Genomic DNA, 113257 nt, shown 5'->3' on the forward strand with positions numbered 1-113257 from the left:
CCTGGCCGACGACCGGCTCGCTCTCCTCGACGCCTTCGAGGCCGACCTGCGCCGTGTCTTCGACCTGTCCGGCGACGCCCCGCGCCACCCGCTGCTGCGGGCACTGCGGCCCACCGTCGCGCGGCGCTCGCTCACCCCCGAGCCGTTCCTCGGCCTGATCGCCGCCAACCGGCAGGACCAGCTGGTACGCCGCTACGAGACGTACGACGACCTCCTCGCCTACTGCGAGCTGTCGGCGAACCCGGTCGGCCGGCTCGTCCTCGGCATCACCGGCACGACGAGCCCCGAGCGGCTGCGCCGCTCCGACGCCGTGTGCACCGGGCTCCAGATCGTCGAGCACCTCCAGGACGTCGCGGAGGACCTCGCCCGCGACCGGATCTACCTGCCGGCAGAGGACATGAAACGTTTCCACATCACGGAGGCCGACCTTGCCGCACCGACCGCGGGCGCCGCGGTGCGCGCCCTGATCGCCTTCGAGGCGCAGCGGGCGCGGGCGCTGCTCGACGAGGGCATCGGGCTGGTCGGCTCCGTCGAAGGGCGGCTGCGGCTGCTGCTGGCGGGTTTCGTCGGCGGTGGGCGTGCCGCGCTCGCCGCGCTCGCCGCCGCCGGACATGATGTGCTGCCCGCACCGCCCAGAGCGACCAGGCCGAGGCTGCTGCGTGAAGTGGGGACCGTCTTGCGAAGAGCGCGTAGAGAGGGATGAACCGGACGATGGAGGGACCGACCCAGGTGCCGACCGCGCCGGTGCAGGCCGCGTACAGCTACTGCGAGGCCGTCACCGGACAGCAGGCCCGTAACTTCGCCTACGGCATCAGGCTCCTGCCGCCGCACAAGCGCCAGGCCATGTCGGCGTTGTACGCGTTCTCCCGGCGCGTCGACGACATCGGCGACGGCACGCTGAAGCCGCAGGCCAAGCAGGACCGGCTGGAAGCCACGCGCGAGCTGCTCGAACGCATCAGGCAGGGCGCCGTCGACGAGGACGACACCGACCCCGTCGCCGTCGCGCTCTGCGACTCCGCACGCCGCTTCCCGCTGCCGCTCGGTGGCCTCGACGAGCTCATCGACGGCGTGCTGATGGACGTCCGCGGCGAGACGTACGAGACCTGGGACGACCTCAAGGCCTACTGCCGGTGCGTGGCCGGCGCGATCGGGCGGCTCTCGCTCGGCGTGTTCGGTACCCAGCCCGGCGCGCGCGGAGCCGACCGCGCAGCCGAGTACGCCGATACGCTGGGCCTCGCCCTGCAACTCACCAACATCCTCAGGGACATCGCCGAGGACGCGGCCAACGGCCGCACCTACCTGCCGGCCGACGACCTCGCCAAGTTCGGCTGCTCCGACGGCTTTCACGGAACGACACCGCCGCCCGGCTCCGACTTCGCCGGCCTGGTCCACTTCGAAGTACGGCGCGCCCGTGCCCTGTTCGCCGAAGGCTACCGTCTGCTGCCCATGCTGGACCGGCGCAGCGGCGCGTGCGTCGCGGCCATGGCCGGCATCTATCGCCGGCTCCTCGACCGCATCGAACGCGACCCGGACGCGGTGCTGCGCGGGCGTGTCTCCCTGCCGGGACGTGAGAAGGCGTACGTCGCCGTCCGCGGATTGTCCGGCCTGGACGCCCGCCACATCGGCCGCCAGACCCACGGAGGGCGCCGGTGACACCCCGGACGGACATCACGGACCCGGCCGCGGCGCAGTCACCCGAACCCGCGCGGCGGGCAACCGGCCGGCCCGCCGCCGCGTCACTGACGGTGGCGGCCGCGGCACGTCACGTGCCCGGCGGCAATCGGTTCACGAGGGAGGCACGCGGATGACGGCCGGCGGCATGGACTCCCGGCACGCGGTGGTGGTCGGCGGCGGCATCGCCGGTGTCACCGCGGCGCTCCAGCTCGCCGACGCGGGGGTGCGGGTCACCCTGCTCGAGAGCCGGCCACGGCTCGGCGGGCTCGCCTTCTCGTTCCGCCGCGGCGAGCTCACCGTGGACAACGGCCAGCACGTGTACCTGCGTTGCTGCACCGCCTACCGCTGGTTCCTCGACCGGATCGACGGCGCGCACCTCGCCCCGGTCCAGGACCGCCTGGACGTGCCCGTCCTCGACGTCGCCGCCAGGAAGGGGCCGAGGTTCGGCCGCCTGCGGCGCTCCGCGCTGCCCGTACCGCTGCACCTCGCCGGGAGCCTCGCCGGCTACCCGCACCTCTCGCTCGCCGAGCGGGCGGGCGTCGGCCGTGCAGCGCTCGCACTGAAAGGGCTGGACCCCACCGACCCGGCACTGGACGGCGTCGACTTCGCGACCTGGCTCGGCCGCCACGGCCAGTCGCCGCGCGCCGTCGCCGCCCTGTGGGACCTCGTCGGCGTAGCGACCCTCAACGCCAGGGCACCGCAGGCGTCCCTGGGTCTCGCCGCGATGGTCTTCAAGACAGGGCTGCTGTCCGAGCCCGGCGCCGCCGACATCGGCTGGGCCCGGGTGCCGCTCGGCGACCTGCACGACACACTCGCCCGCAAGGCTCTCGACTCGGCCGGGGTGCGCACCGAACTGGGCACCCGGGTAAGGCGGATCAGCCGGCCCGCGGACGGCCGCTGGCAGGTCGACGTGGACGGCGAGCAACTGGACGCCGACACCGTCGTGCTGGCCGTCGCGCAGCGCGAGGCCCACGCCCTGCTCCCGGCCGGCGCGCTGGAGGACCCCGACCGGCTGCTCGACATCGGCACCGCCCCCATCCTCAACGTCCATGTGCTGTACGACCGCAGGGTGCTGCGCCGGCCCTTCTTCGCCGCGCTCGGCACGCCGGTCCAGTGGGTCTTCGACCGCACGGAGGCGTCGGGCGCCAAGGAAGGCCAGTACCTCGCGGTCTCACAGTCCGCGGCGCACCACGAGATCGACGAACCCGTCTCCGTGCTGCGGAAGAGGTATCTGCCGGAGCTGGAAAGGCTGTTGCCGGCCGCGCGCGGCGCGAAGGTACGGGATTTCTTCGTCACACGTGAGCGTGCGGCGACCTTCGCTCCGTCCCCCGGCGTCGGCAGGCTGCGGCCGGCCGCGCACACACGCGCCACCGGGCTGTACCTTGCTGGCGCGTGGACTGCCACCGGCTGGCCCGCGACCATGGAGGGCGCCGTGCGCAGCGGGTTCAGTGCCGCGGGTGCTGCGCTCTCCGCGCTCGGCCGCTGCCATGAACATCCCCTCAAGGAGGCGGCGTGAGCACCAGTACTGGAACCAGAGGAGAAAGCGTGCCGACAGTGCACTCGGCGTACCCGGCTGACGACACCGCGCAGAGCGCGGAGAATGTCGACATCTCCGCGCTGCTGGAGCGGGGACGGACTTTGTCCACGCCGGTGCTGCGCGCCGCCGTGGAGCGGCTCGCGCCGCCCATGGACACCGTCGCCGCCTACCACTTCGGCTGGATCGACGCGCAGGGACGACCGTCGGACGGCGACGGCGGCAAGGCCGTACGCCCGGCGCTGGCGCTGCTGTCCGCGGAGGCGGCGGGCGCAGCGCCCGAGGTCGGCATCCCCGGGGCCGTCGCCGTGGAGCTGGTGCACAACTTCTCGCTCCTGCACGACGATCTGATGGACGGCGACGAACAGCGCCGCCACCGCGACACGGTCTGGAAGGTGCACGGGCCCGCCCTGGCGATCCTGGTAGGCGACGCGCTCTTCGCGCTGGCGAACGAAGTGCTGCTGGAGAGCGGCACCGTGGAGGCCGGGCGGGCCACCCGCCGGCTCACGACCGCGTCCCGCAAGCTCATCGACGGCCAGGCCCAGGACATCTCCTACGAGCACCGCGAGCGGGTCACCGTCGAGGAGTGCCTGGAGATGGAGGGAAACAAGACCGGTGCGCTGCTGGCCTGCGCCGTCTCCATCGGCGCGGTTCTCGGCGGGGCCGACGAGCGGACCGCCGACACGCTGGAGGCGTACGGCCACCACCTCGGTCTGGCCTTCCAGGCCGTCGACGACCTGCTCGGCATCTGGGGCGATCCGGTCGCCACCGGCAAGCAGACCTGGAGCGACCTGCGCCAGCGCAAGAAGTCCCTCCCGGTCGTCGCGGCGCTCGCGGCCGGCGGTCCGGCCTCCGAGCGGCTCGGCGAGCTGCTCGCCGCCGACGCCAAGAGCAGCGACTTCGCCAGCTTCTCCGAGGAGGAGTTCGCCACCCGGGCGGCCCTGATCGAGGAGGCCGGCGGCCGGGAGTGGACCTCCCAGGAGGCCCGCCGTCAGCACGCCGTCGCGATCGAGGCCCTCGACGGTGTCGACATGCCGGAACGGGTCCGCGCCCAGCTCGTCGCGCTCGCGGACTTCGTCGTCGTACGAAAGAGATGATCGCCATCACCATCGCAAGGACCGACCGGAACAACAGCCGCACCATATGAAGCGCGTCGCCGGCCGGTGACGTCATCGTCACCGGCCGACGTCAGACCCCGGCTCAGCAGAGACCACTGCAACGAAGGGGAACCTATGACAGCGACGACCGACGGAAGCAGCGGGCCCGTACGGGCCGGTGCTGCCACTGCCGGCGACACGACCACGACGACCGCCGCCCGGACCACCGCACCGGGCACCGACGTACGGGAAGCGGCCGGACGTGCCGCGGAACGGGCCGTCGAGCATCTGCTCGCGCGGCAGGACGCCCAGGGATGGTGGAAGGGCGACCTCGAGACCAACGTGACCATGGACGCGGAGGACCTGCTGCTGCGGCAGTTCCTCGGCATCCAGGACGCGGCGACCGTGGAGGCATCCGCCCGCTTCATCCGCGGGCAGCAGCGGGACGACGGCACCTGGGCGACCTTCTACGGCGGCCCCGGCGAACTGTCCACCACCATCGAGGCGTACGTCGCCCTGCGGCTGGCGGGCGACCGTCCCGACGACCCGCACATGCAGCGGGCCGCCTCCTGGGTCCGGAGCAGGGGCGGCATCGCGGCGGCCCGGGTCTTCACCCGGATCTGGCTCGCACTGTTCGGCTGGTGGAAGTGGGACGACCTGCCCGAGCTGCCGCCGGAGCTGGTCCTCCTGCCCAAGTGGGTCCCGCTGAACATCTACGACTTCGGCTGCTGGGCGCGGCAGACCATCGTGCCCCTGACCATCGTCTCCGCGAAGCGGCCGGTGCGGCCGGCCCCGTTCGCCCTCGACGAGCTGCACACCGACCCGGCGATGCCCTACCCGCGGAAGCGGTTCGCCCCCGCGGCCAGTTGGGACGGCTTCTTCCAGCGCGCCGACAAGGCGCTGCACCTCTACCACAAGGTGGCGCCCCGCCGGCTGCGCCGGGCGGCCATGAACGTCGCGGCCCGCTGGATCATCGAGCGGCAGGAGAACGACGGCTGCTGGGGCGGCATCCAGCCGCCGGCCGTGTACTCGGTGATCGCCCTGCATCTGCTCGGCTACGACCTCGAGCACCCCGTCATGCGGGTGGGGCTGGAGTCGCTCGACCGCTTCGCCGTCCACCGTGAGGAGGACGGTCTCCCCGTCCGGATGATCGAGGCCTGCCAGTCCCCGGTCTGGGACACCTGCCTCGCCACCATCGCCCTCGCCGACGCCGGTCTGCCCGCCGACCACCCGGCGCTGGTGAAGGCGGCGGACTGGATGCTGAGCGAGCAGGTCGTGCGGCCCGGTGACTGGTCGGTGCGCAGGCCCGGACTCGGGCCCGGAGGTTGGGCGTTCGAGTTCCACAACGACAACTACCCCGACATCGACGACACGGCCGAAGTGGTGCTCGCCCTGCGGCGGGTGAAGCACCCGGACCCGGAGCGGGTCGAGGCGGCGGTGGCCCGCGGCACCCGCTGGAACCTCGGCATGCAGTCACGGAACGGCGCCTGGGGAGCGTTCGACGCCGACAACACCAGCCCTTTCCCGAACCGCTTGCCGTTCTGCGACTTCGGCGAGGTGATCGACCCGCCGTCGGCGGACGTCACCGCGCACGTCGTCGAGATGCTCGCCCACGAGGGCATGGCAGAGGACCCGCGCACCCGGCGCGGCGTGCGGTGGCTGCTGCAGGAACAGGAGCCGAGCGGCGCCTGGTTCGGCCGCTGGGGAGTCAACTACGTGTACGGCACGGGGGCGGTGGTGCCCGCCCTGATCGCAGCCGGGCTGCCCGCTTCCCACCCGGCGGTCCGCCGGGCGGTCACCTGGCTCGAGTCCATCCAGAACGAGGACGGCGGCTGGGGCGAGGATCTGCGCTCCTATCGGGAGGAGCAGTCGATCGGCCGCGGCGCCTCCACGGCCTCCCAGACCGGCTGGGCGCTGCTCGCCCTGCTGGCGGCCGGTGAGCGGGAGAGCAAGGCCGTCGAGCGGGGTGTCGCCTGGCTGGCACGGACCCAGCGGCCGGACGGCTCATGGGACGAGCCGTACTTCACGGGCACCGGCTTCCCCTGGGACTTCTCGATCAACTACCACCTGTACCGGCAGGTCTTCCCTCTCACCGCGCTCGGCCGCTTCCTGCACGGGGAACCGCCGGTGGGCCGTGCGGCCGCCCGTGAGGAGGGTTGATGGGGGAGGCGCAGGAGCCGGTCGTCCCGGCCGTTCCGCTGCTGATCGCCTGTGCGCTCGGCATCGAGAAGTTCGCGCTGCGCGCCGGTGACCGGCGCCGCGGCGGGAGCGGCGCGACCGTCCTGCGTACCGGCATGGGGCCGGCCAACGCCGGCCGTGCCGTGCGCGCCGCGTGCGGCACCGAGCCGTTCCGGGAGGCGGCGGTCGTGGCGTCCGGCTTCTGCGCGGGGCTCGCCCCGGGTATGCACCCGGGAGACCTCGTGGTCGTCGAGGAGGCCCGGCTCGGCGGTGTCTCCACCTCGTGCACAGACACGGACCTGCTGATGAAGGCCGTGGCAAGGGCGGTCCCCGGGCGCACGGTGCACCGGGGCCCGCTGACCGGCGTGGACCATGTCGTGCGCGGCCACGAGCGTGCGGAGCTGCTCGCGGCGGGAGCGATCGCGGCGGACATGGAGTCGGCGGCGACCCTGAACAGCGCCATGGAGACCGGGCCGCGTCCCGTTGCGGCCGTCCGGGTGGTCGTGGACGCCCCGGAACATGAACTGGTGCGGATCGGCACACTCCGCGGTGGAATATCAGCCTTCCGTGTCCTTCGTGCCGTAATGCCCGCATTTCTTGAATGGCACCGTTCTTTGCTGCTCCCCAGGAGGTGAGCCAGATGGCCATGCCGCTCCGCCAGACCGTCAGGGTCGGGACCTATCTCTTCGAACAGAAGCTCCGCAAGCGCGACAAGTTCCCTCTGATCGTCGAACTCGAGCCGCTCTACGCGTGCAACCTCGCGTGCGAGGGCTGCGGCAAGATCCAGCACCCCGCCGGGGTGCTCAAGCAGCGGATGCCGGTGGCGCAGGCGGTCGGCGCGGTGCTGGAGTCCGGTGCTCCGATGGTCTCCATCGCCGGGGGTGAGCCGCTGATGCACCCCCAGATCGACGAGATCGTGCGTCAGCTGGTGGCCCGCCGGAAGTACGTGTTCCTCTGCACCAACGCCGTTCTGCTGCGCAAGAAGATCGAGAAGTTCACGCCCTCCCGTTACTTCGCCTTTGCCGTGCACATCGACGGACTGCGGGAGCGGCACGACGAATCGGTCGCCAAGGAGGGCGTGTTCGACGAGGCGGTCGCGGCGATCAAGGAAGCCAAGCGCCGCGGCTTCAGGGTCACCACCAACTCGACCTTCTTCAACACCGACACCCCGCAAACGGTCATCGAGGTGCTGAACTACCTCAACGACGACCTCAAGGTCGACGAGATGATGATCTCGCCCGCCTATGCCTACGAGAAGGCGCCAGACCAGGAGCACTTCCTCGGCGTCGAGCAGACCAGGGAGCTGTTCCGGAAGGCCTTCGCCGGCGGCAACCGGCGGCGCTGGAGGCTCAACCACTCCCCGCTCTTCCTGGACTTCCTCGAGGGCAGGGCCGACTTCCCCTGCACCGCGTGGGCGATCCCCAACTACTCCCTCTTCGGCTGGCAGCGCCCCTGCTACCTCATGAGCGACGGCTACGTCCCCACCTACCGCGAACTCGTCGAGGACACGGACTGGGACAAGTACGGCCGCGGCAAGGACCCCCGCTGCGCCAACTGCATGGCCCACTGCGGCTACGAGCCCACCGCGGTCCTGGCCACCATGGGATCGCTCAAGGAATCGCTGCGGGCAGCCCGCGAGACGGTCTCCGGGAGCCGGTGACCGGCATGTGACCGACCGACACTCTGGACCAGGAGAGCCGAGGAATGACCGAGCGGCCCAAGAGCTTCGATCTGGCGGAACTGCTGGCGCGGCGCGGTGACGAGCGCTACGAGCTGCACGCCCGGTACCTCAACCACCAACTGCCGCGCATGCTGCGCACCATCGGGTTCGACAAGGTCTACGACCGGGCGGAGGGGGCCTACTTCTACGACACCGAGGGCAACGACTACCTCGACATGCTCGCCGGTTTCGGGGTGATGGGCCTCGGCCGGCACCACCCCGTCGTGAACAAGGCGCTGCACGACGTCATCGACGCCTCGCTCGCCGACCTCGTCCGGTTCGACTGCCAGCCGCTGCCCGGACTGCTGGCGGAGAAGCTGCTCGAGCACACGCCGCACCTGGACCGGGTGTTCTTCGGCAACAGCGGGGCGGAGGCCGTCGAAGCGGCGCTGAAGTTCGCCAGGTACGTCACCGGCCGGCCCAGGGTCCTGTACTGCACGCACGCCTTCCACGGGCTGACGACCGGCGCGCTGTCGGTCAACGGCGAGAACGGGTTCCGCGACGGCTTCTCCCCGCTGCTGCCGGACACCGCCATCGCGATGGGCGATCTCGGCGCACTGGAGCGCGAGCTGGTGCGCGGCGACGTGGCCGCCTTCATCGTCGAACCGGTCCAGGGGAAGGGCGTCCATCCGACACCCCCCGGATTCCTGCGGGGTGCCCAGGAACTGCTGCACAAGTACAAGGCGCTGCTGATCGCGGACGAGGTGCAGACGGGCCTCGGGCGTACCGGCGACTTCTACGCCTTCCAGTACGAGGCGGGTGTCGAGCCGGATCTCGTCTGCGTGGCGAAGGCGCTGTCCGGCGGTTATGTGCCCGTCGGCGCCACCCTCGGCAGGGACTGGATCTTCAAGAAGGTCTACTCGTCGATGGACCGGGTCCTGGTGCACTCGGCGAGCTTCGGTTCCAACGCCCAGGCGATGGCGGCGGGGCTGGCCGTGCTGTCGGTGCTGGAGAACGAGCACATCGTGAAGAACGCACGGGTGACGGGCGAGCTGCTGCGGGCCCGCCTGGCGTCGCTCGTCGACCGGTACGAGCTGCTGCACGCCGTGCGCGGCCGGGGGCTGATGATCGGCATCGAGTTCGGGCGGCCGGAGTCGATCAAGCTGCGCAGTCGCTGGACGGTGCTCCAGGCGGCCCGGAAGGGACTGTTCGCGCAGATGGTGGTGGTGCCGCTGCTCCAGCGGCACAGGATCCTCACCCAGGTCTCCGGGGACCACACGGAAGTGATCAAGCTGATCCCGCCGCTGATCATCGGGGAGAAGGAGGTAGACCGTTTCGTCGGCGCGTTCGAGGCCGTGATGGAGGACGCGCACGGCGGTGGCGGTCTGATGTGGGACTTCGGCAAGACCTTGATGAAGCAGGCGGTCGCCAACCGCTGAGCCGGACTTTTGCCTGCGAGGCAAAGCGATTTGCCTCGCAGGCAATACTCTGGCCCAATGAGAGGCATGACCGCCTCCACAGAGCCGACGGACGAGGTGCTGCCCGAGATGGCGCCCCGGCTGCGCGACCTGCGCCACCGCCGTGGACTCACCCTCGAGGTCGCCGCACAGCGGGCGGGCCTCTCGCCCGCCCATCTCTCCCGGCTCGAGACGGGGCAGCGGCAGCCCTCGCTGCCGATGCTCCTCGCCCTCGCCCGCATCTACGGTACGACGGTCGCCGAACTGCTCGGTGAGCAGCCCGCCGAACGCGATCCGGTCATCCGTGGCCGCGACCGCGACCGCGACCGCGAGCCGGCCGCGGCCGGCTGGGACTACCACCGGGCCGGCAACCCGGGGCGGGCCATGCAGGCCCTGCGCGTGTTCGTGCCGTACGGCGTGCAGGGCGACCTCGTACGGGTCCACCCCGGCGAGGAATGGCTCCACGTCGTCCGCGGGCGGCTGCGGCTCGGCCTCGGGGACGCCGTACACGAGCTGGCCGCCGGTGACAGTGCGCACTTCGACTCGCTCACCCCGCACCGCATCGCGGCGGCCGGCCCCGAGGGGGCGGAAATGCTGTTCGTGCACACGCTGCTGCAGGCCCCGGAACCGCACCCCCTCCCTGACCACCGAGGAATGTGATCCCGCATGTCGTACGACCCGTTGGACAGGCGCACCTCCGGTGGCGAGAGCCCGCGCGAGGAGCGGTTCCCGCGCGGACTGGTGATCAGGCTCTTCGCCTACCTCATCGCCGGCCACATCATCGCCGGGTTCCTCTACCTGCTGTTCCTGGTGGGCGGCCAGAACCAGTGACGGGCGAGGGCTCAGCCCTCGTCGAGCAGCCGTTCCCGCAGACGTTCACGCGTCTGCGGGGACAGCCGCAGACCCTCGGTGAGGTACCGCTCCGTCGTGCCCCAGTTCTCCTCGATCGCCTCGAAGGCCGCGGCCAGGTACTCGGCGCGGGCGTCGAAGAGCGGGCCGAGCAGCTCCATCACCTCGGGTGACATGGCGTCAGGTCCGTTGCCGCTGCGCCGGACCTTGTAACGGCGGTGCGGGTCGTTGGACTTGAGGTAGTCCGCCTCGATGGCGTCGCGCTCCACGCCGACGGCGAGCAGTGACACCGCTATCGACAGGCCGGCGCGGTCCTTGCCCGCGGCGCAATGCATCAGGGCGGGGACGCTGTCATCGGCCAGGGCGTGCAGCACGCGGCTGTGCTCCGCCGTTCGCTCCTTGATGATCATCCGGTAGGAGGCGATCATTCGGCCGGCGCCCTTGCCGTCCGCGAGGATCGACTTCAGCTGGTCCAGGTTCCCGTCCCGGACCATTTTCCAGAACTCCGCGCCGTCCGCGGGGTCGCTCAGCGGCAGGTTCACGTTGCGCACCCCGGGCAGGTCGATGTCCGGCCCCTCGAGCTTCTGGTCCGCCGCGTTGCGGAAGTCGAAGATCGTGTGGAGGCCGAGGGTCGACAGGAACGCGGCGTCGGTCGCCGTCGCGTGTGCCAGGTGCCCGCTGCGGAAGAGCCTGCCGGACCGCACCCGCCGCCCGTCCGTCGTCGGCAGGCCGCCCACGTCCCGGAAGTTACGGACCCCGGTCAGCTCGGGCTCTGTAGAGGGGACCTGCGGCAGCTGCTGCGTCACGGGGACTCCTTCGGAGGACAGTCGCCGGCGCTGTTCGCCGGGCGATGGCGCGGCCTCGACCATACGACACGCGCCCATCGGCCGATCGTCCTGGCCGTCCCGCACGGGTGTCGGCGTGCCCTGTGCGCCGTTGCCGCCGCGGGCCGCCCGGCGGACGATGTGCGGGCCCGTGCGGACCTGTGAGTATCCGAGGGGCCAGATGATCGAGAACGTCGGCAAGGGGCACACCTGGGTCCTCTTCGGCTCCACGAGCAGCTACACCCTCCGCCCTCACCCGCACCGACCAGGTGTGGACATCGGACAACACCGACCCGCTGGACCGGCTCGCCGTCCAGGACGGCTTCAGTCGGCTGCGCCCGGCCCGGGTCGTGGCGGCACGGGTCACCGACAGCCCGGGCGTCCAGCTCAACGGTCGCCGCAGCAGTCTGCGCTTTTGGTTCGTGAGCGCCATGGCGGGCTTGCTGGACGTCGGGGGGACCTCTCGGCCTGGAGCGAGGCGGAGCCGGCGGAGGCGCGTGACCGGGTCCGGCTCTACAAGGAGATCAGGCCGCTGGTCCAGCACGGCGAGCTGTACCGGCTGCGGGCCCGCAGGGCGGTCTCGGCGCCGTGCAGTGCGTACGGGGCGAGGAGGCGGTGGTGCTCGCGCTGCTCCAGCCCCAGCGCTACGGCGAGCGCCCGCCGGCGCTCCGGCTGCGCGGTGTGGAGGCGACGGCGGCCTACGTGTGTGCGCCGGAGCGGTCCGCCCTCGCGGGGTGCTGCTTGACCACGGAATTCACACCGGGCTGAGGGCGATTTCGACGCCACCGTGATCCGGCTCCGGGGCGGATGTGATCCACCGGTTCCAATTCGCCTTACGCGTAAGCGGGCAGGGGAATTGCAAAAGGGGGTCGGTCGGCCAGTTGCGCGGAAACCGGCGGAGCGCGGGAGGCGCGGGGGAGGCGATGGGAGGGAGCCCCCGGTCCGGGGAGCCGGAAGTGACAGGTGCCACGGCTTCAGCCGCCGGACGGCGAAGTGGGGCAAGAGTGGCGGGATTTGATGGGCAAGTGCGGGACTAGGTGGCTAAATGATCCTTCTGTCCGAATTGGATGGTTGCGTATAACGTGCCCCGTAAGAAGGGGAGATGGGCCCCGGCCCGTGAGCAGCGTCATATCCGTGACGTTCTGTGGCCGCGGCGCTGATGTGAATTCCTTGGTCGGCAAGGCGATTGGCCGCCCTTTGTCGACGGAGGGTGACCGGGAATCGGTGCGGGCGAGGCGCCGGTCATTGATCGTGGAAAATCGTGGCTTGTCCCACGCTGCCCGACTCGCCTACGGTCACGCTCAATCCGGACGGACCGCCTAATCCTGCCGCCGACCGGAATTCGAACCTATCCACGCGTGGCAGGAGCGGGGGACCCAGGTAGTACGCCGTATCCGGACAATCCGGACGGCTTGGGGTGAAGTCGCATGAAGTGTGCGACCGGGCATCTCCAGCCCGAACCCGACAGCTCACCTCGCAGGCGCCGGAGAGGAATGCGCCATGCCCGCGAAGGGTAAGCACCGCCGTCCCAAGACCAACCCGATCACCCGCGGCTTCGTCGTCGCCGGTACGGGTGGCGCCGCCATCGCGCTCCCGCTGTTCGGCGCCACCACGGCCAATGCCGCCCCGGCCGCGACCCCGGCCGCAGCGGAGAAGACCGCCGCCGCGGCCCCTGCCTCCGCGACCGCGGCGGCGCCGACCGCCAAGAAGGCCCCCAAGACCTACACGGTCGTCGCCGGGGACTACCTGTCGAAGATCGCCGACGAGCAGGACGTCCGCGGCGGCTGGAAGCAGCTCTTCAACGACAACCGCCGTGTCATCGGTGCCGACCCGTCGCTGATCCACCCTGGTCTGGAGCTGACGATCGGCGCGAAGAACAAGGCTACGAACGACCCGGAGCCCCGCTCCGAGTCCCCGACCCGCCCGTCGCGCGACGACTCGCGGTCCGCCGCGCCGGAGGCCGAGGCCCCCAAGGCCGAGGCGCCGAAGGCCGCGGCCCCCGCCAAGAAGGCCGCGAGCACTGCGTCCGGCTCCGGCTTCAGTGCCCCCGTCGACGCGGGCGTCACCACCCCGTACCGGGCCTCCGGTGCCATGTGGTCCAGCGGCTACCACACCGGTGTCGACTTCGCCGCCCCCACCGGCAGTTCCGTCAAGGCCATCGGCGCGGGTACCGTCGTCTCCGCCGGCTGGGGCGGGGCATACGGCAACGAGGTCGTCATCCAGCACACGGACGGCACCTACTCCCAGTACGCCCACCTCTCCTCGCTCGCCGTCTCCAGCGGGCAGTCGGTGACCGGTGGTCAGCAGATCGGACTGTCGGGTTCGACCGGCAACTCCTCAGGTCCCCACCTGCACTTCGAGGTCCGCACCGGACCCTCGTACGGTTCGGACATCGACCCGCTGGCCTACCTGCGCGAGCACGGCGTCTCCCTCTGAGTCGTCCGGTCGCGCCGGTCCACCGGTGAGTCCCCGTTCCGCATCATGCGGAGCGGGGGCTTCCGCGTATTCCGCCCGGCCGGAATTTGACGGGTGGTAAAGATCACGGCGCGTCAACCCCGCCTTACGGTCGCGTAGGTCACATCAGTAAAGGAAAGATGTGCTCCCGTGGCAGACGATTCGAGAACAGAGAACAGTGGCGTATTCGGGTCGTACGCGGCGATCGGTGACAGCTTCACCGAGGGCGTGGGGGACCCGGGGCCCGACGGGAGATTCGTCGGATGGGCGGACCGGTTCGCCGTCCTGCTCGCCGACCGGATGCCGGAGCACTCCTTCCGGTACGCCAACCTCGCCGTACGCGGCCGCCTCCTCGATCAGATCGTCGAGGAGCAGGTGCCCAGGGCGCGCGAGCTCGCGCCGGACCTGGTGACCTTCTGCGCCGGCGGCAACGACATCATCCGGCCCGGCTCCGACCCCGACGACGTCGCGGAACGTTTCGAACGCGCGGTGGCCGACCTCGCCGGCTCGGTCGGCACCGTCATGGTGACCACCGGCTTCGACACCCGGGACGTGCCGGTCCTGCGGCATCTGCGCGGCAAGATCGCCACGTACACCGCCCACGTACGGGCCATCGCCGACCGCTACGGGTGCCCCGTACTGGACCTGTGGTCGCTCAAGTCCGTCCAGGACCGGCGCGCTTGGGACGCCGACCGGCTCCACCTGTCACCCGAGGGGCACACCAGGGTCGCGCTGCGCGCCGCTCAGGTCCTCGGGATCGAGGTGCCCGCCGACCCCGACCAGCAGTGGCCGCCGCTGCCCCCGCGAGGGACGCTCGAGGTGCGCCGGGACGACATCCAGTGGGCGCGCGAGTATCTGGTGCCCTGGATCGGGCGGCGACTCCGCGGCGAGAGCTCCGGCGATCATGTGGAGGCCAAGCGCCCCGACCTGCTGCCGCTCTGAGACGCAAGGCGGTCCGGTGCCCGGACCGCCGAGGCGGCGCCGGTGTGGCGGACCGCCCGGCAACAGCCGGACTTCCGCACCGCCCAGGACAACGTCGGCGGCCCACGCCCCTGGCCCGGCCCTGCTGGCCCCTGGTCGCCGTCGCCACCCTCGCTTTCACCGACATCGGCCGTCCCGGGCGTGCCGCGCGCCCACTGGGGGGAGGGCCCGTGCGGCCGGTCGCCAGGTGCGGCAGCGCGAGCACCGCCGTGGCACCGGCCGTCGTGAACCCGGCCGCCCAGGCGCGTAGCAACGTCTCGTGCGGGTCCCGACGGCGTGACGTCCGGGACCGCACGGGACGGGAGCATCAACGCTTCATGAGGGCGAAGACTCCCCAGCCCTGCGCATGCCGGTGCGATGCGGGCGCCCCCACCTCGCCGGCAGCGACGGACCCGACGAAACCCGTCTGCCCACGGGTCGGCGCGCTTCCTAGGCGAGGGCGGACGGGACCGCTGGGGGAATGCGCGACGGGATCCGTTCGAGGACTCCGCCGGCGAAGGCGTCGTACAGCGGCAGCGTCTCCAGGTGGACGTACCCGATGTGGCAGTCGCACACGGCGAGGGGGCAGGCGCGGGGGCGCAGCGCGCGGCGGTACGAGCCGTCGTAGAGATTGCCGAGCTCGGCGCGGACGAAGTGGCAGCGGCGCACGGTCCCCTCGCCGTCCACCGAGACGACACTCTCGCCCGTGCGGCACGGCAGCCCCGCGGAGCGGTGCGGGTGACGGCTGTAGGGGAAGAGCGGGTCCAGTTCCGTCCAGGCCTGTGCCTCCGCCTCGGAGAGCTCGCGTCCCTCGGGCGCGTTCACCCACAGATAGATGTGGCCGGGCAGGTCGGCGCGGAGTCTGCGCGCCTCCTCCAGATGGCCCGGGAAGCCGACGATGCCCACGCTGAAACGGATCTCCCGCCGTATCAGGTCCCTGCATTTGTCGATGAACCGGTCGTAAGGCGTCTGACCGGGGTGAAAGGTGCACCACAGGGCGAGGGTCTCCGGGCACGCCTTCGCCAGCCAGTCCGTCCGGCAGCTCAGGTTCGTCTGGATCGCGACCCGGCGGATGTGCGGCAGGTGCGACAACTCCGTCAGGGTCCGGCGGTACCAGGAACGGACCAGCCCCTCGCCCCACGGCGTGAACAGGACCGACAGCCGGTCCCCGGTCTGCCCTGCGGCCCACCTGGAGAAGCGCTCCAGCGCGGCACGGTCCGCGCGCAGCTGCTCCGGGCTGTCGCGGCGCTTCGCGAACGGACAATAGGGGCAGTCGTAGTCGCACGACGACAGCGGGCCCCGGTACAGCACGGTCAGATCCATGGAGCCGCTCACTTCAGCTCGTACGAGGCCATGGCCGCCCGGACCGCGGGCGAGAACAGCTCGGGGCCCAGGGCGTCGGAATGGGCGAGCCCTTCGGGCGACAGCCTCAACCGGCCGGGCGCGGCGGCCGCGTCGAGCCAGCCGCGGGAGGCGAACCGCTCCAGCTCCGCCGGGAAATGGCCGGCGGGAGCCGCGCCGAACCGCTCGCGGTAGCCGGCCACGTCCATCCCCTCGGCCTGGAGCAGCGACTGCAGAAGGTGCCGGCGGCGCGCCTCGTCCTCGTCGACCCGCCGGCCCACCTCCGCCCGGGAGAAGTCCTCCGTCGCCGCGAAGTCGTCGATGATGCGGCGGATCTGACCCATGTCGACGGCGTAGTCGAAGGAGTAGTGGAGGGACGACGTGTAGGAGCGGGCGCCACAGCCCAGCCCGATCATGCCGTCCGTCTGGCAGGCATGGTCGTCGGAGGCCGACGGCGGCGCGCCCGCGCGGCGGAACATACGCATGGACACCTGCTCGTACCCGCGGGCGAGAAGATGGTCGCGGCCCGCGCGGTACAGACGCAGACGCTGCTCGTCCCAGGCAGCGTCACCCGCCGCCCCCAGCCGGCCCAGACCGGTCAGCGGGCGCACATACAGCGGGTAGAGATACAGCTCCTCCGGCTCCCAGCCGAGGGCGGCGTCGAGCGACGAGAGCCACGTTCGTTCGGTCTGACCGTCGATGCCGTAGATCAGGTCGATGTTGAGGACGGGGATCCGTGCGTCCCGTATCCGGCCGAGCGCGGCCTCCACGTCGGCACGGCGCTGAGGCCGCACCGCGGCCCTCACCTCCGCGTCGACGAAACTCTGCACGCCGATGCTGACCCTGGTCGTGCCGCGTTCGGCGAGCACGGCCAGCCGGTCCGCGGTCGCCGTGGCCGGCGACGTCTCCACCGACAGCGGCACCGCGCTCAGGTCGGCGCCCATCCGCTTCTCGGCGATGTCGCAGAGCCGCTCCAGTTCCCCGGCCGTCAGGAACGTCGGCGTACCGCCGCCGAACGCGGCTGCCGTGAAACGCACCGGGGCGCCGTCCCCGAGGGCCTCGCGCACGGCGACCGCTTGCCGGTCGAGGGCGTCCAGGTAACGCCCGGTCAGCTCGTCAGGGGCGCCGATCCTGGTGAACAGGTTGCAGAAACCGCACCGGACCTCACAGAACGGGATGTGCAGATAGAGGGACAGAGAGTCCTTGGATTCCGGTGCCCACAGTTCACGCAGCGCCGGCCGGTCCTCAAGGGGCCGGTAGGCCGTCTTGTGCGGATAGGCGTAGACGTAGCTCTGGTAGGGGCGCGGAGAGCCGGGGCCGGCGGGGGCCGCGGGGGCTGTCACGGGGGTCGACGCGCGGGTGCTCATGCTGAGGCCTCGAGGAAGAAGTGGGCGTAGGGGACGGTCCAGACGGCCTCGTGGCCGAGGCGGTGACCGATGAAACCGCCGTCGCCGTACGCGGTGCCGTGGTCGGAGCAGACGATCGCGAAGCACTGCCGACGGCTGCTCGCGGCGGCGAACAGCCGCCCGATGTGACGGTCGACGTACTCGAGCGCGGCGGCGTGCGTCTCCCGGGAGTCACCGTCGGCCCGGGTCGCTCCCGGCAGATGGAACCAGTTGGGCTGGTGCAGGGAGGGCACGTTGACGAACAGGAACAGCCTGCGCTCGCGCGGCAGCGAGGCCACGACCTGCTCGGCCCGCTCCACCTGCGCCTCGAAGGACGTGGGAGAGGCGACCGAGAACGAGGGCTCCCAGTGGCTCTCCTGGAACATCCCCGGCAGCACGGATCCGAGCGGCCCCTGCTTGTTGAAGAAACCGACACCGCCGATGCACACGGTCCGGTAGCCGGCCCCGGCCAGGGCGGAGACGAGGTCGGGGGTGTCGAAGACGAACGTGCGTCCGGCGGTGGTCTCACTGCCGGCGAAACGGGCGGCGAACAGCCTCGGATGGGGCCCCTGCTCGGCCGGCGTGGGCAGGAACCCCGCGAACATCGCCTGATGGGAGGCGTACGTGAAACTGCCCGGGGCGTGCCGCTTCTCCCAGACGCCGTCCGGGAGATGACGGGCCAGGTTCGGGAGCCGCCCGGCGGCAGCCAGTTCGGCGGCGACGTCGAAACGCAGGGTGTCGAGCGTGACGAGGAGCAGGTCGTCCCGCCCCACGACCTCGTTCATGTCGGGGGTGCCGGTCGGGGCCGGCACCTCCTGGCCGCGTCCGGTGGTGATGTCAGGGTGTCGCACGTCGGTGGTTCCTCGTCCCGCGTAGTACGGCGGCGACCTGCGCCGCATAAGTGTCCTGGCCCTCCGCGCCGCTGCCGGGCATCCCGGTGAGCCCCGGCAGCAGATCCCCGAAGGCGTTGACCTCTCCGACGGCGAACCGCCGCCATCCGGTCGCCGGCAGCAGGTCGACCCCGACGCGGGAGACACCGGGAAAGCAGGCAGCGGCCCGCTCACAGACCGCCAGGGTCGCGGCCCAACTGCCGCCCGCCGCCTCCGTCGAGGCACGGGCCTCGGCGAGGTCGCCGCGCACGCCGCCCAGGTGAAGATTGGTCATGGGCGATCGGCTGGTCCGCACCACCGCGTGGGTGGCGCGGCCTGCGACCACCACCACCCGCAGATCGGCGACCCGGCCGTGCTGCGAGGCCTTCGGCAGCCAGCGCTCGATGTGCAGGCCGTCCGGAGCGAGCGCGTCGACCAGCGCGGACACCTCGCGCTCGGAGCCGTAGCGCCGCACTCGCAGGGAGTTGAACAGACGGCCCTCCGCGTCCCGCTCGACCGACGTGGTGGCCTGCACCCGTCCACCGCCCGCCGTCTCCAGGGCCATCACACCGGACGCGGACGAGCCGTGCGCCGGCTTGACGAATACCCGCCGCATGCCGGTCGCCGCCAGCAGCGAACGCACATCTTCCCAGCCGCGCACCGGCGGCGCGGCCGCTCCCGAGGTCGGCGACCCGGGCACCGCCACGCCCGCCGTGAGCAGCGCCGCATGACACAGCCGCTTGTCGAACAGCACGGCGAGCTCCGACGGATCGTCGAGCAGCCGTGCCCCGCCCGCCTCCGCCCGGACCGCGATGTCGCGTACGGCAGCGGTGAACCGCTCGTACCACAGAGCCGAACCCTCCACGCGGGTCGGATCGTCCACGCCGCGCAGCGCCCGCTCCACCTCGCGGTCCTCGCCCGGGGAGTCGATCCGCACCAGCTCGCCCGGACGGAACTCCGCCCGGCCGCGCAGTACGTCGAGCCAGGGCACCACCCGCGCGGCGGGCGCTCCCGCCGCACACAGCGCGTCCTGGAAGAGCGCGACACGCCGGTTGGCCGGATTGCCGACGACCGCGAGAGGAGGACCGGACGGACGGCGGGAGGAGCCGGTCACTCGGCGACGGCCGTGTATCGGTCTTCCCTGTCGCCGGACCCGTTGCCCTCCGACTCGGAGACGTCGAGCTCCACCCCGGCAGGCACCAGGGCGTCGGACAGGCGCTGCACCATCGCCTCGCTCATGAAGTGGTGATGCAGATCGAGCTTCTTGAGGTGAGTCAGCGGCTGGCCGTTCAACAGTGCCTCCGCACCGTCGTCGCCCAGGGTGCCCATCGACAGGTCCAGCATCTCCAGTCGCGCCACGACCGGAGCGCCGGCGAGCGCCACCGCGATCTCGTCCTGTATCTCGCTGTTGCGCAGTGCCAGAGACCGCAGCCTCGGCAGCCTCGTCCCCGACAGGAACGGCTCCAGGTCCGACACGTCCGCGTTCGCGCCGTACCACGACGTGCCGAGCCACAGGTCGAGATTCTCCAGCGCCGGCAGGTCGCTCGCCGCGATCCCGCGGACCACGGCCACGTCCAGACCGCCGCTCTCCACGACCAGGGTCTCCAGCCGCTCGTGCTTGACCGCAGGGAACACCAGATCCTGGCCGCCGCGCACACCGAAGTGCTCGAGCTGCGGGAAGCCGTCGAGTAGCCGGGTCACCTCACCCTGGTTGATCCAGGAGATCTCGCACTCCTCGAACGTGATGTCGCCGATGAACAGCCCGCGCAGCCGCGGCAGTTTCTCCGTCGCGCCGAGCAGCGCCGAGATGACCTCGCCGGGACCGGAGTCGTACGCGTCGCTCCACGAGCCGACGATCAGCGCGCGCACCCGGGTCGTGTCCACCGTCGCGGCGAAGCGGGCGAACGCCTCCTCCCACTCCTCCTCGCTCTCGTAGGAGTCGACGGAGATCCGCCAGGCCACATCTTCAGGCGCCGGCAGCACGGTCCCGGACGTGGCCTGTGCCCCGGAGTCGGGGAAGTCGAACGCGGGCAGGCCGTACCACTCCTGCAGATGGTCCGAGATGGTCATGACAGGCTCCAGACACCGGTGAGGCTTGATCGGCTGACGTGTGAGCAGTTCTACCAAGGGCCACTGACACCCCCGCCCGCGGGGCGGCCGGAGTCGGCGGCGGCGCCGGACGCCGTTGTCAGACCCGCCCCTTAACGTCGGGAACAGGTCGGACGCAGCGGGCGGCCGGCGGGAAGGGGAGAGCCATGTACCGGCAGGGGGACGTCCTGATCGTGTCCGTCGCGGAGCACGCCGTGCCACCGCACGTCACCGACGCTCCGGGCGAGCCACGGGACGCACGCGGCCGGATGGTGCTCGCCCTCGGCGAGGTCACGGGCCACGCCCACGCGGTCACGGGCCCCGGCCGACTGGTGCGCGAGCCCGGGCCGTTCGGACCGATGCTCCTTCACCTCCCGGAAGGCGGCCGGGTGGTGCACGAGGAGCACGCGGCTATACCGCTGCCGAAGGGGTGGTACCGGGTCGTGCGCCAGCGGGAGTACCTGCCGGGCGCGGTGCGGATCGTCGCCGACTGAGCCGCTGCGGGCGGCGGGCGGCGGAGCACGACGGACAGAACGACGACAGGGGACGGGACTTCACATGCAGTATGCGGACAAGTGGCGGGCGATCGCGGCGGCGACAGGACCGGCGGACCGGGCCGCCGCGGAGGAGGGCGTGCGGCTCGCCTACGGTGCGGCGGGGCTCGTCGCACCCGACCGGATCGTCTGGGCGGACTCGCCCCTCTCGGGTGTGACCGCCCTCCAAGGACTTCAGGACCCGGGGCGCTCCGTGCGCGACGAGGTGCGCACCCGCCCCTGGGCCGACGAACGGCGGCGTGTCCACGACGAGTTGGGCCCCGGCGGCTGGACCGCGCTGTGGAGCGGCACCGGAGCGCTCCTGTGGGACAGCACCCGAGCCCTGGCCGACCGCATACGCGCCGGCATAGTGGACGCGCTGTTCGAGAAGGCGCCGGAGCACGCCGTCGACCGTGCCGCGGAGGAGACGAGGATCAGGGGCGTCCTGCTCGACGCCGTCCTCGGTCAGCACGACGCGGCATGGCTCGCCGCCTTCGACGGCCGAAGCGACCGGCTGACGGGCCTGGCCCGGGTCGCGGAGCACGCCGGCTGGTGGTGGCCCTTCGAGAACGCCGTCGTCATCTGCGAACGGCCCTCCCGGCTGCACCGCGACGAGGCCGGCCGGCTCGACAACGGCGAAGGCCCCGCGCTCGTCTTCCCGGACGGATTCGCGCTCCACGCATGGCGCGGCATGCCCGTGCCCGCCGAGTTCCTCCGCGAACTCACGGCCCTGACCCCGGAACGGATACGAGACGAGGAGAACGCGGAACTGCGCCGCGTGATGCTCGAGTACTACGGCTACGACCGGTACCTGGCGGAGTCCGGCGCCGAGCCCGTGCACCGCGACGAGGCCGGCATCCTGTGGCGGATCGCGCTCGCGAACGACGAGGACGTGGTGATGGTCGAGGTGGTCAACTCCACTCCGGAGCCCGACGGCTCGCACCGGACGTACTGGCTGCGCGTGCCGCCCGCGACGCGCACGGCGAAGGAGGGCGTCGCTTGGACGTTCGGGCTGGACGCCGCCGTCTACGAACCGGTGCGGCAGACCTGAGCCGTGCCGCCGCCGTGACCGTCCCGGCCCGTCGTCACCGCTTGGCTCCGTCGTCACGGTCGTGGGCGGGAGCAGGGGACTCAGCGCGCCGTGGCCGTCAGCTCGGCGTGGTCGATGCCCAGCTCACGGGCGAGGGCCTCGTCGGTCCACTGGAGCATCGCCGCCCGGGACAGCGAGCCGGCGTACGACGTCATCTGGACGGCCAGCCCGTCGAGGAACGCCGTCAGCCGCCAGGCCGCCGCCGCCGGGTCCTCGCAGGGGAACTCGCCGGCGGCCGCGCCCTCGGCTATGACCTCCGTCAGGGCGGACTTCCACTGCTGGTCCAGGGCGCGGGACACGTCCCGCAGGGCCGGTTCCCGCAGCGAGACCGCCCAGGCGTCGATCCACAGGCGCCAGCCCTTCGCCTGCCCGGTGGGGGCGTACCAGCGCACCGCCGTACGCAGCCGGCGCAGCGCGGTGGTGCGCCGGCCGAGAAGCCTGCGGAGATGGGCCAGATCCGCGTCGGCGGCGTAGGTGAAGGCGGCGGCCACCAGCTTCTCCTTGGTGGAGAAGTGGTAGAGCACCAGGGCGCTGCTCACCCCGAGCGCGTCGGCGACGTCGGCGATCCGTACGGCTGCCACGCCACGAGCCTCGATCTGCTCGACGGCGGCGCCGAGGATCTCCTCGCGCCTCTCCGGGACGCTCAACCGAACTCTGGCCACGGCGTCACAGTACACAGCTGATCTTGGATGAAGTCCAGCCCTGTACAGGACCGTCCTCAGGTGGCCACGGTGCCGCGGCGACCCCGGGCGTCAGCCGGCCGGGACCTCCCCGGCGGCGACCCTGGCCTCGGCCTGTTCCCGCGCCGGGATCTCGCAGTGGTCCTTGAAGCCCTGGCTGGTCAGGCCGAGCGCGGTGTTCATCCGCGACCGCAGGTTCTCCACCGCCACAATCGCCGTGAGCTCCACGAACGCCGCCTCACCCAGCACGGCGACCAGCCGCCCGGCGAGATCGTCGTCGATCTCCGGCGGATTGGCCGTCATGGCCTCCGCGAACTCCATGACGTCCCGTTCCAGCGGGGTGTACGCGTCGCTCTCCCGCCACATGGGCACATCACGCACCTTGCGGGCGTCCATCCCGCGCTGCCTGTTCTCCCAGTGTCCGAAGTCCATGCACCAGCTGCAGCCGATCGAGGCGGCGGAGGCCATCACCGCCAGCGCCTTGAGATCCGCGTCCAGCTTGTTCCACCTGCCCACCGCCATCTCGAAGCGCAGATCGGCCCGGAGAACCCTGGGGTTGTGCCCCAGCGCGCGGACCGGGTCGAGGATCTTGCCGTAGACGCGCTTCGAGTACCACTGGGCCGCACGCAGGAAGAGTGAGCGGTGCGGGTCGAGGGAAATACGGGCCATGACGTGCTCCTCGTGGGGAAAGCCGTTTGCTGTCACCGCTACGACGGAACACACGCACGGAAACGTGACACGGACCGGCACCAGCCGCAGGAGCGCCGTTCAGGAACACCGGCACCCCGGCAGGCGTTGGCCGGTCATGACGGATTGGCTGGTCGCCGACCGGGTCAGGGCGGCCTCACAGTCCACTGCTTCCCGCCTTTAAGCCCACATAATGGAATGACCCCGAGCATCAGGAGGTGCCGTGTCCGGCGCTGGTTCCCCCCACTCGCTGAGGTCCCGGCTGCGCTCACTGAGGCCTGCCGCCTTCGGGGCCGACCCGGCCGGCGAGCGCCTGGCGCGCATCCGGAGCTCGCCGAACTTCGCCGACGGCGTCTTCCAGAATCCCGCAGGGACGCGCACAAGGCCGTCCAGCGGCTCCATGGTGGAGTTCGCCAGGACGTACTTCGCCAAGGAGGCGAGGACACACCGCGTACCGGCCCGCCCCGTGCCGCTGCACACGACCACCGCCACAGATCTCACCAGGCCCGCCGCCTCGGGACTCCGGCTCACCTGGATGGGGCATTCCAGCGTCCTCACCGAGATCGACGGCCGCCGGATTCTCTTCGACCCGGTCTGGGGAGAGAGGTGCTCCCCCTTCACCTTCGCCGGGCCCAAGCGCCTGCACCCGGTGCCCGCGCCGCTCGCCGCCCTCGGCAGCGTCGACGTCGTCGTGATCTCCCACGACCACTACGACCACCTCGACCTGCCCACGGTCCGCGCCCTGGCTTCCACCGACACCCTTTTCGCCGTTCCGCTCGGCGTCGGCGCCCACCTCGAACGCTGGGGCGTGTCCCCCGACCGTCTGCGCGAGCTCGACTGGAACGAGACCACGGAGATCGGCGGCATCCGGCTGACCGCGACCCCGGCACGCCACTTCTGCGGCCGCGGCCTGCGCAACCAGCAGCACACCCTCTGGGCGTCCTGGGCCGTCGCCGGCCCCGAACACCGGATCTACCACAGCGGCGACACCGGGTACTTCACCGGCTTCCGGGACATCGGCGCCGAGCACGGGCCGTTCGACGCGACGATGATCCAGATCGGCGCGTACTCCGAGTACTGGCCCGACATCCACATGACCCCGGCGGAGGGCATGCGGGCCCACCTCGACCTGCAGGGCGGGACACCGGCCGGTGTGATGCTGCCGATCCACTGGGGCACGTTCAACCTGGCGCCGCACCCGTGGGCGGAGCCCGGCGAGGGCACCGTCGCTGCCGCGGCGAAGGCGGGAGCGCGCATCGCGCTGCCGCGCCCGGGGGAGCCGTTCGAACCCACGGCCGAGACCGTGCCGTCCGTGCCGTGGTGGCGCGGTGTGGCCACCGTGCCGGCGGAAGGCTGGTCGGCGGTCACGGCGACCGCGGAGGCGACGGCAGCGAAGCCGGCGCGAGACGCGGCGCCGGAGTCGGGCTCACCGGAGACGGCGCCGACGGCTTGACGGGCGTGGGGCGGCACAGCGTCTGCCGGCGGGTTTGTTCCCCACCCCGCCCCTTCCCGTAACCGGGGCAGGCCCCGGACCCGTACCGCGCTCCGCGCGGTGCCCGCGAGCGCCGGACGGGCTGGATTTCGCTCTGCGAATCCAGCCCGTCGGCTTTTCAGGCGCAGCGGCCCTCGCGCTCACCTTCGGTCTTTCGTGCGAGCCCTCATACCAGAGCGCGACCCATAGCGGGCAACTTTCACAACAGCTCGGTCCACCCTCACCACCGGCGACTACCGTGTGTTGCCAGTGATCAACGGTGGGCTCTCATCCGCGTGCCCGGGTTCCGCCGTGGAGTCATGTCGATCAATCGCAGTACGCCGATCCCTGGGGCCCCACGTACCGAGGACGCTGATGTCTCAACTACGCGCACCAGCCGCGCGGTCCGACCGTCGAGAGGGCGGGCGGCACGGCAGGCCAGGCGCCCGCTCACTGTCATCCGCGGGCCGGACGTCCTCCGGCAGAACGCCTTCCGGCAGGACCGCGTCCGCGCCGGAAGCCCGCATACGACCCCAACTACTGCGCACCGCCGTCCTGCCGGCCCTGGTCGCCGCCCTCAGTGGTGCGACCGCCGTGGTCATGACGCTGCGCGCCGCCGCTCCTGGACCGTCCGCCGGTCTGTGGGTCGCGCTGAGCGCCATGGCCGCGCTCGCCGTGGCCGCCGTGGCGGTCGCCGCGCGTGGCGCCGACCGGGTCGCCTCGTCCGTGCTCGCCCGGTGTTCCGAGCTGCGCCGCAACACCGCCCGGGCCCAGGAGGAACTGCGCACCGTCGTCGACGGACTCAGGCGCGGCGAGGGACCGCCGCCCCGCCGTACCCCCGAGCAAGGACCTACGGGAGGGGACGAGTTCGACCTGCTCGCCCACGATCTGCTCCGCTCGCACGACGCCGCGCTGGCGGCCGTGGTGCAGGCGTCCCGGCTCTCCAGCAGCGTGGGCAACGAACAGAAGGTCGAGGTCTTCGTCAACCTGGCCCGTAGGCTGCAGTCCCTGGTGCACCGTGAGATCCAGCTGCTCGACGAGCTGGAGAACGAGGTCGAGGACCCGGAGCTGCTCAAGGGCCTCTTCCACGTCGACCACCTGGCCACCCGCATCCGCCGGCACGCGGAGAACCTCGCCGTCCTCGGCGGCGCCATCGCCCGGCGGCAGTGGTCCCACCCGGTCACCTTGACGGAAGTGCTGAGGTCCGCCATCGCCGAGGTGGAGCAGTACCCGAGGGTCAAACTGGTGCCGCCCATCGCCGGCACGCTGCGCGGCCATGCCGTCGCCGACGTGATCCATCTCCTGGCCGAACTGGTCGAGAACGCCACGCTGTTCTCCGCCCCGCACACCCAGGTCCTGCTGCGCGCCCAGCACGTCACGGCCGGGCTCGCCGTGGAGGTCGAGGACCGCGGGCTCGGCATGCCGCCCCAGGAGCAGGACAAGATGAACGCCCTGCTCGCCGACCCCGACCAGGTCAACGTCGCCAATCTGCTCCAGGACGGCAGGATCGGCCTGTTCGTCGTGTCCGCGCTGGCCCGCAGGCATGGCATCGCCGTGCGGCTCCAGACGAACATCTACGGCGGCGTCCAGGCCGTGCTCGTACTGCCGCAGAACCTCCTCGGGACCGACCACGACGGCGCGGCCGACCACGGGACGGCGACAACGCCCCCGCCCGCCCCGCACCTGAACGGGCCCCGCGTCGCGGCCACGTCGCCGTCGCTGCCGCAGTCGGTGCTCTCCGGACAGGCCAGGCCGGTGCCGGCGCAACGGGAGCCGGCCACGGCCGTCGGGGCGGACGCGCCCCTGCCCGTGCGCGGGGAGCGCGGCGAACGGCGCATGCCGGGCGCCGGTCACTTCGGCGACGGCCACCACCAGGTCCCGCCCGGGCCCCCCGCCGGACCGGGCCCCGACGTGGCGGAGCCGCCGGACCGACCGGTGGTCCGCGGCACGATGGGCCGCCCCCAGCTGCCCAGGCGCCGCATTCAGGAGCACCTCGTCCCGCAGCTGAGGGACGCCCCCGCGCCACGCAGGGACGACGAAGAGGCCCTGCACGACCCGGGTCTGATGGCAGCCTTCCAGCGGGGCATCGGCCTCGCGGAGAACGAGCCGGAACGGGCGGCACGGCTGTCCGGACAGCCGGACCCCCAGCGCGACGAACCCACCATCAAGGAGTAGATGCACCATGGCGAGCGATGTGCCGACCGGCCATGTCCCGGACCTCGACTGGTTGTTGAGCGGTCTGGTCCAGCGTGTGCCGTACACCCGCAACGCGGTGCTGCTCTCCTCCGACGGCCTCGTGAAATCGGTGCACGGTCTGGACCACGACAGCGCCGACCACATGGCGGCCCTCGCCTCAGGCCTGTACTCGCTGGGCCGCAGCGCCGGAGCGCGTTTCGGCGACGGTGGCGAAGTACGCCAGGTCGTGGTCGAGCTCGATTCCACGCTGCTGTTCGTCTCCACCGCCGGCTCCGGGACCGCTCTCGCCGTCCTCGCGGGCCGGGAGGCCGACGCCGCCGTGCTCGGCTACGAGATGGCGATGCTGGTCAAGAGCGTGCGGCCCTATCTGGTGACGCCCGTCAGACAGCCCGCCGGAGCACCGGGCGCCGTGAGGCAGTGATCATGCCCTCGCCCATGGACGGGCCGCTCCTCGACGACGCGGCGGGCCGGCTGATCCGCCCGTACACGGTGAGCGGCGGACGTACCCGTCCGACGGCCGCGCTGGACCTGCTCTCCATGGTGATGGCCACGGGCACCGCGCCGCAGGCGCATCTCGGTCCCGAGCACACCACGGCGCTCGGCCTGTGCCACGGTCCGACGTCGGTCGCCGAGATCTCCGCGCACTTACGGTTGCCGGCCGTCGTGACCAAGGTGCTGCTGTCCGACCTGGTGGACTGCGGCGCCGTCACGGCCCGGGCGCCGCGCAGCCATGACATACCCACGGACCGTTCACTGCTGGAGGCGGTGCTCGATGGCCTACGACGACGGCTCTGACACCCGCGTCGCCGGGAGCGGTGACCAGTTCCCCACCGCGCTCAAGATCCTCGTCGCGGGCGGGTTCGGGGTGGGCAAGACGACCTTCGTCGGAGCGGTCAGCGAGATCGAACCGCTCAGCACGGAGGAACTGCTCACCCAGGTGGGCGCGGCGACCGACAGTCTGGAGGGCGTCGAGTCGAAGACGACCACGACGGTCGCCATGGACTTCGGCCGGATGACGCTGGACGAGCACCATGTGCTCTACCTCTTCGGAACGCCGGGACAAGAGCGCTTCTGGTTCATGTGGGACGAACTGTCGGAGGGCGCCCTCGGCGCCGTCGTGCTCGCCGACACCCGCAGGCTCGAGGATTCGTTCTCCGCCGTCGACTTCTTCGAGCGGCGCGGTATCGGATTCGTCGTGGCCGTCAACGAGTTCGACGGTGCCTACCGCTACGACCCGCAGGAGGTGCGGACCGCGATCGACCTGAAGCCGGAGGTACCGGTCGTGCTGTGCGATGCGCGCATCGCCAGTTCGGGCATCGGGACGCTGGTGACCCTCGTCCAGCACCTGCTCACCACAACCGTCGTCGTGCCGGGCCCGGCACCGAGCCATGGAGCACCGACATGACGTACAGCCCCACCGGCCGTCTGCTGCTCACCCCGGTGGACCCCGAGGCACCCGCACGGGTCCGGCGGCTGCGCCGGCTCGGGCTCGGGGAACACCCGGACGCGGCGTTCGACGACTTCGCCCGCAAGCTCGCCGGGGTGACCGGAGCTCCGTACTCCATGGTCAACTTCATCGACGAGAACCGGCAGTTCTTCGCGGGGCTGCACGCCCCGTCCGGCACTCACGGCGGCGGCGAGCAGGGCCGCGCGGAGGTGGGCCGGTTCATGGCGCGCGACCACGGGTACTGCCCGCATGTGGTCGTGCGCCGCAAGGCGCTCGTGCTGGAGGACGTCTGCGACTACCCGCGCTTCGCGGGGAATCCGGTCGTCGACGAGATCGGCATCCGCTCGTACCTGGGCGCGCCGCTGATCGACCGTACGGGCATCGCGCTGGGCACCGTCTGCGTGGTGGACACCGAGCCGAGGCGATGGGGCCGGGAAGGTCTGGAGACCATCAAGTCACTCGCGACGGACCTGGTCCAGCAGATCCACCGTCGGGAGGACGGCGGAATCTGAGGCGACGCCCACGGGCCTCGGTACGGCGTGATCCATGGCGTCGCGGGATGTGCGGACCCGCCGCATGACGACGGCAACGGTTTCGCCGGCAGGTGGGTCCGGTGGTGGTCAGCGGTCCGGCGCGCCGAGGTGCCGAATCGGTGCATCCGGTGTTCGACGGATCCGCGGGGGAGCCGCTGTACGTCCCCGCCCGGAGCGGTGTCCGAGTATGCCGGACGGCGTGGGTTCAGCCGTCGCGAGGGGTCAATGGGGCGGAAGTGTGCGGTGCGGCGCGGCAGTTGGGCCACTGTCGGTGGCGGCGCTTACGGTGGTTGCCGTGGCCACAGCCGACGACGTACGCAGGATCGCGCTCGCGCTCCCGGGAGCGATCGAGAAGCTCGCCTGGGGCATGCCCACCTTCCGGCTGGAGCCCCGCGGCCGGATCTTCGCCTCACTGGCCGACGACGACCGGGTCATGGGCGTGAAGTGCCCGAAGGAGGAACGCGCCGAGCTGATCGCCGCAGAGCCCGCCAAGTTCTTCCTGCGCGAGGGCCACGACGACCACTACGCCTGGCTGCGGGTGCGGCTCGAAGCGCTGGACGAAGAGGAGGAGCTGTACGCGATCCTGGTCGACTCATGGCGCCAGGCGGCACCGCGCAAACTGCTCGACGCACATCCGGAGCTGGCGCCGCCGGGGCCCTGACGGGGAGCCCGGCGGTCGGGCCGGATGGCGGCGCGTCCGGTGCCCCGGTCGGGTGAGCGGCCGCCCAGGGCAACCGCGTCCCGACGGTGACGGGGTACGGATGGCCCGCCGTTCCACGACGCCGGGAGGATCCCGCCCATGCCCGCCATCAAGAGCGCCGGGAGCGCGCTGGCCGCCACGGTCTGCGCAGCGCTGCTCCTCACCGGCTGCGCCGACACAGCGCCCGCACCCGCCGCCGGCGCGAAGGGCCGCGCGACTCGAGTCGCCCCCGAACCGAAGGCACTGCCGGTCCGTCAGATCCCCGGCCTCGGCCCCGACTTCCGCTCGAGGATCCCCGGCGGTACCCGTCAGGCGCTGGTCGTGTCCGGCCCGACGGCCGACACGAGTACTTCCCAGGGCGTGCTCTACGAGCGCGACGCCCGGGGTTCCTGGCGGCCCGTCGCCGGGCCGTGGCCCGCGCACAACGCCCTGCGCGGCTGGACGAACGACCACCACGCGGGCGACCTGCGCACTCCGATCGGGGTCTTCGGCCTCGGCGACGCCGGCGGCCGTTCCCCGGACCCCGGCACCCTGCTGCCGTACGACCAGGACGAGCAGTTCGTCGCCCCCGGGACCGGCTTCCTCGGCGAGCCCCTCGAGGGCTCCTTCGACTACGTGATCGCCATCGACTACAACCGCGTCCCGGGGACCAGTCCGCTGAACAAGGAGCGGCCGCTCGGTCCGGAGAAGGGCAGCGGCGTCTGGATCCACGTGGACCACGAGGGCCCGACCCAGGCCTGCATCTCGTTCCAGGAGGAGCACATGCGCGGGCTGCTGCGCGCCCTGGACCCGGCGAAGCAGCCGGTGATCGTCATGGGGCCCGCTCCTCAGCTCCGGCGCTGAGCGACCGGTGCCCCCTGCCCGGCGAATGCCGAGATCCGTGCCCGCAGGGACGCCGGGTCCAGGCCGTGCGCGGTGAGGTGCTCGTCGATCGTGCCGTAACGGCGCAGTTCGCGCCGCGCCACGCCGAGGCCCAGAAGCCGGTGCGGAACGTCCGCCAGGGCGTCGTTCGCGGCCGTCGTCGAGGTGCCCTCGAGATACGGCTCGACGATCACTACGTCGCCCCGGCCGCCCGCCACCGCCCGGACCGCCTCCTGGTCGAAGGGGCGAACGGTCGTCGCGTACAGGACGCTCACGTCGAGCCCTTCGGTGGCCGCGAGGACGTTGTCCAGCATCGGGCCGACCGCGACCACCGTGAGGCCGCTGCCCTCGCGGAGGGTGAGGAACCGGTCACCGGTGACCGGCCGGGCCTCGGCGTTGCTCTGCTGCGACAGCCGCACGTACACCCGGCCGTCGCCGGTGACCGCGTGCCGGAGCAGCGCCTCTGCCTCGTCCGGGTGACCCGGCACATGAACCGTCCATCCGTCGAGGGTGTCCAGCAGGGCGACGTCTCCCGGCGACATATGCGTGAAGCCCCCGGCCGGCCAGTCGTACGAGGCGCCGGCGCTCACGAGCACCCCGCCGGTGTTCTGATGACCGAAGTCGAGTTTGACCTGTTCGAACGGCCGCTCGACGAGAAAGCTCGCGAACGTGTGCATGATCGGCCGCATCCCGGTGAGGGCGAGGCCGCCGCCGGCACCGATCAGCAACTGCTCGCGGATGCCCACGTTGATCACCCGGTCCGGGTGGCGCTGCTGTACCTGCTCGAAGCCGGCGGCGCTGATCTCCGCGAGCACGAGAGCCGTCCGCGGCTCCTCGTCCAGCAGGCGGGAGGTGGTCGCGATGAAACGGTCACGCATCGTGTCCATGGTGGAGAAGTCCCCTCTCGGTGGTGGCGGTGTGCTCAGGCGTTCTTGGGCTCGACGCGGGCGACGACCGCCCGTGGCCGTCCCGGGTGCGGGGCCGTGAAGGCGGCGTACAGCGCCTCGTGGTCCCTGCCGTCGACTGTCTGCGCCGACCAGCCGGCCGCCTCGAACCGGGAGGCGATGCCGCCGGGCCAGCCGTGGGTTGCGGACGCGTTGTCCACCACGAGCGTGTGCAGTTGCCCGAGACCGGCGGGACCGGCGTAGGCGATGGCCTCGTGGTTGCTGCCCTCGTCCAGCTCGGCATCACCGATCAGGACCCAGACCCGGGGGTCGGTCAGCCCCTGTGCCCGCAGTCCGAGGGCGGTGCCCACGGCCAGAGGCAGACCGTGACCGAGGGATCCGCTGCCGATCTCGACGCCGGGTACGAGCACGCGGTCGGGGTGGTGGCCGAGCGGGGAGTCGTACGAGCCGAAGCCCGGCAGCCACTGGGTCGGGAAGAACCCCTTGGCGGCGAGGACGGCGTAGTACGCCATCGGCCCGTGCCCCTTGGACAGCAGGAAGCGGTCACGCTCCGGAGCGTCGGCGGTCGACGGGGTCACGCGCAGTACACGGTCGTACAGCACCCACAGCGCGTCGAGCGTGGACGTCGCGGCGGGACCGTGCTTCTCGTCGCCGGTCATCAGCGCCATCAGTCGGCCGAGGTCACCGAAGCCGGGCGAGGAGCCGGGCCGGGAGGCGCCGGGCAGCCTGCCGGACGCGTCAAAGTCCGCAGCGGCGGATACGGAGGAGAGAGCCGTGTTCGTCATGACACCCACCGTGCAACCTCAAGTTCACTTGAGGTCAAGCGCGCCGAACGTGGAATACGGGTTCGTGACCAGCGCCCTGAGTGCGGTATTGTTCTCATGCGCGTTCGGCCAGGGGAAACCCCAGGTCAGGCGGGCATCGGGACGTGGCGCAGCTTGGTAGCGCACTTGACTGGGGGTCAAGGGGTCGCAGGTTCAAATCCTGTCGTCCCGACTCGAAAGAGTCGCAGATCAGGGGCCGCTTCAGAGAAATCTGAACCGGCCCCTTGATCGTTATTGGGTCCAGACGGCAGCCAGTGGAAGAACTACCCACTAGGAGAGGGCACCGCCGGCGGCGGGCAGGACCTGTTCTGCCCAGATGACCTTGCCTTCCCGTGTGTACCTGGTGCCCCAGACCTCACTGAGCTGCGCGACCAGGAACAGTCCGCGGCCTCCCTCGTCCATGGTGGCGGCGTACCGCAGGTGCGGGGCGGTACTGCTGGCGTCCCACACCTCGCAGGTCAGAGTGCGATCGCGCACCAGGCGGACGCGAACCGGCGCGGCGCCGTACCGTATGGCATTGGTGATGAGCTCACTGAGGATCAGTTCCGTGGTGAAGGCGAGTTCCTCCAGGCCCCACTCCTCGAGCTGCTTGGCCGTGAGACTGCGTATGGCACCGACCTCGCTGGGGTCGAACGGAACGTCCCACTGCGCGACCCGGCCGGATCCCAGGGTCCGTGTCCGGGCGATGAGGAGTGCGATGTCGTCCGACGGGCAGCTCGGGAGCAGGGCATCGAGTACGGCGCGGCGGCTGGCGTGCGGGTCCCGGTCGGGGTGGCTCAGCGCGGCGCGCAGCTTTTCCAGGCCCTCTGCGATGTCCCGGCTCCGCTCCTCCACCAGCCCATCGGTGTACAGGACGAGCTGACTGCCTTCCGCCAGGCGCAGTTCCAGGGTCTCGAACGGCATGCCTCCGAGCCCCAGCGGGGGACCGGCCGGCAGTTCCGAGATCGTCGTCGAGCCGTCCGGGGCGACCACGAGCGGCGGCATGTGTCCTGCTCGTGCCATGGTGCAGTTCTGCGAGATCGGGTCGTAGACGGCGTACAGGCAGGTTGCGCCCAGGACGCCGCCGTTCGGCGCGGCGCGGTCGCCTTCCTGGTCCATACGCTGGACGAGGGTGTCGAGGCGGGCGAGGAGTTCGTCGGGCGGCAGGTCCAAGGAGGAGAAGTTGTGTACGGCCGTACGCAGCCGCCCCATGGTGGCCGCGGCGTGCAGGCCGTGCCCGACGACGTCCCCCACGACGAGCCCGACGCGGCTGCCCGGCAGTGGGATCACGTCGAACCAGTCCCCACCCACTCCGGATTGCGCGGGCTGGTAGTAGTGCGCGACGTCCACGGCACTCTGCTCGGGCAGATCCTGCGGCAGCAGACTGCGCTGGAGCGTCACGGCGAGATTGTGTTCGCGGGTGTAGCGGCGGGCGTTGTCCATGGTGACCGCGGCGCGGCCGACGAGTTCCTCGGCCAGGGACACATCCTCCTCGTCGAACGGTTCCGGCTTCTGCGACCGCCAGAAGTTGACCACTCCGAGCACGACGCCCCTGGCCTTCAGTGGAGCCGCGATGAGCGAGTGGATCCCGTAGTCGACGATCGCCGACGTCCGCGCTGGGTCCTGGGCGTGCCAGCCCGGCGCGTCATTGAGATCGGGCACGAGTTCGGCTGCGCCCGTGCCGTATCCGCGGGCCTGCGGCGTGGAGGGCAGGAAGTCGATCAGACTGCCGAGCGGGTACAGCGGGTGATCGGAGCGGATGCCGCTGACCGCTGTGCGCCGCATGTCGGCGCCCGGGCCGGGCTCGTCGCCCTTCAGCACCGGATCGGCCAGGTCGACGGTGACGAAGTCCGCCAACTGGGGAACGGCGACATCGGCCAGTTCCTCCGCGGTGCGTACCACGTCGAGCGTGGTGCCGACCTCACCCCCGGCGTCGTACAGGAGCTTGAGCCGCCTGCGGGCCGTCTCCGCACGGCTGCTCAGGAGCCGCATCTCGGTGGAGTCGCGGATGGTGACCGCCGAGCCCTGCGGGCGGCCCCGGGGGCGGGTGGGCCGCTGATTGACCACGAGCAGCCGGTCCCCGGCCTCCACCACCTCGTCGGTGGCCACCCGGCCGGACAGCAGCAGTTCCGCCATCCGGTGATCCATGCCGACCTTGTCGACGGGGCGTCCTTCGGCGTCCTCCGGCAGGTCGAGCAGCCGTCCGGCCTCGTCGTTCGCCAGGAGCAGCCGTCCTTCGTCGTCGGTGATCAGCACCCCTTCGCGGACGGCGTGGAGCACCGCGTCGTGGTGCTCGTACATGCGGGTCATCTCATGCGTGCCGAGGCCGTGGGTCTGGCGACGCAGCCTTCGGCTTATCAGCGCCGTGCCAACGGTGGCCAGAGCCAGACCGCCGGTGATGGCCAGGAGGATGACCGGAAGTTGGCGGTCGGCGATGCCGGTCACGCTCTCCACCGTCAGACCTGCCGAGACGAGGGCGATGACATCACCTTCGGGCGAGGTGACCGGCACGATCGCCTGGATCTCCTTGCCGAGCGGCCCCTCCACACTCTCGGTGTGGACCTGGCCGGCGAGCGAGGGCTCGATCGTGCCGACGAACCGCTCGCCGATGCGGTCCGGCTGAGGATGGCTGTAGCGGATGCCGCGGGTGTCCATCACCACGATGAAGTCCACCCCCGCGGCCCTGCGCGTCTCCTCGGCGAGGGGCTGCAGGATCGCCGACGGGTCCGGCGATCTCAGCGCTTCCTGCAGGCCCAGGGATTTCGCGAAGGTCTGCGCCACGGAAACCGACCGGCTGCGCGCTTCACGGTCGATGTCGTACCGCGACTGCAGCACCAGGGACAGCAGGGCAGCGGCCGAGAGCAGCACCACGATCGCCACCTGAAGGACGAAGACCTGTCCGGCGACGCTTCCGAATCTTCTGCCTAGGTTCGCACGCACCCGAACGCCGGGCACGAGAGAGAAGACGGGCTCACAACCCCATTTGTAACACCTCCCGGCGGACACGCTCCCGGCCTTCACACCGTGCATCAGTGCAACCACGCAGGATTACCGACGCCGCACGAGGGGGGCGGGGCATCCCCGCCTGCCCCGAACAGGGCGGGAGGCTGTGTCAGAACCCTCCGAGCTTCGTTTCCGCACACGGGACGAGCACGTGCCGCGACGAGCCGCCGCGACGGGCTTCCCGTCGGTGGTCGCGCGGCTCTCCCGCCGTCAGGGACGGCTCGTGAGGTAGCCGCCCATCGAGGTGAAGTAGTCGGTGGCGGCCATCTCGTCGCCGTCCTCAGTCCGTACCCGGGTGATCCCAGACCGTGGTTGCGGCCGGTGGGGGCGTCGGCCGCGGCGACGATCACCACGCCGCCCGACTCCGGGCCGAGGACCTCACCCTCTCCTACGACCGGCGGACCGTGGCCACCTCACTCCGGGCCTCGTACCCGACCGCTCGTTCACCGTGATCACCGGGCCGAACGCCTGCGGCAAGCCCACCCTGCTCGAGGCACTGCCCAGGATGCTGCGGCCGACAGCCGGACAGTTGTACCTCGACGGGGCCGCCATCTCGTCGTACCGCTCGCGCGAAGTCGCCCGCAGACTCGGCCTGTTGCCGCAGTCCTCGACAGCGCCGGCCGGTATCACGGTGGGGGACCTCGTGGCCCGGGGCCGCTACCCGCACCAGCGGTTGCTGAAGCAGTGGACGGCCGATGACGAGGACGCCGTGATCGCCGCGGTGCGGCAGACCGGCGTGCTGGAACTCGCCGGCCGTCCCGTCGACGACCTCTCCGGCGGACAGCGGCAACGCGTCCGGCTCGCCATGGTGCTGGCCCAGCAGACGTCCGTCCTCCTGCTCGACGAACCGACCACCTATCTCGGCATCGCCCACCAGGTGGAGGTCCTCGACCTCTGCGCCGATCTGCACGAACGCAAGGGCCACACGGTCGTCGCGGTGCTGCGCGGCCTCAACAAGGCCTGCCGCTACGCAAGTCACCTCGTGGTCATGCGGGCCGGTGGGATCACCGCCGCGGAGGGCGACCCATGTCCACCTCGCCTGGGCGGGATTGAAGGCCGGCAGGACCTCGCGGTCACCTATGTGGGAGCCGGCCCCGCCCCGGCGGCGATGCCCGGCCGGTCGCTCACCGACGTCCCGGTCCCACCGGGCCACACGGCCGCCTGCGCCGTACGCCTGCCGGGGTGAGCCCCGTCGCCGCGCACCCGCCGTCGCTCACCGGAGCCGGCCGTCACGGGTTCGACGCTTGACGACGGCCCCGGCACGGGGCTGCACTGGATTCATCGACGCTGCATCGACTCCACCCGAGGGAGAGCAGCGATGACCACCATGCAAACGTTCAACCTTCTGCAGCCGTACAAGATCGCCGAGGAGACGTTCGTCATCCCGTGGGCCCTCGACGCCCCGCCGGTCGGCCACTTCCCGATGAACTCGATGGTGATCCGCGGAGCCGAACCGGTCCTTGTGGACACCGGGGCGCCCGCGGTGCGCTCCCAGTGGCTGGAGGCAGCCTGGTCGGTGGTGGATCCCCTGGACGTACGGTGGATCTTCCTGACCCACGACGACCGCGACCACGCCGGCAACCTTCTGGCCGTCCTCGCCCAATGCCCGAACGCGACCCTGCTGACGACATGGTTCTCCCTCGGCCGCATGGCCGAGGAGTGGGAGACCCCGCTCAGCCGGTGCCGCTTCATGACCGACGGCGACACCATCGACGCGGGAGACCGCACCCTGGTCGCCAAACGACCGCCCCTGTACGACAACCCCACGACCCGCGCCCTCTTCGACCCGAGGACCGACGTCCTGTGGGCCGTCGACACCTTCGCCACGAACGTGCCGGCCCCCGTGCCCGAATCAGCGGCGCTGTCCCCGGACGAATTCCGCGACGGCCAGCTCTTCGGCGGACGGCTGGTCTCCCCGTGGGTAGCCCTGGCGGACACCCGGAAGTTCGGGTCGGTCGTCACCGACTTCCAGAACCTGAACGCCGAGGTCATCGCCGGCTGCCACACCCCGGTCCTCCGAGGCCCGCAGATCCCCGAGGCATACGACCTCCTCCGCCGGCTTCCCGAGATGCCACCGTGGACGGAGTTCACCCAGGCCGACCTGGACCAGTGGATGGAAGAGGCCGAGAGCTCGGTCCCGCCGGAGCAGCCGCGGCCGTCGGGGACATGAGGGGCGACGCCCGCGCCGGGATCCGCCGAACTCCGGCGCCGGCAGTGCCGCGGGGCGGCTCCGTCCGCGGACCCCTTCTCCCTGCGCCGGCGGCGGGCAGGCCGGCCCGAACGGCCCGTACCGGCAGGTGAGGTGAAGCCCCCGTCGTTTCCCGGCGCCCGACGTCACTTCCCGGTGGCCGACACCTCGATCTCCGCCCACACCTGCTTGCCGCCGCTCAGCGGCAGCGAACCCCAGGACGCCGTCGTCGCCTCGACGATGAGCAGACCGCGGCCGCCCGTCGCCTCCCAGTCGAGGTCCGCCGGGATCACAGGGGAGCGGGGCGAGGTGTCGTTCACGGCGATCCGCAGCCGGTCCGACGACAGCGTCAGGTCCAGTCCCACTTCGCCCTGGGTGTGGGCGATGGCGTTGGTGACGAGCTCGGACACCACCAGCAGCGCGATGTCCACCTCGTCCGCCACTCCCCAGGAGCGCAGCGTGCGCGCGGCGAAACGCCGGGCATGGAGCACGGCGTTCGTGAGACGCCACACCGTCCAGTGGGTCCGCAGCGGACGCACCCGGGACCCGTCGTAGCGCATCAGCAGCACCGCGACGTCGTCGTCGCGCCCGTCGGCGGTACCGAGGAGTTCGTCGGCGACCCGCCCGATGTCCGACGGGTCCGCGGCGCCGAGGGCCTCGCCCACGCGGCGCATGCCGTCCTCCAGGGGAAGGTGCGAGGACTCCACCAGGCCGTCGGTGAGCAGCGTCAGCAAAGTGCCGGGGACCAGCCCCGCCTCCGTCATGGTGAACTCGGCGTCCGCGAGCACGCCCAGCGGCGGCCCGCCCTCCACCACCAGCTCCTCGGTCCTGCCGTCCGGATGGCGCAGCAAGGGAGGCAGGTGCCCGGCCCGGACGAAGATGGCGATGCCCTCCTCCATGTCCAGATCGACGTACAGGCAGGTGGCGAAGAGGTCCGTCTCCATGCCGACGAGCAGCCGGTTGGCGCGCGAGACGACCACGTCCGGGGGATGGCCCTCCACCGCGTAGGCGCGGACCGCCGTACGCATCTGGCCCATGATGGTGGCGGCTGCGGCGCTGTGCCCCTGCACGTCGCCGATGACGAGTGCCACGTGCCCGTCGGACAGCGGGATCACGTCGTACCAGTCGCCGCCGACCTCCAGCCCCACGGTCGCGGGCAGATAGCGGGCGACCGCGACGCCGCCGGGCAGCACCGGAAGCTTGCGGGGCAGCAGGCTGCGCTGGAGCATCCTCGCCAGCTCGTGCCCCGCGTCCAGGGCGTGGGCACGCCTGAGGGCGTTGCCGACCAGTCCGGCGACCGCCGTCAGCAACGACCGCTCCTCAGGGGCGAACTCGTGCTCGGTGTCCCAGCCCACCAGACACACGCCGATGAGGCGTCCGTCGGCCGGGAGCGGGACGACCGCCAGACCGCCGGGGCCGATGCCGATGAGACCAGGTTCCAGGTCGGCGCCGGGCGGCCACAGGCTCATATGGCCGTCCCGCAGCGCGTTCTGCAGCGTGGGCAGCGAGTGGCACGACGCGTCAGGCCACTCGGACCGCCACTCCGTCTGCCACACGCCCGGCCACGCCTTGGGCTCCGGCGGGTCGAGGATGGTGACCAGCAGCCGGTCGGCGTCCAGCTCCGCTACGGCGATCCGGCTCGCGTCCAAGGGCTGACGCAGAGCGTCGACGACCATACGGCTGACGTCCCGCACGGTGCTCGCCCCCGCCAGCCGGGCGGACAACCCCTGCACGATGGCGACCTCGTCGTCGGTGGGGCGCAGATACACGGCGTCCGCGACCACGCCGAGTACCCGTTCGGGCATGCCGTCGGCGCCGAAGCGCAGCCGGCAGCGCAGACCCAGCCAGCGCAGCTCACCGCCCGGTCTGCGGATACGGAACGCCAGCTGCTCGCCGGAGGACGACAGCCGGCCGGGCTCGACCACCGCCATCAGCGCCGGAATGTCGTCCGGGACGGCGCAGGACAACAGCGTCTCCACCCGCGAGTCGAAGTCCTGCGGGGCGATCCCGAGGAGCTCCAGCACACGCTCGTCCGCCTCCATGTGCCCGGTCTCCAGCGTCAGGGTGAACGCGCCGCTGTGGAGCGGTACCAGCGCGGGCCCCGGAGGCGTCCTGGGCCCCGAGCGCCCGACGACACGGGCCGGCACGGATTCGAGCCCGGCGGCCACCTGATCGGCGTAGAGCTCCAGCAGGCTGCGGCGGTCCGCGTCGAACCCGTCCCCCGTCTCGCCCGCGACCACCAGGGAGCCCAGCTTGGCGGCCCCATGGCCCAGCGGCAGGGCGCCCAGCGAGAACTTGGGCGGCAGCGTCCCGGGGCCGACGGGGGTCACTCCACGGGGGTCGCCGGAGGCGTACGCGGCCAGCTCCGCGGGGCTCAGCCATAGCGGCCGGGCGGCGCGGTAGGCGTCCGTGGCGGGGGAGCGGCTGCCGAGGCCGATGACGGCCGGCATCCCGTACGTCCCGCCGCGGTCACCGACGGCCTCGGCCAGCCGCAGCTCGTCGCCACCCTCGGTGAGGACGTAGACAGCGGCCAGCTCGGCCCCGCAGAACGCAAAACTCGCCCGTGACAACGCGCACCGCCTCCGTACGCGGTCATGTACCGCGCTGTTCCCCATGCTGCCGTTGTTCGCGGGGTCGGAGCTAGTCAGAGGACGAAGATGATGCGCCGGGTGGGCCTCCTTCGGCCCCGTGGCGCCCGGGCGGCGCGGGGGAAGGAGGCCGGGGAACGCCGAGGGTTCAGCGGTCCTGAAACGGCCCCGGAGGTGGCCATGCCGCCCGAGGCGCCGACCAGGTCGCGCAGCCAGCTCGTCACGGCCCCGGAGGTCGCCATGCCGCCGGCCGGGTTCCGGGTGCCGGGAAGCGTTTCCACGGGGCCCGACAGGGATGGGCCGGTCAGCGGCTTCGGCGCAGTGTGGATCAGGAACATCGTCGTCGTGCGTCGGCATCAGATCGCCGGTCCGTCGGGCGTCGACACTCAGCGCCTCCGCCCAGGCGTCGATGGTGCCCGTGGTGACGGGGATGCCGGCGGGCAGGTTCGCCGCCCGTGCCGCCTCGGCGGTGAGCACGCCGGGTGACTCCCCGGACCAGGCGAGGGCGGGCAGCTCGATGCGGGGGGCCACGGCCTGTACCCAGGGCGCGTACCACCGCTGGGCCGTCGTGTCGAACAGCGGCGTGCGCCGGCCGCAGCGTGGCGAGCGAGGCGATCCAGACGTCCGGCATGGAGTAGCCCCACCTGCCCCGCCGCGCGCCCCGGCCCCCGGCGGGGGCGCGCGGCGGCATACGAAATGCGTTTCGCGTCCCGGGGAGGCGCCCCTACTGTGGCGCGGTGACCACTCGAATGATCATTCTGAATGGCGGTTCAAGCTCGGGGAAGTCCGGGATCGTGCGGTGCCTCCAGGCCGTACTGCCGGATCCCTGGCCGGCGTTCGGGGTCGACTCGTTCGTCGACGCGCTGCCCGCGGAGATGCAGGCGTCGGACGCGGGGCTCGAGGTGGCGGCGGACGGCCGAGTGAGCGTCGGCGGGGACTTCAGGGCGCTGGAGGCGGCCTGGACCGAGGGCATCGTGGCGATGGCCCGCGCAGGCGCGCGAATCATCGTCGACGACGTCTTCCTCGGCGGAGCGGCGTCACAGCAGCGGTGGCAGAAGGCACTGGGCGATCTGCCCGTGCTGTGGGTGGGTGTCAGATGCGAGAGCACGGTCGCCGCCGGCCGAGAGATCGCCCGGGGAGACCGGGTCCAGGGGATGGCCGCCTCACAGGCGGACGCGGTTCACCGGGGGGTGACCTACGACGTGGAGGTCGACACGACGCGCACCGAATCCCTGGCGTGCGCGCGGGCCATCGCGGCCCACGTCAACTGATCTCCGCTGCGGGCGACACGCACCGGACCGGGCCACGGCCACGCCCCGCCAGGGGTGCAACGGCACCGGACCGGGCCGGCCGCACCTACGACCGACCCCCGCCCGGCCCCGCCCCACACGGGGCGCAACGCACCGGGTCGGGCGCACCCCCGGACCGCCACGCTGACCAGGACCCCGGCCCGGACCCGTCCGGCTCGGGCCCGGCCGCCAGGCCGGCCCCGCCGTGCTCTCGCCCGGCTCGAGCGTCGTACGCAGCCCCACCGACTGAAGCGGCGCCGCCCTGTCGTCGCCCCATGTCCGCACCACCCGGCAATGCCGCACGGAGCAGGAGCTTCGTAGGTCTTTGTGTGTTGCCCGAGTCTTCTGCAATCGATTTCACGCCACTCCTTGGTCTCGCGACCTCTGATACGGCCTGCGGCAGCAGTGGAGGCCCGGACGCGGGCCCGGCCCGGTGGGTCGTCGGTCGCCAGGGCGGCCCGGTCCTGTGACCCTGGGGACATGCGACGAGGAAGTGGCACGACGAAGGTTCGCAGGGTCTACGAGGAGCCCGGCCCGGACGACGGCCTCCGGGTCCTGGTCGACCGGCTCTGGCCCCGCGGCCTGAGCAAGGACGCGGCGCACGTCGACGAGTGGCCCAAGGCGCTGACGCCGTCGTCGGAGCTGCGGCGCTGGTATCACGGGCCGGACGGGGAGTACGAGGAGTTCCGGCGACGCTACGAGGCCGAGCTCGCCGAACCCGACGCCGCCGACGCGCTGCAGAAACTGCGCACCCTCGCCGCGGAAGGGCCGGTGACGCTGCTGACGGCGTCCAAGGAGCCGGACCGCAGCCACGCCGCCGTGCTGCGGAGTCTGCTCTGACGCCCCATCAATTACCCGATAAGCGGCGGCACTTGAGTGCGTGCCCCGTATCGTGGACCCGGCGACGCCCCATCGACGGTCCGGCGGTCGCCCCGGAACGAGAGGCCCACCGAGTGCACCTGTCCACCGACGACCCGGCGGCCCCCTGGATGACTCCTGTGCCCGGTGGTGCCGTGGAACTCCGCGACGACCGGCGCGGCACCCGCTGGCGCACCGAGCTCGCTCCGTTCCTGCTCGGCACGTATCCCGTCACCAGGGGCCTCCACCGCGCCGTGACCGGAGCTGATGCCGCCCCCTGGCCCGATCCCGATGCCGGCTCCACTGCCGGGCCCGTGGTCCTCCCCGCCGCGAGCGAAGCCGCGCCCGTGACGAACATCAGCTGGTTCGACGCGATCGAGCTGTGCAACCGGGTCTCGGTCCGGGCCGGGCTCGGCAACGCCTATTCCCACGACGCGCGCACTGGCGACGTGACTTGGGACCGGGCGTCGGACGGCTACCGGCTGCCGACCGAGGCGGAGTGGCAGTACGCCTGCAAGGCGGGCACCAGCGGTTACCGGTACGGCGAGATCGACGACATCGCCTGGTACGCGGACAACTCCGGCGGCCTGGCCCACGACGTCGGCGGCAAGAAGCCCAACCCGTGGGGCCTGTACGACATGCTGGGCAACGTGTGGGAGTGGTGCTGGGACCTCTACGATGAGGAGGTCTACGGCTCCTACCGCATCTTCCGCGGCGGCGGCTGGGCCGAGTCGGCGCGCGGTTGCGGAGCCTCCGTGCGACGCCGCAGCCACCCCTCGTTCGCGATCGACGACCTCGGCATCCGGCTCGCCCGGACCGTGCGGAGCGCCTGAGCCGGACCGTCCGCTCTCGCTCTCCCGGCCCGCCGACGACAACGCGAACCCCGGCCTGCCGACTTCGGCGTCCGCCAGGGAGCTGTCCCGCGGGTGGCGGCACCTCCTCGGGTCACGCGCGCCGCACTCTTCTTCACCCGCATCGGATCTTCACCTGCATCGGGCCGCGTGCTGCTCTCCGTCCAGGCGAGCGCGCGGCTCTTGGAGCGACTCGGCGGCGACATGGGCTGTCCTGGCCGCCCAGGCGCCTGCGGTGCGCCCGGCGGCCCCGCTTCGGCTGCGGCCCCCCAGGCGCGATGCGATCCAGCTAGAGGCGCAGCCGCGGGGCCTCCGAAGCCGGGTCCACGGGGCCGGTCAGCCGGCCCGCCAGCTCACGGGCCCAGCCGGTCAGCCCCTGTACGTCGATGCCGTGATGTGGGGGGAAGCCGGCGATCCGGTCCGCCCCGCGCAGCAGCAGACGGGCGCCGCCCGCGGTGTTGCCCCGCGCCGCGTGGGTGAGCCCCACCGCGAGCTGGGCCATGCCGCGCCACAGCTCGCGCTCCTCCTCGGGGCCGGACTTCCAGGCGTCCTCGAACACTTCGTGCGCATGGAACGGCATCCCGGCGTCGAGCAGCTGCTGCGCCTCGGAGAGCGTCTCGGCGGGAGTGCGCAGCACTCCCTCCGGCTGGCGTTCCACGCCGGGCGCGCCATGGGGGAGGGGGCGCCCCAGCCCGTCCCGGGGACGGGCGTTGCGCGCACGGCCCTCGGCGTCGCGGTCTCTGCGTGCCTTGTCCATGCCGCAATTGTCCCTCGCCCGCCTCCGCCGGCGACGGGCGGTGTGCCCCGCGTGCCACCGCGCCGCAGGCCGGGCGTCCGACGACCCCGCAGAGTGAGGTAATGTTCTCTTGCGCGCTCAGCCAGGGAAACCGGCGGAACCGCGCACCGGGACGTGGCGCAGCTTGGTAGCGCACTTGACTGGGGGTCAAGGGGTCGCAGGTTCAAATCCTGTCGTCCCGACTCGTGAGAGTCGTGAAGCAAGGGGCCGTATCGGAGTAGTCCGGTACGGCCTAGCTCTTTTGGGGGACCGGTTGGGGACCGGTGTCCTGCGATGCGTCGCAGGACGTGGACCTGGATGCCTGCGTCGTGTTCGTCGGCGATCCAGTTCTCCACGGTGCGGTCGATGACGCGTTGCTGATCATCCGTACCGCCAGATGGCCGAGTGCGGGGACCACACGCATCCGCCACCCCGCGAGGTAGGGGGCCGACGCCTTCAACTCCAGGCCCCGCGGGGCGAGATCCGGAAGTGGCCGGGCGAGAGTCACCGGGCCGGGGACCGAGCGGCCCTACTGCTCGGCGGACGCGAGCGTCAGCTGCGTTTGGCAACGGTGAGCAGCACTGCGGCGTCCTCGATCGCCTGAAGGCCGTGGCGGGCCGGGGGGATGGCGATCAGGTCGCCGGTCCGGCCGTCCCAGGCGGTGTCACCGCTGGTGAGCCGGATGCGTCCGCGCAGCACCAGTAGGGTTGCCTCGCCGGGGTTCTCGTGCTCGGCGAGGGCGGTGCCTGCGGTCAGCGCGAGCACGGTCTGGCGCAGAGCGTGTTCGTGGCCGCCGTACACGGTGGTGGCACTGCGTCCGGTGGATGCGGCTGTGGCGCGTTCCAGGTGCTGGTGGGCCACGGCGTCGAGTGAGAGCTTCTGCATGGTTCGAGTCTCCCCGTTCGATGCGGCGACCGCCCACCCGTCCGTAGCGGTGCGCCGGCGCACTGTCGAAGGTTCCGTCCAGCAGGTGCTGCCGGATGCCGACGGAAACGATGACCGTGTGGGGCGGCAGGGACATGGTGCGGGTGAGGACCTCGTCGATGATCTCCTGGCAGATTTCGTCGTCGGTCCGCAGGAAGACCCGCAGCAGGTCACGGCGGGTGACGATGCCGATGAGGCGGTCCTCCTCGTCGGCCACGGGCAGTCGTTCGACGTGATGACGCTCCATCACCCGGGCCGCGTCCGTGACATGTTGTTCCGGGTGCACTGTGATCGCGGGCGTCGACATCAGCTGCCCCGCGGTGGTGGCAAGTGCCTTGGCGGTCGCGCGCCGCGTCTTGCGACGTAGTGCCGGGAGCCGGAAGCCGCGTCCCCGGTCCCGTTCGGCTTGCGCCGCCTGCCGGAGGATCAGGTCGGTCTCGGAGATCACGCCCGCGACCTTGTCGTCGGCGCCCATCGGCCATGGTCGGCAGCGCGGGAGAACCTCCCCGAATCACGGCATGGAAGCGTGGGGCCGTGAAGCCCGAGGAAAGGGACCTCTGGTCCCTGCTCACGTCCAGGTGTTCGTAGCAGGCTTCAGAGTGGACACACGGACACAGAGGAGGCACAGGTCATGGATCGACACGTTGCCGTAGGGATCGACGGTTCTCCCGAGAGCCTCGCCGCCGCGCACTGGGCGGCCCGGGAGGCCCTGCGCCGCGGCACGGAGCTGCGGCTGGTGCACGCCTGGCAGGTGCACACGCGCCTTCCGGCCCACGTGCCCATGGACATGACCGAGCGCGGCCGGGCCGAGCAGATACTGGCAGCGGCATCGAACAGTGTCCGTGCCGCGCACCCCGCGCTGGGCATCGCCGACCAGCAGGTGAAGGAATCGCCGGTGGCCGCCCTGCTCGAAGCGGCGGAACGCGCCGACCTCCTGGTGCTCGGCTCCCGCGGTCTCAGCGGTGCCACGGGCTTCCTGCTGGGCTCGGTCTCCCAGCGGGTCCTCGCCAGGTCCCCGCGCCCCGTCATACTGGTCCGGGCAGGTGAGAGTTCCGCCGCCGAACACCTACCGGCCCCCGACGGTGTGTCCCCGGAGGAGATCCCCGCGCTCCCGTACCGCGACATCGTCCTCGGCCTCGACACCGGCCGACCCTGCGACGACCTCATCGAGTTCGCCTTCGAGGCGGCCCTGCGCTGTCGCGCCGCGCTGCGCGTGGTCCACACCTTCACCGTCCCGCCGGGGTACCACACCGCCGACCGGGTCGTCCCGCCGGCCGGCCCGGAAATCCTCGCGGAGCACGAGCATGCCGTGGTCGCGGCGTTGCGCCCATGGTGCGAGAAGTTCCCGGAGGTCGCCGTCACCGAGACGGTCGCCGAGGGCCGGGCGGCCACCGAACTGGTCCGTGCCGCTGCCGGGGCGGCTCTGGTGGTGGTGGGGCGCCGGATACGGGACAGCCGTCTCGGTATCCATACCGGTCCGGTCACTCACGCGGTGCTGCACCACGGTGGCTGCCCCGTCGCCGTTGTGCCCCACGTCTGAAGCAGCATCCGCGCCTGGACGTCATCGGCTTCTCCCGCTTTTCGACTTCGGTAGTCGGCGCCGATTCGGACGGTCACGAGCCTTTGCCTTCCCTCTGGGCGCGCCGCCGGTGCAGGTGCTCCTCCTCGGCATCCGCGACGGCCTGCCACCTGCCACTCGTCCTGACTGGCCTCCTCCTGCTCGGCCGCCGACGACTCCCGGGCCTCCCGAAAGGGCGGTTCGGGTCCGGCAAAGCCGCCTCCCTTCCTTCCAGCGCCTGGTACGCCGGCCCTTCATGGCGCGGGCCGGGCCGCGCTGCACGGAGTGCCGCTGCGGGTGGTGTACGCCTGCCTGTGGGAGCGGTACGAGGGTGCCGCCCTCGCCCGGGACATCGGCAAACCGGCCGCGCTGTCCATGGCCCAGGACCGCGTCGGCGCCGCCGCTCAGCGGGCACGCGACCGGCGCCCCGGCCTGCGGGTGAGCGCCCACCACTCCGCCTGCCCGGTCGCCGTCGCACCGCGTCAGGCGCACGACGCCCGGCCGGCGCCTCACAGGCTCGCCGCGTGATCGGGGACTGCCGATCACGGCCTCTGCCGCTTGATGCCACCACGCCGAGCGGGTGCGGTGTGCGGCGGGCTGCCTTGCATCATGCCTCCTGGGGGCGCTGTCGCTTCGACTCGTGAGGTGCTCAGAGCCGGCTGCCGCTGCCGTAGGGGGCGTACAGGTCGAGCAGCCGGGTGCGGGACGAGCGCAGGCGGTGGGCGAGGACGCCGCCCACCCACTGGGCGACGCTCGCGCCGAGCGCGGGGTCCTCCCGGCACATCGAGCGGATCGCGGAGGCGTCGAACTCGTAGGCGCGCACCGGGCTGGTCGCCTCGGCGCCCAGGTGCCAGGTGTGCGGGGCGAACATCCAGGACCAGCCGATGAGTTCGTTGTGGCGGAGGGTCTCGATGACGGCGGCCCGGCGCCCGGGGACGTGCATGTCGAGGGCGACGGTGCCCGTGCGGATGATCCAGAACCGGTCGGCGTGGCCGCCCTCCTCGAAGAGGCGGGTGCCCTGGGGGAACGACACCTCCCGGGCAAAGTGCATCAGACGCTGCCGGTGCTCGATGGGCAGCGCCTGCACCATGCCGGCCGTGGCGGGAGCGTTCATGACCTGCCTCCATTCAGGGCGTACGAACCTGCACCCCCAGCGTGCGCCAGTGCCGTGTGCCGGGGGGATGGGCCGCCCGGCCCGATGGCCGGGCCTGCCGGCCCCCCGGCCGGGCCCATCGGCACCCTGTGGCGGAGCTGTTCTCGATGCGTCCTGACTTGATCGTCGGCCGAGATCCGCCAACGAGCCTGGGCATGGGCCGAGCAGGCAGCACGGCGGGGGCGTGCTCGACCCGTGGTCCGCCACCTCCGACCGGTGGCGGCTGCGCGTCTCCAGGGGCCGGCTCGCAGCCGATGTGGGCCGCTCCGCCGTGCCGGGACGGGGACCGGAGGTGGAAATCGCGGGGGTGTTCCCGCATGCCGCCCACTCGGTGAGGTGTGGCCCGTCCGGGCCTGGCGGTGGGACCATCGGCCCCCTCCCCAGGGCCGTGGCCGGGCACCCACGCTCGTAGGACAGCACCCCTGTCCTACGCCGACGCGTGAGGAAGGCATCATGCACACCACAACCCCTGGCGCCATGATTCCGGAGAACTGCGTGACGGCCGCGGCCGCCGCGCCCTCGATCCACAACACCCAGCCATGGCGCTTCCACCTGGACGCAGAGTCGGCCACGTTCCAGGTGCGTGCCGTACCTGAACGCGGTTTGCGGCACACGGACCCGGCAGGTCGAGCCCTGCACCTTTCGGTGGGGGCGTGCCTGGTGAATCTCCGGGTCGCGATCGCGCACGCCGGATGGTCGCCGGTCAGCCGCCTGTTGCCCTCTCCGGAGGACCCCGGCCTCCTCGCCATCGTGCGCTTGGCCGGGTCCGCTGCCCGGCGCCCGACGGGGCACCGTGTCGACCTGTACGAGGCCATCTGGCGCAGGCACAGCAGCCGTCTGCCGTTCTCGGGCCGGCCGCCGGCTCCGTACCTGCGCAGTGAACTCGGTGAAGCCGCCCGTGTGGAGGGCGCGCGGCTGTGGTTTCCCGATCCCGTCGAGACGGCGCGCCTGCTGCGACTGACCGCGGAGGCCGAGCGCCGCAACCGCGTCGACACGGACCGCGTTGCTGAGAGCAACCGCTGGGTGCACCGAGACCTGCATCCGACTCCCGATGTGGGCCTGCCGCAGTCGGTGCTCGGCCCCCAGGACGCCCGCGAATACCTTCCCCTGCGTGACTTCACCGCGCAGCGGCACACCGAGCGGCTGGTCGCCCGGCCCTTTGAGGCGGCACCCATCGTTGCTGCGCTGATCACCGAGCACGACCGCCGCGCCGACTGGCTGCGGGCCGGACAGGCGCTCCAGCACGTGTGGCTCCTCGCCACGGCTCATGGTCTGCGGGCCTCCCTGCTGCACCAGGCGCTGGAGTGGCCGGACCTGCGCCGTTCCCTGAGCCCGACGCCCGGGCGGACCGGTCATGTTCAGATGATCATCCGCCTCGGATACGGCCCCGAAGGCGCTGCGACTCCGCGGCGCGCCCCGGGCGCGTTGCTCGATGAGGCGCTGCCGAGCAGGTGACCCCCCGGCCCGACCGTCAGCGCGTGGCGACGGACATGGTCTTGGACAACAGGGCAAAGCGAGGTGACGGGTGGGCCGGGCGGCCCTGCTGCTCGGTTCGGGTGGAGCTGCCGCGCCCGACGCGCGGGCGTGAAGCAGCCCACTGGCCCAGGCCGTACGAGCACCTTCCCGGAAGGCCAGGGCCCCATAGGCACCCGTCGGCCGCATCGTCTGCACGCGGTGGGCCTTGCCCGCCGTACTGCCGGTCAACTTCAGCCTCGACAACAACGGCGCGGTCCTGCCGCGCACCTTCGCAGCCTCGGATCCGGTCCGCGCGATCGACGGCGCGGTGGTCGCCTTCGAGGCAGGCGACGTCGACGCGTCCCGGCACTGCGGCTGGAGGGTTGTCGTCACAGGCTCGGCCACGGTGGTGACCGACCCTGCTGAACACGAACGACTGTCCCGCACCGGCCGGTCTCCTGGGTGCCCGCGCCGCAGGACGTCTTCGTCCGCATCGAGCCCGAAGTCACCGGGCGTGAACTCATCGGCGGACGCACCCTGTACGGGGTGGACCTCACCGCTTGAACGTGTTCTTGTTCCTTCCCGGCTTCCCTCTGACCCGGCCGGGCGGGGCCTGCCCGGGGCCATACGTCCCGAGGGGGCGGGCCATAAGGCGTGCCGAGGGGTTCCCTCGGCCTCTGCACGCAGCATCCGCGGACGATGAGCATTCTTCGTGGACCCGCCGTGGGATCGACGCCGCGTCGACCGGTGGCGAGTTCGTCATCGCCCTCGGGGACGCCAGGTGGTGACAACCCCGCGTACACAACAGAAGGGAACAGGGCAATGACTGATCGTCATGTGGTCGTCGGAGTGGACGGGGCGCTGGTTGCCGTACGTGCTTTGGACCGGGCCGCCGAGGAAGCGGTGCGCCGCGGCACCGCGTTGCGCATCGTCTACGCCGTGGCCGACCGCGACGAGGCGGGGCCGGTTCTGGCGTCGGCCGCCACACGGGTGCACGAGCGCCACCCGGGTCTGCCGGTGGAGACCAAGGCCGTTGAGGACGGCGCCGTGCGGGCGCTGGCGCGGGAGAGTGAGGACGCGGCCCTCACCGTCGTGGGCACCCGGGGGTTCGGCAGTGTCTCGGGCCTGCTGGCCGGGTCGGTGAGCCGGCGCCTGGCCGCCCAGGTGCACAGTCCGCTGCTGGTCGCCCGCGGGGACCGTCCCTGCGGCGAGGGGAGTCAGGTGCTGCTCGGTCTGGAGAGCGACGCCGATGAGGCCGCGGCCGTCTATGCCTTCCAGGAAGCGGCGCGGCGCGGGGCCCGGCTGCGTGTCCTGCACGCAGCGACGCACCGGCACATCACACCCGAACTGCCGTCGCTGGTAGCCGCGACGAGCCCCGGCCACCCGCGCCAGGCCCGCAACGACCGGGCGGAAGAAGCCGTCGCGCGGTTCGGCATCGCCCGGCTGAGCCAGGCGTATCCCCAGGTCGAGGTCGACAGCCGCACGGTCCGCACCGGCGCGGCCCCCGCCCTGCTGGCGGGCACGCGTGAGGCCGGCGTCGTGGTCATCGGCACGCGTCGGCGTGCGGGCCGGGTCGGTCCACCGGTCGGCCCTGTCGCACACGTCCTGTTGCAGCACTCCCACTGCCCTGTCGTGCTCGTGCCGTGACCGGATGACGGACACTGACGCGCCGCGGACCATCTGTCCGTCGGACGGATCCAAGTCACGGCGAACCCTCTGCTGACCGAGCCGGTCACCACCGCGGGGCCCGCCGTGGACGGGCCCCGTTCTTGTTCCCCGGGCGGCGTGCCCAGCCACGTCGTGCCCGAGCTGTTCGACGAGCACGGCCGCCCCGTCGCCGACATCCTGGCCTGCATCCCGGGTGGCGCACGCAGGCTCGGTGCGACCCCGCACGCCAACGGTGGGCCGATGCCGAGCGAGGAGCACCCGCACGGCATGACCGACTTCGAGCACGACGGCCTGTTCACCGCCGACAAACCGGTGATCCTCGCCACCACGGCCACCCGTGGCTGATCCACCGTCTCGCCCACCGCCTTACCGGCCACAAGAACAGGCACGTGCGCGGCTAGAAGGAGATTGGCACGACGACCACGCCAAGGAACCGACCTGCCGGAGGTCGCCGACTGGGCCCGGGACGGCTGACCGATGCCAACGGGGCCCAGGCAGAGGGCCGTTCGGCCCGCCTGCCGGGCCCTGCAGCCCCTCGGCCGGGCGTTGACGACGCGGGACATTGAAGGCGCAACGAGAGTCGTCCACATTCCGCGCGTCGCACCCCTCGAAAGGGATGAGCATCATGGCAGTGCACGACCACCCACACCGGCAATCGGGATTCCGCTTCCCGTCCCTGCGCAGGGCGGGGGCGGCTCCCGCCTCCGCCGCCGAGACGAGCGCCGCGGCGACCGCGACCCGTGCGTACGTGTTCGCCGGCCTCCGCCTGCTGACCGGCTTCGTCTTCCTGTGGGCGTTCCTCGACAAGACCTTCGGCTTCGGCTACGCCACGCCGTCCGGCAAGGGCTGGATCGACGGCGGATCGCCGACAAGGGGCTTCCTCAGCGGCGTGGCGGTCGGCCCGATGGAGTCCACCTTCCACGACTGGGCCGGGGCCACTTGGGCCAACTGGCTGTTCATGCTCGGGCTGCTCGGCGTCGGCCTCGCGCTGACCGCGGGCATCGGCCTGCGGCTCGCCGCGGTCGCCGGCACCGCCATGATGGCGCTGATGTGGATCGCGGAGTGGCCGCCGGCCCAGCACCTGTCCGACGGCTCGCCGAGCATGTCCACCAACCCGTTCGCCGACTACCACCTCGTCTACGCCCTCGTCCTCATCGCCCTCGCGGCCGCGGGCGCCGGCGCCACTTGGGGGCTGGGAAGGGCCTGGGCGCGGCTCCCCGTCGTCAACCGCAACCGCTGGCTGCTCTGAATCACCGCAGGCTCGTCGGACCGGGGCACACCGCTCATCGGGCGGGGGCGCCCCGGTCGCTCGTCACCGTCGGCTCGCCGGGGCGAGGTGCGGCCCCTGACCGGGCCCAACGGCCCGACGTGCGAGGGACTGATGGCGCGCCCCGGGTACGCCGACAGGCCCCTCCGAGCAGGCGTCGCGGACGGCGAGCATCGACAGGGCAGACATTCACGGGCACAACGAGGGAGAGACCGGCGATGACGGTAACGGTGACAGCTGGACCCCGGGCGACAAACGAGGCATGGCGAGGCTTCGCTGGTACGCACTGGCGGGACCAGGTCGACGTGCGCGACTTCATCCAGGCCAACTACACGCCGTACGAAGGCGACGCCGCCTTCCTGACCGGGCCGACCGAGCGCACCCGTACGGTCTGGGGCAAGGTCCGCGCCCTGTTCCCCGAGGAGCGACGGCGCGGAATCCTCGACGTGGACGCCGCCACCCCGTCGACGATCACCTCGCACGCCCCCGGCTACATCGATCCGGACCGCGAGCTGATCGTCGGCCTGCAGACCGACGCCCCGCTCAAGCGCGCGATCATGCCGAACGGCGGTCTGCGGATGGTGGAGAACGGCCTGAAGGCATACGGCTACGAGCCCGACCCCTTCGTGACCAAGGTCTTCGGCAGCTACCGCAAGACCCACAACGACGGCGTCTTCGACGCCTACACCCCCGAGACGCGCGCCGCCCGCAAGGCCGGGATCATCACCGGCCTGCCGGACGCCTACGGCCGCGGCCGGATCATCGGCGACTACCGTCGCGTCCCCCTTTACGGCACCGACCGGCTCATCACCGCCAAGCGCGCCGAGCGGGCCCGGCTGGACGCACAGCCGTCGAGCCCCGACGTCATCCGCGACCGCGAGGAACTGGCCGAGCAGATCAGGGCACTGGGCGAGCTGGCGCGGATGGCGGCCACGTACGGCTGCGACGTCACGCAGCCGGCCACGACCGCGCACGAGGCCGTGCAGTGGCTCTACCTCGGCTTCCTGGCCGCGGTGAAGGAGCAGAACGGCGCCGCGATGTCGCTGGGCCGCACCTCCACCTTCCTCGACGTCTACCTCCAGCGCGACCTGGACGAGGGCACCATCGACGAGACCCGCGCCCAGGAGCTGACGGACGACTTCGTGATCAAGCTGCGGATCGTAAGGTTCCTGCGCACCCCCGAGTACGACGCCCTGTTCTCCGGCGACCCCACCTGGGTGACGGAGTCCATCGGCGGCATCGGCACCGACGGCCGCCCCCTCGTCACCCGCACGTCCTTCCGCTTCCTGCAGACTCTCTACAACCTCGGCCCCGCCCCCGAACCCAACCTCACCGTGCTGTGGTCGCCCCGACTGCCCGCGGGCTTCAAGGAGTTCTGCGCCCAGGTGTCCATCGACACCAGCGCGATCCAGTACGAGTCCGACGAGCTGATGCGTCCGCGCACCGGCGATGACACCGCGATCGCCTGCTGCGTCTCGGCAATGGCAGTCGGTAAGCAGATGCAGTTCTTCGGCGCCCGCGTCAACCTCGCCAAGGCGCTGCTGTACGCGATCAACGGCGGCCGGGACGAGATGACCGGTGAGCAGATCGCGCCCGAGGCGCCCGCGCTCACCCGCGAGTACCTGGATCACGAGCAGCTGTGGGCGGCGTACGACCACATGCTCGACTGGCTGGCGGCGACCTACGTCAACACCCTCAACGTCATCCACTACATGCACGACAAGTACGCCTACGAGCGCATCGAGATGGCACTGCACGACCACCCCGTGCACCGCTTCATGGCCTGCGGCATCGCCGGCCTCTCGGTCGCCGCCGACAGCCTGTCCGCGGTCAAGTACGGCCGTGTGAGGGTCATCAGGGACGCGACCGGGCTGGCCGTCGACTACGAGACCGAAGGCGACTACCCGGCCTACGGCAACAACGACGACCGGGCCGATGCCATCGCGGCCGACCTGGTGGAGTCGTTCATGGCGAAGGTGCGCAAGCACCCCACTTACCGGGACGCCGAGCACACCCAGTCCGTGCTGACCATCACTTCCAACGTCGTCTACGGCAAGCACACCGGCAACACTCCCGACGGCCGACGGGCCGGGGCGCCCTTCGCACCCGGAGCCAACCCCATGAACGGCCGTGACCGGCACGGTGTGGCTGCCTCGGCCCTCTCGGTGGCCAAGCTCCCGTACGAGCACGCCCGGGACGGCATCTCACTGACCACGACCATCACGCCCGAAGGACTGGGGCACGACCCGGCCGAGCGCGCCGGTCATCTGGTCGGCATCCTCGACGCCTACACGGCCTCCGGCGGATTCCACATGAACGTCAACGTCCTGGACCGGGCCACGCTCGAGGACGCCATGGAACACCCGGAGCACTACCCGGAACTGACGGTCCGTGTCTCCGGCTACGCCGTCAACTTCGTCCGCCTGACCCGCGAGCAGCAGCTCGACGTGATCAGCCGCACCTTCCACGGAGCACTGTGAACACCACCGGTGAGCCGGTGACGGGCCGAATCCACTCCTGGGACCTGTCCACAGGGGTGGACGGTCCCGGGACCCGGTTCGTGCTGTTCCTCAGCGGCTGCCCGCTGCGCTGCCTGTACTGCGCCAACCCGGACACGTGGCACATGCGCGACGGGAAGCCGACCACCGTCGACGAGGTGATGGCCGAGATCGCCAAGTACCGGACTTTCATCACCATCGCCGGCGGGGGAGTAACCCTCACCGGCGGGGAGGCACTGCTCCAGCCCGCGTTCACGGCCGCGATCTTCCGACGCTGCAAGGAACTCGGTCTGCACACCGCTCTGGACACCTCCGGCTTCCTCGGCGCCCGAACCACCGACGAACTCCTCGCCGACACCGACCTGGTCCTGCTGGACATCAAGTCATTCGACGCCCGGACCTACCGGAAGCTGACCGGCAGAGACCTCGCCCCGACCCTCGACTTCGCCACCCGCCTGGACCGTCTCGGCGTCCCGGTGTGGGTCCGCTACGTCCTCGTGCCCGGATGGACCGACGACCGGGAGGCCCTCGACGGGCTCGGCGCGTTCCTCGCCGAACTCGGCAACGTCGACCGGGTGGACGTCCTGCCGTTCCACAAGCTCGGCGCTCACAAGTACGACGCGCTGGGCCTCCCCTTCCCTCTACGCGAGACACCCGCGCCGGATCCGGAGCTGACCGAGCGGGTCCGCGAGCAGTTCCGGGAGCACGGCCTGCGGGCGCTGTGAACCGGTGGCACATCATGAGCGAGATACACGTCCCCGACGCGCCCCGGCCGGAACGCATAGGATCCGGACCGGACGACGGGCCCCGCCAGCCCGCCGGCCCGCGATCTCGACCCCTGTTCGATCCGGGACCGACGGGTTGTGCCGTCGGGCACAATGCCGTTCATGACAGACGAAGCGGCTGATGGCAAGGATGCTCCTCAACTGGGCTCAGCCGTCGCGCTGTTGGCGGGATTCCTGGCCGTCGAGCCGTTGACCGCGGCCATCGCCTCACTGGAGCGGGACCTGGCGGGCAGGCGCGCGAGTCAGGTCGGTGACTTGGCCGCCGCCCAGGGCATCAGTCCCGAACTGATGGTGGCCGCCCTGACCGTTCGTGAGAGCCTCGGCCGGCTGAACGACCTCATCCACGCAGCCGGGATCGTGCTGGCGCTGCCCCATCTCCTGGAGGACGGAGAGGAGATCGCCGTACGTCCGTCGCTGGCCGCCGGCAATGACCCGCAGCGGCCGTTCGACCTGGAGACGGACCGGCGCGTGGCGGAGTTCAAACTCGCGCGGTGGCGCGGCGCGGACGCCACGCGCAAACGGCAGACGTTCAAGGACCTGGTCATGCTTGCCGCCGACCGTACGGGCCGTCGCGCCGAGCTGTTCGTCGTCGGGCCCGAGCCCGGCCGTTTCCTGCGCACCTCAAGGGCGACGGCGGCCTGGGCGCTGGACCGCACCCCGCACGCGCGCCGCGTGTTCGAGGAGTCCTTCGGCTCCCTCGACGTCTCCGTCGGGCAGTTCACCGAGCGCCACGCCGGCCATGTCCAGGTCACCGACTTGTGCGACGTGCTGCCGCCCATGGTGGTCGCGGCGCTGGCGCGATGATCAGGGCAGGAAACGTGACCGGGAGTCTGTCACGCTGCGGAAGGCGCCCCGGAACCGGACGGCTCACCGGCGCCGTGGTCGCGCAGCGCCACCATGGGGGTGCGGCCTACCAAGTCCTCACCGGCTCCGGCCCGCTCGCCGAGGCACCGCACCGCTCCCCGCCCTGCTGACCGACGGCACCTTCGCGCAGATCACCCTGGAAGGCGAAGCCGTCGTCACCCGTCTCGGTTCCGGCCCGTCTCGGCAGTGCCACGGCTGCCCCGCCTCCTGGTTCACGCTGCACCAGCGCCTGGAGCGTCAGCTGCGGCTGCGCCGTCCCGGGCTGCGGGAAGTCCGCAGCACCGCCTCACCGGTGGGCCTGTTCGGTCGGCCGCACGACTCCCGTTGGGACGTCCGCGTGACCGCGTCGGCGTCGCCGCATGCTCCTGTGCCCCTGACCTCGCGAATCGTGTGCAAGGTCAGGGGCACAGGAAACGGGGGCGATACCGGGGGCTGTGCGGCTCCGGGGCCGTTGCCGGCCTTACAGCAGGCTGCTCCAACAAAGCCAGAAGCGGTTGAGGACGAGCAGGGTGATCACCCCGTACCAGGCGCCGAGAAGCATCCGGTGCGTGTCTCGGACGACCTCCAGCACACCCCGGGGCACCGGCATGATCCCCTGTTCCAGGCAGCACACTCTCGGGTGCGCGCCTGCATCGCCGGCTGTGGCTGGTGCTGGACGCCGGAGTGCTGACGGCGGTGGCTTTCGTTCACTGGCTCAGGTCGCCCTGCGGGCTCGACATGACGCTGCCGCAACTCACAACGGGGCTGATATTGCACGGCGGCTGATAGGCGGGATCGCGCAGGAGCCGCCAGTCGTCCACGGTGAGCTGGAAGGAGGCCGGCCAGCCGACGGTGCCGGTGAGGACCATCACCAGTCAACATGCTGCTCGGACTGGGTGCCTTCGCCGCCGTGGTCGCCTTGGGCGTCGCCGTGCCGTGACGTACCAGAACAGGGCGATGGTGACGACCCGGACGACGGCGCAATAGGGGCAGAGCTTGTTGAGTTCGTGGAGCGACTGCACGATCACCCGTGCGGCGGCACGGGTTCGTGGCTCATGCGGCTCGCCGGGAGCCGGAACTCGACCGGGTCCGGCCCGCGGCCGTCGGGGCCGCGGCCGTGGCGGAGCGGCGCCGGTAGACCAGGTACGGGCGGGCCAGATATCCGATCGGCGCGCTCCACACATGCACCAGCCGGGTGAACGGCCAGGCGGCGAAGAGCAGGAAGGCGGTGACTGCGTGCAGCTGGAACAGCAGGGGTGCCCCGGCGATGGCCTCGGGCTGCGGCTGGAGGACGAACAGGCCGCGGAACCACACGGAGACGGTCGAGCGGTAGTCGTATCCGGCACCGAACACGTTGTGGGCGGCGGTGGCGGTGATACCGAGCAGGACGGTGGCGGACAGTAGCGGGAAGAGCAGTTTGTCGCTGCGGTCGGTGCCCAGCCGGATCGATCGTGTCAGCAACCGGCGGGCACACAGCATGCCGAGTCCGGCGACCATGGCGACGCCCGCCACGGAGCCTGCCCACACGGCCGTGGTGTGGTAAGCGTGCTCGGTGATGCCGATGGCCTCGGTCCATGAGTCGGGGACGGCGAGGCCCACCACGTGTCCGGCGATCACCATGAAGGCGCCCAGGTGGAACAGCGGGCTGCCCCAGCGCAGCCACCGGTGTTCGAGGAGCTGGCTGGTGCGGGACGTCCAGCCGAACTGGTCCTGCCGGTAGCGCCAGACGTGCCCGACCACGAACACGGCGAGACAGATGTAGGGAACGCCGACCCACAACAGGAGGTCGGCGCCGCTCGTGGAGGCGGCGGCCGGAGGGGTGGGGACGGCGTTCATCGGGGGCCTCTCGTGCGGTCGGTCGGAGCGGGTGGCACACAGGTCGGTGGGGCGGGCACGGGCGGCAGGAAGGTGCCCGGAGGCGCGAACTCGCCGTCGCCGTAAGTTCCGTAGGGGTCGAGGCCGACCTCCTCGTCGGGCGGTCCCTCGGCGACGAGCCGGGCCACCGCCGCGCGGTCCGCCTCGGTGGGTGGCGGCAGCAGGGTGAGCAGCGCGGCCAGGACGTGCCGGTAGGGGGATTCGGCGTCGGTCAGGGCGCGGTGGATCAGCTCCAGTCCCCGCCGGTGCTGGCGCAGCGGTGCCTCGCCACCACCTGGGCCCACAAGGGCGGCGAACTCGAGCACGACCGGCAGGTGGTCGGGCAGTTCTCCCCCGTCGGTGTCCCAGCCCGCGGCCTTGTACCGCTGGTTCAGGGTGAGCAGGGCCATGCCGCGTCGGCGTGTGTCGCCGTGCAGGTAGTAGGTGAGGTAGAGGCTGCTCTTGCGGCGCAGGTCGAACATTTCGACGTAGTGGCGCTCCAGCTCCTCTGGACCTTCTGCGGCGAACCAGTCGCTGAACCGGGACAGGTGTTCCGCCGCAGGCGTGGCCGGAAGAGCCTCCACTGCGTTTGCCAACTCCCCGCGCGCCTCGTTCAGTTCGGAGTCGGGGTACTGCAGGAGCAGCGACACGAGCCGCAGTATCAGGGCACGGCCGGCCGTCTCCTCCGGAGTGAGCCGGGCCGGGCGGCGTACGGCCGCGCGGACGCGGGTGCGGACGAGGGCGGGAATCGACGGGCGTCCCCCCAGGCGTTCAGCACGGGGGGAGGGCAGCGGGCTCATGGCCGTCCTCCGGCGGGGGTCTCGGTCGTACGGCGACGCAGGGTGGGGATGCCGAGCATCACGCGGCGGCCTTCTGCGGGCCGCGCATCGCCGGAGGACTCGACGGGGCAGCGGTTCTCCATCGCAGTCAGCGCGGCGGCGTCCTCCTTGTGCGCGGCCGGGACGACATACCGGTCGGCGTACTTCGCGACGGCGAGCAGCCGGTGCAGGTCCTCCGCCTCCCGTGTGGTCAGGCCGACGGCCTCGAGCGCGGCCTCGTCGCCTTCCTCACCGAGGGTGCGCTCGCGCATGTACGAGCGCAGCGCGGTGAGCTTCATCAACACCCCGGCGACCACGTCGGTGTCCTTGGCGGTGAACAGCTCCGCCAGGTACTCCAGCGGGATGCGCAGGCGGGTGACGGCGGCGAAGACGTGGTCCGGGTCGTCCTGGTTGCCGCCCGCCGCGTCGACGGCGTCCAGGACGGGGGAGAGCGGAGGCACGTACCAGACCATCGGCATCGTCCGGTACTCCGGGTGCAGCGGCAGCGCCACCTTGTACCGCATGACCAGGTCGTACACCGGGGAGCGGCGGGCGGCCTCCAGCCAGTCCTCCGCGATACCCGACTCGCGGGCTGCCGCGCGCACCTTTGGGTCGTGCGGGTCGAGGAACACCTCGCGCTGGGCGTCGAGAAGGTCCCTCTCGTCGGGGGTGGCGGCGGCCTCGCCGACGCGGTCGGCGTCGTAGAGGAGCAGGCCGAGGTAGCGCAGGCGTCCGACGCAGGTCTCGGAGCAGACGGTGGGCTGGCCGGCCTCGATGCGCGGGAAGCAGAAGGTGCACTTCTCGGCTTTGCCGGTGGCGTGGTTGACGTACACCTTCTTGTACGGGCATGCCGTGACGCACATCCGCCAGCCGCGGCAGCGGTCCTGGTCGACCAGCACGATGCCGTCCTCCACGCGCTTGTAGAGCGCGCCCGAGGGACAGGCGGAGACGCAGGCCGGGTTGAGGCAGTGCTCGCACAGCCGGGGCAGGTGGAAGAGGAAGGTCTGCTCGAACTCGAACTTGACCTTCTGAGCCCACTCACCGCCGAGGTTCGGGTCGCCGCCGGCGTGCTCGGGTGCGCCGCCCAGCCCGTCCTCCCAGTTGGCGCCCCAGGTGATGGCGGTGGGCTTGCCGGTGAGGACCGAGCGGGGGCGCGCGACAGGGATGTCCTTCTGGGCGGGGGCGCTGACCAGGTTGTCGTAGTCGTAGGTGACCGGCTCGTAGTAGTCGTCGATGGACGGCAGGTCAGGGTTGGAGAACAGCGACAGCAGTCGCTTGATCCGGCCGCCGGAGCGCAGGACGAGCCGTCCGCGCTTGTCGAGCATCCAGCCGCCCTTCCACCGCTCCTGGTCCTCGTAGCGGCGGGGGTAGCCGACGCCGGGTTTGGTCTCGACGTTGTTGAACCAGGCGTACTCGACGCCGGTGCGGTTGGTCCACGTCTGCTTGCAGGTGACCGAGCAGGTGTGGCAGCCGATGCACTTGTCGAGGTTCATCACCATTGCCACTTGGGCCATCACACGCATGTCAGTACTCCACATCCTGCGAGCGACGGCGGATGACGGTGACCTCGTCGCGCTGGTTGCCGGTCGGTCCGTAGTAGTTGAAGGCGTAGGTGAACTGTGCGTAGCCGCCCGCGAGGTGGGTGGGTTTGAGCAGCAGCCGCGTGAGCGAGTTGTGGATGCCGCCGCGCTTGCCGCTGACCTCGGTCTTGGGCACGTTCACGTTGCGGTCCTGGGCGTGGTACATGTACACGGTTCCCTGGGGCATGCGGTGGGTGACCACGGCCCGGGCGGCGACGACGCCGTTGCGGTTGTACGCCTCGATCCACTCGTTGTCCCTGACGCCGATCTTGTCGGCGTCGGTGGTGGACATCCAGATCGTGGGTCCGCCGCGGGACAGGTCGAGCATGTACTTGTTGTCCTGGTAGTTCGAGTGGATGGACCACTTGGAGTGCGGGGTCAGATACCGGACCGTGACCTCGGCGCGGCCGTTCTCGTTCAGGTGCTCGTCGCCGTAGTGCCGGGGCGAATTCAACGGCGGCCGGTAAACGGGGAGCTGCTCGCCGAGTTCGGCGATCCAGTCGTGCTGGACGAAGAAGTGCTGGCGTCCGGTGAGGGTGTGCCAGGGCTTCTTGTGCTCGGTGTTGATGACGAACGGCGAGTAGCGGCGCCCGCCCGTCTCGGAGCCCGACCACTCGTACGAAGTGATCACCGAGCGGGGCTGGGTGCGGGTGTCGGCGAAGGTGATCCGCTCCGACTCACGCTCGGAGGCCAGTTCCACCAGGCCCTCGCTGCCGGTCTGCCGCTCCAGCTCGCGGAAGCCCTCGGTGGCCAGGCGGCCGTTGGTGGTGCCGGACAGGGCGAGGATGGCCTCGCACATGTGGGACGCGGTGGCGAGCGAAGGCCGTCCGGCGGCGACTCCTTCCCTGACGGTGCCGTTGCGGCGCCGGAGGTCATCGATCTCCTGGTTCGGGTGAACGGTGACGCCCTTTGTGGTGGTGCCCAGGGTGTCCAGCAGCGGACCGACGGCGCGCATCTTCTGCGCGATCGCGGAGTAGTCCCGCTCGATGACGACCAGCTTCGGCATGGTCTTCCCGGGGACCGGCTCGCACTCGCCGGCCTTCCAGTCCCGTACCGTCCCGCCGGGCTGGGCGAGTTCGTCCGGTGTGTCGTGCAGCAGCGGCACGGCCAGGACGTCGGTACGGGTGCCGAGGTGGTCGGCGGCCAGCTCGCTGAACCGGTCGGCGATGGTCAGGAAGGTGTCGTAGTCGGTGCGGGCCTGCCAGGGCGGGGCGATGGCCGGGGTGAAGGCGTGCACGAACGGGTGCATGTCCGTACTGGACAGGTCGTCCTTCTCGTACCAGGTCGCCGCCGGCAGGACCACGTCGGCGAGCAGGCCGGTGGAGGTCATCCGGAAGTCCATGCACACCAGCAGGTCGAGCTTGCCCTCCGGCGCCTCCTCCCGCCACACCACGTCCTTCGGCCGGTGCTCCGGCCCAGTCTCCTCGGAGCGGACCGCCGCGTCCGTGCCCAGCAGGTGCCGCAGGAAGTACTCGTTGCCCTTCCCGGAGGAACCGAGCAGGTTGGCCCGCCACACGGTCAGCACGCGCGGGAAGTTGGCCGGGTCGTCCGGGTCCTCGACGGCGAACCGCAGCCGTCCGGACTTCAGCTCGTCGACGATATGCTCGGCGACCGGACGGCCCGCGGCGGCCGCCTCGTCCGTCAGGTCGAGGGGGTTGCGGTTGAAGCCAGGGTGGCCGGGCGTCCAGCCCAGTCGCACGGCCTGCGCCAGGCAGTCGGCGAACCCCTTCCCCGCGAAGCGCCCCTCCCCGAGCGGGGAGGCCAGCTCGTCGGGCCCGAACGCCTCATAGCGCCACTGGTCGGAGTTCACGTACCAGTAGGAAGTGCCAGCCATGTGCCGCGTGGGCCGCTGCCAGTCGAAGGCGAACGACAGGTGCTGCTGCCCGGTGACCGGGCGGACCTTCTCCTGGCCGACGTAGTGCGCCCAGCCGCCCCCGTTGACGCCCTGGCAGCCGGTCATGGTGGTCAGCGCCAGGAAGGCGCGGTAGATGGTGTCGGAGTGGAACCAGTGGTTGGTGCCCGCGCCGAGGGCGATCATGGAGCGGCCGTTCGTGCGCTCCGCGTTGCGGGCGAACTCCCGGGCGATCCGGGCCGCCTGCTCGGCGGGCACCGAAGTGATCGTCTCCTGCCAGGCCGGGGTGTAGGGCTCGGAGGCGTCGTCGTAGGACGACGGCCAGCTGCCCGGAAGACCGGGGCGCTGCACCCCGTACTGCGCCAGCATGAGGTCGAAGACGGTGGTGACGAGGCGGCCGCCGATCCGGCGCACCGGCACTCCGCGCACCATGACCGAGCCGCCTTCCGTGGCGCCCTCGTCGAAGCGGGGCAGGGCGATCTCGAGGGTGTCCTCGGCGTGTTCGATGAGGCTCAACTCGGGTACGACGCCGTCCAGATCGAGGTTCCAGCTGCCTCGCCCGGTCTCCCCCCAGCGGAAGCCGAGCGAGCCGCCGGGAACCACCGGCTCGCCCGTGACCCGGTCCACGAGGACGGTCTTGAAGTCGGCGTGCTCTTCGTCGTGGCCGAGGTCGGCGGCGGTCAGGAACCCGTCGGGGACGAGTCCGTGGTCGTGTTCGCGCAGGGTGACCAGGAACGGCGCGTCGGTGAACTTGCGCATGTAGTCCTGGAAGTACGGAACCTCGCGGTCGATGAGGAACTCGCGCAGGATCACGTGGCCCATGGCCATCGCCAGTGCGCCGTCCGTGCCGGGGTGCGGGGCGAGCCACTCGTCGGCGTGCTTCACGTTGTCGGCGTAGTCGGGGCTGACCGCGACGACCTTGGTGCCGTTGTAACGGGTCTCGGTGAGGAAGTGCGCGTCCGGGGTGCGGGTAACGGGAATGTTGGAGCCCCACATGATCAGGTAGCCGGCGTTCCACCAGTCGGCGGCCTCCGGCACGTCCGTCTGGTCACCGAAGACCTGCGGGGAGGCGATCGGCAGGTCCGCGTACCAGTCGTAGAACGACAGCAGGGTGCCGCCGATCAACGAGTGGAACCGGGCACCGGCCGCGAAGGACGCCATCGACATCGCCGGGATGGGTGAGAAGCCCGCGACGCGGTCGGGGCCGTACGCCTTGACTGTGTGCACCTGGGCTGCGGCGATCAGCTCGCTGACCTCGTCCCAGTCGGCGCGCACCAGGCCGCCCTTGCCGCGCGCCCGTTTGTAGGCGCGGGCCTTCGCAGGGTCGGAGGTGATCTCGGCCCAGGCCGCTACGGGATCGTCGAGGCGCTTGCGGGCCTCTCGCCACAGCTTCAGCAGCGCGCCCCGCACGTACGGGTAGCGGACCCGGCCGGGGGAGTAGGTGTACCAGGAGAACGAGGCTCCACGGGGGCAGCCGCGCGGCTCGTACTCGGGGCAGTCGGCGCCGATCGAGGGGTAGTCGGTGGCCTGGTGCTCCCAGGTGATGATGCCGTCCTTGACGTACACCATCCAGGAACACGAACCCGTGCAGTTCACGCCGTGCGTGGAGCGCACCACCTTGTCGTGGGCCCACCGGTTTCGGTAGAAGCCCTCCCACTGCGGATCGCCCGTGCCGAACACGGCGCGGCCGTCGGCCGACACCTCGCTGCGCGTGAGCAGCCTGCGGGCCGCCAGCGGCCAGCTCTCATCGGCGCGCGACTTCCGCTGCCGTGCGTTCTGATCGTTCTCCATGGCCAGGACGCTAAGCGGGGCACGGCATCCGACACCCGGGTCCGGCGGTCCCTGGCGGATGGCCTACCGGCCCCATGAAGCCGGCGGCAACAGGGACCAATGGTCCCGGTGCCGGGCCCGGTCGGCCGGGGAGGCGGGCGCCGGGCGTTGCATGCCGGAGAGTTGCACGCGGCCGGCGCCCGCCGGTGCGGGCGACGACCACGTGGCGGCGCTGGGGCTCGGCCCGCTGTACCGGGAACTGGGCGAGCGCACCGCTCAGTTGGGGCTCGACGCCGGAGACTCCCGGGTGCGGCGACCGCCGCTGGACGTCAACGCGGGCCGTGGCTTCGTCTTCATTTCGCACACCGGCAACGCCTCCGGCAGTTCTACGATCACCAACGTGCCCCGGCTTCCGGGGCGGACCGCGTGTGCGGTTCCCGCTGCCACCATGAACAGCTCGCCCGCCCGCACCGACACCGGCGTGCCGTCCACCTCCAGCTCCAGCCGACCGTCGAGGACCAGCAGAGCCTCGGCGGCCCCATGGCTCTCTTCTTCGACCGGCAGCTCGTCCATCCGCAGGACCTTTACGCAGGCCGCCCCCACCATGCCCAGCCTGCGAGAGCTCCATGCCTCCGGCAGACCGGCCGCCGTTTCCGCCAGGTTGACCGCACTCATGGCACACCCCTCCTCACGAACCCGGTCGGTCATGCCGAACGGGCCCGCACATAAAGATCAATGGATGCCTTGAAAGCTACCTGACCAGGGAAAACAAGTGGTCGACCGTTTGGCAAAGCCTGTCTCCGGTCCAGACCGAAGCCAACCCCCGGCCCACGCCGGAGGCTCATCCATTACCCGGCCCACGATCCGCGACGAGCCACTGGGAGCTGGGCCGCAGCGCAGGATGAACGCCCCAGGCACTGTGACCTCCGCCGCCGGCCCGGACCGCTGCCCGCCCTGCCGGACGCCTGCCCAAGCTGGAGGTGTCAAGGCCCGCTGCGTCTACTCGCTGTGCCTCACTGCGGGCCGGGCGTTGCCCTGAGTTCGCGTCCGGTGACCATCTCCGACTCGATCCGTACGAACACCGACTCCGGCAAGGGCATCCAGGAGCTCGGGCCGGACTGCGACAGGCGCTCGTGCTCGGCGGAATCGGTCACCACGGTGGCCCGTCCGGTGACGACCACGCTCCAGCCGGACCGGGTCGCCGCCTCGAACTCGTCCGCTTCGAAGGCGACCACGACGCCGTCGATGGCGTGAACGAGATCCGAGGCCGGCGAGGTGCACAGGAGGACGGAGGCGTCCGTGTCCAGGGAGAAGTTGATGGGGAGGACCGCGGGCAGTGCCTGTCGGGTGTAGACCACGCGGCCGACCGGGACCTTGGCCAGCAGGCGCAGGCACTCCAGCCGGTCGAGTGCGCGAAAGCCGTCTGTGTGGAGCATCAGCCCATCGTCCCCCCGTCGGCGATGGCCGGGGTAGGGCCGACCGGCCCTACCCCACCGTGGAAAACGGCTGATGAGGCGACCCGCGGGCACCTGGGGCCGGGGGAGGGACGGTCGGATCCGAACCCGGGGCCTGTCCGGCCCCCTGCCGGGACTGATGGCCCATGCCGCCGGCGAGTCCGGCTGCGGACAGTGGCTACGGGACGCCGTTGGACAGGCAAAGGGCCTGCCGTGCGTACGCGATCCCCGTGGCGCCCTACCGCCATGCATCCGAAAGGGACGGACAACATGGTCCAGCCGTTGAAGTCGAAGGGTGACAGCTCACCGTCAGGTGCTCCGGTATCCCGCCAGGCGTGGCTGATGCTGGCCCTGGCCACGATCGGTTTCGCCGTGAACTTCTGGGCGTGGGCGCTGCTGAGCCCGCTGGGCCCGCGGTTCAAGGACAGCCTGGAGCTGTCGTCGTTCGAGCAGTCGCTCCTTGTGGCGGTGCCGGTCGTGGTCGGCTCCCTGGGCCGGATCCCGGTGGGAGCCCTGACCGACCGGTTCGGTGGGCGGGTGATGTTTCCGATCGTGTCGGCGGTCACCATCGTGCCGGTGCTCTACCTCGGCCTTGCCGGGCACTCCTCTCTCGCCGCGCTGCTGGTCGGCGGGTTCTTCCTGGGCGTAGGCGGCACCGCCTTCGCCGTCGGCGTGCCCCTTGTCAACGCCTGGTTCCCGCCCGAGCGGCGCGGCTTTGCCATCGGCGTCTTCGGTGCCGGCATGGGCGGCACCGCGATCAGTGCCCTGATTACGGTGAAGCTGGTCGACGCGAGCAGCATGGCCAGTCCGTTCCTGATCACCGCCGCGGTCCTGGCCGTGTACGCCGTGGTCGCCGCGCTGCTGCTGCGCGACGCGCCCGGACGCACCGTGCCGACCGAGCCTCTGGGACGCCGGCTGGCCGCCACCGCGCGCCTGGGCATCACCTGGCAGGCGTCCGCGCTGTACGCGGTGGCCTTCGGTGGCTACGTGGCCTTCTCCGTCTACCTGCCGACCTACCTCAAGACGGGCTACGGCCTGACCCAGGCGGATGCTGCCGACCGTATGGCCGGCTTCGTCCTGCTCGCGGTGGCGATGCGTCCGATCGGCGGCTGGCTGTCCGACCGGCTGGGCACGGTGAGGGTGCTCGCCGGCTCGCTTGCCGTGGTCGTCGCCGGAGCGGTCGTGCAGTCGTTCACCCCGGCCCTGGCGCCGGTGGGCACGATCGCCTTCCTGGCCATGGCTGCCGCGCTCGGCGCGGGCAGCGGGGCGACCTTCGCCCTGGTGGCCCTGCTGACTCCGGCGAACAAGGTCGGTTCGGTCACCGGTGTCGTCGGCGCCGCGGGTGGCCTGGGCGGTTTCCTCCCGCCGCTGGTGATGGGCTCCCTGTACGGGGAGTACGGAACCTACGCGGCCGGTCTCGCCCTGCTCGCGCTCGCGGCCGCAGCGGCGCTGGCCTACACCCTCACCGGTGTCCGCACCGCAGTCCACGGCGGCGACCGGGCTCCGCTGACCGGGCGTGGGCGCCCGCACCGCACCGCGCACACCACCGCGTGAGAACACGCGGCTGATAAATACTGGGACCGAAGAAGTGAGGAGCATCAGCGGTGTGCGAGTACTGCGGTTGCCAGGCACTGGAGACCATCGACGAGCTGACCCAGGAGCACGAGAGGGTCGTGAACCTCATCAGCCACGTACGTGACGCCCGGCGAGACGGCGCGATCACGCGGATGGCCGAGCTCGCGCGCGAGATCACCTCCGTGCTGGGCCCGCACACCCACGTGGAGGAGCACGGCTTGTTCCCCGCGATGGCCGAGGAGTTCCCGGAGCAGATCGCCGCGCTGGAGGCCGAGCACCGCCGCATCGAGTCCGTTCTGGCCGTGGCGGAAGGACCGTTCCTGACCGACCCGGGCTGGCCGGACCGGCTGATCGACACCCTCGACCTGCTGCGCGAGCACATCCTCAAGGAGCAGGACGGCGTGTTCCCGGCCGCGCTCGCCACCCTCGGCACCGAGGACTGGGAAGCGGTGGAGAAGGCGCGCGCAGAGGCGGGCGGCGCCCTGTCCCGGCCGGCTGCCTGACCGCTCGCCCGTGGCCCACCGCCGGACAGACCCGGCGGTGGGCGTCCTTGCATTGCATGCCGGCCCTTATGGGCTTCCCGTTGGTGGAATGATCCACTTCATCGACGCCCGGACGGCGTGGCGCCCCGGCCGTGACGACCCATGCTGCGGCCGCTCACTTCCACCACCGTGCGACGTTCCGTCGGCGCGGGCTTCCACCGCGTTGGAGAATCTCGTCTCCCACTCCCCGCACAGGGCTCGGCTGCGCTCCGGCGCGCAGTGGTGCAGGCGGGGGCGAGCGTTCCCTCCCCGCATGATCGGGACGGGAGCGCTGCAAGGGATCGGGCGTTCGGCCTCAACTGCTGGTTAACCACCCTTCAGCCCCGAGGCTGAGCCACTCAGCCACACCCCCGTTTGAGAGGAGTCGCTGTGCTCGTTGCAGGTACTCGCGGGGGCAGGAGGACTCGGACGCCCAGGGGGAAAGCGGCTCCTCACTGCGGCGATCCACGGGACTCAGGCCTTCGGAACAGGTGCCGTCCCGTCATGCCCGAATGGCCCTGTCGCCGCCCGAACGCACGTGTTGGAAGAGGCCGTTGCGGCAGCCAAGATCCTACGGTCCTCCGAGCGCCGGTGCTGGAGCGGAAACCGGTCCAGGCCCTCGTGCCCTGGCGCGCGGCGCGCACGACCTGCGGAGCCTGGACGCAGACCGGCCATGCGGGCTTCCGGTGGCGTATGGCACGGCCAGCTCACGGAGACCACCTCAGCCTCCGGGTGTCGGCGTCGGGACGCGTGAGCGACCGGACGCGCCGTGATCAGGCCGGCCCCGTGAGCGTCGAGGCTCGTCGATATGCCTAGGAAGAGGCGGGGGACGGCCGCGCGGAGTCCGTTCGAGGCGACGATTTGGAGCGGCCTCCGTCGCACACCACCGTGATCACGATCACCGACGTGGGGGACGCGTCCGCGCCCGCGGCACTGGGAAGGACCGTCGTAGCCGTCCAGTTGCCCTTGCGCAGGCTGAGCCATCCCTCACCCATGTCATGTCCGTCCTGCCAGCCGTGGTCCGACCGCGCCCGCGAGAACCCGGCCTTCAAAGCGGTGTCCGCCGTCACCGACTCGTGCTCGCCCGTCAAACGTTCGTGGCACTCGGTCGGGATCAGCTCCTGCGGGGTCCGCTCCAGCGTGATGCCCTCGGCCTTGAGAGCCGAGGTCAGGTCGGAGACCACAGTGTCCGCGGGCAGCGGCGGACCCGAATAGCGCGGCGGGAGCGGGCCCTTGTCCTCCAGGAACAGAGCGGCGCAGCCGGTCGTCGCCATCATCGTCAGCACCGTCATCAGGGCCAGGCCCGTCAGGCCTGTGCGCCCCCGTCCCAGTCGCACGGTCTCGTCCGCCCCTTCCGTACCGTTCACGGCTGCTCAGTCTCCCACCCCGCCGGACCACGAAGGACAGCGGCCCGGCAAGGTGTCGTGGTCGGCGATCCGTTGTCGGACCCCTCTGCGAAGGTGTGGGTACGGGACGGTGCGGAGCCTTCCGCACCGGCGAGGCAGGGGGCATGGTGACAGGTCGTAACGACGGCTGGGCAGGCATGGACTGGAGGGGCTGGCAGGACCACGACGACATCCGACGGCGGCTCGACCAGGGGGCGGACCCGGAACGATGGGGCGAAGGACGGGCCTTGCACCGGGCAGCTGTGTTCGGCTCGCCGAAGGTCGTCACGGAACTGGCCGGACGCGTCGAGGACGTCGACGCGCTCGACGGCGGGACGACCGCGTTGTGGGAGGCGGTCCTGTCCGGTCGGCCGGCCAACGCGCGGGCCCTTGCCGCTGCGGGAGCCGATCCCTGGCGGCCCCTGATCGGTGGCTGGTCGCCGGGGCGGCTCAGCCTGGCCGGACCTGCGCCCGACCTGTTCGCGGTGCCCGCGGGGGAGCGAGGGCTGACCGGGACGGAGCGTTCGGCCGCGCAGGAGGGGAGGCGACTCGTCGCCGCACTGGGCGACATCCACTACGACGGCACGGGCCTGGCATGCGTGGCCGGCATCGACGCGGAAGAGGCGATACGTCGTCTGGAGGCGACGCCCGCCGGAGCCCGGTCGGCCGAACTGCTGGACGACGCGGAAGAGCACGACATGGAAGAGAGCCTGCAGATAATCGGCGTGACGACCGTGCCGGGCGGCTGCGTCGTCACCCAGCCGTGGGGGTACGCACCGCAGATGCCCGGCGTTGTGCCCCGACTGTCCGCCGGCACCGTCTGCTACGGGCTGTACGCCAACCCCAAGAGCGGCAACCAGGGCACCATCGCCCGCAACGGCGTCATCGAGGGCTCGGACCTCCACCCGGGCGGCGGGCCGGACGCGGGCGACACATCGGAGGAGGTCCTGGCCTCCTACCTCTACCAGTACAACGCGGTGGCCTACTCCTGCGCCTACGTGGGACTCCGCCTGACCGACGCACGCGCCGTGGTCGGCCCGCCCGACATATGGGCCCGACTCCCGCAGCGTGACCGCTGGTCCTGCTGATCCGCGGGCGCGGGGGTGCAGGGCACACGCGGACGGGTCGGCACCTGGAGCGCGTCGTCACGCGGTCCAGGTTGCCGCCCTGGATCCACGAAGATCTTCGCGGGCCACCAACACCCAAGTCAATCCTAGGGTTTCCTTGCAGCGGCCCAAGGAATACCTTGGCTCCGATGACTCTTGATGACCTGCGCGTCTTCGTCGCCGTGTGTCGCGCCGGCAGCCTCAGTGCCGTCGCCCGCGAACTGTCCTGCACCCAGTCCGCCGTCAGCCAGCACGTGAAGCGGCTCGAGCGGGAGATAGGGACCGACCTGGTGGAACGGCATCCCCGCGGCGTCGTGCCCACTCGGGCGGGCCGACTCCTTCAGGCGGCCGCCGCCGACGGCATCGCCGGCCTCGACGTCGCACTGCGGCGCCTCGCGGACCTCGTACGCGGTGACGGGGGCTCCGTACGCATCACCACCGGCGCCACCACCGTGCGTCACTTCATGTCGGCGGCGGTCGTCGAATTCCGGCGTCGACACCCCCGGGTCAGCCTGGAGTTCCAGACGGAGAATTCCAGCCGAAGCTGCTTCGACGCGCTCGCGGCCCACGACCTGGACCTGGCATGGATCACCATCGGCGCGCCCGTGCGCGGCGTCGAGCAGCGCCGGGTGATCGACCTGCCCTGGGTGCTGGCCGTCCACGCGGACGACCCGCTCGCCGCCCGCAGCCGGATCGAGCCGCAGGATCTCGCCGGCATCCGCCACATCCGGCTGCCCGAGAATTCCACGTCGCGCGCCCGGCTCGACGCCGCCTTCGCCGATTGGGGCATCCACGCCACCTCGGACACCGGCGTCGCCGACTGGGACACCGCCATCCTCCTCGCCGAACTCGGCCTCGGCCACGCCGTCGTCCCCGCCCTGCCCGGCTGGAGCGGCTCCGCCCACCCTTCGCTGCGCTTCGTCCCGATCCCGGATCTTCCCGCCCTCTCGGCGGGCTGGGCGGTACGGAAGTGGGACGCCCTGTCGCCGCTGGCCCGTGCCTTCGCGGACATGGTCGCCGCCGGCCAGGACGCGCTCCCCGGCCGGCGCCACGGGCCCGCCCGGGTCGGGACAGCGCACCGGGGCGGCGGGGCGGACACCACCTGACGTACGAGCGGGAAGCGCAGGCGGGCCCGCCCCCGCGATGCCGGGGACGCGCCGTCGTCGCCGTTCATGCGGTCAGGTGCCGAGACCAGGCCCTGGCCACCGCTGGCGTGTGGGGTGCGGCGTGCGGCCCCGTATGCCGGCCGCGTGTCGTTGCCCCCGGTGACGTGTCGGCCGACGAGCCGCCCCGGTCCGCCGGCCGGCAGGTCGGTCGGTCAGCCGAGGTGGCCGGCCGGTTGGAGGATCACGTGCGGCAGGAAACGGGCGTAACCGTCCGTGACCGGCCCTGCGGATTCTCGGATGCCGAGACCGGCGGCCTCGTTCTCCACGACCCAGGCCCCCAGCACCACGCGGTTGCCGTCGAAGTCGGGCAGGGGTGCCAACTCCTGGTAGCAGCAGAGCTCTTCCCGCACCACGGGCGTGTCGCCCGGTGCGTGCAGGGTGATCCCGGCTCCCTCCCGGCCCAGGAGCGGCTTGGCCGCCCAGCCCGGACCGTCGGCCAGTTCGCGGGGACCGTCGAGGTGGGCGGCGAGCAGGTTCGGGTGCCCCGGGTAGAGCTCCCACAGCACCGCGAGCAGCGCCTTGTTCGACAGCAGCATCTTCCATGCGGGCTCGATCCAGCAGGTGGTCCCGGTGCCGCCGCCGTTGTCCAGGGTGTCGAGGACCTGCGGACCGAAGTGGTCGGTGACCAGCCACTCCCAGGGGTAGAGCTTGAAGCAGCTGCGGATGAAGCCCAGTCGCTCGTCGACGAAGCGGCCGGAGATCCGGTCCCAGCCGATGCGTTCCACGGACAGCGCCTCGGTCGGTATGCCCGCCTGTTCCGCGGTCTCTCGCAGATACGCGACGGTCATCAGGTCCTCGCCGCACTCGTCGCCGTCGGTGTGCGCGAAGTGGACGGGGCCGGGCGGCAGGAGCGGTGCCTGGCGCCGCCATGCGGCGACGAGGCGTTCGTGGAGCGAGTTCCACTGGTCGGCCCCGGGAAAACGCTCCTCCATCCAGAACCACTGCGGGCTCGCGGCCTCGACCAGGGAGGTCGGGGTGTCCGCGTTGTACTCCAGCATCTTCGCCGGACCGGTGCCGTCGTAGTGCAGGTCGAAGCGTCCGTACAGGGAGGGCAGTTCGTCGCGCCGGTGCCAGGACTCGGTGACGTGGGCGACAAGACGCGGGTCGGTGATGCCCAGCTCGGCGAAACGACTCTCTTCGACGATGTGCGCCGCCGCGGCGAGCGACATCGCATGCAGTTCCTCGACGACATCTTCCAGTGCCTCCACCTCGGGCAGCGAGAACTCGTAGTACGCGCTCTCGTCCCAGTAGGGGCGCAGCGACCCGTCGGGGTGACGGGTCAGCGGATAGATGCAGCCCTGCGCCTCGACGATGCGCTGCCAGTCGGGACGGGGCTCGATGGTGCGGCGTCGCACAGTGGATCACCCTCCTCCCGAGCCGGACTTGCCGAACCCGCCTCTGCTTACGGCGGACTTGTCGAAGCTGCCGCCGGTGACCTTGCCGTCGCTGACCGTGCCGCCGTAGTAGTACCTGCCGCCTCCGCCGCCGCCCGAGCCGCCTTTTCCGTTCTCCTGCCGGCACTTGTAGTCGGGCAGCACCTCGTACGACACAGGGTCGACGCAGCGCTTGTCCGGGTCCGAGCCGCATGCCGCGAGCGTCGCCGCGAGCAGCCCCATGCCGCCGATCACCACCGTGCCCGACCTCAATTTCCGCCGTGCCATGGCCCGGTCACCCCCGTTCCAGTTCTTCCTCGCCACCGCGTCCGCAGCCCGCGAACCGCTGCCAAGGCTGTTCTGTCCTGCCCCGGCCCGTGCGGCGCGCTGCCCCGCGTGAGACTGCCGTTCCGCCGGCGGCGGGATGCCTCGCCCCGGCACCATGATTCTGTCGGACGGGCATCCGGGCAGCCCTGCCCTGATCCGGCAGTCTCCAGGGCGCCCATGCTGCGTACGTCCGGCAGTACCGGCGCCGAAACGTTCCCGCGGCCGGGCTCGGTGTGCGACCTGCGCGGCGCGTCCATCGGGTCCGCCAACCCCGAGTACGGCAACGGCGCCGCCCGGTCCCGATCGCCCCCGGGTCGTCGAGGTCGGAGAGGCCGCCCACCGCGGACCGGCGGGCAGGGGCTCCCCGTTCGCGCCGGTAACTCCTCGTGGGGCGCCCGGACAGTGACCAAGGCCCCACACCGGATGGTGGAGAACCCCCGCCGCACTCAAGAGGTGTCGGACAGCCGTCCCAGCCACTCGCTCAGGAGACCGCTCTCCGCGCCGGTCAGTGCCGGGGACGGTGCGTGGGCGAGCAGGGCCTCGAGTTTCGCCGCGGTCGAGGGGATGTCCGCCGCGCTCCGCCCGTCCGCCGGTCCGACGGCCGGTGTGGCCTCGGCGTAGGCGTCCGGGGTGAGGATCGCGGCGTGGACGGCGTCGCGGACCCGGGTGGACAGGACCGCGTCCTCGAAGGTGGTGGGGCGGGACACCAGCATCAGTGCCACCCCCACGTTCGCGGCCATGACCATCTGCGCGGCCACGCGCGGCGCGAGCCGGAGCTTGCCGAGTGCCGCCGCGCGTTCCAGGTCCCGGGTCAGGACCCGATGGGACTCCAGGGCGGCGGCGGGCGGGGTGCGCATGGCGGGGGAGTTCATCAGGCGGTACAGGTTGGGGTTGGCCAGGGCGAAGGCCACATGGGTGTCCCATCCGTCCCGCAGGTCCTGTACGGGGTCCGCCCCGGGGCTGCGCTCACGCTTGGTGGCCAGATATTTGTCGAAACCGTGGTCGACGACCGCCGAGAGCAGACCCTCCTTGTCCCCGAAGTGCCGGTAGAGCGCCGGCGCTCCCACCTGGGCCCCGTCGCACACGGCGCGGGTGGAGACGTCGCCGTCGGGGGAGGCCGCGATTAGGTCGGCGGCGACTTCGAGGATGCGGTCACGGGTGCTCATGGCGGCGACGCTACCAAGCCGCGTAGCGGCGCTACGCGTCCTCGGCACGGGAGGTCACCTCCCTCGGCGACGGCTGAAGAGGACGGTCTTGCCCATGGCGTGACGCCCCGGCATGAGCGCGGCTGGGCCGACCGGCGTCGCCACGGGGCTCAGATCGCGCCGCCGTTGGCGCGCAAGACCTGGCCGTTGATCCAGCGGGCGGGGCCGGCGAGGAAGGAGACGACCTCTGCGATGTCGGCGGGGGTGCCGAGGCGCTCCAGCGGGTTCATCCTCGACATCCGCTCGATGGTCTCGGCGTCCTTGCCGCCCAGGAACAGCGCGGTGGCGGTCGGCCCCGGGGCTACAGCATTGACCGTGATGTCCCGGCCCCTCAGCTCGCGGGCGAGAATCAGCGTGACGGCCTCGACGGCGCCCTTGGTGGCGGCGTACGCGCTGTAGCCGGGGAGGGCGAGGCCCAGTACGGACGTCGAGAAGTTGATGACGGCGCCGCCGGAGCGCAGTCGGCGGGCGGCCTGCTGGTTGACGACGAACGTGCCGCGGACGTTGGTGCGGTGCATCCGGTCCAGCGCGTCCAGGTCGAGATCGACCAGCGGCGCGAGCGTCATGACGCCTGCCGCGTGGACGACCACGTCCACGCCGCCGAAAGTGTCCTCGGCGAGATGGAAGAGGGCGGCGACCGCCTGCTCGTCGGCCACATCGCCGCGGAAGGCGACGGCCTGCCCGCCCGCAGCGGTGACAGCGGTGACCGCAGCCTCGGCCTCGGCCCGGTTGCCCGCGTAGTTGATCACGACGGCGAAGCCGTCCGCGGCCAGCCGCTCCGCGCTCTCACGGCCGATGCCTCGGGAGCCGCCGGTGACGATCGCGACGCGGTGAGGGCTGGGAGTGGGGGTCCGGCTCTGCTCGGTCATCGTGTCGCTCCTGTCGGGAGGTGGGAAGCGTTTTGTACCTTGAAACGTTATCAACGCTAACATGCACTCGGTAGCGATGCTAGCTCGGTGGTGTGGTGCCGGTGCTCGCGTAACTCCGCTGCACCCCGAACCCCCGTACCGGAGCGCCTTTTTGTCCCCGTACGCCCCCGCCGCCGGGCAGGGACCCCGTCCCGCACTCAAGATCACCATGTGCAGAATGGCCCGTATGGCGATAACGAACATGCCGAAAGCGGCAACGATCGACGACGCTCCGCGGATCAGTCCGATCCTTGCCCGCGCCTTCGACGACGACCCGATGATGCGTTGGTTCTTCCCCGACGACGATGCGCGCGAGGCGGTGCTGGGCCGCTACTTCGCCACGATCTTCACCCGGCAGTACGGGCGTCACGGCATGTGCGAGCACACCGAGGCGGCGGCCGCGTTCTGGGTGCCGCCGGTGGCGCAGGCCAAGGCCGTTCCTGACGCCGGGACCATCGAGGAACTCCTGGCCATTCTCGGTGACCGGGCTCCGCTGTTCAGGGACGCTGTCGAGACGGCCGCGAAGCACACACCCCAGGAACCGCACTGGTACCTGGCGATGATCGGCGCCGACCCTGCCGCCCAGGGCCGGGGTCACGGGGCGGCCCTGCTGCGCTCGGGGCTGGCCAAGGCCGACGCGGCACGTCTGCCCACCTATCTGGAGTCCTCCAAGCCGGCCAACCTCCCCTTCTACGAGCACTTCGGCTTCACCGTGCGCGAGGAGGTGCAGCTGCCCGGGGGCGGGCCGGTGCTGTGGGGGATGTGGCGCAGGCCGGCCGACTCCCGCTGACCGCCCTGGGACCTGGGGGCGGCGCGCGAGGCGCCAGCATGGCGGTGACGCGGCGGCGTCGACCCGGGTACGGCCCCCGCCCGGGGGCGTACCCTCCGGCCGGCGACGGTCAGGGCAGGAGCCCGGTGAGACGTGCGCCGCCGCGTCGTGCGTGACGGTCAGGCGCGAAGCGCCTCGCCTTCACCGGGACCCGCGCGATCGGCGGTCGGCCTCCTCGGCCGTGCGCTCCAGTCGGCTTCGGTGGTTCTCCCACCACGCCGAGTCCCCGGGCGCCATGCTGCGGTTGTTCTCGTTCATGCCGACGGCACCGTCCGTCAGTTCCCGGAGGATGTCGGCGTGCCCGGCGTGCCGGTGCGTATCGGCGATCACACGCACGACGGCATGATGCAACGTCACCTCGTTCCTTCTGGGCCACCAGGGCACCTTGCCGACCGTGTCCAGCGGCAGCGCGTCCATCGTCGCGTCGGCGTGCGCCCATGCCCGGTGGTAGAGCTCCACGATGTACTCGCGTGACTCGTCGGCGGTGACCCACATGTCCGCGTTGGCCTCTGCGCCGTCCTCGAGCCAGGGCAACGGCTCGCCGGTCGGCCGCCCGAAGGTGTCGCCGAGGTAGCCCAGCTCCACGCCGGCCGCGTGCTTGACGAGGCCGAGGAGATTGGTGCCGGTCGGCGTCAGCGGGCGGCGGACGTCGTACTCGGAGAGCCCTTCGAGCTTCCACAGCAGGGCATCACGGGCGGACTGGAGGTAGAAGTGAAGGTCAGCCTTGGGATCCGATGCGTTCATCGGACCAGTCTGCCGCTCGCGCGATCTTTGCTCAGCATGTTTGTCGACCGCTCCAGGTGAGCGGAACGGGTGGGCCCGGTCCGCCGACATGGCAGGGGAATTGGGGACCGTCCGGGCCGGCGGGCGAGTCGTTTCGGTCGGCCGCCCCTGCTATGCGCCGCTCGTGGGCGCGTCGGCGCGCACACGACGACCCGGCGCTGACCGGAGCGGCTGCGGGCCGGGACCACGGGGCGGCCCGGCGGCCGCCCCCGCTCACGGGCTGGTCTCGTCCCGGCAGGACCGGGCCTCGATCGCCGCGGTGCTCGGCCTGTCGCTGCTGATCCAGCCGCGGTTCTCCTCGGTGGGAGCCGGCAGGGACGTCTCCACGTCCCGGATCCAGATGCTGGTGCCGGGCAGGCCGGGCAGGTCGTTGTGCATCGCGTCATGGCGTCTTTGCCCGGCGGCCCGCAACGTCCGCTGGCGAAGTCACGGGCTGGGAGTCGGCAGCCTCATGGCCGGGCTCATGTGTCGAATGTGTAGAACTTTGTGTGGTCCAACATGTCGCGTGGTGTGACGTCGTTCCAGGGGCGCATGGTGGAGTTCAGATCCACCACGTTCTCGGTCGCGGTATCGGGCAGATAGCGTGATGCCGGATGCCGTTTCTGCCAGTCCGCCCACAGTTTGTCTATGAAGGCGTGATGCAGCCAGAACACCGGATCGTTCGGGGACGCGCCCGTTGCCATGTGGCCGCCCACCCAGACGTGCACCCTGTTGTGCAGATTGACGCCGCGCCAGCCCTCGAGGAGGTTGCGAAAGCCCCGCGAGGTGCTGTTCCACGGCGGTGTGTCGTAGGTTTCGACGGACAGCACCGCCTCGATGTCGTCGCGCCCGGGCAATGCCCTTCCTCCGCCGCCCAACGCGCGCCGCAGGAAAGGTCGGGTGTCCACTCGGGTGTCGATGGTCCAGTTTCCGGCCAGGCTCGCGAACGGGCCGGTCGTCACCTGGCCGTCGCGGGTGCGTCCGTCACCGCCCAGGAAGTCCGTGGCCCACAGGGAAGAGCCGGGCGTATCGTCCGTGCTCCAGTCCCAGTAGGGCAGTGACACGGAGGGGGTGATCCGTTGAAGTTCCTGCTCGAATTCGAGCAGGAACTTCCGGTGCCATGGCAGAAAGGACGGGGAACGGTGCCCCACGCGTTCGCCCTGGTCCGTGTCGCTCATGATGAATTCGTTGTGCGTGCGCACGAAGTCGTCATAGCGTCCGCTGCGTTTGAGCTCGAGGATCGCGTCGATGAACTCGCCCTTCTCGGTCGAGGTGAGTGTGGACTGGTTCTTTCGCACGGCCATGTCAGGCGTTCCTTTCCCGGATGGTCACAGGTGTGCCGTGCCGGGGACGAGGTCGGCGCCGGCCAGATTGTCGACCGCTGACCGTGCCAGGGCCTGCGGAGTCGCGAAAACCTCGTAGTGGTCGATCAGACTGACCCACGTCCCGTCTCCGTTCCGCATGACGTGGAGATCGGTTCCGTCTATCAGGACTCGGTAGCCGCTCCCGGTCCCGTGATGCCCGTGATCGGTCGGCCGGCCTTGGATGCGCCTGCCCTTGTACGTTTCGTCGAACGGTTTGCCGACCGTGGGAGCCCGGGAGGGACTGTTCTGCCCTGCTCCGTCCGCCCGATGGGATTCGTCGTGAACAGAAGCGGTTGTTCCGGCGACGGCCAACGCCGCGAGCGCCGCAGTACCACCTCGAAGAAATCGACGACGAGTACGCATGCGTTCCCTCTCTCTCAGTACGAGCGGTGTTCCGCAGTAGTTGACGGGTCAGATCCGACTGCCCCGGATCCCACCAACGTTGCCGAAAGATTTGTCACGGGCCCCGGATCGGCGCATATCCGGCCAACACTTGCATGAAGAATCAACTGCGGGCGAAGCAGATCGTCCGGTCCGGTCGGACGGCAGGACGTCACGACAGAAGATTTGCAGGACGTTCGCCGGTTGCTGTGGGAGATTTTTCACCGGCCCGAGGCTGCCCGACTCTGCCAGTGGCGAGACGGCTTGACGGAAAGACACGACCAGACGGATTTCTGTGCCGCTTCAACCAACCCTTCTCCGGCATCGGCCGGAAAGGTGGCGTCTCGGTCGAGAAGCCACGGCTCATTAACTGCCGTGAGGCCGCCGGCTCGGTGACGTCTCACGCAGACGAACTGCCGCTAAACGCAAAGCGTCACAAACTCCGTAGCGCCCGACTTACCCCTTCAAGCCAGCTTCTTCGATCTCCGATGTCCGAAGTGAGGGGCGTCGATGCGACGTTCCCGCGCTCCTGAGCAACGCTGAAAGTTCCGTAGTCGAGAAGAAGGAGATTCTGATGCGTCGCTCCACAACCAAGATCACCTGCGTCGCCGGCGTGGTCGCCGGCGCCCTGTCTCTTACAGCCGGCTCTGCCGCAGCCGACACGCCCGACAGGCTGTACCCGCCCTCCGCATTGGTGCTCACCGCCGGTCAGGGCGAGAGCGCGGCGACAGCGACCGTCGAACGGGCGGTCACCCTCACCTGCAACCCGACCGCCGGCGGCTCCCACCCCGACGCCGAGGCCGCGTGCGCGGACCTGGAGCGTGCTCATGGACAGCCCGCGCTCACCCTGAACGACGACTCGGATCGCGCTTGCCCGCAGATCTACGCTCCCGTCACCCTCACCGCTGACGGCGTGTGGGAGGGCCGCCGGGTCTCGTACGAGCGGACCTTCCCCAACAGCTGCGTGGCGGACTCCCGCGTCACGAATCTGTTCGGTTTCTGACCTCTGGCATCGTCAACGCCCAGGACGCCGGCAGTGGTCCGATCCGCTCTGGGCCGGACCACACTCCCCACACCACGGAGCCGGGCGGCATCACGCTGGATGCCGCCCGGCTCCGCCTGTTGATGAATGGGCGGTTCAGTGTCTCCCCGGTGGCGACCCGCTCACCGGTGACCGCTCGACGGGCGGGCGCTCACCGGTCGTGCGTCACTCGAGCAGCTCCGCGTACGCGCCCATGGCGAGGGCGATGTCCGCCTGCGCCCAGAAGCGGTGGTAGGTGAACTCCGGTGCGGCGCCGCCCGCGAGGTAACTCTCGATCTTCGACCAGGCAGGGTCGTCCTGGTAGAAGGAACGCAGCGACGCGAACGTCGACGACGAGTTGATCGCGTCGCCGTTCGGCATCGTTCCCGTCCAGCCGCTGGGCACGTACACCGGGTCGTCGAACCGGCTGTAGTCGGTACGCGTCTCGGGTACCGCTATGCCGAGCGCGTCCTGGTGGTGGTCCCACATGCCGTCGAGCAGGGCCTTGGCCACGGACTTGGCCTCCGCGTCACCCGAACGTGCGGCGTAGTACGTCAGCACCTTGGCGTAAGCGCCGGCCACACCCACGTCCTGGGTGTAGTCGGCCACCGTCACGTGCAGACCGGCGTTCGCGCCCGGGTTCGCCGCGTCCCACGTGTCGGGCTTGCCGGACCACTGGAGCGTGGACGGGATCCGGAACGTGCCGTCGGGGTTGACGGTCGTCTCGGAGAGCGCCCAGTCGACCCACTTGTCGAGCACCTCCTTCGCCTGCGCGTCCCCCGTCTGCTGGTAGTACTCGGCGACCCGCTCCATGGACCACGCCTGGAAGCCGAACCACTGGTTCGACGGCGGGTCGTGGTAAACCGGCTTCTCGTCGTACGCCATCCCGTAGAAGGTGGGAGTACCGGCCGCCGGCGCCTCGTAGCGGCCGCCGACACTGTTCGTCGCACCGCCCGCGATGGCTCCCTCTTCGGCCTGCAGCCAGCGGTAGAACTCGATCTGCCGGTCCAGGCTCTTCGCCCAGTCAGCCTGCGCCGTCGGTGACTTGGGCTTCAGCGGGGCGTAGGCGCTGAGCGCGTGGGCCGCGAGCGGGTTCTGGTAACCGCCGTGCGCGTGGCTGGAGCCGATGCGCCAGGCCCAGCCCGCCGAGGAGTCGGCCGCGCCGCCCCAGGCGTAGTACCAGGACAGCAGGTAGTGCGAACTGTCCTTGCCGGTGCCGGCCGGGCAGGTGGTCGGCCCCACGCAGTTGCCGACCTTCTTGAAGTACTTGTCGAACATGGCGTAGCGCAGGTAGTCGCCCATCTTGGCGGCCTTGGCGACCGTGCCGGAGACCTGGGAGCCCTTGCCCTGCTCCTTGGCCCACAGGTCGGCCCAGTAGGCGGCCTGCACGGCGCGGGCGTCCGCGTCCGGGGCGTTGGTGTACTTCCACTGCTTGGCGTAGGACGCGTCCTTGGTGAACAGGTCCAGGTAACCGTTGGGGCCGCCGTAGGCGAAGCGGTCACAGGTCGGCTGCGGGACCGTCTCCCACACCGATTCCTGCGGACCGCGCTGGAAGGTGTTGATGTACGAGGGGCCCGTCGCGCTCGGCCCGGCCTCGCACTTGCCGGGCTCGTTGCCGTACCCGTAGACGTTGTCGACGTCCTGGAGCCAGTGCATGCCGTAGACGTCGTCCGTGCCGTACGCGCTCTTCAGCTCCGCGGCGATCGGGTCCTTGCCGGATGTCACGGAGGGCTGGAGCTCGGCCGGGTACTGGGAGGGCTGGTCGTGCTCCGGCGCGTAGGTCGCCGGCTTGTTCGGGTCGTAGTAGGAGCCGGTGGCCTGGTCGGCGTGCGCGGGGATCATGTATTTCTCCATGATCTCCCAGGCGCCGTTGAACTTCGTCCAGTCACCGCTGATCCGGCCGTACATGGCCTGGAGCCAGATCAGGTAGCTGTACGCCTCCGACGTCGTCTCGTGCCCGTGGTCGGGGGCCTCGACGATCAGCGTCTCGACGGAGTGGTACGGGATGCCCTCGGGCGAGAAGTAGCCGCTGGCCGGGTCGGTGATCTTCCCGTACAGCTCGAGGAAGCGCCCGTCGTACTCCTTCGAACCGCCCAGTTGCGTCACCGTCACCCCGGCCGCCGCGTGGCCGGGGGCGGTCACCCTGAAGGTGGCCGCGCCGGTGCCCTGGCTGTCGGCGGCGATGGTCACCCTCTGCGCCGTGTTCCAGTTCGACGGGGTGAAGGTGAGACTTCCGCCGCTGCTCACGCTCAGGCCGGTGTTGCCCGCCGTGCGGGCCACGGACACCGTGACGTCGGAGGACGGCTGGGTGGACAGCTTGACGTCGAACGTTCCGGAACCGCCCTGCTGGACGCCGAGTTGCGTGGGTGAGGCCACGAGCGCGGGGCCGGTGGCCACGGTGATGCCGACCGGGGTCGACTCGGCCGAGGCGCCCTGGCTGTCGTAGGCCTTGGCGTAGAGTCGACGCTGCACCGCACGGCGGCGGCGTGGGCAGGCGCCGTGCCGGTCGCGGTGAGGGTCAGGGGGAGCGAGAGGACGGCGGCGAGCGCCGTCAGTACGCGCCTCAGTGGGCGCCGTCTTCCTGGTGGAGACATGGGGGTGACTCTCCTAGCGGCTCGGGGAGTTGAGCACGGGCATGCTGAGCACAAGCCTTGAACCAGTGGGAGCGCTCCCACGGTGAGGTGGTGCGGCGGAGCTGTCAAGAGTTGTCACAGAAACCGGGGTGGCGAAGTGCGCTCCGTCAAGAAATTTGCCAAGTCCCCTTCTCTGCACCGCCGTTCGGCGCTAGCCTCCGGTGCAACCAGTGGGAGCGGTTCCATCACGGGATACGCCGTTTTCGGTGCGTCCGAGCTGCACGGAGTCGCTCATGCGTCCCCCCCGCACCTTGCCGTCGCTCCGCCCGGTGTCCTGCCCGCACCGGGCGCAATCGCGCTGCGACGGTTCGCGCATCCCTGGAGAGAGTCTCTGGAACGGGACAGAACCGCCCCCCGTTTTCGGTCACTTGTCTGGGAGCGCTCCCACAGCCAGGCCGTGTGCACAGGCCTGCTCGACCAGCGCAATGCTCCCACCCCCGATTCGCCGACGAGAGGACATGTCACCCCATGAGCCGCGACACCATGAGCCGTGCCACCGCACCACCGCTGCGCCCCAGGCGCACCGCCCTGCTGGCCGCCTGCAGCCTTCTGGCCACCGGCGCCGGCGCCGTCAACCTCATGCAGACGCCCGCCGCCGCCGCGGCGATCGCGTGCAGCGTCGACTACCGGACCAGCGACTGGGGCTCCGGCTTCACGACCACGGTCAACGTCAAGAACACCGGCACCACCACGATCGAGAACTGGACGCTGACGTACGCCTATACGGGCAACCAGAAGCTCAGCAGCGGCTGGAGCGGCACCTGGTCGCAGTCAGGCAGCACCGTCACGGTCAAGGGCGCCGACTGGAACCGGTCCATCGCCGGCGGCGCGACCGTCTCACCGGGCGCGCAGTTCTCCTACAGCGGCACCAACGCCGCGCCGACGTCCTTCGCGGTCAACGGCGTGACCTGCAACGGCGGCACCACGCCTACCGACCCGCCGACCGACCCGCCCACCGACCCTCCGACCGACCCCCCGGCCGGTGACAAGGTCGACAACCCGTTCGTCGGCGCCAAGATGTACGTCAACCCCGAATGGTCGGCGAAGGCCGCCGCCGAACCGGGCGGCAGCCGCATCGCCAACACCTCGACCTCCGTGTGGCTCGACCGCATCGCGGCGATCGAGGGCGTCAACGGCGGGATGGGTCTGCGTGACCACCTCGACGAGGCACTCAAGCAGGCCGGCGGCAGCCCGCTGGCCATCAACCTCGTCGTATACGACCTCCCCGGCCGCGACTGCGCCGCACTCGCCTCCAACGGCGAGCTCGGGCCCGATGAGCTCCCGCGCTACAAGAGCGAGTTCATCGATCCGATCGCGGCCGCCGTCGCCGACCCGAAGTACGCGAGCCTGCGCATCACCACCGTCATCGAGATCGACTCTCTGCCGAACCTCATCACCAACGCGGGCAGCCGACCCACCGCCACCCCGCAGTGCGACGTGATGAAGGCGAACGGCAACTACGTCAAGGGTGTCGGCTACGCACTGTCCAAGCTCGGCCCGATCCCCAACGTCTACAACTACATCGACGCCGGTCACCACGGCTGGCTGGGCTGGGACGACAACTTCGGCCCCTCCGCCGAACTGTTCGCCCAGGCCGCCAAGGCCGAGGGCGGCAAGCTGGAGTACGTCACCGGCTTCATCACCAACACCGCCAACTACGGCCCCCTCAAGGAGCCGCACTTCACGATCAACGACGCGGTGGGCGGCACCTCGGTGCGCCAGTCGAAGTGGGTCGACTGGAACCGCTACGTCGATGAACTGTCCTACGCCCAGGCCTTCCGCCAGCGCCTGGTCCAGGCAGGCTTCGCCTCCAGCATCGGCATGCTGATCGACACCTCCCGCAACGGCTGGGGCGGCACCGCACGGCCCACCGGCCCGGGGCCGCAGACCAATGTCGACACCTACGTCAACGGCGGCAAGCTCGACCGCCGGATCCACCTCGGCAACTGGTGCAACCAGGCGGGCGCGGGCATCGGCGAGCGGCCGAAGGCGGCTCCCGAGGTGGGCATCGACGCCTACCTGTGGGTCAAGCCCCCGGGTGAGTCCGACGGCTCCAGCTCGGAGATCCCGAACGACGAGGGCAAGGGCTTCGACCGGATGTGCGACCCGACCTACACGGGCAACGTGCGCAACGGGAACAACATGTCCGGCGCGCTGGGCGGTGCGCCGGTCTCCGGCCACTGGTTCTCCGCGCAGTTCCAGGAGCTCATGAAGAACGCACACCCGGCGCTCTAGGTCCTCCCGTTCGGACCCGGTGCGTCGGATCCGGACGAGAGGTCCCGGCAGCGGCACACCGCGCGAGCGGTGACCTGCGGGCGCACCGACGCGCCTCGGCCGACCTGGACAGGCCTTGACCCGCAACTTCAGGGTCATGGCTCCAGGACGCCGAGGCGCGTCACAACGGTCCGCCGTGGAGTGTACGAATGGTCACCCTTGCTGATGTCGCCCGCCAAGCAGGCGGCTCCGCCGGCACGGTCAGCTGTGTCCTCAGCGGCAAACGCCCGATCTCCTGGAGCACCCGCGAGCGGGGCGAGCGGAGCATCGAACTCGGCTACCGGCCGCACGCCGGTGCCCGCGCACTCGCCGGCAACCGGTCCGGCATCATCGCGCTGATGGTGCCGCTGCGCACCGACATCCATGTGCCCGTGATGCTCCAGATGGCCATGGCCGTCCGGAGCATCACGGCCCGCGCCCACGGCTATGACGTCCTCCTGCTCACCGGGGAGGAGGGCCCGGAGGCCGTGCGGCGCATCGAGGGCGACGCGGTGGCGGACGCGGTGATCGTCATGGACGTCGAGTTCGACGACGAACGGCTGCCGCTGCTGCGGGCCGCCCGGCGACCCGCCGTGCTCACCAGGGCCGCCTGGTCGCGGACCTCGTCGAGCATCCGGGCCAGCAGCGGATTGCCGCAGGGCAGATACAGGGCCCGGTGGAACTCCCGGTCGGCCAGGGATCGTCCGGCCTGATCGGCCGCCTCGTCGGCCCTGACGAGCGCCGTCCGCGCGTCCTCGAGCGACGCGTTGCGGGTGATGGAGCGCCGCAGCGCCTCCGGCTCCAGCAGCAGCCGCACGTCGTACACCTCGCGCGCCATGTCGGCATCGACCATGCGGACGGTGGCGCCCTTGTACTGGCTCATCACCACGAGCCCCGTTCCGGCCAGGGTCTTGAGGGCCTCCCGCACCGGGGTCTTCGACACACCGAACCGCGCGGCCAGTTCGGTCTGGACCATGGAGTGCCCAGGGGTGAGAACGCCGGTGAGGATGGCGTGCTTGATCGCCTCCAGCACGAACTGGGTGCGGGAGGGGATCGGGGTGGGAGCGAAGGTCATCAGCACTCTCAGATCTCGCGTATCGCGTCTCATACATGACGTACGAAGTGCAACGTGCCGAACGAGAGCCGAGTTGGCGCGCCGTCAATGCTTCGTACGCGATTTGATGCGAAGTCCGGTTTGTGACGGTGAAGCGCTTGGATCGGCGAGCGCTGTATGGGCGAGGACACTCCGGCACGCGACGCCCCCGGCCGGCCGGGTCGTGGGCCCCGCGACCCCAGAACGCCGAGGGCCCGGCCGTCACGGCCGGGCCCTCGCGAGGGACAGGGGAGTGTCAGACGATGTTCTCCGCGATCTCCGCCTGCTCGCGGGCGGTTCCGTACGCCGCCGGCGTGCCGTACGAGCGCCGGGCGACGAACCACCACACCGTGGCCAGGATCAGCACCGCCGCCAGCGCGATCGAGGCGTAGTTCATCGAGTCGACGGTCACCGGGTTCGACTGGGGCAGGCAGAACAGGACGGTCACGCACGCCACCCACACCACGGCGGCCCAGCCGATCGGCCTGCTCCAGCGGCCCAGCGACCACGGACCCGGCTGGAAGCGGTCGCCGGCACGCAGCCGCAGGTAGATCGGGATGGCGTACGCGGGCGTGATGCCGATGACGTTGATCGCGGTGACCGCTCCGTACGCGGTGGCCGAGTACAGCGACGGGACGGCCAGCAGGCAGGCGAAGGTCACCGACAGCCACACCGCCGGGACGGGCGTCTGCGTCCGGCTGCTCACCTTGCGCCACAGGGCGGAACCGGGCAGCGCGTTGTCCCGGCTGAAGGCGAACACCATCCGGCTGGCCGCGGCCACCTCCGCGTTGCCGCAGAAGAGCTGCGCGACGATCACCACGAGCAGCAGCGCCGTGGCGGCACCGGTGCCGAGGGCGTCGATGAAGATCTGCGCCGGCGGTACGCCCGTCGCGGTGCCCTGGGTGCCCGCGTAGTCCTGGATCGCGAAGGTCAGGCCCGCCAGCAGCGCGAACCCGGCGATCCACGAGACCCAGATGGAGCGCACGATGCCCTTGGCCGCGGCCACTGACGCGTTGGAGGTCTCCTCCGAGAGGTGGGCCGAGGCGTCGTACCCGCTGAAGGTGTACTGCGCGAGCAGCAGGCCGATGGCGGCGACATAGACCGGGTTGTCCCAGCCGGTGCCGTTGACGAACTCGCCGAAGACGAACTGCGGGGACCGGTGGTCGGACGGCACGATCGCGAGGGCGCCTACGATCAGGGCCACGCCGCCGAGGTGCCACCACACGCTGACCGAGTTGAGCAGGCTGACGAGCCGTACGCCGAAGAGGTTGAGGGTGGCATGCAGCAGCAGGATGCAAATGAAGATGATCATCGTGGAGCCGGGTGTGGGCTCGAGCCCCCACTGGAGGTTCAGGAACGCGCCGGTGAACAGGGCGCACCCGTAGTCGATACCGGCGATGGCGCCCAGCAGACCGAGCAGGTTGAGCCAGCCCGTGTACCAGCCCCACTTACGGCCGCCGAGCCGGTCGGCCATGTAGTACAGCGCGCCCGACGTCGGATAGGCGCTGGTCACCTCGGCCAGGGCCATGCCGACGCAGAGGACGAAGAGACCGACGCCCAGCCAGCCCCACATCATCACCGCGGGGCCGCCGGTGCCCAGCCCGAATCCGTACAGCGTCATACAGCCGGACAGGATCGAGATCACGGAGAAGCTGATGGCGAAGTTGCCGAAGCCGCCCATTCGGCGGGCCAGGACGGGCTGGTAGCCGAGTTCCCTCAGCCGTTCCTCCTCGTCCTTGGGAGGGGTCCGGCCGGAATCCGACCACTTCGGCGGGGATATGGACATCGAGGTACCTCCGGGGAAAGGCGATGTACTTGAGCGGACAGGGCAAGGGGTGGTGCGGCGGGCAGCACAGTGCGACGGGGGAGTACGCGCGGGGGAGGAGTACGGGGTGGGGACATGGGCCCGGTCGGGCGGCGGCGGCTCAGCCGTAGGGGCCCGCAGCGGGGCCGGGGCCGGGGCCGGCGTCACGCGCCGCCGCGAGGCAGCGCGCCCGTGCGCGAAGGAACACCTCCTCCGCGAGCGCAGCGTCAGCGGGCTCGGGCGTCCGGTACACCCATGGCAGCGTCGCGTAGAACGGGCCCAGCGCCTCGAACACCCGGGCGGCGTCGGCGAACTGGAGCGCCCCCCACAGCGCGTGGGCCAAGTGGCTGAGATCGAGCAGCGTGCGCGTCGCCGTGGGCGCGACATCGAACCAGTCGTGCAGGGCCAGCCGGCCGTCGCGGACCGCGTCGTCCGTGACCCAGTGCAGGTCCAGCGCCTTCTCCTGGCCGTTCTCCCGGCGGTAGCGCTCCACCCGCACATAGAGCGGCAGCACCTTGAGCGGCGATCCCAGGGGCGCGGACGAGGACGCCCACTGGACGAAGTTGACTGCCTCGGAGAGATGGGTGCCGGACCGCCGCGCGTACACGAACTGCAGCATCCGGTGGTACGCCTCGCGGTTGTGCGGATCCCGCTTGTCCGCCTGCGCCAGCAGGCCCCACGGGCCGGGGAAGAGCATCGGCCCGGGCGGTGCCATCCGGTGCTCGTCGAGCCGCTGCCCCTCGTCGAGCCGGGCGAGCGCCAGCAGGCACACCCACGGCACAGGGTCCTCGGGTGACCGGTATGCCGCCGCCCGGCATGCTTCCCAGGCCTCGTGCCACAGGTCCTGGGTGTGCCGGTGCGCCTCACGGTGTGCCCGTAACGCTCGTTCGACCGCGACCCTGCAGTGCATCACCGCGGCGGCGGCGCTGTCGGGTTCCTCCACACGCCACGTCTGCACCGTGTCGGAGCCGGCGGCCACCGCCGCGAGCACCTGGGTGCGCTGGGTCCACAGGGCCCAGTCGGCCGTCGCCTCGAGAAGGTTCCGCATCGACAGCCAGCGGCCCGTGCGTAAGTCCTGGAGGGCGCTGCGCAGTTCCGTGTCCTGGCCGGCCGGATGGTAGACCGGGCGGAAGGAGCCCGGGGCCATCAGCACGCCACCCTTCCGGGACATGCCCGGGAGAGGTCGCCTAACACGGCTGGGGGGCCGTCGGGTTCGTCATCGCGCCGCCCGGCGCGCGGTCCGCTCCGTGTTTTGTCGCAGGGTGGAGCCAGGGGGGAGCACTGGTCTTCATCGGGCCTCTTGGGGCAGTGGGGGCTGAGGCGAGCGTCGACGGCGGTTGGTCGGCCTGGCGTCGACGACGGTCGGGCACGTACGGGGAACCGCGCCGTCCCCCGCATCGCTTCCGCGTGCGGGCCGATCTTACTCAAGCCGCGCCGCGCGGCAACCGGTTGACCAAGTCGCCATCCGTCGGGCCGAGTTCGGCTCTTGACGGCGGCGGCGGCCTGCCCCACGCTTTCGTCTGCGATCAAGGTTTCTTCTACCGGAGAGCGGGGTGGCCGATGACGGGCCCGGTGCTTGCCGTCGACCAGGGGACCTCCGGCACCAAGGCGCTCGTCGTCTGTCCCGAACGCGGCGTGATCGGCACCGGTTTCGTGCCCGTGTCACCCCGCTACGGCCCCGGCGGACGCGTCGAGGTGGACCCCGCCGAGCTGCTCGACTCCGTGCTCGGCGCAGGGCGCAGGGCGCTCGCCCGAGCAGGCGAGCCCGTCGAGGCCGTCGGACTGGCCAACCAGGGCGAGACCGTCCTCGCCTGGGATCCCACGACCGGCGAGCCGCTCACCACGGCCATCGTCTGGCAGGACCGGCGCGCGGAACCGCTCTGCGCCGAACTTGCCCCGCAAGCAGAAGAGTTGAGGCAGCTCACTGGGTTACCGCTGGACCCGTACTTCGCCGCACCCAAGATGGCGTGGATCCGCCGCGAGCTCACCCGCGAAGGCGTCGTCACCACCAGCGACTCCTGGCTCGTGCACCGGCTCACCGGCGCGTTCGTCACCGACGCGGCCACGGCGGGCCGCACTCAGCTCCTCGACCTCGACCAGGTCGCCTGGTCGCGGCGGGCACTCGACCTGTTCGGCCTGTCCGGTGAACGGCTGCCCGAGGTCGTGGACGCCGCCGGCCCCGTGGGTGTCACCACCGCCTTCGGCCCCGGGACACCGCTCACCGGACTGCTCGTCGACCAGCAGGCGGCCCTCCTCGCCCAGCGCGTCACCGAACCGGGAATCGCCAAGTGCACCTATGGCACAGGGGCCTTCCTGCTCGCCCACACCGGCCGGCGGCCGCACCGCTCCACCACCGGGCTCGTCGGCTGCGTCGCCTGGCGGCTCGGCGGACAGGCGAGCTACTGCCTGGACGGCCAGGTCTACACCGCGGCCTCCGCCGTCCGATGGCTCACCGACCTCGGGGTCGTCTCCGGCGCCGCGGACCTGGACGCCGTCGGCTCGACCGTCCCCGACAGTGGCGGCGTCACCTTCGTGCCGGCGTTCGCCGGCCTCGCGGCGCCCTGGTGGCGCGGCGACGTCAGAGGCTCGGTGACCGGACTCGCACTGGACACCGGGCCCGGCCACCTCGTGCGCGCACTGTGCGAGGGCATCGCCGCACAGGTCGTCTCCCTCACCGAAGCCGTCGCCGCCGACCTCGGCTCCCCGCTCACCGCGCTGCGGGTCGACGGCGGCCTCACCCGGTCCGCGCTCCTCATGCAGGCACAGGCCGACCTGCTCCAGATGCCCGTGGAGGTCTCCGCACTGCCCGACGCGACCGCACTGGGAGCCGCCGCTGTCGCCCGGCTCGGCATCGACCCGGGCCTGGCGCCGGAGCAGGTGGTCCCCCACCGGAAGCCGTCCGCCGTCTACGAGCCCCGCATCAGCGCCGACCGGGCCGCCGAACGGCTCGGCGTCTTCCGCGGCGAGGTCGATGCACTCCTCGAGCGCTCCCCGTCCGCCGCCGGGGACCACGGCACGCGATGACCGTCACCACCAGCGGCGAACCGCCCGACCGGCTGTACGACGTGATCGTCGTCGGCGCCGGAGTCGTCGGCACCGCCGTCGCCCGCGAACTCGCCCGCCACCGGCTCCGCGTCGCACTCGTCGACGCGGACGACGATGTCGGCAACGGCACTTCCAAGGCCAACACGGCCGTCCTGCACACCGGTTTCGACGCGGCGCCCGGCACCCTGGAGTCCCGGCTGGTACGTGAAGGCCGGCACCGCCTCGCGGCCTACGCCGAACAGAGCGGCATCCCCGTCGAACCCGTCGGCGCGCTCCTCGTCGCCTGGGACCGGGAACAGCTCGCCACCCTGCCCGCGCTCGCCGCCAAGGCCGCCCGCAACGGCTACCACGCCTCCCGCCTGCTCGACGCCGCCGAACTCGCTTGCAGGGAACCGCACCTGGGCCCCGGCGCGCTCGGCGCGCTCGAGGTCCCCGACGAGTGGATCATCTGCCCCTGGACGACGACGCTCGCCTACGCCACCCAGGCCGTCCGCGCAGGCGTCGACCTGCACCTGAACTGCCAAGTACAGTCCGTCACCGCCGGGACCCATCACGAACTGGCCACCTCTCGCGGCCTGTTGCGTACCCGCTACCTCGTCAACGCGGCCGGTCTGCACGCCGACGAACTGGACCGCCGGCTCGGTCGCCAGGACTTCACCGTCACCCCCAGGCGCGGACAGCTCATCGTCTACGACAAGCTCGCCCGCCCCCTCGTCGGGCACATCCTGCTCCCCGTGCCCACGGCGCTCGGCAAGGGCGTCCTCGTCGCACCGACCGTGTACGGGAACGTGATCCTCGGCCCGACCGCGGAGGACCTCGACGACAAACGGGCCACCGGGTCGAGCGCCGAAGGCCTCGAGACCCTGCGGGCGAAGGGCCGACGCATCCTGCCCGCACTGATCGACGAGGAGGTCACCGCCGTCTACGCCGGACTGCGCGCCGCCACCGGGCAGGACGACTACCGTATCCGGGCGCACCCCCGCCTGCGGTACGTCACCGTCGGCGGCATCCGCTCCACAGGACTGACCGCCTCCATGGCGATCGCCGACTACGTCACCGGCCTCCTCGGCGACGCGGGACTCCACCTCGGACCCGCCCGCGACCTCGAACCGGTACGGATGCCGAACATCGGCGAGGCACGCCCGCGCCCGTACCAGCGGGCCGACCTGATCGCCGCCGACCCCGCGTACGGCACGATCGTCTGCCACTGCGAGCGCGTCACCCGCGGTGAGATACGCGACGCGCTCACCAGCACCGTCCCGCCCGGATCGCTCGATGGACTGCGGCGCCGCACCCGGGCCCGCGGCGGCCGCTGCCAGGGCTTCCACTGCGGACCCGCCGTGCGTGCGCTGTTCGAGGACGGCCGTCGATGAGCCGCGCCGAGCGGGCCGTGGACGTCCTCGTCGTCGGGGCGGGACCGGCGGGTCTCGCCACCGCGGCCCACCTGGCCGCGGCAGGCGCCGGTCGGATAGAGGTGCTCGAACGCGAACAGGAACCTGGCGGCATCCCACGCCACAGCCACCACCGGGGCTTCGGACCACGCCACCGCCCGATCACCGGCCCCCGCTACGCCGAGCGCCTCGCCGACGCGGCCCTCGCCGCCGGAGCCGTGGTGCGCACGGGCGTCACCGCGACGGGCTGGGCGGGTCCCCGCACCCTCGACACGACAGGCTCGCACGGCCTCGAACGCCTCACCGCACCCGTCGTCGTCCTGGCGACCGGCGCCCGCGAACGGCCGCGCAGCGCCCGGCTGGTCCCCGGCACCCGGCCGGCCGGCGTCCTCACCACCGGTGAACTCCAGCAGGCCGTCCATGTCCACGGACAACCGGTCGGCAGCCACGCCGTCGTCGTGGCCCCGGCGGGCGCCGACGCCGTCGCCTGTGCCGCCGTCGACACGCTGCGAACGGCCGGGGCCCACGTCGTCGCCCTCGTCACCGCAGGCACCCGGGGCCCCCTCCGGTCACCGCGCCACCGGTTCCCGCTGCTCACCGGGTCGACCGTCGTGGAGCTCACCGGCCACGGCAGGCTGACGGGTGTCCGCGTCCGGAGCGACGACGGCCGCCCCGCACTCCTCGACTGCGACACCGTCGTGTTCACCGGCGACTGGATCCCCGAGCACGAACTCGCCCGTCGCGGCGGCATCGCGCTCGACCCCGGCACCCGTGGACCGGCCGTCGACACCGCCTTCCGCACCGTCGTGCCGGGCGTGTTCGCCGTCGGCAACCTGTTGCACGGCGGCGAGCCGGCGGTGAGCGCCGCCGCCGAGGGCCGCTGCGTCGCCGGCCCGGTCCTCGCACACCTGGCAGGCACCGACCCCTGGCCGGGCGGGGGAGTGCCGCTACGGGCCGAACCGCCGCTGCTGTGGATCGCACCGAACCGTGTGCGCCCCGACGGACCGCCACCCCTCGGAGAGCGCTTCACCCTGCGCACCGCGGAACGCCTCCCCGCGGCCGTCCTCGTCGTCCACCAGGACGGCCGGGTACTGGATTGCCGGCGTCTGCCGCACACCGCCCTGCCCGGCAGGCCCCTCCATCTGTGCGCCCGCTGGACGGCCGCGGCCGACCCGGACGGCGGCCCCGTCGTCATCAGCGTCATGTCCGATTCCCGCCGGTCCGGTGCCTGGGGGCCGCCCATACTGGCCTTATGACCACCGAGGCACGCACGGTAGAGGACAGCCGCTACCAGGCGGTGAGCAGCCGGGACGCACGCTTCGACGGAGTGTTCTTCTTCGCCGTCTCCACGACCGGCATCTACTGCCGGCCCAGCTGCCCCGCCGTCACGCCCAAGCGCGAGAACGTGTCGTTCCATCCCACCGCCGCGGCCGCCCAGAGCGCCGGCTTCCGCGCCTGCCGCCGCTGCCGGCCCGACGCGGTCCCCGGCTCGGCCGAATGGAACGTCCGCGCGGACGTCGTCGGCCGGGCCGTGCGGCTGATCGGCGACGGCATCGTCGACCGGGAAGGCGTCGCGGGTCTCGCCGACCGGTTCGGCTACAGCGCCCGCCAGGTACAGCGCCAACTCAACGCCGAACTCGGCGCGGGCCCCATCGCGCTGGCCCGCGCCCAGCGCGGCCACACCGCACGCGTACTCCTCCAGACGACGACCCTGCGGGCCACCGAGATCGCCTTCGCGGCCGGTTTCGCGAGCGTGCGCCAGTTCAACGACACCATCCGGGAGATCTACGCCGCCACCCCCACCGAACTGCGAGCCCTCAGGCCCGGCCGCCCGGCCGCCGACAAGGGCGCCGTCGGGATCCCGTTGCGGCTCGCGCACCGCGGCCCGTACGCGGCGGCCCGGATGTTCGACCACCTCGCCGCCCATGCCGTCACCGGTGTGGAGGAGGTCACCGGCGGGCCCGGCGGCCGCACATACCGGCGCACCCTGCGGCTGCCCGGCGGCGCCGGGATCGCCGAGGTCCGCGAACGTCCCGGCGTCGGCCATTGGCTGGACTGCCGGCTGCATCTGACGGATCTGCGCGACCTGACCACCGCCAACCAGCGGATGCGCCGCCTCCTCGACCTCGACGCCGATCCGTGCGCCGTCGCCGAGCGCCTCGGCGCCGACCCCACCCTCGCCCCCCACGTCGCGTCCCGCCCCGGTCTGCGCGTCCCAGGTGCCGCGGACCCCCAAGAGACAGCGATCCGCACGGTGGTCGGAACGCCGGCCGCGAGCACCCTCGTGATCGCGCACGGCGAGCCGCTCCCGGAACCGAGCGGCGGCCTCACCCACCTGTTCCCCCGCGCGCGGGACCTGACCGGTACCGACCACCCCGCGCTGCGCGCCTTGGCGGAGGCGCTCGCCAACGGCGATGTGGTGCTCGACCCCGGCGTGGACCGCGAGGAGACGGAGCTCCGGCTGCTGCGGCTGCCCGGCATGGACGCCCGGACCGCCGCCCGGATCCGCATGCACGCCCTCGGCGACCCCGACGTCCTGCTGCCCGGCGACCCGGTGGTCCCCGCCGGCGCGGACACCGGGCGCTGGCGGCCGTGGAGCTCGTACGCGATGCACCACCTGTGGGCGGCCGCCGGCGAGCCGGCGAGCTGACCGGGCACCACCCGCCTCACCCGGACGGTCCAGCAACGCAACGGCTCGGGCCCCCGGCGGCCCGAGAGTGGATGACGTCGCCATCCTCACCGCCCCGGGAGTACCGATGACCACCCTCAACCGACGTGACCTCGGCCTGCTCGTCCTGCGCGTCGGGACCGGCGCGGTCCTCGTCGCCCACGGCACCCAGAAACTGTTCGGCTGGTTCGGCGGCGGCGGCCTGGAAGGCACCGCCAAGGGGATGGAGGCCATGGGCTTCCACCCGCCCAAGCAGAGCGCGATGGCCGCGGGCATCGCGGAGGCGGGCGGTGGCGTGCTCCTCGCCCTCGGCCTCGCCACTCCCGCCGCGGGAGCGGCGGTGACCGGCAACATGGCGGGCGCCGTCTCCGTCCACGCACCGGCCGGCTTCTTCGCCCAGTCCGGCGGCTTCGAGTACCCGGCGTTCCTCGGCTTCACCGCGGCCGCCATCGGCGTCATGGGCCCCGGCCGCTACTCCCTCGACCACGTGACCCGCCACCGCTTCGACGGCCCGTGGATCCTCGCGGGCGCGTTCGCCGCCAGCGCGCTCGCCGCGTCCGCGGTCGTCGGCAAGCGGGCGAAGGGCCGGATCGGGGCGGACGTGGACCCGATGGACTCCGAGAAGGACCAAGAGGTCGACACCCTGGAGGACTAGGGAGCCCGGTCCGTCGCAGGCCCGCGGCCGGGTCATGACAGGATCATGTGTCATGACCCAACAGCGCCCGCCTTTACCGCCGTTCGACCTCGACAGCGCTCTGGCCAAGGTCCAGGCAGCCGAGGACGCCTGGAACACCCGCGACCCGCACAAGGTCTCCCTCGCCTACACCGAGGACTCGGTCTGGCGTAACCGGGAGGTCTTCCTGACCGGCCGTCAGCAGATCGCCGAGTTCCTCACGGCCAAATGGGAGCGTGAGCTGGACTACGTACTGCGCAAGAGCCTGTGGTCCTTCCACGAGAACCGCATAGCCGTCCGCTTCCAGTACGAATGGCACGACGCCGAAGGCCGGTGGTTCCGCAGTTACGGCAACGAACTGTGGGAGTTCGACGAGCGCGGCCTCATGAGCCGCCGTGAGGCGAGCATCAACGACGTGGCCATCCAGGAGTCCGACCGCCGTTACTTCGGGCCGCGCCCCGAGGACGAGCGCGACCAGGGCCACCACATCCCCCTCCGGTGATCCGAGTCCGCCGGGACGCCCCGGCGGACGTGAGGGCCGACGACGCGGTGTGCCGCCGTACGTCGGCCCTCACGTTTTCCGCAGGGCCTCATGCTTCCCTGAGCAGGTCGACGGTCCCGGCCAGGCCCTCGTCGCCGTGGCCCTGGGCCACCCGCCTGCGCATCAGCTCCATGTAGGGCGTGAGGAGCCGGGGATCGACCGACTGGCCCTCGGCCGCGGCCAGGAGCGCGTCGTTCCCCGCCGACATCATGGCGAGGTTGGAGGTGACGCCCTCCGTGTAGTCGCCGCTCTCCAGTTGGGCGGCCATCTCGTGGGTCATGCCGGTCATGGCGCCGAGCCATTGGGTGAGCAGGGCGGCGAAGCCGGCCAGGTCGAGGTCCTTCTCGGGGCGCACCAGGGCGAAGGCGTGGGTGACGCCCGCGAACATCCCGGTCATCGCGCTGAGCAGGGCGATGTCGTGCAGTGCCGCGTGGCCGGCGTCCTCGCCGACGTACTTCGCGCCGGCGGGAACCTCCAGCACCTCCCGATGGCGCTCGAACAGCGCGCGATCACCGCTGTAGAACACATAGCCACCGGTCTCCGGCCGGCCGATCATCGGGGGAACGGCCATGATCCCGCCGTCCAGGAACCGGGCCCCCCGTTCCTCGGCCCAGGCCGCCCGCAGCCGGGACCGGGCGGGCGTGTTGGTGGTCAGGTCGATCAGGTCCTTGCCGGTCAGGTCGACGCCTTCCAGGGTCTCGCCCACGGAGGCGTCATCCAGGAGGCAGAGCACGACGGGACCGGTGGCCGAGGCCAGCGCCTCGGCCGGCGTCGCCGCCACCCGGGCGCCCTCGGCCGCCAGACGTCCGGCCTTGGCCGGGGTGCGGTTCCAGACGGTCAGCGGGTGCCCTGCGACGAGCCAGGCGCGGGCCAGGGCGGTGCCCATGTCACCGAGTCCGAGGAGGGTGACGGGGGTCTTGGAAGAGGTGTGGTTGTCCATGTCCTTCAGCCTCGTACGGGCACAGACCTTGATCAAGTACGCACTTTTTAGTGGGTGGTTACCTAATGGTGAGTGCATGACCAGGCGCGACGCGTAGGTGTGCGGCATCGACGCGGCGATCGACGTGGTCGGCGTCAAGTGGAAGGTCCTCGTCGTGTGGGCGCCGGCAGCCGGCCCCCTGACGGTTCGGTGAGTTCCGGCGCGGCATTCCGGCGTCAGCGAGAAGGTTCTCGCCACCCACCTGCGGGAGTTGGAGTCCGACGGCATCCCCGCCCGGGAAGAGGATCGCGAGGGAGCGGTACGCCTCGTCACCTACGCGCTCACCCCGCTGGGCGTCTCCCTCAACGAGGCGCGCGCCCCCTCGGCGCCTGGGGCAGGAAGCACCAGCTCGAGACCGGAGCCCGCATGACGACGTGTCCCACCGCTCGCGCTGACGGCCGGCTCCCCGTACGTCTCCCTCCGCCCACCCCGCCCGGGCCCGGCGTGCCCGGGGCGAACCTCCAGAGAGGGTTCGAAGCCTGAACAGGGTTTCTGTACGACCTACCGCAAGGCCCCCGCTGTGCGGAGCGGTTCGATGTCGTCAGCGAACGCCTCGCGGGGCCTTGCCGGCGGCCGTGACCTGGCCTTCGGCACGCTGACCACCGGCTTCGGACTCGCCGCGGCCATCGACCGGTGCCGGCGGCGCGGGCCGAGAGGGCCCGGACGCCGTGACCGGCCGACGGGTCCGCCTCGAGGACCAGCGGCCCTGTACCGCGGGCGCAGTACTTTCGCGGCCACTGCGGCATCGGCGGCAGCGGAAGAGTCTGCGTCCGCCGGACGACCGGTGGCAGGTCCGGCGGACATGATCGGCGGACAGCGAGTCGTAACAGTAGAAGGAGCACCTCATGTCAGTTCGGTCCGTGCTTGCCGCACCGGCGGTCGCGCACATCTCCCTCCCGGCCGCCGCCGACGCCTACACCATGAGCTCCGGACGCCTCTGGGCCGCCGTGGCCGCGCTGTTGGGGCTGATCGGCGTGGTCATCGGCGGGCTGGCGCTGGCTCGCCCCGCAGGTCGCTCCGGCACCCGCATCGGCACCGGACGGAGCAGGGCCGTCGTGGCCCTGGGGGCGGGCCTGATCAGCACGGCCCTCGGCGGAGTGGTCATGGCCACCGCAGAGGGTGGACTCGGCACCGGCAACGGGCTGGGCGGCGGCGTCGTGGCCGCGCTGCTGGGGCTGCTCGGCATCGTCCTCGGCGGGCTGGCCCTGGCCCGCATCCGCCGCACCGGCTGACGGGGGCCTGCCCGCCGCCGGTCACCACCGGACGGGCGGTCCGGGCTTGGCCGCCGTCACCACCGCACCGGCAGCCTGCGCACGCCCCTGATCAGCAGCCCCGGCATCCACGGCAGATCCGCCTCGTCCGCGTCCTGCGCCAGGTCCGGGCAGCGTCCCAGCAGTGTGCGGAACGCGATCCGGCCCTCGAGTCGCGCGAGTGGCGCGCCCAGGCAGTAGTGCAGGCCGTGACCGAAGGCGATGTGACCGCGGGCGTCCCGTCGGATGTCGAACCGGTCGGGGTCCTTGAACCGCTCGGGATCCCGGTCGGCGTCCGCCATGGTGATCAGGACGGTGGAGCCGGCGGGAATGGTCACCCCTCCGATCTCGACAGCCTCCAGCGCGAGGCGGTCCGTACAGGTCTCCACCGGACCGTCGTAACGGAGCATCTCCTCGATCGCTCCGTCGAGCAGTCCGAAGTCGGCCCGCAAGGCGGCCAGTTGCTCGGGGTGCGAGAACAGCGCCCGCATGCCGTTGCCGATCAGATTGACCGTCGTCTCGTGCCCGGCGATGAGCAGCAGGACGGACATGCCGATGAGCTCCTCCGGCGACAGCCGGTCCCCGTCGGCGTCCGCCGCGTGGATCAACGCGCTGAGCAGGTCGTCGCCGGGACGCGCCCGCTTGGAGGCGATCAACTCTGCCAGATAGGCGGGCATCTCCTCGTATGCCCGTGCCTCCGCCTCCGGGCTGGTGCGCGCCACCATCTCGTTGGACCAGCGCCGGAAGGCGTCCCGGTCGAGCTCAGGCACACCCAGCAGGTCGCAGATGACGGTCATCGGCAGCGGGAAGGCGAAGGCCGCGATCAGATCCGCACGCCGCGACGGTTCCGCCAGCATGGCGTCGAGCAACTCGTCCGTGACCTGCTGGATGCGCGGCGCCAGCGCGTCGATGCGGCGCGGGGTGAAGCCCTTCGTCACCAGCCGCCGCAGCCGGGTGTGGTCCGGCGGGTCCGACATCAGCATGTGGGCGAGGGCAGGCTGGTCCTGGTCGGTGTTGATGATCTGGCTGACGTTCCCGGACTTGACCCAGTCCCGGCTCAGCCGCGGATCCGTGAAGGCGGCCCGAGCGGTGTCATGACCGAGGACGAGCCAGATCTCCTCGCCGTCGGGATCGAGCACCCGGTGCACGGGCGCCTCCGCCCGGAGCCGCGCGTAGACCGGATAAGGGTCACGGACGAAGTCCGGGCCGAATTCCCGCAGATCGACGATGGGCGTGGCCGCCATGTGTTCCCCCAGTTCACGAGTCGAATCGCACGCTAACGCGAACGAGGGGCGGACGGGCATCCGGTTTCGGTCAATGATCCGCCCCTGTTCGCGGGCGCCGATGAGTTCCGGGCGCCGCGGCCGTCAACAGTGTCGGATCAACCTGCGGGGCCGGCACCTCGAAAGGCGCAGGAACCGCAGGAGCCGCAGGAGCCGAGGAGGGAAGCGGGTGCCCACGACGCCGCGGTCCGGCCCACCCGGTGTCATCGCGCAGGAGCACACAAGCAGGGCTCGCACACGGGGGTGCCGTCGAGGATCCGCGTCACGCTCGGGCGAGGACGCAGAACTCGTGGCTCTCCGGGTCGGCCAGGCACCTCCACGGGACGTCGCCCTGGCCGACGTCGAGGTCGGTGGCGCCGAGGGCGTGCAGCCGTGCGACCTCCGCCTCTTGATCGTCGACGGGGTACCGCAGCAGGTCCAGATGGACGCGGTCCGGCCCGGTCCGCCCGCCGCGCGTGCGGAGGAACTCGAGATACGGGCCGACCTCCTTGGCGGAGCGCCACACCGCATGGTCGTCCGTGACCTCGTGCAGGGTCCAGTCCATCACCTCGCCCCAGAACCGGGCCATGGCCCGCGGATCCGCGCAGTCGACCACCACCCGGGCGATCGGCCCGGTGTCCCGGTAGATCTCCCGAGGCTCCAGCACGCAGAACTCGTTGCCCTCCGGGTCGGCGAGGACCGTCCACGGCACGTCGCCCTGGCCCACGTGGGCAGGCGTCGCACCGAGAGAGCGGAGGCGCGTGACCAACTCCGTCTGATGAGCCACGGAGGTGGTGGCGAGATCGAGGTGCACACGGTTCTTTGCCGTCGTCCTGGGTTCCGGGACGGCGATGACGTCGACGCAGACAGTGACCGGGTCCAACCAATCGAAGCCGACGGGTTTGACAGCAGTCGCGCCGGGTTCCTCGTCGATGACACGCCAGCCGAGCGCCTCCCCCCAGAACCGGCCGACCGCCGAGCAGTCAAGAGCCTTTATGTTCACCAGAACGGGCCGCAGTGCCATGCCGACGATCCTATGCACCCGCTCGGGGACGACCTCCGTCGGCCGCCGAGCAGACATCCACTCGCTCACCGGCCGGGCTCCCCGGCCGGAAGGCTCAACCACGTTGGTCACCAGGCGCAAGGCTCAACCACCCTGGAGGGGAGCGTGCCTGACGGCCGCCCCTTCACGGTGCCGTGCCGTCCCCCGATCGGGGATCTCAGCGGGAGTGGCAGGCTGGAGCGCCCTACGACCAGCTCCGGGTCCGGCACCAGCCGCCTCCGGACGACCTGACAGGCCCCGCCGCCCAGGCGAGCGTACGGACCTCCGCCACCTGGGCCCCAGAGCTGGCGGACGGCGCCGACAGGGGATACCGCTGAGGCATGGCTGGGATCGAACTGCAGACAGCAGCATTCAACGACCACGCACTCGTCCCGAGACGCTACGCACGGGACGGCGACAACATCTCCCCACCGATGACCTGGTCCGGCGTACCCGACGGCACGGCAGAGCTGCTCCTGCTCTGCGAGGACCCCGACGCTCCCTCCGGCACCTTCGTCCACTGGCTCGTCACCGGCATCAACGCGGCCGACGGTTCGGTGGAAGCAGGCGAAACACCCTCAGGCGGTACGCCCCGGACCAACGGCTTCGGGGAAACCGGCTGGGGCGGACCGCAACCACCCGTGGGCGACGAGGCACACCGGTACTTCTTCCGCCTCTACGCACTGCCCGAGCCCGTGGCACTCCCCGACCACGCCACCGCCGACGACGTCCACCGCGCCGTCGACGAGGCACAACTGGCCAGCGGCACGATCGTCGGCCTCTACCAGCGCTGACCGGAACGGCGCGGCCGCACACACGGGACCGGCCCGGCAACGGGGGCCGGTCCCGTGTGTGCGGCGAGCCGGCTACGGCCCACGGCGTCGGGGTGCTCCCGCGGTACGCCGGCCGGGCCTCGCCGTGGAACGGCGAGGCCCGGGAGCGACCGGCCGGCCGAGGCGCCCGAACCGGCTCAGGTGCCGAGTCGAGAACGCAGCAGTTCCTTGCCGAGCTCGGCCCCCTTGCGGCTGTCGGCCTGCGCCTTGCGGAACAGCTCGACGATCTCGGTGTCGTTGTCGCGTTCCGCGTCCTTGATGTAGGTCTCCATCCGCAGCGCGTTGCTCAGGCACGCCTCGATGTACCAGATCAGGTTGTAGTGCTTGTCCTTCGTGCCGGTGATGTCGCCGGTCTCGCTGGTGCTCATGGTGTCGGTTCCCTTCCTTGTGCTGTGTGCGCTTCACATGTGCGGTTCGTGCGGCCGGTGAACGGGGGAGGCCGGGATCCGGTCTCAGTGGTGTTTGCCGGTGATCAGGTCCCGGGCCCGGTCCACCAGGCCGGCTCCGGGGGCGAGGATCTTGTTCGCGGGAGGCGTGTCGGGAGCGGCGGGATGCGGCCGGGTCGGCGCCGTCTTCTTCGCCCGGCGGATCTTCTCCCCCAGGTCGGCCAGCGTTTCGGGGGTGCAGGCGCTTTCCAGCAGGGGGAAGAGCCTGTTCTCCTCGTCCCGCACGTGCTCGGCGACCTCGAGTTTCAGCTTCGCGACCAAGTGGTTGAAATCGATGTGGTCGGGTTCGAGGCCCTCGAGCTCCTTCAGCATCCGCTCGACGCCGGCGTGATCCTCGAGCTCCTTGTCGGCGAGACCGTCGCCTCCGTCGACGTGGCGGCGCACCGCCGGATACAGGTACTCCTCCTCGGCGACGGCGTGCCGCACCAGTTCCACCGTCAGCTCGTCCACGAGTTCCCGGCGGCGCGAGTCCGCGACCGGCTGCATCTCGATCCGGGCGAACAGCGCATCCACCTCGCGGTGGTCCGCCGTGAGTTCCTCGATGACGTTCCCGCCGTGTCCCATGCCGGTCCCTTCTTGATCTCGGCCGGAGCCGAGCAGATCGGTTCACCGTGGCAGCGCGAGTACCCATAGTCCTGGCCGACACGCACGCGACAGCTGAAGCAGGGCAATTCGGGCGACATCGGCAACGGGTGGAAGCGTCGCCGGCTCCTGCCGGGGGCCACCGGAGAGCACGACACGCCCGTCACCCACAGGTACCAATTACGAGTCCGCCCGTTCACCTGCGCCGTTCGCACGACATGCTCCGGTATCGCCCCGGAGACGACCTCTCGCCCCTGGCGACACTCCGAAGCGGAATGCAAACCCTGAGGCGGGCCGCGCCGAATTCACGGGCGGCTGTTCTGATCGCGGGGACAGCAATGGGTTCGCTGCCTTCGGGCGGTTTCATAGCGGGCAACTGCCCCTGGAGCGCTCCGATTTCGTCGGCAGAACCGCGGAAAACTGCCTGCCTCGGCACGAGCGTTCCATGTCGCGACCCCCTCCTGGCGGTGCGGCGAGCGTGCGGCTGCCCCCGTCGATGGGGCAGCGGCACGCTGATTCCCGGCGTCCGTGTCCGGCCTCGGCCGCTCAGAGCTCGGAGCACTCCACGGGGATCCACAGCTCCGCGTCGGCGTGCGCCCCGTCCGCCGACACGATGACCCGCAGAATCTCGGGCCCCGGCCTGCTCCGGTACGGGTTCGAGGGGAACCACTGCGTGAAAACGTCCCGCCACAGGAATTGCAGAGCCTGCGGAAACGCGCCCGAACTCTCGAACACGGCCCACGTCCCGGCCGGAACGGCGAGGACATCCGTGCCCTCCGGCGCCTCGGCGCCGGTCACCACGCCGTGGTAATAGTCGAGTTCCGTCCCCTCCGCCCGGCTCGGGTCGAGGTCGTCGCTCACCGCGACGATCCCCTGCGGCTCCTGGTCGGACAACTCCGCGAGCCGCCGGACCGTCTCCTTGTCGAGGCCCCGGATGAACTCGGCGATGGCCGGGTTCACCCCCTCGTGCACAAGAGGCACGCGGGCCTTCATACCGACCACACGGAACTCGTCCCTGTCCACAACCCTGTACCGCATACTGCCGCTCCCTTCGACGGTGAGACGGAAGGACAACCGCTGCTGGGACCGCAGAGCCGCACCGGTCCGCCGGGCCTCGCCCGGACCGACGCCGTGCACGGCGCGGAACGCCCGCGCGAACGCCTCCCCGGAGCCGTAGCCGTAGCGCACCGCGATCTCAAGGAGCGTCCGCCTGCCGGCGAGCACCTCGGCCCCCGCGACGGTCAGCCGCCTGCGCCGGACGTACTCCGACAGCGACATCCCCGCGAGCGCGGAGAACAGCCGGCGGAAGTGGTATTCCGACGTCATCGCGATGCGCGCCAGGTCGGCCACGTCGATCTGTTGATCGAGACGGCTCTCGATGTGCTCCATGGCCTGGTTCAGCCGCTCCAGCACCCCGCTCTCCTCCCTTGACGACACTCACGCTAGGAGGGCCCCATCCTGTCGGACCCGACATTCTGTGCCCGATCCGGTCGGGTACGGCGGGCCCTGACGGGCAGTAGGCCACGCCCACGGCGGACCGGGCCCGGGTGCGGCCCCCGGGACGGGCAGGTGCGGGACAGCGACGCGCGGCTGGTAATGAGGAGAGGGCTATGCCGCCGGTGCCGGCGGACACACGACGGCCGTAGTCGTCGGGAGTGCCGACGTCGCCGTCGTGGTTCCAGTCGTTGCCGAGCCAACTCCGGCCGCACTCGAAGGGCATCCTGAAGGCGGGCCGGCCGCTCCGCCCCGCCTCTGACGAGGTGCCATGGGGCGCCGTGGAGGTGGTCGGAGCGGTGACCGCGACCGCGACAACCGCACTGACGGCGGTCGGCGACCGGCGAATGCGCCTGTGCATGATCCCCGCTGAGGGCAGAGGGGTAGAACCGGTCGCCGAAAGCCGACCGACGGAACGGGGGTCGACGGCGGCCCCGTGCTGCTGTTCAGCGGCGCCCGACACCAAGAGGCCGGAGAGCCGATTTCACGGACACGGGCATGCGAATGCCTGACCGAAACATGGTCAGCACCAGCAGCACGGCGGTGTCCGGTCTTCGGTCCGTGATCGGACCAGTCATGCGGGCAGGCGTGTGGCGAGCACGGCGACGTCGTCGGTGGTCTGCGAGGCGAGACCGGTGAGGAGTTCGTCACAGAATTCTTCCAGCGGTTCCCGGGCCACGGCGGCGGCCTGCTGGCGCAGCCGTGTCATGCCGCGGTGGACGGGTTCGCCACGGCGTTCGATCAGCCCGTCCGTGTAGAGCACGAGGGTGGAGCCGGCGGGCAGCGGGCAGCGGGCGCTGTCGCGCGGAAGGTCGGGCAGGGCGCCCAGGAGCGGGCCGTGGCCCTCTTCGAGGAAGAGGGTGTCGCCGTCGTGGGTGACGAGCAGCGGCGGCGGGTGGCCGGCGTTGGAGTAGTGCAGCTCCCACGGCCCGTCGTCACCGCCCTTGAGGACGCCGTACACACAGGTGGCGGTGACGTCTGGGTAGAGCTGGTGATGTGCGACGTCCAGGCGGTTCAGAATGTGGCCGGGCGGCTCCTCGCGGTCGAGGGCGATGCCGCGGAGCATGTTGCGCAGCTGCCCCATGGTGACCGTGGCACGCAGATCGTGGCCCGCCACATCGCCGATGATCATGGCAATGTTCCCGTGGGGCAGCGGGAAGCTGTCGTACCAGTCGCCGCCCACCTCCGCGGTGGCCTGCGAGGGCGTGTAGCGGGCCGCACGCTGCGGGGTGCCCGGACCTGACAGGTTCGGCAGCAGCGAGCGCTGAAGACGTTCGGCGATGCGAGAGGTCTCGCGGTAGAGCCGGGCGTTGTCGACCGCGAGCGCGACGCGTCGGGCGAGATCCTCCACGAGAGCGCAGTCCGCCTCCATCAGCGGCCACTCACCGCTCGTCCGGCCGACCGTGATCGCGCCGAGGATGTCGGGCCTGGCCCGCAGTGGGGCCACGATGGCCGTGTCCGTGTCCAGTTGACGGAACAGTTCCAGCGGCCGGGCATGGAACGGGTCCGCGTGGGCGGGCGGGAAGTCGCCGTGGTGAAGCAGCAGCGGCCCGGCCCCGCGCAGGACCCTCGCGACCGGCCCGGTCGCCACGTCGGCCGGTACCGGAAGCGCGCCCTCCAGGGGGCTGGCGGCGGGCGGGCCGGCGTCACGATGCGTGACGGCGACCCGCTCCAGTGTGCCGTCGACGTCCAGGAGATCGATCGCACACCAGTCGCCGAGCTGATGGACAACGAGCCGCGACACGCGCCGCAATGCCTCCCGGACATCGAGGGTGGCGGCCAGGGCGGCGCCCACGTCGGCCAGTAGGGCCAGCCGGTCCAGCGCCTGCTGAAGCACGGCATCGATGTCGTACGCGTCGTCTTCCACGTCAGCCTCCCCGCGCTCGTACGGCAGGGATCCGGCCCGCCCGGCCTCCATGAGCGAGGGCACCCGCATGCCGCATTCCCATTATCCGGACAGGGGCCCACGGTGACCGGCCGACCCGGGGCGAGGCCCACGCCGGGCTTCACGCCGACCGCCTTCACGGCGGACGGCTCACTCCACCGGTGCTGCTCACTCCACCGGTGTGCGGTGCAGGGAGATCAGCAGTCGCCAGACCCCCACCGACATCGATTGCGGCGAGGCGTCGATCACGCCGTGCAGCCAGTCCGCGAGGACGCCTGCGAAGGCCGCCGCGACCGCCGAGGCGATCATGGCCGGGGCGGGGGCGCCGGCCAGTTCCCGTTCCGCGCGGCTCCGGGCGCGCAGTTCCTGGTGGAGCAGGTCGCCCAACGGACCGCTTCCGCCTTCCCGGAGCAGGCCGCGGTAGAGGGAACGGTGCTCGGACAGCTCCGTGAAGAAGGCGGTCAGCGGTAGTGGAGGCTGCTCGGGATCCGGCGTGCCCCGCCACGCATGGAGCGCCTCGACCGCATCCCTGACGATCTCGGCGCAGGCGTCCAGTGCCAGTGCGTCCAGGTCCGGATAATGCAGGTAGAACGTGGCCCTGCCGACCGACGCCCGGCGCACCACGGCCGCCACGCTGACCTCGTCGAGGGTGCGTCCGGCGCATTCCTCGAGCAGGGCGGCCCGCAGCCTGGCCCTGGTGCGCGCCGCCCTGGGGTCGCTCATCCGGCGACCAGTACGGCGGTGAGGGCCAGCGCGCCGGGCAGCGCCTGAGCGACGAAGATGCGCCGATTGGCCGTGAAGCCTCCGTAGAGGCCCGCGACCACCACGCACGACAGGAAGAAGATCTGTACGTGTTGTCCTGTCGGGTCCGAGGCGATCAGACCCCAGGCGAGGCCGGCGGCGAGAAAGCCGTTGTAAAGCCCCTGGTTCGCGGCGAGAGGAGCGGTAGCGCGTGCCATGTCCCTGTCGAAGCCGGACAGCGACCTGCCGGGGCCGCGCTCCCACAGGAACATCTCCAGAATCAGGATGTAGACGTGCAGAGCGGCCACCAGGCCGACCAGTGCGTTGGCTGTGACGGTCATCGATGCGCCTCATCTTCTGGACGGTTGTCCATCAACTATAGACACATGTCCAGAAGGTCGGCGCACGGCCCCCGGCCGATCGTTCGCCCGGGAAAGGGGAGCACGGTCCTGTGACCGGGCACGACCCTGCGGCCGGCCCGCGGAAGGGAAAGCGGAACGGCGAAGCCGCGAACGAGGGGAACGGTGAAAGCGGTGGACCGGCGGCGAGTCCTGCTCAGCGGCCGCGCGCCGGGCGCTGGGCCTGCACGATCAGCAGCACGCCGCCCAGTAGCACCGCGGCCCCGGACATCGTGACGGCGGAACGAAGGCCGGCCTCGACCAGCACGGCGCCCGCGACCTGAATGACGAGCGCGAGAGCGATCGCCAACTGCGCCCACCCGAAGAGATGCGGACGGACGATGTACTGCCGCTGCACGGGCAGCAGCCAGCCCGAACGGAGCGCAGCCACCCCACTGGCAGCGACGAGCAACGCCATCAGGCCGAGCGGTATGCCGAGATAAAGAGTCATGTTTCACCTTTCTTGTGGCGCGAGCATGGCACGCCGACCGCGCGCCTGACCAGAGCGTTCGCGCACTTCGGGCCGGGTGCCTGCGGTGAGCGCCCGTTGTCCGTGCCGGGTGGGAAGATCACCGGCATGACACCGTTGCGTCTCACCGACATAGAGCGAGCCGTTCGCAGCAGCTGGAGTGCCGACACGTGCACGCCGGAGTTCCGATCACGCTGGACCACCGACAACCCGGCCCGGGACCAGTGCGGTGTGACCGCGATGGTGCTCAATGACCTGATGGGAGGCGAGCTGATCAGAGGGGAGGTCCACGTCGACGGAGAGCGCGTGGACTACCACTGGTGGAACCGCCTCGGCATGGGCATCGAGATCGACCTGACACGGGAGCAGTTCCGGCCGGAGGAGATCGTCACCGGCGGAGTCGTCGTTCCCCGCCCGCCCGTCACCGAGTGGCGGCGGCTCCGAGAGGAGTACGAACTCCTCCGTGATCGTGTCATGGACAAGCTCAAAGAGCAGCAGGCGAGCCTGTAGGCGACACATCGGGACGGACACGTCGAGACGGTCCAGAGGGACGGCTGCCCCCGCCCGGCCGGCACCCGCGGGACGCGGCCGCCCACTATGAAGCGATGTCGGCGCGGACGCCACGGAACGCGGCGGCCGGGTCCGTGGCGCGCGTGACCGTTCGGCCCACGATGACATGGGAGGCGCCGCCGGCGACGGCCCCACGAGGGGTGTCCGGCCGGGCGTGCTCGGCCGGCGACTCGCCGGGCAACGCGACGCCCGGCGTGACGATCAGCGCACCGCTGCCCAGCGCGCTCCGCAACATCGGGACGTCCGGCGGCGAGGCGATCACACCGTGGCAGCCGGCCCTGTCCGCCAGTCGCGCCAGCCTGAGCACCTGCGCCTGCGCCGGAACGTCGATCCCGATGTCGGCGAGATCCGCATCGGTCATGCTGGTGACCACGGTCAAGGCGAGGACGCGCAGGCCGGGGAAGTCCCGGGCGGCATCGACGGCGGCCTTCATGATTCCCGTACCGCCCATGCTGTGGACGGTCACCATGGAGACCCCCAGAGCTCCCGCGGCCCGCACCGCACCCGCGACCGAGTTCGGAATCTCGAAGAGCTTGAGGTCCAGGAAGACCTCCTTGCCCTGTGCGACAAGGTGCTCGACGACGCCCGGGCCGGCCGCTGTGAGCAGTTCCAGCCCGACCTTGTAGACACGGCACTCCTCGCCCAGCCGCGCGACGATCTCGTCCGCGGCCGCACGGTTGTCGCAATCAAGGGCGACGATGATCTGACTCCTCGGTTCCACGACGTCATTGTGCCCGTCCGAAGGAACGGGCCGGCACGCGCGTCCGGCACGCTGCTGTCCATGAAGCAGGACGACCTGATGGGCGCTCAGGCGCCGCAGCGCCGCATCACGGAGCCGCAAGAGGCCCTCGCGGCGCTGGAGCGCGGCCTCCCCGGCCTGACCGGGCATCGCCGGCCCGAGCCTGCCGTGATCGATTGGGCCGTACTCGAGGGGAGCCTGGGCACCGCGCTGCCGGCGGACTGTAAGCATCTCGCGGAGCGGTACCCGACGTTCGGGCGATCGCGCCGGTGGCGAACCGGAGGGTGGCCAGGCGAGAAGGCCCCCGAAGGCGACCGGATCCCCGCTGTCGCCGCACTGCTCGCGATGCGAGGCGACCCTTCGCCGCGAACCAGGCGCGTACGGGGCTGCCCCGGAACGAGCCTGCGCCGCGAAGGTCTTCCGCGCTCCCGCGACCGTCGCGTACGCGCTCGCCCCGCCGCTCGCGCGAACCGCACGAATGCACGGCGAAGCGTTCGCTCCCAACCCTCTGCCGGGCAGGCGCCTGTCAGGTAAGTTCCCTCTGTGCACGGCGAGTCGATCTCATGATGCGCGGCTGGCAGGGGGAGGCGGGGGAGCGCCATGGGCGGGAGACTGTACGGTCAGCAGGCTCTGCAGGAAGGCTTCGTCCCCCGGCTGGTGGGACTGCACCACAAGGACGGGTACCAGGTCCCCTTCGCATACCCCAGGGGCGCGCCCGTGGTACGGATCGTCGGCGGACGGGGGAGCGGCAGGACCGCCCTGCTGGGCGCCGTCCATGACGCGTACAACGGCCGGGTGCCGCTCGCGCGGGTCGACCTCGAGGCTCCCGGCTTCGGCGAGCCCGGCGTCTCCGACGGCGACGACGACGTCCCCAACGCCTCCCGCGTCACCCACCTGCTGTATCTCCTGGCCTACAAACTCGGCCTGGAGGTAAGGCACTTCGGCAGGCCTCTGGCCTTTCCCCGGCTGTCGCTCGGCCTCCTCGTCGTCACCGCCTGGCGCCCGCTGAACAGCGACGGGACCGATCTGCGGCCGCCCGACCTGCGTCGGGCGGAGGCCGATCTGCGCACCCTCATCACCGCCGAGGACCCCGACGTACGACGCCGCAGGGAGAGCCTCGGCCGTTGGTTCGACGTCGTCACCGACAACCTCCCTCAGGTCCTGTCCGTCGTGCCCGGCCTCGACAGCATCGCCGGGATCGTCCTCGACACCGCCCGGGCGCAACTCGTCAAGAGCGAGCCGGACAAGGGCGCACTGGCCTGGTGGGGCGCACGGCTGCACCGCTCCCAGGGCTACCAGGGCGACTCGCTGCAACGGCTCTTCCAGTTCGTCCGCGGCTTCCGCAGGCTCGACGACCGCAGGCGCACCGCCGAGGAGCATCTCGTCGCCGCTCTCCTCGACGACATCGACGCCAACTACGGCACGCTGCGCCGGCTCAACAAGAAGCCCAGGCCCCTGCTGCTCCTCGACAACGCCCACACCGGCGTCGGGCGCGCCTTACTCGACCTGCTCGACACCGGGCACGGCACCCCGGGCAAGGACCCGACACGGCCCGTGGTCCTCGCCACCCTGCTCGGCAAGGGCCACGGCCACCCACCGCTGAGCGAGGTCGGCGGCGACGCCGTACCGCAGGCCCGGCCCCTGGTACTGCGCATCCCCGACATCGAACCGGCCCACATCGGCGAGATGCTCAGCCCAGTCGACTACCCCGACCATCTGCCACGCGTGGTCGCCCGTTACAGCGGCGGCCGGGCAGCGAGCGCCCGCATCCTCGCGGACGCGGCCGTACGGCGCGTCCGGGAAGCGGGCACGATACGCAGCGGCGAACTCCTCGACGAGGCCGCGCCCGCGCTCCTCGCCAAACTGCTGCCCGACCCCGTGATGCGGGAGCGCCTGGTGCTGCTGTCCGCGGCGGCCGACCCGGGTACCTGGCGCGGACTTTGGACCTTCACCCATCCCGAGGACCACTCCGACGACCTGGTCGCCGCCCGTGTCCGTGAGGCCGACGACTACCGCACGCGCTCCTTCCTCGACGGTGACCGCGCGCTGGATCTGCTGCTTCGCCACCGGCTGGCCGCCACCACCACCCACGAGCGCTGGCGCAACACCCAACTGCGCCTGCGATCCCTGTGCGACCCGCGGAGCGACACCTATCTGCACCACACGCTCGCCCTCGGCAGGGTCGAGGAGGTGGTGTGCGTCCTGCACCACCGGTTCACCGTCGCCCCGCCCGGCGCGTGGCTGACCGCGCTCAACCTGATCTGCGCCGCCCCCCATCCGCGCGAGGGCTACGAACCCCCGGCCGGCGGCCCCACGCTCTCCTGCACGGCCTGCGGCAGCGATGTCCCCGGCCCGCACCACGAAGCCGTCGCCGCCCTGGTGCCCCTGCTCTGGCGGCTCTCCGATCCGCTCACCCTCGCGCCCCGCGAGGACGAACTGACCACCGTCCGCATCGCGCTGGAGACGCTGTACGGCAACAAGGCCGCGCACGCCGCCTACCGCGAGGCGTCCGCCGCCTGGCCGGCCCGTCTGCGGGCCGGAGCACAGGCTCCCGACCTGCCCGTCCAGGAAGGTGCCGCGTCATGACGTCGTTCATCGCAAGACTGCCCGGCGGACCGCTCACCAAGGCGGCCGGACTCGTCGTCGCCCTGGCCGTGCTCGGCGCCGCCGTATGGACCGGCATCGTCGTCCTCCGGCCGGATCCCGCCTGCGGAAAGGGAGTCGAGGAACGCGGCCCCGAAGGGGCCCGGGAATGCACGGGCGTCACCGACGGCAGCTTCGTCTTCGCCGCCAACCTCAAGGAGATCAGCGCACGGATCAAGGCCGAGAACGAGCGGATCGAGGACGAACCGCACGTCTCCGTCGCCGTGATGCTGCCCATGGCGCCCACCCAGGCCTTCGAACAACAGAAGACACTCCACGAGTTACAGGGCGCGTACCTCGCGCAGTACCGCGCCAACCACGACTCCAACAGCAAGAAGCCGGCGATTCGGCTGCTGCTCGCCAACCCCGGCCGCAGCCACAGCCACTGGAAGCCCGTCGCAGAACAGCTCGGCGCCCTGTCCGAGTCCAAGGCCGACAACCTCCGGGCCGTGATCGGCTTCGACGTCTCCACCGCCACCACCCAGGCAGCCATCGCCCATCTCACCCGGGAGCGCGGCATTCCCGTCGTCGGCGGTCCCATCACCGCCGACGACTCGGGCAACAGCCCCCAGAGGCCCGACGCCTACCCGGGCCTCGCCCGGGTCGTGCCCACCACCACCGACCAGGCCAAGGCCCTGTCCCACTTCAACAAGGGCATCGACCCGAAGCACACCCTGGTCGTCGAGGACATCCGCACCGGCGACAACTACGTCGACGCGCTCAAGCGGGCCTTCGCCGAACGGACCCTCGGATCACCACGCGCACCCGAGCAGTACCGTGCCCCCGAGGAGTTCCACGAGGAGGGCACCACCGCCAACGCCTTCGACCAGATGGTCGACACCATCTGCACGTCGGCCGCCAAGGTCATCTACTTCGCCGGACGCCCTGTTCAACTACGGCAGTTCGTCAACGAACTGGGCAACCGGGGCTGCACCGATAAGAAGTACACCGTCATCACCGGCTCCGGCGCCTCCACCCTCTCCTCCGACAAGCTCCTCGACTGGGGTGCCTTCCGCAAGGGCGTGACCCTCCAATACGCCGCCGTCGCCCACCCCGACGCCTGGACCGGCCCCAGGACGCCCGCCACCGGTGGCTCGGCGGACGCCTACCGCACCCTGGCCGAGCTCGCGACAAGCAAAGAGGTCGGGAACATCGGCCCGGTGGAATTGACCGACTCGCGGACCATCACCTTCTACGACGCCGCTCTTACCGCGATCACCGCCATCCGGATGCGCGACGACGGCGACCCCGTCATCCCCACACTCGGCCGCATCAGCGACGCGTGGCTGCGGCTGCACGGCATGGGCAAGGTCGACGGCGCCGGCGGCTGGATCTGCCTGGACAACTACGGCAACCCCTACAACAAGGCGGTCTCCGTGGTGGAACTCGCGCCCGACGCCCCGGCCGCATCCGATTCGTCGGCCTCGCCTGGCCGACCGGCCGTCCCACACCGGCGGACTGCACCGCGAGCCGCACCTGACACTGCGCGGCGGCCGGGCCCCCGCGGGGCGTGTCCGGCCGCCGCGGACTCCGCTCAGCGACGCTCGCCCGCCCTTCCGACCGGGGCCGGACCGGGAACCGGGCGGGGTGCCCAGATACTCCGTCCACAGATCAGCCATGAAGGCTTCGACCTGAGGCGCGTCGAGGTGCAGACGGGCTGTCACCTGCTCGTGCACTTCCCGTTCGCCGATGCTCCCGAGACCTCCGGCCCGCCACACGTCGCCCAGTCGCCGGTTCACCGTGCCGGCCGGCAACTCCAGCCGCTGCTCCCACCGTTGGACCCATCCCGTTTCCGAAGTGATCTCCAGCACGCCACCGAGGTCGAGAATGACGCAGGTCGTTGTCAACGCGGTCCCCTCTTCGTCCTGCCCGAACCACCGAGCCCGGACACCGCTCACTCACGTGATCTCCGCACCCACTGTCGGCCTTCGCCACGCCGCCGGGTCAAGCGATCCCGGTGGCCTGTGACAGCCCTGTGGCGAGCCGCCGCCCGGTGACCAGGGCGGTGGCGGGAGGAACCTGCGCGCGGGCTTCGCCAAGGCGCTGCGGGCTCAGCCGAGGCCGGACGTCGTCGTGGTACTGACGGACTGGCAGACGCCCTGGCCGGACACCCGGCCACCGTGCCGGACGGTGGTCGGTCTGTTCCCCCGGCATTCCGCCGCGTCATGGGACGAGAGCAACCCCGACCACGTGCCCGACTCGCCGCCCGCCTGGGCGCGAGTCGTCGTCATCGGCTCGGCTTCCGCCGGTTCCGTGGGCGGTTGACGGAGCCGCCGGCGCGCGCCCGGCGCGTGCGACGGGAGACCGACCGGGGCTAGCCGGCCGCCTCGCCGGTCCCTGACGGCATACGTACAGCCAGGACGGCCATGTCGTCGTGCCCCTCGCCGGGGTGGTTGTCGACGAGGGTACGTACGAGATCGTCCAGCGTCAGGCCGGGGCAGTCCCGGGCCAGCTCGGCGAGCCGGTCGAGGCCTGTGTCGATCGCATGGCCCGGATGTTCGACGAGCCCGTCGGTGAACAGCACCAGGGTGCTGCCCGCGGGCAGCGTCCGGAGGTGGTCGGGGCGGTGTTGCCGCGGGTCGACGCCCAAGGG

At 71.3% G+C, this 113257-nt stretch carries 97 protein-coding genes, 2 tRNA genes, 13 pseudogenes and 1 riboswitch (2 of these 113 cut by a window edge); of the genes and pseudogenes, 61 read left to right on the forward strand and 51 right to left on the reverse strand.

Annotation, left to right across the window (positions count from 1 at the left end; translation table 11 throughout):
• From hpnC to MDN94_RS22765, 10 genes are all read left to right on the forward strand, one after another.
• Positions 1-703, forward strand: partial view of a squalene synthase HpnC gene (hpnC, locus tag MDN94_RS22720; RefSeq protein WP_482727720.1) — the 3' portion only. 218 nt of this gene lie to the left of the window's left edge; only the last 703 of its 921 coding nucleotides appear in the window; its start codon lies off the left edge, out of view; it ends in the stop codon at positions 701-703.
• The gene (gene hpnD, locus MDN94_RS22725; protein WP_482727721.1) at positions 700-1653 is read left to right on the forward strand and encodes a presqualene diphosphate synthase HpnD; all 954 of its coding nucleotides are present in this window, start codon (positions 700-702) and stop codon (positions 1651-1653) included. The genes hpnC and hpnD overlap by 4 nt, the downstream gene beginning before the upstream one ends.
• A 151-nt stretch (positions 1654-1804) precedes the next feature.
• Positions 1805-3190 carry a hydroxysqualene dehydroxylase HpnE gene (gene hpnE, locus MDN94_RS22730; protein WP_482727722.1) on the forward strand — a complete coding sequence of 462 codons (1386 nt, stop codon included), beginning with the start codon at positions 1805-1807 and terminating at the stop codon, positions 3188-3190.
• Between the two features lie 38 nt (positions 3191-3228).
• Positions 3229-4305 carry a polyprenyl synthetase family protein gene (locus MDN94_RS22735; RefSeq protein WP_482728212.1) on the forward strand — a complete coding sequence of 359 codons (1077 nt, stop codon included), beginning with the start codon at positions 3229-3231 and terminating at the stop codon, positions 4303-4305.
• A gap of 135 nt (positions 4306-4440) precedes the next feature.
• Complete coding sequence (shc, locus tag MDN94_RS22740) at positions 4441-6465, forward strand: squalene--hopene cyclase (protein ID WP_482727723.1); 2025 nt, start codon at positions 4441-4443, stop codon at positions 6463-6465.
• Complete coding sequence (locus tag MDN94_RS22745) at positions 6465-7118, forward strand: phosphorylase family protein (RefSeq protein ID WP_482727724.1); 654 nt, start codon at positions 6465-6467, stop codon at positions 7116-7118. The genes shc and MDN94_RS22745 overlap by 1 nt, the downstream gene beginning before the upstream one ends.
• A 5-nt stretch (positions 7119-7123) precedes the next feature.
• The gene (gene hpnH, locus MDN94_RS22750) at positions 7124-8143 is read left to right on the forward strand and encodes an adenosyl-hopene transferase HpnH (RefSeq protein WP_356623666.1); all 1020 of its coding nucleotides are present in this window, start codon (positions 7124-7126) and stop codon (positions 8141-8143) included.
• Positions 8144-8187: 44 nt separating this feature from the next.
• A complete protein-coding gene (locus tag MDN94_RS22755) occupies positions 8188-9582 on the forward strand; it encodes an aspartate aminotransferase family protein (RefSeq protein WP_482727725.1) in 1395 nt (464 codons plus the stop codon).
• Between the two features lie 66 nt (positions 9583-9648).
• On the forward strand, positions 9649-10260 hold the full coding sequence (locus MDN94_RS22760) for a helix-turn-helix domain-containing protein (RefSeq protein ID WP_482727726.1): 612 nt from the start codon (positions 9649-9651) through the stop codon (positions 10258-10260).
• A 6-nt stretch (positions 10261-10266) separates the two neighbouring features.
• A complete protein-coding gene (locus MDN94_RS22765) occupies positions 10267-10431 on the forward strand; it encodes a DUF6126 family protein (RefSeq protein ID WP_441262009.1) in 165 nt (54 codons plus the stop codon).
• Between the two features lie 11 nt (positions 10432-10442).
• On the opposite strand, the gene MDN94_RS22770 is transcribed toward MDN94_RS22765, so the two are convergent.
• Entirely contained in the window at positions 10443-11255 is an 813-nt protein-coding gene (locus tag MDN94_RS22770) for a tyrosine-protein phosphatase (protein WP_482727727.1), read from the reverse strand.
• Positions 11256-11524: 269 nt separating this feature from the next.
• On the opposite strand from MDN94_RS22770, the pseudogene MDN94_RS22775 reads away from it, so the two are divergent.
• The 3 genes and pseudogenes from MDN94_RS22775 to MDN94_RS22785 all read left to right on the forward strand — a co-directional run.
• Positions 11525-12075: pseudogene (locus tag MDN94_RS22775) on the forward strand (alpha-galactosidase); the annotation flags it as partial.
• 517 nt (positions 12076-12592) lie between these two features.
• A riboswitch (cyclic di-AMP (ydaO/yuaA leader) is annotated at positions 12593-12771 on the forward strand.
• Between the two features lie 2 nt (positions 12772-12773).
• Positions 12774-13709, forward strand: a complete 936-nt coding sequence (locus MDN94_RS22780; RefSeq protein WP_482727728.1) for a M23 family metallopeptidase — start codon at positions 12774-12776, stop codon at positions 13707-13709.
• Positions 13710-13877: 168 nt separating this feature from the next.
• The gene (locus tag MDN94_RS22785) at positions 13878-14669 is read left to right on the forward strand and encodes an SGNH/GDSL hydrolase family protein (protein ID WP_482727729.1); all 792 of its coding nucleotides are present in this window, start codon (positions 13878-13880) and stop codon (positions 14667-14669) included.
• Positions 14670-15137: 468 nt separating this feature from the next.
• On the opposite strand, the gene MDN94_RS22790 is transcribed toward MDN94_RS22785, so the two are convergent.
• The 5 genes from MDN94_RS22790 to MDN94_RS22810 are packed head-to-tail and all read right to left on the reverse strand — an operon-like array spanning position 15138 to position 20352.
• Positions 15138-16010, reverse strand: coding sequence for an STM4011 family radical SAM protein (locus tag MDN94_RS22790; RefSeq protein ID WP_482727730.1), 873 nt, complete (start codon positions 16008-16010; stop codon positions 15138-15140).
• Between the two features lie 8 nt (positions 16011-16018).
• Positions 16019-17395 carry an STM4012 family radical SAM protein gene (locus tag MDN94_RS22795; protein ID WP_482727731.1) on the reverse strand — a complete coding sequence of 459 codons (1377 nt, stop codon included), beginning with the start codon at positions 17393-17395 and terminating at the stop codon, positions 16019-16021.
• A complete protein-coding gene (locus MDN94_RS22800) occupies positions 17392-18198 on the reverse strand; it encodes an STM4013/SEN3800 family hydrolase (protein ID WP_482728213.1) in 807 nt (268 codons plus the stop codon). The genes MDN94_RS22795 and MDN94_RS22800 overlap by 4 nt, the downstream gene beginning before the upstream one ends.
• 52 nt (positions 18199-18250) lie before the next feature.
• Entirely contained in the window at positions 18251-19396 is a 1146-nt protein-coding gene (locus MDN94_RS22805) for an STM4014 family protein (RefSeq protein WP_482727732.1), read from the reverse strand.
• Positions 19393-20352 (reverse strand): STM4015 family protein, encoded by a 960-nt coding sequence (locus MDN94_RS22810; RefSeq protein WP_482727733.1) that lies wholly within the window; start codon positions 20350-20352, stop codon positions 19393-19395. Before MDN94_RS22810 ends, MDN94_RS22805 begins: the two co-directional genes overlap by 4 nt.
• A gap of 185 nt (positions 20353-20537) precedes the next feature.
• Here MDN94_RS22810 and MDN94_RS22815 point away from each other — a divergent pair, with 185 nt between their 5' ends.
• Together MDN94_RS22815 and MDN94_RS22820 are read left to right on the forward strand one after the other, a co-directional pair.
• The gene (locus tag MDN94_RS22815) at positions 20538-20864 is read left to right on the forward strand and encodes a hypothetical protein (RefSeq protein ID WP_005308854.1); all 327 of its coding nucleotides are present in this window, start codon (positions 20538-20540) and stop codon (positions 20862-20864) included.
• 64 nt (positions 20865-20928) lie between these two features.
• Positions 20929-21954 (forward strand): DUF6745 domain-containing protein, encoded by a 1026-nt coding sequence (locus MDN94_RS22820; RefSeq protein ID WP_482727734.1) that lies wholly within the window; start codon positions 20929-20931, stop codon positions 21952-21954.
• Between the two features lie 80 nt (positions 21955-22034).
• On the opposite strand, the gene MDN94_RS22825 is transcribed toward MDN94_RS22820, so the two are convergent.
• Together MDN94_RS22825 and MDN94_RS22830 are read right to left on the reverse strand one after the other, a co-directional pair.
• A complete protein-coding gene (locus MDN94_RS22825; RefSeq protein WP_482727735.1) occupies positions 22035-22655 on the reverse strand; it encodes a TetR/AcrR family transcriptional regulator in 621 nt (206 codons plus the stop codon).
• Between the two features lie 90 nt (positions 22656-22745).
• Positions 22746-23342: a carboxymuconolactone decarboxylase family protein gene (locus MDN94_RS22830; RefSeq protein WP_482727736.1), complete on the reverse strand. Its 597-nt coding sequence runs from the start codon at positions 23340-23342 to the stop codon at positions 22746-22748.
• A 241-nt stretch (positions 23343-23583) separates the two neighbouring features.
• Between MDN94_RS22830 and MDN94_RS22835 the strand changes: the two genes are divergently transcribed.
• From MDN94_RS22835 to MDN94_RS22870, 8 genes are all read left to right on the forward strand, one after another.
• Entirely contained in the window at positions 23584-24813 is a 1230-nt protein-coding gene (locus tag MDN94_RS22835) for an MBL fold metallo-hydrolase (RefSeq protein WP_482727737.1), read from the forward strand.
• A 393-nt stretch (positions 24814-25206) separates the two neighbouring features.
• On the forward strand, positions 25207-27006 hold the full coding sequence (locus tag MDN94_RS22840) for a sensor histidine kinase (protein ID WP_482727738.1): 1800 nt from the start codon (positions 25207-25209) through the stop codon (positions 27004-27006).
• A gap of 7 nt (positions 27007-27013) precedes the next feature.
• A complete protein-coding gene (locus tag MDN94_RS22845; RefSeq protein ID WP_482727739.1) occupies positions 27014-27448 on the forward strand; it encodes a roadblock/LC7 domain-containing protein in 435 nt (144 codons plus the stop codon).
• Between the two features lie 2 nt (positions 27449-27450).
• The gene (locus MDN94_RS22850; RefSeq protein WP_482727740.1) at positions 27451-27822 is read left to right on the forward strand and encodes a DUF742 domain-containing protein; all 372 of its coding nucleotides are present in this window, start codon (positions 27451-27453) and stop codon (positions 27820-27822) included.
• Positions 27800-28432 (forward strand): GTP-binding protein, encoded by a 633-nt coding sequence (locus MDN94_RS22855; protein ID WP_482727741.1) that lies wholly within the window; start codon positions 27800-27802, stop codon positions 28430-28432. The genes MDN94_RS22850 and MDN94_RS22855 overlap by 23 nt, the downstream gene beginning before the upstream one ends.
• Positions 28429-28986, forward strand: coding sequence for a GAF domain-containing protein (locus tag MDN94_RS22860; protein ID WP_482727742.1), 558 nt, complete (start codon positions 28429-28431; stop codon positions 28984-28986). Before MDN94_RS22855 ends, MDN94_RS22860 begins: the two co-directional genes overlap by 4 nt.
• Positions 28987-29302: 316 nt before the next feature.
• Positions 29303-29668 carry an MmcQ/YjbR family DNA-binding protein gene (locus MDN94_RS22865; RefSeq protein ID WP_482727743.1) on the forward strand — a complete coding sequence of 122 codons (366 nt, stop codon included), beginning with the start codon at positions 29303-29305 and terminating at the stop codon, positions 29666-29668.
• Positions 29669-29806: 138 nt separating this feature from the next.
• On the forward strand, positions 29807-30550 hold the full coding sequence (locus MDN94_RS22870; RefSeq protein ID WP_482727744.1) for a hypothetical protein: 744 nt from the start codon (positions 29807-29809) through the stop codon (positions 30548-30550).
• Here the strand turns inward: MDN94_RS22870 and MDN94_RS22875 are convergent.
• Together MDN94_RS22875 and MDN94_RS22880 are read right to left on the reverse strand one after the other, a co-directional pair.
• A complete protein-coding gene (locus MDN94_RS22875) occupies positions 30535-31455 on the reverse strand; it encodes a transketolase family protein (RefSeq protein ID WP_482727745.1) in 921 nt (306 codons plus the stop codon). The genes MDN94_RS22870 and MDN94_RS22875 overlap by 16 nt on opposite strands.
• Positions 31456-31490: 35 nt before the next feature.
• On the reverse strand, positions 31491-32258 hold the full coding sequence (locus MDN94_RS22880) for a transketolase (RefSeq protein ID WP_482727746.1): 768 nt from the start codon (positions 32256-32258) through the stop codon (positions 31491-31493).
• A 137-nt stretch (positions 32259-32395) separates the two neighbouring features.
• Between MDN94_RS22880 and MDN94_RS22885 the strand changes: the two genes are divergently transcribed.
• A tRNA-Pro gene (locus tag MDN94_RS22885) sits at positions 32396-32469 on the forward strand.
• Between the two features lie 98 nt (positions 32470-32567).
• On the opposite strand, the gene MDN94_RS22890 is transcribed toward MDN94_RS22885, so the two are convergent.
• Complete coding sequence (locus MDN94_RS22890; RefSeq protein WP_482727747.1) at positions 32568-35156, reverse strand: SpoIIE family protein phosphatase; 2589 nt, start codon at positions 35154-35156, stop codon at positions 32568-32570.
• A 333-nt stretch (positions 35157-35489) separates the two neighbouring features.
• Positions 35490-35644, reverse strand: a pseudogene (locus MDN94_RS22895) (methionyl-tRNA formyltransferase); the annotation flags it as partial.
• Between MDN94_RS22895 and MDN94_RS22900 the strand changes: the two are divergent.
• Together MDN94_RS22900 and MDN94_RS22905 are read left to right on the forward strand one after the other, a co-directional pair.
• Positions 35588-36306 (forward strand): annotated as a pseudogene (locus MDN94_RS22900) (ABC transporter ATP-binding protein); the annotation flags it as partial. The pseudogenes MDN94_RS22895 and MDN94_RS22900 overlap by 57 nt on opposite strands.
• A gap of 291 nt (positions 36307-36597) precedes the next feature.
• A complete protein-coding gene (locus MDN94_RS22905) occupies positions 36598-37449 on the forward strand; it encodes an MBL fold metallo-hydrolase (RefSeq protein WP_482727748.1) in 852 nt (283 codons plus the stop codon).
• A 164-nt stretch (positions 37450-37613) separates the two neighbouring features.
• On the opposite strand, the gene MDN94_RS22910 is transcribed toward MDN94_RS22905, so the two are convergent.
• Entirely contained in the window at positions 37614-40037 is a 2424-nt protein-coding gene (locus tag MDN94_RS22910; RefSeq protein ID WP_482727749.1) for a SpoIIE family protein phosphatase, read from the reverse strand.
• Positions 40038-40804: 767 nt separating this feature from the next.
• Here MDN94_RS22910 and cpt point away from each other — a divergent pair.
• The 3 genes from cpt to MDN94_RS22925 all read left to right on the forward strand — a co-directional run bounded on the left by cpt (position 40805) and on the right by MDN94_RS22925 (position 43035).
• The gene (gene cpt, locus MDN94_RS22915) at positions 40805-41326 is read left to right on the forward strand and encodes a chloramphenicol phosphotransferase CPT (RefSeq protein ID WP_482727750.1); all 522 of its coding nucleotides are present in this window, start codon (positions 40805-40807) and stop codon (positions 41324-41326) included.
• 498 nt (positions 41327-41824) lie between these two features.
• Positions 41825-42184 (forward strand): DUF488 domain-containing protein, encoded by a 360-nt coding sequence (locus MDN94_RS22920; protein ID WP_482727751.1) that lies wholly within the window; start codon positions 41825-41827, stop codon positions 42182-42184.
• Positions 42185-42333: 149 nt separating this feature from the next.
• Positions 42334-43035, forward strand: a complete 702-nt coding sequence (locus MDN94_RS22925; RefSeq protein WP_482728214.1) for a formylglycine-generating enzyme family protein — start codon at positions 42334-42336, stop codon at positions 43033-43035.
• A gap of 307 nt (positions 43036-43342) precedes the next feature.
• On the opposite strand, the gene MDN94_RS22930 is transcribed toward MDN94_RS22925, so the two are convergent.
• Complete coding sequence (locus MDN94_RS22930) at positions 43343-43810, reverse strand: DUF309 domain-containing protein (protein WP_482727752.1); 468 nt, start codon at positions 43808-43810, stop codon at positions 43343-43345.
• A 147-nt stretch (positions 43811-43957) separates the two neighbouring features.
• Between MDN94_RS22930 and MDN94_RS22935 the strand changes: the two genes are divergently transcribed.
• Positions 43958-44031, forward strand: a tRNA-Pro gene (locus MDN94_RS22935).
• 349 nt (positions 44032-44380) lie between these two features.
• Here MDN94_RS22935 and MDN94_RS22940 read toward each other — a convergent pair.
• Both MDN94_RS22940 and MDN94_RS22945 read right to left on the reverse strand, forming a co-directional pair.
• The gene (locus tag MDN94_RS22940; RefSeq protein ID WP_482727753.1) at positions 44381-44713 is read right to left on the reverse strand and encodes a cupin domain-containing protein; all 333 of its coding nucleotides are present in this window, start codon (positions 44711-44713) and stop codon (positions 44381-44383) included.
• 253 nt (positions 44714-44966) lie between these two features.
• Positions 44967-45227, reverse strand: a pseudogene (locus MDN94_RS22945) (CBS domain-containing protein); the annotation flags it as partial.
• Positions 45228-45383: 156 nt separating this feature from the next.
• On the opposite strand from MDN94_RS22945, the gene MDN94_RS22950 reads away from it, so the two are divergent.
• Both MDN94_RS22950 and MDN94_RS22955 read left to right on the forward strand, forming a co-directional pair.
• Positions 45384-46292 (forward strand): universal stress protein, encoded by a 909-nt coding sequence (locus MDN94_RS22950; protein ID WP_482727754.1) that lies wholly within the window; start codon positions 45384-45386, stop codon positions 46290-46292.
• A gap of 303 nt (positions 46293-46595) precedes the next feature.
• Positions 46596-46838 (forward strand): hypothetical protein, encoded by a 243-nt coding sequence (locus MDN94_RS22955; RefSeq protein ID WP_482727755.1) that lies wholly within the window; start codon positions 46596-46598, stop codon positions 46836-46838.
• 121 nt (positions 46839-46959) lie between these two features.
• Here MDN94_RS22955 and MDN94_RS22960 read toward each other — a convergent pair whose 3' ends face one another.
• On the reverse strand, positions 46960-47424 hold the full coding sequence (locus MDN94_RS22960) for a Crp/Fnr family transcriptional regulator (protein ID WP_482727756.1): 465 nt from the start codon (positions 47422-47424) through the stop codon (positions 46960-46962).
• Between the two features lie 492 nt (positions 47425-47916).
• On the opposite strand from MDN94_RS22960, the gene MDN94_RS22965 reads away from it, so the two are divergent.
• The 8 genes and pseudogenes from MDN94_RS22965 to MDN94_RS23000 all read left to right on the forward strand — a co-directional run bounded on the left by MDN94_RS22965 (position 47917) and on the right by MDN94_RS23000 (position 55940).
• A complete protein-coding gene (locus MDN94_RS22965) occupies positions 47917-48918 on the forward strand; it encodes an Acg family FMN-binding oxidoreductase (protein ID WP_482727757.1) in 1002 nt (333 codons plus the stop codon).
• Between the two features lie 190 nt (positions 48919-49108).
• Positions 49109-49482 (forward strand): annotated as a pseudogene (locus tag MDN94_RS22970) (pyridoxamine 5'-phosphate oxidase family protein); the annotation flags it as partial.
• 258 nt (positions 49483-49740) lie between these two features.
• Positions 49741-50565 (forward strand): universal stress protein, encoded by an 825-nt coding sequence (locus MDN94_RS22975; protein ID WP_482727758.1) that lies wholly within the window; start codon positions 49741-49743, stop codon positions 50563-50565.
• A gap of 261 nt (positions 50566-50826) precedes the next feature.
• Positions 50827-50984, forward strand: a pseudogene (locus MDN94_RS22980) (phosphoketolase family protein); the annotation flags it as partial.
• Between the two features lie 227 nt (positions 50985-51211).
• Entirely contained in the window at positions 51212-51835 is a 624-nt protein-coding gene (locus MDN94_RS22985) for a hypothetical protein (protein WP_482727759.1), read from the forward strand.
• Between the two features lie 236 nt (positions 51836-52071).
• Positions 52072-54333: a formate C-acetyltransferase gene (pflB, locus tag MDN94_RS22990; RefSeq protein ID WP_482727760.1), complete on the forward strand. Its 2262-nt coding sequence runs from the start codon at positions 52072-52074 to the stop codon at positions 54331-54333.
• Positions 54330-55076: a pyruvate formate-lyase-activating protein gene (gene pflA, locus MDN94_RS22995; RefSeq protein ID WP_482727761.1), complete on the forward strand. Its 747-nt coding sequence runs from the start codon at positions 54330-54332 to the stop codon at positions 55074-55076. The genes pflB and pflA overlap by 4 nt, the downstream gene beginning before the upstream one ends.
• 162 nt (positions 55077-55238) lie before the next feature.
• A complete protein-coding gene (locus MDN94_RS23000) occupies positions 55239-55940 on the forward strand; it encodes a PE-PGRS family protein (RefSeq protein WP_482727762.1) in 702 nt (233 codons plus the stop codon).
• A 520-nt stretch (positions 55941-56460) separates the two neighbouring features.
• On the opposite strand, the gene MDN94_RS23005 is transcribed toward MDN94_RS23000, so the two are convergent.
• From MDN94_RS23005 to MDN94_RS23040, 8 genes and pseudogenes are all read right to left on the reverse strand, one after another.
• Positions 56461-56589, reverse strand: coding sequence for a hypothetical protein (locus tag MDN94_RS23005; RefSeq protein WP_482727763.1), 129 nt, complete (start codon positions 56587-56589; stop codon positions 56461-56463).
• Between the two features lie 97 nt (positions 56590-56686).
• On the reverse strand, positions 56687-56848 hold the full coding sequence (locus MDN94_RS23010; RefSeq protein WP_482728215.1) for a vitamin K epoxide reductase family protein: 162 nt from the start codon (positions 56846-56848) through the stop codon (positions 56687-56689).
• Positions 56849-57032: 184 nt separating this feature from the next.
• A complete protein-coding gene (gene narI / locus MDN94_RS23015; protein ID WP_482727764.1) occupies positions 57033-57815 on the reverse strand; it encodes a respiratory nitrate reductase subunit gamma in 783 nt (260 codons plus the stop codon).
• Positions 57812-58633, reverse strand: coding sequence for a nitrate reductase molybdenum cofactor assembly chaperone (gene narJ, locus MDN94_RS23020; protein ID WP_482727765.1), 822 nt, complete (start codon positions 58631-58633; stop codon positions 57812-57814). Before narJ ends, narI begins: the two co-directional genes overlap by 4 nt.
• Complete coding sequence (gene narH / locus MDN94_RS23025; protein WP_482727766.1) at positions 58630-60174, reverse strand: nitrate reductase subunit beta; 1545 nt, start codon at positions 60172-60174, stop codon at positions 58630-58632. Before narH ends, narJ begins: the two co-directional genes overlap by 4 nt.
• 1 nt (position 60175) lies before the next feature.
• Positions 60176-63874, reverse strand: coding sequence for a nitrate reductase subunit alpha (locus MDN94_RS23030; RefSeq protein ID WP_482727767.1), 3699 nt, complete (start codon positions 63872-63874; stop codon positions 60176-60178).
• 363 nt (positions 63875-64237) lie between these two features.
• A pseudogene (locus tag MDN94_RS23035) lies at positions 64238-64528 on the reverse strand (cupin domain-containing protein); the annotation flags it as partial.
• 338 nt (positions 64529-64866) lie between these two features.
• Positions 64867-65289 (reverse strand): pyridoxamine 5'-phosphate oxidase family protein, encoded by a 423-nt coding sequence (locus MDN94_RS23040; protein WP_482727768.1) that lies wholly within the window; start codon positions 65287-65289, stop codon positions 64867-64869.
• Positions 65290-65649: 360 nt separating this feature from the next.
• On the opposite strand from MDN94_RS23040, the gene MDN94_RS23045 reads away from it, so the two are divergent.
• The gene (locus MDN94_RS23045) at positions 65650-66861 is read left to right on the forward strand and encodes an MFS transporter (RefSeq protein ID WP_482728216.1); all 1212 of its coding nucleotides are present in this window, start codon (positions 65650-65652) and stop codon (positions 66859-66861) included.
• Between the two features lie 50 nt (positions 66862-66911).
• Positions 66912-67385 (forward strand): hemerythrin domain-containing protein, encoded by a 474-nt coding sequence (locus tag MDN94_RS23050; protein WP_482727769.1) that lies wholly within the window; start codon positions 66912-66914, stop codon positions 67383-67385.
• 830 nt (positions 67386-68215) lie between these two features.
• On the opposite strand, the gene MDN94_RS23055 is transcribed toward MDN94_RS23050, so the two are convergent.
• Positions 68216-68770 (reverse strand): hypothetical protein, encoded by a 555-nt coding sequence (locus MDN94_RS23055; protein WP_482727770.1) that lies wholly within the window; start codon positions 68768-68770, stop codon positions 68216-68218.
• Between the two features lie 143 nt (positions 68771-68913).
• On the opposite strand from MDN94_RS23055, the gene MDN94_RS23060 reads away from it, so the two are divergent.
• Together MDN94_RS23060 and MDN94_RS23065 are read left to right on the forward strand one after the other, a co-directional pair.
• A complete protein-coding gene (locus tag MDN94_RS23060; protein ID WP_482727771.1) occupies positions 68914-69876 on the forward strand; it encodes an ankyrin repeat domain-containing protein in 963 nt (320 codons plus the stop codon).
• A gap of 167 nt (positions 69877-70043) precedes the next feature.
• Entirely contained in the window at positions 70044-71000 is a 957-nt protein-coding gene (locus MDN94_RS23065) for a LysR family transcriptional regulator (RefSeq protein ID WP_482727772.1), read from the forward strand.
• A gap of 212 nt (positions 71001-71212) precedes the next feature.
• On the opposite strand, the gene MDN94_RS23070 is transcribed toward MDN94_RS23065, so the two are convergent.
• The 4 genes from MDN94_RS23070 to MDN94_RS23085 form a co-directional block, all read right to left on the reverse strand.
• Entirely contained in the window at positions 71213-72415 is a 1203-nt protein-coding gene (locus tag MDN94_RS23070; RefSeq protein WP_482727773.1) for a glutathionylspermidine synthase family protein, read from the reverse strand.
• Between the two features lie 6 nt (positions 72416-72421).
• Positions 72422-72721 carry a hypothetical protein gene (locus MDN94_RS23075; protein WP_482727774.1) on the reverse strand — a complete coding sequence of 100 codons (300 nt, stop codon included), beginning with the start codon at positions 72719-72721 and terminating at the stop codon, positions 72422-72424.
• A gap of 485 nt (positions 72722-73206) precedes the next feature.
• Positions 73207-73926 (reverse strand): TetR/AcrR family transcriptional regulator, encoded by a 720-nt coding sequence (locus MDN94_RS23080; RefSeq protein ID WP_482727775.1) that lies wholly within the window; start codon positions 73924-73926, stop codon positions 73207-73209.
• 149 nt (positions 73927-74075) lie between these two features.
• Positions 74076-74834 (reverse strand): SDR family oxidoreductase, encoded by a 759-nt coding sequence (locus tag MDN94_RS23085; protein ID WP_482727776.1) that lies wholly within the window; start codon positions 74832-74834, stop codon positions 74076-74078.
• 217 nt (positions 74835-75051) lie between these two features.
• Between MDN94_RS23085 and MDN94_RS23090 the strand changes: the two genes are divergently transcribed.
• The gene (locus MDN94_RS23090) at positions 75052-75663 is read left to right on the forward strand and encodes a GNAT family N-acetyltransferase (RefSeq protein WP_482727777.1); all 612 of its coding nucleotides are present in this window, start codon (positions 75052-75054) and stop codon (positions 75661-75663) included.
• Between the two features lie 180 nt (positions 75664-75843).
• Here MDN94_RS23090 and MDN94_RS23095 read toward each other — a convergent pair whose 3' ends face one another.
• From MDN94_RS23095 to melC1, 4 genes are all read right to left on the reverse strand, one after another.
• On the reverse strand, positions 75844-76446 hold the full coding sequence (locus MDN94_RS23095) for a DinB family protein (protein WP_482727778.1): 603 nt from the start codon (positions 76444-76446) through the stop codon (positions 75844-75846).
• Between the two features lie 252 nt (positions 76447-76698).
• Entirely contained in the window at positions 76699-76863 is a 165-nt protein-coding gene (locus MDN94_RS23100; protein WP_482727779.1) for a hypothetical protein, read from the reverse strand.
• A gap of 83 nt (positions 76864-76946) precedes the next feature.
• Positions 76947-77768 (reverse strand): tyrosinase MelC2, encoded by an 822-nt coding sequence (melC2, locus tag MDN94_RS23105; RefSeq protein WP_482727780.1) that lies wholly within the window; start codon positions 77766-77768, stop codon positions 76947-76949.
• Positions 77769-77792: 24 nt separating this feature from the next.
• Positions 77793-78191, reverse strand: coding sequence for an apotyrosinase chaperone MelC1 (melC1, locus tag MDN94_RS23110; protein WP_482727781.1), 399 nt, complete (start codon positions 78189-78191; stop codon positions 77793-77795).
• 592 nt (positions 78192-78783) lie between these two features.
• Between melC1 and MDN94_RS23115 the strand changes: the two genes are divergently transcribed.
• A complete protein-coding gene (locus tag MDN94_RS23115) occupies positions 78784-79212 on the forward strand; it encodes a subtilase-type protease inhibitor (RefSeq protein WP_482727782.1) in 429 nt (142 codons plus the stop codon).
• Positions 79213-79416: 204 nt separating this feature from the next.
• Here MDN94_RS23115 and MDN94_RS23120 read toward each other — a convergent pair.
• A pseudogene (locus tag MDN94_RS23120) lies at positions 79417-81690 on the reverse strand (glycoside hydrolase family 48 protein); the annotation flags it as partial.
• Positions 81691-82346: 656 nt separating this feature from the next.
• On the opposite strand from MDN94_RS23120, the gene MDN94_RS23125 reads away from it, so the two are divergent.
• Positions 82347-84098 (forward strand): glycoside hydrolase family 6 protein, encoded by a 1752-nt coding sequence (locus MDN94_RS23125; RefSeq protein ID WP_482728217.1) that lies wholly within the window; start codon positions 82347-82349, stop codon positions 84096-84098.
• A 188-nt stretch (positions 84099-84286) separates the two neighbouring features.
• Positions 84287-84364 (forward strand): annotated as a pseudogene (locus MDN94_RS23130) (hypothetical protein); the annotation flags it as partial.
• 197 nt (positions 84365-84561) lie between these two features.
• On the opposite strand, the gene MDN94_RS23135 reads toward MDN94_RS23130, so the two are convergent.
• The 3 genes from MDN94_RS23135 to MDN94_RS23145 form a co-directional block, all read right to left on the reverse strand.
• Complete coding sequence (locus MDN94_RS23135; protein WP_482727783.1) at positions 84562-85191, reverse strand: GntR family transcriptional regulator; 630 nt, start codon at positions 85189-85191, stop codon at positions 84562-84564.
• Positions 85192-85465: 274 nt separating this feature from the next.
• Positions 85466-86995 carry an amino acid permease gene (locus MDN94_RS23140; protein WP_482727784.1) on the reverse strand — a complete coding sequence of 510 codons (1530 nt, stop codon included), beginning with the start codon at positions 86993-86995 and terminating at the stop codon, positions 85466-85468.
• Between the two features lie 139 nt (positions 86996-87134).
• A complete protein-coding gene (locus tag MDN94_RS23145) occupies positions 87135-88160 on the reverse strand; it encodes a hypothetical protein (protein ID WP_482728218.1) in 1026 nt (341 codons plus the stop codon).
• Positions 88161-88573: 413 nt separating this feature from the next.
• On the opposite strand from MDN94_RS23145, the gene MDN94_RS23150 reads away from it, so the two are divergent.
• The 6 genes from MDN94_RS23150 to MDN94_RS23175 all read left to right on the forward strand — a co-directional run bounded on the left by MDN94_RS23150 (position 88574) and on the right by MDN94_RS23175 (position 95292).
• Positions 88574-90037: an FGGY family carbohydrate kinase gene (locus MDN94_RS23150; protein WP_482727785.1), complete on the forward strand. Its 1464-nt coding sequence runs from the start codon at positions 88574-88576 to the stop codon at positions 90035-90037.
• Positions 90034-91431: an FAD-dependent oxidoreductase gene (locus MDN94_RS23155; protein WP_482727786.1), complete on the forward strand. Its 1398-nt coding sequence runs from the start codon at positions 90034-90036 to the stop codon at positions 91429-91431. The genes MDN94_RS23150 and MDN94_RS23155 overlap by 4 nt, the downstream gene beginning before the upstream one ends.
• A complete protein-coding gene (locus MDN94_RS23160; protein ID WP_482727787.1) occupies positions 91428-92705 on the forward strand; it encodes an FAD-dependent oxidoreductase in 1278 nt (425 codons plus the stop codon). Before MDN94_RS23155 ends, MDN94_RS23160 begins: the two co-directional genes overlap by 4 nt.
• Positions 92702-94099 carry a DNA-3-methyladenine glycosylase 2 family protein gene (locus MDN94_RS23165; RefSeq protein WP_482727788.1) on the forward strand — a complete coding sequence of 466 codons (1398 nt, stop codon included), beginning with the start codon at positions 92702-92704 and terminating at the stop codon, positions 94097-94099. The genes MDN94_RS23160 and MDN94_RS23165 overlap by 4 nt, the downstream gene beginning before the upstream one ends.
• A 106-nt stretch (positions 94100-94205) precedes the next feature.
• Positions 94206-94772, forward strand: a complete 567-nt coding sequence (locus tag MDN94_RS23170; RefSeq protein WP_482727789.1) for a DoxX family protein — start codon at positions 94206-94208, stop codon at positions 94770-94772.
• A gap of 52 nt (positions 94773-94824) precedes the next feature.
• Entirely contained in the window at positions 94825-95292 is a 468-nt protein-coding gene (locus tag MDN94_RS23175) for a nuclear transport factor 2 family protein (RefSeq protein WP_482727790.1), read from the forward strand.
• Between the two features lie 88 nt (positions 95293-95380).
• On the opposite strand, the gene MDN94_RS23180 is transcribed toward MDN94_RS23175, so the two are convergent.
• A complete protein-coding gene (locus MDN94_RS23180) occupies positions 95381-96271 on the reverse strand; it encodes an NAD(P)-dependent oxidoreductase (RefSeq protein ID WP_482728219.1) in 891 nt (296 codons plus the stop codon).
• Between the two features lie 97 nt (positions 96272-96368).
• Between MDN94_RS23180 and MDN94_RS23185 the strand changes: the two are divergent.
• Positions 96369-96793, forward strand: a pseudogene (locus MDN94_RS23185) (winged helix-turn-helix transcriptional regulator).
• Between the two features lie 362 nt (positions 96794-97155).
• Complete coding sequence (locus MDN94_RS23190) at positions 97156-97542, forward strand: DUF6223 family protein (RefSeq protein WP_482727791.1); 387 nt, start codon at positions 97156-97158, stop codon at positions 97540-97542.
• 56 nt (positions 97543-97598) lie between these two features.
• Here the strand turns inward: MDN94_RS23190 and MDN94_RS23195 are convergent, their stop codons facing one another.
• Positions 97599-98804, reverse strand: a complete 1206-nt coding sequence (locus tag MDN94_RS23195; protein WP_482727792.1) for a cytochrome P450 family protein — start codon at positions 98802-98804, stop codon at positions 97599-97601.
• 301 nt (positions 98805-99105) lie between these two features.
• Positions 99106-99846: a VOC family protein gene (locus MDN94_RS23200; protein WP_482727793.1), complete on the reverse strand. Its 741-nt coding sequence runs from the start codon at positions 99844-99846 to the stop codon at positions 99106-99108.
• Positions 99847-100205: 359 nt separating this feature from the next.
• On the opposite strand from MDN94_RS23200, the gene MDN94_RS23205 reads away from it, so the two are divergent.
• On the forward strand, positions 100206-100658 hold the full coding sequence (locus MDN94_RS23205; RefSeq protein WP_482727794.1) for a YbhB/YbcL family Raf kinase inhibitor-like protein: 453 nt from the start codon (positions 100206-100208) through the stop codon (positions 100656-100658).
• Between the two features lie 176 nt (positions 100659-100834).
• Here MDN94_RS23205 and MDN94_RS23210 read toward each other — a convergent pair whose 3' ends face one another.
• The 7 genes from MDN94_RS23210 to MDN94_RS23240 all read right to left on the reverse strand — a co-directional run bounded on the left by MDN94_RS23210 (position 100835) and on the right by MDN94_RS23240 (position 106694).
• Positions 100835-101065: a hypothetical protein gene (locus MDN94_RS23210; RefSeq protein ID WP_482727795.1), complete on the reverse strand. Its 231-nt coding sequence runs from the start codon at positions 101063-101065 to the stop codon at positions 100835-100837.
• An 84-nt stretch (positions 101066-101149) separates the two neighbouring features.
• The gene (locus MDN94_RS23215; RefSeq protein WP_482727796.1) at positions 101150-101707 is read right to left on the reverse strand and encodes a hemerythrin domain-containing protein; all 558 of its coding nucleotides are present in this window, start codon (positions 101705-101707) and stop codon (positions 101150-101152) included.
• Between the two features lie 564 nt (positions 101708-102271).
• Positions 102272-103138: a GyrI-like domain-containing protein gene (locus MDN94_RS23220; RefSeq protein WP_482727797.1), complete on the reverse strand. Its 867-nt coding sequence runs from the start codon at positions 103136-103138 to the stop codon at positions 102272-102274.
• Positions 103139-103793: 655 nt separating this feature from the next.
• Positions 103794-105155: a PP2C family protein-serine/threonine phosphatase gene (locus MDN94_RS23225; protein ID WP_482727798.1), complete on the reverse strand. Its 1362-nt coding sequence runs from the start codon at positions 105153-105155 to the stop codon at positions 103794-103796.
• Between the two features lie 117 nt (positions 105156-105272).
• A complete protein-coding gene (locus tag MDN94_RS23230) occupies positions 105273-105827 on the reverse strand; it encodes a TetR/AcrR family transcriptional regulator (RefSeq protein WP_482727799.1) in 555 nt (184 codons plus the stop codon).
• Positions 105824-106186, reverse strand: a complete 363-nt coding sequence (locus tag MDN94_RS23235) for a DUF1304 domain-containing protein (RefSeq protein ID WP_482727800.1) — start codon at positions 106184-106186, stop codon at positions 105824-105826. The genes MDN94_RS23230 and MDN94_RS23235 overlap by 4 nt, the downstream gene beginning before the upstream one ends.
• A gap of 214 nt (positions 106187-106400) precedes the next feature.
• Entirely contained in the window at positions 106401-106694 is a 294-nt protein-coding gene (locus tag MDN94_RS23240; RefSeq protein ID WP_482727801.1) for a hypothetical protein, read from the reverse strand.
• Positions 106695-106820: 126 nt separating this feature from the next.
• On the opposite strand from MDN94_RS23240, the gene MDN94_RS23245 reads away from it, so the two are divergent.
• Positions 106821-107222, forward strand: coding sequence for a YunG family protein (locus tag MDN94_RS23245; protein ID WP_482727802.1), 402 nt, complete (start codon positions 106821-106823; stop codon positions 107220-107222).
• Between the two features lie 85 nt (positions 107223-107307).
• Here the strand turns inward: MDN94_RS23245 and pyrF are convergent, their stop codons facing one another.
• Entirely contained in the window at positions 107308-108003 is a 696-nt protein-coding gene (pyrF, locus tag MDN94_RS23250) for an orotidine-5'-phosphate decarboxylase (protein WP_482727803.1), read from the reverse strand.
• Positions 108004-108621: 618 nt separating this feature from the next.
• On the opposite strand from pyrF, the gene MDN94_RS23255 reads away from it, so the two are divergent.
• Both MDN94_RS23255 and MDN94_RS23260 read left to right on the forward strand, forming a co-directional pair.
• On the forward strand, positions 108622-110607 hold the full coding sequence (locus MDN94_RS23255; RefSeq protein ID WP_482727804.1) for a hypothetical protein: 1986 nt from the start codon (positions 108622-108624) through the stop codon (positions 110605-110607).
• A 293-nt stretch (positions 110608-110900) separates the two neighbouring features.
• Positions 110901-111590 (forward strand): annotated as a pseudogene (locus MDN94_RS23260) (hypothetical protein); the annotation flags it as partial.
• A gap of 657 nt (positions 111591-112247) precedes the next feature.
• Here the strand turns inward: MDN94_RS23260 and MDN94_RS23265 are convergent.
• A pseudogene (locus MDN94_RS23265) lies at positions 112248-112511 on the reverse strand (HAD family hydrolase); the annotation flags it as partial.
• Between the two features lie 154 nt (positions 112512-112665).
• Here MDN94_RS23265 and MDN94_RS23270 point away from each other — a divergent pair.
• Positions 112666-112929, forward strand: a pseudogene (locus MDN94_RS23270) (DUF2201 family putative metallopeptidase); the annotation flags it as partial.
• A 49-nt stretch (positions 112930-112978) separates the two neighbouring features.
• On the opposite strand, the gene MDN94_RS23275 reads toward MDN94_RS23270, so the two are convergent.
• Positions 112979-113257, reverse strand: partial view of a PP2C family protein-serine/threonine phosphatase gene (locus MDN94_RS23275; RefSeq protein ID WP_482727805.1) — the 3' portion only. It continues 1062 nt past the right edge of the window; only the last 279 of its 1341 coding nucleotides appear in the window; its start codon lies beyond the right edge, outside the window — the gene reads right to left on this strand; its stop codon occupies positions 112979-112981.

It is taken from the genome of Streptomyces sp. WAC00040 (assembly GCF_056835925.1).

Bases quoted from the DNA above. Each gene is read 5' to 3' on its own strand.
- hpnD (WP_482727721.1), top strand. From the start codon at position 700: ATGAACCGGACGATGGAGGGACCGACCCAGGTGCCGACCGCGCCGGTG.
- hpnE (WP_482727722.1), top strand. From the start codon at position 1,805: ATGACGGCCGGCGGCATGGACTCCCGGCACGCGGTGGTGGTCGGCGGC.
- shc (WP_482727723.1), top strand. From the start codon at position 4,441: ATGACAGCGACGACCGACGGAAGCAGCGGGCCCGTACGGGCCGGTGCT.
- MDN94_RS22745 (WP_482727724.1), top strand. From the start codon at position 6,465: ATGGGGGAGGCGCAGGAGCCGGTCGTCCCGGCCGTTCCGCTGCTGATC.
- hpnH (WP_356623666.1), top strand. From the start codon at position 7,124: ATGGCCATGCCGCTCCGCCAGACCGTCAGGGTCGGGACCTATCTCTTC.
- MDN94_RS22755 (WP_482727725.1), top strand. From the start codon at position 8,188: ATGACCGAGCGGCCCAAGAGCTTCGATCTGGCGGAACTGCTGGCGCGG.
- MDN94_RS22760 (WP_482727726.1), top strand. From the start codon at position 9,649: ATGACCGCCTCCACAGAGCCGACGGACGAGGTGCTGCCCGAGATGGCG.
- MDN94_RS22765 (WP_441262009.1), top strand. From the start codon at position 10,267: ATGTCGTACGACCCGTTGGACAGGCGCACCTCCGGTGGCGAGAGCCCG.
- MDN94_RS22780 (WP_482727728.1), top strand. From the start codon at position 12,774: ATGCCCGCGAAGGGTAAGCACCGCCGTCCCAAGACCAACCCGATCACC.
- MDN94_RS22790 (WP_482727730.1), bottom strand. From the start codon at position 16,010: ATGGATCTGACCGTGCTGTACCGGGGCCCGCTGTCGTCGTGCGACTAC.
- MDN94_RS22795 (WP_482727731.1), bottom strand. From the start codon at position 17,395: ATGAGCACCCGCGCGTCGACCCCCGTGACAGCCCCCGCGGCCCCCGCC.
- MDN94_RS22800 (WP_482728213.1), bottom strand. From the start codon at position 18,198: ATGAACGAGGTCGTGGGGCGGGACGACCTGCTCCTCGTCACGCTCGAC.
- MDN94_RS22810 (WP_482727733.1), bottom strand. From the start codon at position 20,352: ATGACCATCTCGGACCATCTGCAGGAGTGGTACGGCCTGCCCGCGTTC.
- MDN94_RS22815 (WP_005308854.1), top strand. From the start codon at position 20,538: ATGTACCGGCAGGGGGACGTCCTGATCGTGTCCGTCGCGGAGCACGCC.
- MDN94_RS22820 (WP_482727734.1), top strand. From the start codon at position 20,929: ATGCAGTATGCGGACAAGTGGCGGGCGATCGCGGCGGCGACAGGACCG.
- MDN94_RS22830 (WP_482727736.1), bottom strand. From the start codon at position 23,342: ATGGCCCGTATTTCCCTCGACCCGCACCGCTCACTCTTCCTGCGTGCG.
- MDN94_RS22840 (WP_482727738.1), top strand. From the start codon at position 25,207: ATGTCTCAACTACGCGCACCAGCCGCGCGGTCCGACCGTCGAGAGGGC.
- MDN94_RS22845 (WP_482727739.1), top strand. From the start codon at position 27,014: ATGGCGAGCGATGTGCCGACCGGCCATGTCCCGGACCTCGACTGGTTG.
- MDN94_RS22850 (WP_482727740.1), top strand. From the start codon at position 27,451: ATGCCCTCGCCCATGGACGGGCCGCTCCTCGACGACGCGGCGGGCCGG.
- MDN94_RS22855 (WP_482727741.1), top strand. From the start codon at position 27,800: ATGGCCTACGACGACGGCTCTGACACCCGCGTCGCCGGGAGCGGTGAC.
- MDN94_RS22860 (WP_482727742.1), top strand. From the start codon at position 28,429: ATGACGTACAGCCCCACCGGCCGTCTGCTGCTCACCCCGGTGGACCCC.
- MDN94_RS22870 (WP_482727744.1), top strand. From the start codon at position 29,807: ATGCCCGCCATCAAGAGCGCCGGGAGCGCGCTGGCCGCCACGGTCTGC.
- MDN94_RS22875 (WP_482727745.1), bottom strand. From the start codon at position 31,455: ATGGACACGATGCGTGACCGTTTCATCGCGACCACCTCCCGCCTGCTG.
- MDN94_RS22880 (WP_482727746.1), bottom strand. From the start codon at position 32,258: ATGACGAACACGGCTCTCTCCTCCGTATCCGCCGCTGCGGACTTTGAC.
- MDN94_RS22905 (WP_482727748.1), top strand. From the start codon at position 36,598: ATGACCACCATGCAAACGTTCAACCTTCTGCAGCCGTACAAGATCGCC.
- cpt (WP_482727750.1), top strand. From the start codon at position 40,805: ATGATCATTCTGAATGGCGGTTCAAGCTCGGGGAAGTCCGGGATCGTG.
- MDN94_RS22920 (WP_482727751.1), top strand. From the start codon at position 41,825: ATGCGACGAGGAAGTGGCACGACGAAGGTTCGCAGGGTCTACGAGGAG.
- MDN94_RS22925 (WP_482728214.1), top strand. From the start codon at position 42,334: ATGACTCCTGTGCCCGGTGGTGCCGTGGAACTCCGCGACGACCGGCGC.
- MDN94_RS22930 (WP_482727752.1), bottom strand. From the start codon at position 43,810: ATGGACAAGGCACGCAGAGACCGCGACGCCGAGGGCCGTGCGCGCAAC.
- MDN94_RS22940 (WP_482727753.1), bottom strand. From the start codon at position 44,713: ATGCAGAAGCTCTCACTCGACGCCGTGGCCCACCAGCACCTGGAACGC.
- MDN94_RS22950 (WP_482727754.1), top strand. From the start codon at position 45,384: ATGGATCGACACGTTGCCGTAGGGATCGACGGTTCTCCCGAGAGCCTC.
- MDN94_RS22960 (WP_482727756.1), bottom strand. From the start codon at position 47,424: ATGAACGCTCCCGCCACGGCCGGCATGGTGCAGGCGCTGCCCATCGAG.
- MDN94_RS22965 (WP_482727757.1), top strand. From the start codon at position 47,917: ATGCACACCACAACCCCTGGCGCCATGATTCCGGAGAACTGCGTGACG.
- MDN94_RS22975 (WP_482727758.1), top strand. From the start codon at position 49,741: ATGACTGATCGTCATGTGGTCGTCGGAGTGGACGGGGCGCTGGTTGCC.
- MDN94_RS22985 (WP_482727759.1), top strand. From the start codon at position 51,212: ATGGCAGTGCACGACCACCCACACCGGCAATCGGGATTCCGCTTCCCG.
- pflB (WP_482727760.1), top strand. From the start codon at position 52,072: ATGACGGTAACGGTGACAGCTGGACCCCGGGCGACAAACGAGGCATGG.
- MDN94_RS23000 (WP_482727762.1), top strand. From the start codon at position 55,239: ATGACAGACGAAGCGGCTGATGGCAAGGATGCTCCTCAACTGGGCTCA.
- MDN94_RS23005 (WP_482727763.1), bottom strand. From the start codon at position 56,589: ATGCCGGTGCCCCGGGGTGTGCTGGAGGTCGTCCGAGACACGCACCGG.
- MDN94_RS23010 (WP_482728215.1), bottom strand. From the start codon at position 56,848: ATGGTCCTCACCGGCACCGTCGGCTGGCCGGCCTCCTTCCAGCTCACC.
- narI (WP_482727764.1), bottom strand. From the start codon at position 57,815: ATGAACGCCGTCCCCACCCCTCCGGCCGCCGCCTCCACGAGCGGCGCC.
- narJ (WP_482727765.1), bottom strand. From the start codon at position 58,633: ATGAGCCCGCTGCCCTCCCCCCGTGCTGAACGCCTGGGGGGACGCCCG.
- narH (WP_482727766.1), bottom strand. From the start codon at position 60,174: ATGCGTGTGATGGCCCAAGTGGCAATGGTGATGAACCTCGACAAGTGC.
- MDN94_RS23030 (WP_482727767.1), bottom strand. From the start codon at position 63,874: ATGGAGAACGATCAGAACGCACGGCAGCGGAAGTCGCGCGCCGATGAG.
- MDN94_RS23040 (WP_482727768.1), bottom strand. From the start codon at position 65,289: ATGCTCCACACAGACGGCTTTCGCGCACTCGACCGGCTGGAGTGCCTG.
- MDN94_RS23045 (WP_482728216.1), top strand. From the start codon at position 65,650: ATGCTGGCCCTGGCCACGATCGGTTTCGCCGTGAACTTCTGGGCGTGG.
- MDN94_RS23060 (WP_482727771.1), top strand. From the start codon at position 68,914: ATGGTGACAGGTCGTAACGACGGCTGGGCAGGCATGGACTGGAGGGGC.
- MDN94_RS23065 (WP_482727772.1), top strand. From the start codon at position 70,044: ATGACTCTTGATGACCTGCGCGTCTTCGTCGCCGTGTGTCGCGCCGGC.
- MDN94_RS23075 (WP_482727774.1), bottom strand. From the start codon at position 72,721: ATGGCACGGCGGAAATTGAGGTCGGGCACGGTGGTGATCGGCGGCATG.
- MDN94_RS23080 (WP_482727775.1), bottom strand. From the start codon at position 73,926: ATGAGCACCCGTGACCGCATCCTCGAAGTCGCCGCCGACCTAATCGCG.
- MDN94_RS23085 (WP_482727776.1), bottom strand. From the start codon at position 74,834: ATGACCGAGCAGAGCCGGACCCCCACTCCCAGCCCTCACCGCGTCGCG.
- MDN94_RS23090 (WP_482727777.1), top strand. From the start codon at position 75,052: ATGGCCCGTATGGCGATAACGAACATGCCGAAAGCGGCAACGATCGAC.
- MDN94_RS23095 (WP_482727778.1), bottom strand. From the start codon at position 76,446: ATGAACGCATCGGATCCCAAGGCTGACCTTCACTTCTACCTCCAGTCC.
- MDN94_RS23100 (WP_482727779.1), bottom strand. From the start codon at position 76,863: ATGCACAACGACCTGCCCGGCCTGCCCGGCACCAGCATCTGGATCCGG.
- melC2 (WP_482727780.1), bottom strand. From the start codon at position 77,768: ATGGCCGTGCGAAAGAACCAGTCCACACTCACCTCGACCGAGAAGGGC.
- melC1 (WP_482727781.1), bottom strand. From the start codon at position 78,191: ATGCGTACTCGTCGTCGATTTCTTCGAGGTGGTACTGCGGCGCTCGCG.
- MDN94_RS23115 (WP_482727782.1), top strand. From the start codon at position 78,784: ATGCGTCGCTCCACAACCAAGATCACCTGCGTCGCCGGCGTGGTCGCC.
- MDN94_RS23125 (WP_482728217.1), top strand. From the start codon at position 82,347: ATGAGCCGTGCCACCGCACCACCGCTGCGCCCCAGGCGCACCGCCCTG.
- MDN94_RS23135 (WP_482727783.1), bottom strand. From the start codon at position 85,191: ATGACCTTCGCTCCCACCCCGATCCCCTCCCGCACCCAGTTCGTGCTG.
- MDN94_RS23140 (WP_482727784.1), bottom strand. From the start codon at position 86,995: ATGTCCATATCCCCGCCGAAGTGGTCGGATTCCGGCCGGACCCCTCCC.
- MDN94_RS23145 (WP_482728218.1), bottom strand. From the start codon at position 88,160: ATGGCCCCGGGCTCCTTCCGCCCGGTCTACCATCCGGCCGGCCAGGAC.
- MDN94_RS23150 (WP_482727785.1), top strand. From the start codon at position 88,574: ATGACGGGCCCGGTGCTTGCCGTCGACCAGGGGACCTCCGGCACCAAG.
- MDN94_RS23155 (WP_482727786.1), top strand. From the start codon at position 90,034: ATGACCGTCACCACCAGCGGCGAACCGCCCGACCGGCTGTACGACGTG.
- MDN94_RS23160 (WP_482727787.1), top strand. From the start codon at position 91,428: ATGAGCCGCGCCGAGCGGGCCGTGGACGTCCTCGTCGTCGGGGCGGGA.
- MDN94_RS23165 (WP_482727788.1), top strand. From the start codon at position 92,702: ATGACCACCGAGGCACGCACGGTAGAGGACAGCCGCTACCAGGCGGTG.
- MDN94_RS23170 (WP_482727789.1), top strand. From the start codon at position 94,206: ATGACCACCCTCAACCGACGTGACCTCGGCCTGCTCGTCCTGCGCGTC.
- MDN94_RS23175 (WP_482727790.1), top strand. From the start codon at position 94,825: ATGACCCAACAGCGCCCGCCTTTACCGCCGTTCGACCTCGACAGCGCT.
- MDN94_RS23180 (WP_482728219.1), bottom strand. From the start codon at position 96,271: ATGGACAACCACACCTCTTCCAAGACCCCCGTCACCCTCCTCGGACTC.
- MDN94_RS23190 (WP_482727791.1), top strand. From the start codon at position 97,156: ATGTCAGTTCGGTCCGTGCTTGCCGCACCGGCGGTCGCGCACATCTCC.
- MDN94_RS23195 (WP_482727792.1), bottom strand. From the start codon at position 98,804: ATGGCGGCCACGCCCATCGTCGATCTGCGGGAATTCGGCCCGGACTTC.
- MDN94_RS23200 (WP_482727793.1), bottom strand. From the start codon at position 99,846: ATGGCACTGCGGCCCGTTCTGGTGAACATAAAGGCTCTTGACTGCTCG.
- MDN94_RS23205 (WP_482727794.1), top strand. From the start codon at position 100,206: ATGGCTGGGATCGAACTGCAGACAGCAGCATTCAACGACCACGCACTC.
- MDN94_RS23210 (WP_482727795.1), bottom strand. From the start codon at position 101,065: ATGAGCACCAGCGAGACCGGCGACATCACCGGCACGAAGGACAAGCAC.
- MDN94_RS23215 (WP_482727796.1), bottom strand. From the start codon at position 101,707: ATGGGACACGGCGGGAACGTCATCGAGGAACTCACGGCGGACCACCGC.
- MDN94_RS23225 (WP_482727798.1), bottom strand. From the start codon at position 105,155: ATGCGGGTGCCCTCGCTCATGGAGGCCGGGCGGGCCGGATCCCTGCCG.
- MDN94_RS23230 (WP_482727799.1), bottom strand. From the start codon at position 105,827: ATGAGCGACCCCAGGGCGGCGCGCACCAGGGCCAGGCTGCGGGCCGCC.
- MDN94_RS23235 (WP_482727800.1), bottom strand. From the start codon at position 106,186: ATGACCGTCACAGCCAACGCACTGGTCGGCCTGGTGGCCGCTCTGCAC.
- MDN94_RS23240 (WP_482727801.1), bottom strand. From the start codon at position 106,694: ATGACTCTTTATCTCGGCATACCGCTCGGCCTGATGGCGTTGCTCGTC.
- MDN94_RS23245 (WP_482727802.1), top strand. From the start codon at position 106,821: ATGACACCGTTGCGTCTCACCGACATAGAGCGAGCCGTTCGCAGCAGC.
- MDN94_RS23255 (WP_482727804.1), top strand. From the start codon at position 108,622: ATGGGCGGGAGACTGTACGGTCAGCAGGCTCTGCAGGAAGGCTTCGTC.